The following is a 115,343-nucleotide window of genomic DNA, read 5'->3' as shown; positions in this document are numbered from 1 at the left end:
TACCGGCTGCGTGAAGATATAGCCAAAGGTTGTGCGCAACCCCTTCAACAATTGTCCGATCATCAACTACTCCTTATCGTGTGCCCGCACCGGGGCGTTGTTGCGGCTACTGACCTGTCTCGGCCCGGCTACGAACATCACTCACATAGGTGACATTGTCAACTGGTTTGGGCACACGATTGATGCCTGCTGCAATAGCAAGGCTGAGCAGGCTAAAGGCGAGCAGCATAAACGACGCCAGCACAAAGCTCTCAATGAGCACAAAGGCCACCGCCGTCGCCGCAAGATTGATCAGTCCCAGCGGAAGCAGCCACTTCCACCCCAGATCCATCAGGCGGTCGTAGCGAATACGCGGCCACGAGGCCCGAATCCAGACCGAGAGAAAGAGGAACCCAACCAGTTTCAACAGGAACGACCCGAGTGAGGCTAGGCCCACCGCAATGCTGGCAACCACCGGTCCTGCCAGGCCTTCGACCCCTGCCCCGAGCATTTCGAGCCCCGGAAAGCGCCAGCCACCAAAAAAGAAGGTGACGGCCATTGCGCTGACCGCAATCAACTTGATGTATTCGGTCATAAAGAAGAGCGCGAACTTCATCGAGCCATACTCGGTATTGTAGCCACCGACCAGTTCCTGTTCGGCTTCGACCAGGTCAAACGGCGCACGCACCACCTCGGCGGTCGAGGCAATCATAAAGATCACAAAGGCGAGGAATTGCGGCACGATGCCCCAGAGCGTCCCTTGGTGATAGACCAGTTCGTGCGTGCTGAGCGTGCTGAAGGTCATCACCACGGCCAGCACCGCCGTTCCGAGCGCGAGTTCGTAGCTAATCAACTGCGCCGTTGACCGGATGCCGCCCATCATCGAGTATTTGTTATTGCTTGCCCAGCCTGCCAGCGTAATGCCATAGACCCCGATGCTGGTGATGGCGAGCAGATAGAGCACGCCTACATTGATGTCGGCAATCTGCAGAATATTATTGACCCCGCTCGACGACTCGGCAAAGCAGGCCCGGTAATTCCAGTCAATATTCAGACATCCAAAGGGGATCACGGCCCAGATGATGATCGCCGGGATCACCGCGATGGCAGGCGCCAGCAGATAGACCGCCTTGTCGGCTGCCGAGGGCACAATATCCTCTTTGAAAAAGAGCTTGACTGCGTCGGCGACGGGTTGGAGAAAGCCGTTCGGCCCGGCCCGGTTTGGCCCCACCCGGTTCTGAAAGCGCGCCAGCAGCCGCCGCTCAAAGAGGGTCAAATAGGCGAAGGCCGTGGTGACCGCCAGCGCGATCACCACAGACTGGATAATGATGATCAAAAGGCCCAGCCAGTTCATAGCTACCCCTATCCCGTTACAACCTTCACCAGATTGACCCGTGTGCGCGGTCCGGTCTGCACGGCTGCCGCACTGAAGTTTGGCAGGTTCGCCGGGATCAGCGCAACCCCGGCGGGTACATCGTCAACAACGCGTGCGCTGAGCGTCAGTTCGCCCACCGCCGAGTCGAGCCGTACCGTATCGCCCGGTTTGATATTGAGTTTGTCTGCATCAGTTTGGCTGAGTGCGACGTAGGGTTGCGGGATCTTGCGTTCCAGCAAGGACCCACGCAGCAGCAGATCGCCATCATAGGCGAGGCTCTGGCTCACCAACAGCAGGCTGCGTTCGTGCGTCGGTTTGCTCAAGGGTCGTACGCCGAGGCTCACCGCGGTCTTTTGTACCTCGATCAGATTCGGCAGTTGAATTCCGATGCCTTCGCTATTTTCGTAGTTGGTACCATCATAGAAGATCGCCTCGTTGGTCTGGCGTCCCCAGGCTCCACCCTGGCCTGTGGCGGCGAGCGCACTGTAGGTGATCCCGGCATAGCCCGGCACCCGTTCGGCAATCTCGGCGGCAATCTCACTGGGGGTCAGGTAATCCCAGGTTGACGGCTCGACCACGGCGACCGCAGTCGTCTTGCCCGGGCCTTTGCTTTTGCCTTTGCCACCGACGGGCTTCTCCTGCTCTTCGCTACTCTGCATTGGCACGGCCACAGGGACACTCAGGTCGCTCAGGTGCTGGGCAACACCCTGGATGATCTGCCAGTCGGGGCGCGCCTCGCCGTGGGCCTGACGGGCCTGGCGCGACCGTTGCACCCGGCGCTCGGCATTGGTATACGTTCCGTCGCGTTCGGCAACGCTCGCGGCGGGCAAGACCACATCGGCCAGTTGCGCGGTTTCGGTCAAGAAGAGTTCTTGTACCACCACAAAGTCAGCCGCTTCCAGGGCCGCACGGGCCGCTGGCAACTGTGCCGCCGGATCAAGCCCGGCGATCCAGACGGCCTTGACGCGCCCTTCGCGCAACGCCGGCCAGACTTCGCGTGCCCCCAGGCCGCGCTGCGAAAGCACAGCATAGCCGGGGCGGGCATCGGGCCGCACGCCCATATCAAGCGCCCCGCGACTGTTGCCTCCCGGTAGCAATGCGATCAGCCCGCTGCCTGGCTTGCCGACTTTCCCCGCCAACGCCGCCAGCACCCCGAGACTCTCGCTCATCCCAGGGCCGGCACTCCGCGCTTCAGCCCCGTACATAATCAGGCCCTGTTTCGCCTCGAGCAATGCCTGGGCCACCGCCCGGATCGTCGCCGCAGGCACGCCGCACAACTCGGCAGTCTGCTCAACACTCAGGTCGCTCAACGTCTTGCGCAACTGCTCAAGCCCACTATGCTTGAGGTGCAACCGTTCGTGACCAACCTGATCAAAGACCGCCCGCAGCAAGCCGCGCACAAACGCAAGCTCGCTGCCCGGCTGATAATAGAGCTTGGTTGTCGCCGAGCGTTCCAACTTGGTCGGGCGCATATTTGCGACCACCAGTTTCGCCCCGCGCTCGAGCATCGCCCGCAAGCGCAGCACATAGAGTGGCGCTTCTTCTTCGGGATCAGCCCCGATCACCAGCACCAGACTCTCGGCCCCCATCTCCATCAAATTGGTGCCTTTGCCCACCCCCATCAACGCCCCGTGCTCGTCGTAATCAACATCGGCAGCACTGCCAGGCATATGGTCAAGGTTGTGGCTGCCAAAGTACTCACGGAAGAGCTTCTGGAAGAGGTAGAGATCCTCATTGCTAAGGCGCGGTGAAGCCAGGCCCGCGATCGCACTGCCCCCGCGACTACTCTGCACAGCCGCGAGTTTCTCGGCGACGAGGGCCAACGCCTCGTCCCAACTCGCCTCGACCAGGTGCCCACCCTTGCGGATCAGCGGTGTCGTCAGGCGACTCTCGTGCTCGATAAAGCGGTGCCCAAAACGGCCCTTATCGCAGATCCAGATATCGTTGACCGCCCCATTCTCACGCGGCATCACCCGCATCAACTGGTCGTGCCGCATATCCAGGCTGAGATTGCAGCCGACCGGGCAGAGCGTACAGACCACCGGTTTCGAACTGAGTTCCCAGACGCGGGCTTTGAAGCGGAAGTCGGCACTGGTCAGAGCACCAACCGGGCAGATATCGGTTGTATTGCCCGAGAACTTGCTATTGAACGGCGGGTCGCTCTTGGAGATAATCATCCAGTTGCGGCCACGGTTATCAAAGCCAAGCACCGGATCATCGGCGAGCTCGTCCTGGAAGCGCACACACCGCGCACAGAGGATACAGCGCTCGCGGTCGAGCAGAATCAGATCGCCGAGATGCACCGGCTTCTCGAAGTGAACCTTGTCGTTGTAATCAAAGCGACTGTTGCCTGGCCCCCATGCCATCGTCAGGTTTTGCAACGGGCATTCGCCGCCCTTATCGCACACCGGACAATCGAGCGGATGCGAGGTCAGCAAAAACTCCAGCACACCCTTCTGGGCAAACTGCACCTCATCGGTCTCCGTATTGATCACCATGCCCTCACTGACCGGCGTCGTACACCCGGTCTGCAACTTGGGCATCATCGCGATCACGGGACGGCCATCCTCACCCAGCATCGGCTGACGGGTCGCGGGATCGAGGCGGGGCGTGCCAACCTGCACCAGGCACATCCGGCACATACCGACTGGTTTCATCCGTGGATGGTAGCAGAAGACCGGGATCGAAATACCGCCTATGCGTGCGGCATCAACCACATTCGTACCCGCAGGTACCTTGAAGCTGACACCGTTCACTGTGATCGTAACATCGGCCATAGATAGCTCTTTCCAGCAAGCTTATGCCAGGGCAAACAACCGCTCAACCGCACATGCAAAACCTGGTAGCAAGGGGGACGTAAGGATCTCACCGCTCTGCAATGTCTCGACCAGGGCGAAATCTGCTTCTACCCAACGATACACGCTGATCATGCTCGTGCGCCAATCGGCAATCCAATACTCTCTGACCCCATGGCGTGCATAGAGTTCCAATTTTAGTTCGCGATCACGCACTTCATTGGCTTTACCAGGCGACAGCACTTCAACAATCAATTCAGGCGAACCGTGCAACTTGCCATCGTCACCGAGCAGTTCGGCCAGGCGTTGATGGCTCACCCAGACAACATCGGGGGCCACGGCTTCATTATCTGCATACACCAGTCCAGGAGCGCCAATTGCGATGCCGACCCCGGTCGGCTGACTCCAGTTGTTGAGTTCAGTGGCAAGGCGGGTACACGCAATCTGATGCCGGGTATGGGACTGGGTCGTCGCATGCAACTCTCCCTGGATCAACTCATAGCGCTCACCCGCGACCTGCGGCATCTGCCGCAACAGGTCGACGGTCCAGTGTGGGTGGATCGCGAGGGTTGCCTCTACCATAGTCTCAACTCACTCTCAACGGGATCGCGTGGGCGCCATTGCGCTGGTGTCGTTCGTTGCTCGCCTTGATAATCGCCTCGAACTCTTCCGGGAAGAGTTCAAGCGCCGATTTGATCGGCATCACGGCGCTTTCACCGAGCAGACAGAAGCAATTCCCTGCCATCTGGCGATAGATACCGTGCAACGTCGGAATATCATCGGGCTCGGCGTGGCCCTCTTCGGCGAGGCGATGCAGCACCTTGACCAGCCAGTGCGTACCTTCGCGGCACGGCGTGCATTTGCCACAGCTCTCGTGCTTGAAGAATTCGTCCATTTTGTAGGCGACATGCGGTGCTTTGACCGTATCATTGAGCACAATCACTGCCCCCGAGCCAAGCATCGAACCCGCCGCCGCCACGCCTTCATAGTCGAGCGGCACATCCAGGTGTTTGGCCGTCAACCAGGGTGCCGAGGCGCCGCCGGGGATGATGATCTTGACCGGGCGGCCACCCTTCATGCCGCCACCATACTCGGGGCTCTCGATCAACTCGCGCAGCGGCAAGCCAAAGGGCAATTCATAGTTGCCGGGGCGATTCACATGCCCCGAGAGCGAAAAACACTTGGTGCCGGGACTCTTCTCGGTGCCGTGCGAACGGTACCAGGCCACACCCTTCTCGACAATGCGCGGCACATTCGCCAGCGTCTCCACATTGTTGATGATCGTCGGCTTGCCATAGAGCCCGGCGACCGCCGGGAAGGGCGGCTTGAGGCGCGGCTGCCCGATCTTGCCTTCGAGCGACTCCATCAGCGCCGTCTCTTCGCCACAGATGTACGCCCCGGCCCCGCGATGCACATAGATATCGAGGTCGTAACCCGTCCCGAGAATATTCTTGCCCAGCAGACCAGCGCGGTACGCCTCGTCAATGGCCTGCTCGAGGGTCAACGCCGCAGCGGCAAACTCGCCCCGCATATAAATATAGGCCGTATTGCACTCAATCGCATACGCCGAGAGCGCCACACCTTCAATAAGTTGATGCGGATTACGATCAATAATCTGATGATTATTAAAGGTGCCAGGCTCAGACTCATCGCAATTGCAGAGCAGATAGCGTGGATAGACGCCTTTGGGCAAAAAGCCCCATTTCATACCGGTCGGAAAGCCCGCGCCACCGCGTCCGCGCAGACCGGCCTCTTTCACCATCTGCACAATCGTGGCTGGTGTCTGCTCTTTCACCGCCGTACGATAGGCCTCCCAGCCACCAACCTGGCAGTAGCGTTCAAAGCGATTAATCTCGGGGAAATTCAATTCCCGCATAATAATATATTCACTCAATCCCATATGCATGTTCCTGCTAGTGTACGCATCTGTGAGCGCTCGGCTCCCTCCCCCAGCGGGGGAGGGCTGGGGAGGGGGTGACAATGCCCCCTACAGAGGCGACGCCCGCCGCGTCTCGGCTCGATCTTGCCCTGACTCAACCTCGGGAGGTGGAATCGGCTCGGGGGGCGGGGGCGGGCCTTGCACCTCAAACTGACGGGACTGATAGGGTGCATCACGCGCAACCAGTTCGACCGCACCCTGCTCTGTTACCGCAAAATCTTCGGCAAAACGCCCTGAAACCCCTCGGCGTCGCGCGTCAGCGGCGCGGCTCCGCAGATCCTTGAGCAGCGCCTCGACCTTCTCAGGCGTCACATCATAGACATAATCAAGGTTTGCCTGAAGCACCGGCGCACGGTCGCATGCCGCGAGGCACTTCACCCGTTGCAGCGTAAACATCCCATCGGCGCTCGTTTGCTCTTCCTTGATCTGCAAACTATCTTTGAGTGCCGTGATCAACTCTTCGGCGCCTAGGTAGCAACAGGGCACATCATCACAGACCTGCAGCATCCAGGTGCCCACAGGCCGGCTATAAAAGAGCGTATAGAAGCCCACCACCTCAAAGACATCAGTCTCGGGCAAAGCCAGGATGCCAGCCACCTCGCGGATTGCCGCATTGCTCAGATGCCCATAGACATCCTGGGCCAGATAGAGCAACGGCAGCACCGCGCTGCGCGGCGAGGCATAACGGCCAACAATCGTCTCAATCGCTTCGCGATGTGTCTCAAGCAGCATATGCTTACCGATCTACCTCACCCAGCACCGGGTCAAGGCTGGCAATCAGGGCCACAAGATCGGCGACCAGGCGACCTTTCGCCATATGGTGCAGGCCCTGCAAATTGATCAGAGAAGGACTACGAAAATGTACCCGCCATGGCTTAGGGCCACCGTCGCTCACCACATAACAGCCCAGGCTGCCCCGCGGACTCTCGATGCTCACATAGGCATCACCGACCGGCGGCTTGAAACCCTCGGTCCAGAGCTTGAAGTGATGAATGAGCGACTCCATGCTATGGGTAATCTCGCTCTTGGGGGGTGGGGCGACCTTGCGGTCGGGCGTCACATAGGGGCCGGGGCCGATGGCCCGCAGGCGTTCAGCGGCCTGTCGACAGATTAACACACTCTGGCGCATCTCGGCCATCCGCACGCGATAGCGGTCATAAATATCGCCATTCTTGCCAATCGGCACCTGAAACTCATAGGTCTCATAGCCCGAATAGGGCTGTGCCTTGCGCACATCGTAGGGCACCCCGGTCGCACGCAGATTCGCGCCTGTCAGCCCATAGGCAACCGCAGCCTTGCCATCAAGCGCCCCGACGCCAACCGTCCGCTCCAGCCAGATCGGATTCCCGGTCAACAGATCCTCATACTCATCAATGCGGCTCGGCATCACCTCAACCAGCGCATCAACCGTGGGCAAGAAATCAGCCGGGACATCATAGGCGAGCCCACCGATCCGAATATAACTGGTCATCATCCGTGCGCCCGAGACCAGTTCAAAAATATCGAGGATCTGCTCGCGCTCACGCATCGCATAGAGAAAGACACTCATCGCCGCCAGGTCAAGCGCGTGCGTCCCGAGCCAGACCAGATGCGACGAAATGCGTTGCAACTCGACCAGCAACACCCGGATCACCTGCACCCGTTCCGGGATCTCCACCTGCATCAACTTCTCAACAGCCAGCGCATAACAGAGATTATTGGAGAGCGGGGCAAGATAATCCATCCGGTCAGTCATGACCAGCGCCTTCTGATAGGTCTTGCTCTCCATATTCTTCTCGATACCCGTATGGAGGAAGCCGACATCAGGGGCAGCGCTAATCACAATCTCGCCATCGAGCTCAAGCACCAGGCGCAGCACCCCGTGGGTACTCGGATGGTGCGGCCCCATATTGAGCACCATCGTCTCGGTGGTACCAGCGAGGGCTGGCTCGGTAATATCGTGAGGGGTTGGAACCTCAAGGATCGTCATAGACTTACTCTTTTGCAAAAGGCTTCTGGGCGTAGATACGTTCCTGATTAAAGGTAAACGCAACCTCTTCTTCGCCGAGCGGATGATCCTTGCGTTGGGGATGGCCGATCCAATCATCGGGCATCAGAATGCGTTGCAACGAAGGATGGCCGTCAAAGACAATGCCAAGCAGATCCCAGGTCTCGCGCTCTTGATAATTCGCCGTCGGATAGAGCGGCGTCAGCGAGGGCACGTGGGGATCATCCTCGGGTGCCGTGACCTTCAGGCAGATCCGATGGAGATAGCGGAGGCTCATAAGATGGATCACCACCTCGAAGCGCGGCGTCCGTCCAAGGTAATCAACCCCCGAGAGGTGTTCAAGAAAATCGTAGGGCGTCTCGGGATGATCGCGCAACCAGGTCACCACGGCGAGCAGATCCTCACGACGGAGCGTCACACTCAGATCGCCGAACCGTTCGCTAACGGCCAGGATCGCCTGAGGAAACTGCGCCTGAAGCCGATCACGGATTATCTGATTATCCATACTTCTTCACATCCACCTGCTGGATCAGCGGCTGCTCGAGGCGCACCGGCTGCTCTTTGATGCCACTAATCTTCTCACGCTTCACCTTCTCGTGCAGCATCATAATGCCATCAATCAGCGCCTCGGGGCGTGGAGGACAGCCGGCCACATAGACATCCACCGGCACAATCTCATCAACCCCCTGGACAATCGCATAATTATTGAAAATGCCCCCACACGAGGCGCAATCGCCCATCGCGATCACCCACTTGGGCTCACTCATCTGATCATAGAGGCGGCGCACCACGGGGGCCATCTTGCGGCTCACGCGGCCGGCCACGATCATCAGATCAGCCTGACGAGGCGAAGCCCGATTAATCTCCATCCCAAAGCGGGACAGATCATAATTAGGACTCTGCGCCCCCATCATCTCGATGGCGCAGCAAGCCAGGCCAAAGAGCAGCGGCCACATCGCATTGGTACGACCCCAATTGACCACATATTCGAGCGAAGTCGTCACGACCCCCAGATCGCCAGCCTTCGTTTCTAATCCCATTTCAGCGCCCCTTTCTTCCACTCATACACAAAGCCCACCACCAGCACCAGGAAGAAGAAGCCCATTGCCATCAACCCCGGCACCCCCAGCTCGCGAAAGACGAGTGCATAGGGATAGAAGAAGATGACCTCGATATCGAAGACGATAAAGAGCATTGCCACCACATAGAACTTGACCGGAATACGACGAATCGCCGCCCCAATCGGCTCCATGCCCGACTCATAGGGTGCTAGCTTACGCGGGGTACTCTTACGAGGGCCAAGCAGCGACGAAACCGTAATCACAAAAACAGCGATAAACGCAGCGATGAGGAAGAGAACAAGAATGGGTAGAAATGAACCGAGCATAGGACCCTCTCCAGGCGACGTGACGCCAAGCGATGCGTCGCAGCGTGCAGTGGTGCGACTGTGCCAGCCTACCCAGACGAATAGGCAAGAACCAACACAATACGCGGGCGGTGTGCTCAGATGTGCATTGGAATTATACCAATGATCAAACTTGTGTCAACGGGAACGAAGAGTGAACAAGAGCATTGCATTCTATTGATTTGCCATGAGTAGGGGCACGGCGGCGCCGTGCCCGTACGGGGATGGCAGGGCGGCGGCGGCGGGGGCACGGCATCGCCGTGCCCCTACCTTTCCTCTTTTCTATCTCCTAAATCCTTCTCATAGGCTATAATGGCGGCAATGTACTCAGGCTTTGACGAATAGAGGAGAGGAAGAAACAAAGCATGCCCACGCGAACAACCCCAACCGGCGAGCGCATTACGCTCAAGGACGGCACGCTGATTGTTCCAGACAACCCGATCATCCCGTTTGTTGAAGGTGATGGCACCGGCCCTGACATCTGGCGGGCCAGTGTGCGGGTCTTTGATGCTGCGGTCGCCAAGGCCTACGACGGCGCTCGCAAAATTGCCTGGCACGAAGTTCTGGCTGGCGAAAAGGCTTTCCGCGAGACGGGCAACTGGCTTCCTGACCAGACGGTTGAGGACTTCAAATACTATCTGGTTGGCATTAAAGGGCCGTTGACCACGCCGATCGGCGGGGGCATCCGCTCACTCAACGTGGCGCTCCGCCAGATGCTCGACCTCTATGTCTGTCTGCGCCCGGTGCGCTACTTTACCGGCGTCCCTTCGCCGGTGTTTCATCCCGAACGGGTGGACATGGTCATCTTTCGGGAGAATACCGAAGACATCTACACCGGTATCGAGTATCGTGCGGGCACACCCGAGGCCAGCCGGGTGCTCGAATTCATTGAGCAGAGCTATCCCAAAGACTTTGCCAAGATCCGTTTTGGCACGGCCGAAAAGGTTGACGAATTCCTTGCCATGATCGGTGCGCCTGCCGATGGCCGTGTTGACATGGGCATTGGCATCAAACCGGTCAGCCGCGTTGGTACGGAACGGCTCGTGCGGGCCGCGATCCAATACGCGATCGCCTTCAAGCGCAAGAGCGTCACCCTGGTTCACAAAGGCAACATCCAGAAATTCACCGAAGGCGCCTTTCGCGACTGGGGCTACGAATACGCCGAACGCACCTTTGGCGACTATGTCTACACCTGGGCCCAGTGGGAGCGCACCCGTTCGATGTATCGCGAATCGGCGGCGAACGACGAGCAGAAGGCCGCCCTTGCCAGCGGCAAAATCCTCGTCAAAGACGCCATCGCCGACATCACGCTCCAGCAAATCTTGACGCGCCCCGACGAATTTGACGTCATTGCGACGCTCAACCTCAACGGCGACTACCTCTCTGACGCCTTGGCGGCGCAGGTAGGCGGCATCGGCATCGCCCCTGGCGGCAACATCAACTACGTCACCGGGCATGCCATCTTCGAAGCGACGCACGGCACAGCCCCGAAATACGCCAACCTCGACAAAGTCAACCCCGGCTCAGTGATCCTCTCGGGCGACATGATGCTGCGCTACATGGGCTGGACCGAAGCGGCGGATCTCATCATCGGCTCACTCGAACGCACCATTGGGCAGAAAATCGTCACCTACGACTTTGCGCGCATGATGCCCGACGCCAAAGAGGTGAAAACCTCAGAATTTGCCGACGCCATGATCGCCAACATGGATCGGCTACTGGGTGACGAACAGCGCATTCACCCCGCCTTCGGCCCAGAACTCGTCCGCCCCATCGAAACTGCCACCTATCCACGCGACACTGTGGGCGCATTAATGACCCGCGGCATCGTCTCGGTAGCCGGGTCAGCCCCGCTACACGACACCACGCACCTAATGCGGTCACGGGGCATCACCAGCGTCGTCGTCGAACCCGACGCCGCCGGCAGATGGGGCATCATGACCATGCGCGACGTGCTCAAAAAGATCGTCCGCGAAGACCGGTCACTCGACGGCATCACCGTCGATCACATCGCCACCCGGCCCCTGATCACCATTGCGCCTGACGTAAGCCTCAAAGAATGCGCGCGCGTCATGCTCGAAAAGAACATCCGCCGCATCGTCGTCGCCCGCGACAACCACCCCATCGGCATCATCAGCGAAACCGACATCTTCCGCTCGGTTGAAGAGCAGGCGTAAAAGATCGCGGCCCTCGGGTGCCAGCGTAGCTGGCACACCGGGGGGCGCGATGTAAATAAATTCTAAAATCTAGTTCCAATTTGCAATCATGATCGCACTTCCCTTTGAAGGAACGCCACTGCCTCCGGGGACAACTCGTCCATTGCCATCAATTACCGAGATCGTAACCTCCTGCCCTGGCGCAAGGCCACAGGCGCGCGCATTGCCTCCCCCATCGAAACGTCCGCTTACCCCGCGAATGCCATCGACCGAGAAGTACCAACCAGCCGGAGAGATGCCATTGATCTTGATCGAGATGCACCCAGGATCATCGTTATAGTTGGCGACCGAAAAGCGTAGCCGTGCAGCTGGCCTTGGTTGAGGTGTTGCCGTTGGTCTGGGTATGGGTGTAGGAGTTGGCAGGAGCGCCTGAATCTCGACCACGCCTTGCTCAGCCTTGCTGCGATCGATAACTTCAACTCCCGCCGCTGCGCGATAGAGCTCCAACGCACGTTGCAGATTCTCATCGCCGCCCTGTTGGGCAACTGTTTCGGCTTGGTTTAACAGGAGTTCGTAGATCTGCGTCGTTGCATCGGCATAATTGCCGCCATTCATTTCGATCAGGCTTTGATACCGTTGAATCGCGCCGTCAAGGTTGCCATTTGCGACCTTCTTTTGCGCATCCAGATAGATATTCGCTTTCTGGATTTCGGTGCGGGCCAGCGTGTGGTTGCTATCGACCTTGATCGTTGATTGAAAATGAGCCAGGGCTGTCGTGATATCGCCTTCATCGCGTGTCGTAATGCCCCAGTTGTAGAAGCTTGCACTCAAGACCGACGCAATCTCGCGATAGCTCGCATCGTAGGCATAGACCTCCTGGAAATGTTCAGCGGCGACGGACCAGTTTTCGGCGGCATAGGCTGTCATGCCATCCTGGTAATGCTGACGCGCTTGTGTTGCCGCATCAGGCGTTGGGGTTGCGGGTAAGAGCGTGGCCGTTGGCAGCGCAATGACTTCACTTGGTGCAACGATGCTGACGCTCTGATTACTGCCTGTGCCATTCGTTGTCCCCTGGGGCCAGAAAAGCAAGCCCAGCATCGCGATGGCGATAACGCCAATCGTGATCAGCAGGATATTCTGTGGTGTGAGGCTCAAGCGAGGGCGCGCTGGCAGACTCAGCGTTGGGGTTCGCTTGACAGGCACTGCTGGCGTCGGCATCGCCGCCACAGTGGGTATCGGTGCCCACCAGGGTGTATGCACCGGGGCAAGATAGAGTTCGCCCCCATTCGCATAAGGCGTACGGGTCAAGGGCACCTCGCGACTGAGTGGCCGTCGCTCAGCACCAGCAAAGAAGCCATAGCCTCCTTCGACGACCGGCAACTGATGCCGCTGCGCCAACTGGCTGATCACCAGATAGAGCGGCGTGTCGATTTCGAGATCCTCTTGCAACACATGACGCTCACTGAAATGGATGCGGAAAGTTCTTGTCATTTGATTGCTTGAAGCATGATTTGAAGTGCTCATCCTAGGTGTCCTCACGGAATGCGACGAAGGTGGATCGTGCCCTGGCGACTTCCGGTAATAATCATCCCGCACTGATCGCCGGCATTGCCATTGATGCTGTAGATCCGCTCGTTGTTCGATGGTGCGTCTCCGCCAAGTGTATGCAAGGGTTCACCCGCACCACCTTCTGGCGCAAAGCGTTGTAGGCCGCCTGGTTCACGAAATGCAGCGTACAGACGCTGTTGAGCGTCACGCCACATGCCGTAGACGGTCAAGTTGGCATCCTGGCTGAAAGGAGTGAAGGTTCCGTCAGCATGTAGCCGGTAGATGCCACCGCCTATTACTCCAATGAGAAGAGCATCTGAGCTCTCATTGTCAGCATAGAGGGTTTGCATAAAGTTGGCTGTCCCAGGCAATGCTCCGATGCTTGCCCATGTGCCTGGTGCGCCACCTTCCGTGCTGCCCCAGAGAGTGTCTTTGTCATTGCCGATTTGGATGGCATAAGCATTGGTTCCACGGGCCGCTACACCAAAGATGCTTCCGGTTACCTGTGTATCTTGTACCCATCCTCCGTCAGTTTCCCTGATAAACAAGCCACGATTGCCAGCGGCGAGGATTCGTTCGCCACTTGCCGCAAGCCAGTAGACAAACCGATTATCTTCTGGAAGTGTTTCAGTCTGCCAGGTTTGACCTCCATCAGTGCTGCGAAAGATGCTGTTTTGGTTGAAACTGCTGGCAAAGTAGCCATTGGTTGTGCTAATGATGTGTGAAACCGAAATCGTGTTACTCCCACGTAGTTCCCAGGTTGGTAGCTCACCTGGCACACTGGCGTGACGCAATTGATAGATGCCATTGTTTGTGGCTGCGAGAATTGTTGTTGGCAGATATTGCTCTTTGGTTGGTCCGCTGCATGCCATGGTTGCTTGTGAGACATAGATATAGTTGATTGAAGTCCCACCTGCTGGCTGTGCCAATTGCACCCATTGGGCATAGATATCGGGGTAGGTATCTTGAATGATGGGTAAAAAGAGGCGTTGCCGTTTGACTGGTCGAGTTGCATCAATGAAGACTTGTGGCTTGGGCAGAATGCTAGAACTCAAGGTGGAAGTATGAGTAATCGGTTGATCAACCACCTGATCGATGTAGTAGGTGGCCGTAATCAATCCAGTTGTATTGCTCAAGATTGTCAGCGTATCACACGGCCATGCTTCACAATTGGCAATCTGATCACCTAGCTCTACGTTTACCAGTGGTAGTTCTGGTACAAGCGTTTGCGATACAGTCATGCTTTCAATGGCCCGTTGCGACGGATTTGTGATGACGATAGTCAGGCTAAGATGCCCATCAATCGTGGGGTCTTCACTATCATAGTGCGTGTTCACATGCAATTGCGGGCCATCAACCTGGCTTGTTACCCCTAGCCAGACGAGCGGCGCTGCTAGAATTGGTGCGCTCAGTGTGGTTGTATGACTAATCACATTTCCTACAATGGCATCTGCCTTGACAGTGTATGTTGTGGTAATGAGCGCTGTCGTATTGCTCACTACTGTCGCAGTCTCGCACGGCAGAGTTGTGCATCCGCTGATGGCATCACTAAAATAGATAGTACCTTCCAGCGGAAGCGTTGGTGACAGCACCTGATCAAGCCTGAAGATCTCGAGTTCATGATCAAGAGTATTGCTGATCGTCATTACCAACATGAGTTGGTCTCCCGCAGCGAGTGGGTTATCTGCTGCCGGAATGCTCTCCACCTTCAGATGAGGGGATGGCTCGCCTTCGCTTGCCCCAACCGGCTGCATCACCTCGACCAAATTCATCAGGGCCACAAGGAGCATGATTATGGCACTAAGGCCGAGTGAAGTCAGTGTTATGCGATGGTTCTTCCAAATCATGATGATGCTACTTCCAAATAGTGAGGGTGCGGCTAGTGCATTAGCGATAAATCCTTGGGACAACCTGGGTGCGCGGGCCTCTGGCCCGCATGCGGGCCAGAGGCCGCGCACCCAACCGCCCTTTTCAGGCAGTTTCTTAGAGGTGTGGGCTATGGATAAGGATCACGATCTTTATTTCCATTGCCATCTCCCGGTTGTGGTTCCGGTTGTGGTTCCGGTTCCGGTTCCGGTTCTGGTTCCGGTTCTGGTTCTGGTTCTGGTTCCGGTTCTGGTTCTGGTTCCGGTTGGGTTGGCGGTGGTGTCGGCGTCGGTGTCGGCGTCGGTGTCGGCGTTTCTGTCGGTTGTGGTGCCAATAGCTTAGGATCCACCGTTGCACTTGGTGCCGCTGTGGCTACACTCGGGGTTGCTGTCGGCCCGCCTTGTTGCTGTTGCGGCGGGTTTGGCCTTGGGGTTGCAGCAGCAGGCGCCCCAGGGCGATTTGTTGTAACTGGTTGGATTGGCACGGGGGTGGCTGTTGGCGCTGGTGTCGAGCTTGGCTTGATGCCAGTTGTCGGGTCAGGCGGAAGGCCACTGCCTTGATCGTCAAGTCCTTGGAAATTGATTTCAATGCCTTCAGGCAAGAAACTGCCTTCCGGGTCGGTTGCTCTGATCAGCAGAAAGGCCGCAAGGATCAGCACGGCAACCCCAAAGAATGCCCCGACCCCTTGCGTTATCAGGCGCACGGGCAGCGGGCGCTCGCCATTGCGGATCACAATCGCTGAGATGTTGTCGTTGCTGCCGATCCGTTTGGCTAAGCGCACCAGTTCGTCGGCGGCGGCCTGTGAAGGCATCGTGCGGACTATTTTTTCGATGGCACTGGGCGGAACAGGCCCCTTGGCCCCGTCGCTGAGCCCGTCGGAACAGATCACGAGGATATCATCGGGCTGGAGAGTCTGGTTAAAGATCGTGACGTTGACCATTGCGTCGCCCATGGCCTGCGACAGCGACTGGTCGCGTCTCACGTGATCCTGGCTTAGTTTTTGTGGTTTTGCCCCTTTGCGAAAGAGGATGACGGGACTATCGCCCACATTGGCAATGATGGCTTGGCGTTTGTCTGGCTGGCCTTGATGATCAAGAATCAGCGCCGCTGCCATGGTCGAGCGCATATTATTATTGGCGGCGACTGACTCCTCAAAGATCTCGCGGGTTGTCGCCTGGATCGCACGTTGGAAACGCTCGGCATAGCTACTTCCCTCCGGGTGCTCGCCCTCGTAGTAGTGGAACATTAACCTTTCGACGACCCGTTTGCTCGCGACCTCGCCGTTATCATTGCCACCAACGCCATCAGCAACAATGTAGAGTCGTCCCAGGGCTCGGCGCTGGGCTTCAGTGACCTGCTTTTGCTCCTCAACCCGCAAGACCCGGTCTTCGTTATTTGGGCGACGGCCTTTGTCACATTGACTGCCAATGTCAAAGGCCTGGGTGAACGTTTTGGCCGTCATCGGATACCTCCCAGGTTGAGTTGATAATCTGGACACCAGCCGGTGCGACTGTCGGGCAGGCGCACGTTATACCATGTGTTCCGTTGTTCAAGGATGGTCAGGTTGACCCCAGAAGGAATCAACCGGCTCTGCGCACTGTATGGAATAATGCTGCCGTCGGTCGAGGGTATGTTGCGCAGCGCACAGCCCGAACGGGCTGGAGTGATGCTGCCACCGGTATTCAGTGAGGCTGTACTCGGCGCAGCAATGCTTGTGGTTGGTGCAAGCCCCGTGGTTGGATCGATTGCGACCGACCCCGCGCCTGGTGGATTAATGACGAACCCTGCTTGATTCGCGCCTGTTCCAGGTTGCTCGATAACCGCCAGGGTTGCTGTTGGTGGATTCACCGTTCGTCCAGGTACTTGAGGGGAGCTTGTCTGAAACGGATTCATCACGAGGATCAAGAGGGCTATGACCACTGCCACGCCCATTACCCCGTACGCCAACCATTGTTTGTATTTGTGCTGAACGGGTACCGGGGCCATCAGATCAAGCGAAATCCCATCGCTCGCGAGGGCACGGCGCAATTCATAGGCAAGCTCTTCGCAGGTTGCATAACGTAACGTCCATTCATATGCCACCGCACGAATGATCACGTCTGCCGTGGCAGGCATCTTGGAGAGGCCCTGGCGGATGCGGGCATACCCACTATCGCGCAACGCACGCATCTGCTTCTGCTCACGGTCGGCATGTCCACCGAGCAGGGCCTTGCCACTCAGCAGCTGGTAAGCGACCATTGCCAGGGCAAACTGATCCGTTTGTGGCTGTTCGTCGCCTTCATACTGTTCGGGGGGCATATATTGTGGCGTGCCCAGGCTACGCTCGTTTTCGCGCATAAACCCTGGGTACTTGCCTGCACTCAGATCAATGAGCAGTGCATCCCCGGCGGAATTTACCATAATATTGCCAGGCTTGACGTCGCGGTGGACAACAGGTGCATCGGGATGCCCATAGTGCAGATAATCGAGTGCCCCGGCAATCTGCTCAATAATGCGTAAGGCCAACCCAGGGGCGACCCAACTTGTCAATAACTCAGTCAGCTCTTGTCCATCATAAAACCGGGTTGCCAGACAGAAAGGTTGCTGTGTGGTATAACTTGCAACATACTCAACTAGATGCGTATGGTTGCGACCATGCTCTTTGGCGCGACGTAAGAGGCCCATTTCATTGAAGAAATAGGATTTAACACTCTCGTCCTGCCCATCGAGAAATTTAAGGGCCACTTCAGAACCGTCCCTTGTATAGACTGCCTTGTAGACAGGGCCAGTCAGACCACGTCCTAGTTTCGTAATGATCTGAAAGCTGCCATAGCGTGATCCAGGGGCCAGATCTTGCATAACAACCTCTTATGTTCGGGTAATACCACCACTGATCGAACTGCTTGGCCCTTTGAACCGTCGACTAAACCAGACCAATGAAGTCATCAAGACGGAGACGACGATGAGCAATGGCACGGCTCGTAGCGCGTATCCCTGCAAAGCTGGGCGCAGGTTGAGCCCACCTTCGGGTCCATCAATAGGGATGTCAACAAAGAGTGGCACAGCCGGGCTTTCGCCCCGTCCGGGGCCTTCAACACGAATGATCAGATTATGGGTTTTGCCGTCATCAATCAGGTCAGTTGTGTAGCGCAACACATACGCGCTTTGACTGACAACGTTGACATGACTGCCATAAAAATTCTGGATCTCTTCGCCTGAGGGGTTGCCAATATACGCACCCTTGGTTTTGTTTGCCAGGGTCGTCAGGGTGGCAGCATTGCTTGCGAGGCGTTGCTGTGGGCCAACGCCAACAATGAGCATCCTGACATTGCGTGCGCTTGCCTCGGCCATCAGTGCATCAAGTGAACCAACGCTGGTCGAGTCGCCACCATCGGTCACCACCAGCACATAGGCCTCGGCCCCTCGCTCAGCGGCTGCATCGGCTGTTGCCGCCACTGCAAGCGAAATCGTATCAAAGATATTGGTCTTGCCGGTACGTGGTGCCATCTGATTGAGAGTGTTGATGACTGCATTGCGATCATGCACAAAATCGGGTAGTTCCATCGGTCGTATGTTTTCACCACTGACGGTAGGAACACTGAGAGGGATAAAGAGTCCGATGTGCTCGGGATTGTTCGGGGCGATCGTTCGTCCGGCTTCCAGAAAATCAATAATCAATCCCCGCCCACGCGCCACGTAATCGGTTGGATCGCCCGCCGCATTCATCAGCAAACTGGCATCGTAGACAATGCCAATGGTTGAACCTACAACCTCCAACTCAACTGCCTGACTCCCTGCGACTGGCTGGGTACCACCTGGCAGCGTCGCCAGATCGACACTCTGAAATGGATTGACGGCATCGGTTTGGGTTTCGCTCACTTCAAGGCGTGGATTGATCGTGAGATTATCCTCAATGAGCCGTAGATCGCGTGGGGTGATCCCTTGCAGGTCACGGCCAGTTGCTCGATCGCGGACACGAAAGAGCACCTCGACCGTCCGGCCATCAATGCGCAGGCCATAGGTGTCAACCTGAACGTCTGGGCTTCCCTGAGCTGCCGCAAAGGTTGGCACCAACAGGGCCAGCATAACAACGAGGATGAGCAGATAACGCATTGCTAGGCTCCATTTCGCTCATAGACCATTGCCACAGCCGTCGGTAGGCTCGGTGGACCAAGATAGATCGTATCGCCTGGTTGCAGTTCCATCGCGGCCCCATTGAGCTCATATTCTTGCCCGGCCCGCACAATATAGGTTCCATTCATGCTGCCATCATCAATGAGTTGTGGCGTGCCACCTTTGACTTCGAGGCGGGCATGTTTGCGTGAGACCACGGTATCGGTAATCAAAATATCGGCATCCTGTTTGCCAATGGTGCCATTGCGTACCGCATACTGGCTGCCAGTTGCTGACCCCTGGGTGACTTTCAGCACACCGTATTGACTACTGAGGGCCGCTGCACTTCGCCCAGGATTCATCGCTCTCGTCACGGCTTTGGTCAGCGACTGTGAAATCTGTTGCACAATCGGGCTTGCGACTGGCACATCACCAACGAGCGAGCCTGCTACCATGATGATCATCGTCAGGGCTGCCCCCACAATGCCATAGAGGGCCAGCGTATCAAGGCTTGCCCCGAGCATCCGTGCCTGCGCAAGGGGAAAATCCTGTGGTCGGCCAGGGATCGCAAACTCCACGTGAGCAAGCGAGGCCTCAAGGTTGGTGCTGACATAAAACGATGGAAAGACCATCAAGGCCGGAATGCCAGCGACGACGAGCCAGAAAAAGATCATTGGCGGCGACGTCTTGCGCCGCAACGCAAATGCCATCAACGGATACGCCCCACCGGCAATGATCATTGCGGGCAACGCGGCAAATGTGTACCACCAGAGGCGACTCATCTGCGCGTAGCTCTGCATATGCGCCCAGAACTCGAAACTGTTCATATGCTGCTCCCTCTCACTTATTCCATGCGCTTTCAGTTAGAAAGGATCGGGTATCCATGCGCCTAACTTGTTTATGTATGTATCAACCTGTTCTTTGCCCTCCTGAACCTTGTTCTGAACTTCCTGGCCAATCTTCTCGGCTTGATCACCTATCTTCTGGCCCGTATCTTTTATGGTTTCGCCGATGGACTTACCGGTATCTTGTACGATATCTCCGATGTTCTCATCAGCTTGTGCGCCGTAGTCCGTTGCATCGTTATAGCTGTCAACCAGAACCCATGTATCGGCGTTGAAGGGAGGAGTTGTATTATTCATGTCCTGGCGTGTTGGCATAAAATCATGTTGATATCCAGTCATATGCATTGCACCACCTACCGCAAGTGTTTCTCCTGGCTTTAACCCAAAAGCAACGGTTGTTAAAACCGACTCAGGTGTAACCGAAACAGGTAAGCCACTCACAATGTCACCCGGGGCATCAAAATCTGCATAGGTCTTGCCCTCTGGCACAGTGTCGATTTTTGGTGCTCCATAGGTGCTGACAGTCTTGAGATTCAAGCCATTCTGGTTGAAAAAAGACGTGTTACTCGCCACTTGCTGGGCAACAATGCCTCCCAGGCTATAACCAAACAGATTGACCGCTGCGCCAGGGTGTTTTTCACCCAACTCCTGCAACATCTCCCGCACCTTTCGCGCATATTCAGTGTCTCCACCGAAACCAGCCTCAGGCGCATCTGTCCAGAGCGAATTGATCCCGGTACGGCTCTGATCACTCCCTTGCAGTAGCACGGCAAACTCATTTGGGCCAACCTGGTAGATTTGGATTTCATTGCCATTATTTTTATCTGGGCCTAAAAGATCAAAAATTTCACCCATGTTTTGCGGTGGTTGCTCAAGTTTTGGTTTATCTTCATACCACGGTTTTTCCTGGCCCTCGCCGATGCCGCCTGCTGTACCTCCCCCACTCCCACTTCCGCTATCGCCAAAGACAGCCGCAGCCTCGTCCATGCGTTGCGCCAGGGCTTCGAGTTCTTTGGCAAGGTGAAGCAGGGTGTTGACCTCGGGGTTGTAGCGGGCGACAATGCGTGCCCATGCCTCCATGCCACGATCACGCGCCTTGCCACTCCAGACCATATCGAGCATCTCCATTGACTGTTGCATCGAACCAGTTCCGGTGGAAATCTGTTCGGCAGTTGTACGCATCTGGTTGGCGACGGCACGGAGTTGATCGGTATCAGCACGAATGATGCCTGGCATGGTTTGAGCTCCTTTGTGTCCGTGATATAGAGGTCAAAACAGAATATGAATGATGTTCGAGGCTCCACATGGTCTGGGTGAAACCGTTGGTGTGCTTGGCTGGCTCTTCGTCGAACCCGGTTGCGCAGGCGCTACAACAGGTCAATCAGTTCCTTCAGCATCTGCCTGACTTCTTCGGCACTGGCTGGCTGGCACTGTAGTTGAGTTGGATTCAAGGTTCGCATCATCCAGAAGCCCTGATGGTTATGCAAGAGCGTTACGGTGCGCGTCTCTTCTTCCGCTCCCGGGTTTGTGCGATCAATCGTTTGCACGATGGCCGAGTCACGTTCGCCAGTGAGCAATTCGGCAAATAGTTGTCCAGTTGCCTCGTCGGCCCCGGCTGCAACCACGCGTTCTGCCACATGATCTGGTTCTGCTTGCACGGCGTTCTGGATTTGCTCTAACTCGGCTTGATCAAGCGTAAAAGTTGTCGCTTGTGGCCGTGTCTGATCGGCGATCGCAAACAGTGCAGTCAAATCTTCCTGGAGGGACAGCCTTTCACGGGCAAGCGTAAACTGATGCAAGCCACTCTCGGGCTGCGTATGCTTGATCCAAAGACCATCGTTGTGATGGACGATATAGCTCTGCAAGGCTTCCTGTCCAGCTTTACGGGTAATCGTTGAGAGTGAACGTGGCGCTCGGGCTGCCCCATTGAGCGTTGTACGGACGGTTTCTTCCAGGACGAGTTGCTTCTCTTCATCGCGGTTCAACATCCCTCGTGCTTGCAGAGCACGCCCAGCTGCGGCAAGCAGCGCCTGACGCTCTTCAGCGTTAACACTGGCGAGCGAGGCCGGATCAATGCCAAGGAGTCCTCGGGCACGTACGTAAGAAAGGGCAACATAGACTTCTTCCTGGCTCAACACGAAGGTGGCTTGGGTCGTCATTTCGGTAAACCTTTCTGCAACACTGCATAGCTACTGTGCGATGGGATGATGTGAGTCGGTTCCAATGCGTTTCAGTTCTTCCCTAACATATTCCGGGCTGGCATAGGCAAGTTGCACGAGGCGGGCAGGTTGCCCGGTTTCCAGGACAAACCCACGGCCAGGGGGCATCTCACTGGCAAGCACGCTCTTGAACCGTTTGGTAATGGGCGGAGCATAGGGTGCCGAATCGCTGGGGGGGCGTCCACTAATCACCTCAATCGCACTAGCCCGGACGGCTCGTAGCAGCGTGCCACTATTGAGGCTCATCGGATCGGTATAGGAGATCACACAATGCAAGCCGACATCACTACCACGGCGAACAAAGGGGTCAAACGCGGTTGTCATCGGATTATCCTGCGCGACCAGATCCCAGTTATGGATGATCACGATGGTACGTCGGGTAATTGGGAGGCCACGGCGCAGCAGGTTGAGTCGTTCAGCCAGTTCGCCCGTCAATTTTTGGAGCACCGCTAGGAATTCATCCTTCTCCGTCACAACAGTGATGTCACGGACTTCTTTGTTTGCCAGCGTCAGTTCCGCAAACGTGCGCACCTGGGGCAGTGCAGCAAGATCGCGCAGGGCGCGCATACTATAGTCAACCAGCACAAATTCGACATCGTCAAGCGCCATCCGCCGGGTTGCCGCAAGTATCAGTGTGCGTAAGAGCGAGCGTTTGCCATTGCGCAAGCCGCCTGTGATCAAGAGATGCGCATTTTGTTCGAGCGACCAGAGCAACGGTTGGAGTGAAGCGCTCTCGATTCCCAGGGGGATCGTCGGGCTTGAGTCTGGAGGCAACTGTGTGAGCAAGGTTCCCACTTCAACTGTTGGCGGCAGCAGATGTAAGCCCTGGGGTTTGCGAGGATCACCGCTTGCCATGATGTGCTGCCAGGTTGCTCGTATGAGATCGGCTGACCGTTGCAGTTCCTCAACAAGGTCGCTGTACGCAACTTCCTTCTCTTCGGCTTGCACATCAACATCTGCCGCTACCTTGCGCGAACGCAGGGCTGGCAACGCCAGTTGCACTTCGATGGGGCGTGGGGTACCACGCAAAAACGCACGTCCAGGTTGATCAGGTTTGATCAGCTTGCTCGCATAATCTTTGCCAATCAGCGCGGCTGAATCATCGTCGCTATTGAGCCGGAGCGCGATACGGGTCTCGAAATTGGCCAAGAGCGAGCCAACTTCACGCATCGTGTAGGCTGACACAAGAAAATAGATCCCATAGGCGCGGCTCTCACGCATGAAGGTTTTAAGGGTCTCAAGCACCAGTTCATTCTGATTCGTTACCTCGGCCAGATTGTCAATGACAATGACAAGCGCTGGGGGCGGAGGTTGAAGACCATCCGGCTGTCGGCTATAGCGCTCGCGGTACTGGCTCAGCGAAGCTACGCCCTGTTGTTGGAACATGGTGCGACGATCTTCGAGTTGATTCTGCAACTCGACAAACATACGTTCAATCAACAGATGTTGGCGTGGCCCAAGCACATGGGCAAGATGCGGTAGCTTGCCTTGCAGACCAATGCCTGCGCCAGTACTATCAATGACATAAAACCAGAGCTCGGTTGGGCTGAGGCTATGAGCTAAGGCCAGCATGATGGTCTGGAGCAGGGTTGTTTTGCCGCTGCCCGAAGCTCCCAGTGCCAGCAAATTGCCCCCGGCACCTGCGAGATCAGTTGTTAGCAGATCGTGACAGGCAAGTTCGGGCTGATCAACAACGCCAAAGGGCACATCAAGCCAGTTGGCCTTGCCGCCGCTACGTTGCATTAGTTCGGCGAGGGGCAAGGTGGCGGGGAGGGGTTCTTCCCAGATGCGATACTTTTGTGCTGCATAGCGTGCCCCTTGCGCCTCAACCATATGGCGTGCAACCAGACGAATCTCACTAATCTGCTCGCGATTACCCATTAATAGGGTAATGAGTTTGCGTGAAGCCAGATTGATTTGATGGTCAATTGCTTCAGCTTCACTCATCTCCTTCGGGTCATACGAGAGTTGATGGAGAGCCTGGAGAAAGAGGTCAATAGCAGCGCGGGTTGTCCGGTGCTGTTCTTTCAATTCGGTTTCAGTCAGGTTGCGTTCGAACAGTTCATTGAACTGTTTGCACATCGAGGCTATGCTTGCCTCAATCAACTTGTTGCGCCCGCTTTCAGTCAGCGTTGTTTTGAGTTGATTGACCAGATCGTCTAATTCCACTTCAAACATCTGTTGGGCACGTGTTTCACTTGTATTGATGCGCAAATGCCCTGTAAGATCAATCTCGCTTGTACTCCGCCCCGTAACCTGGCGATAGGTTGACGTAATGAGGGCCGACTGGAAAACCCGCACACCACTATTCTTATCGCGCAGAAAACCTCGCCCGGGTGTATCTGTCCCCAGTTGGGCAGCGTCGGGTAGGCCAAGCATCGTACGGCTATCATCTTTTGAATTGACCCGTAGTGACATCCAATAACTTAGGTTATTTTGTAGACCTTCTTTAATCAGCGAAGGCTGCTGCGTAGCAAAGAGCAAATGCACCCCTAGACTGCGCCCTTGTTTGCCTACGCGGATCAATTCATCCTGAAACTGAGGATAGTCGCGAATCATCTCATCAAATTCATCAATCGCAATGAAAAGGTTGGGCAAGGGCTCGCCGCGCTGGTCGAAACCGGCCCGGCGGTAGCTTTTAATATTGGGCACTCCCTTGGCGCTCAACAGGCGCTTACGGCGATCGAGCTCGCTATTCATCGCAATCAATGCTCGTTCAGCCATAAAACCCGAGAGATCTGTGACCATCCCGGAGGTATGGGGCAAGGCTTCAAGATCGCGGAAAGTGGCCCCACCCTTGAAGTCGATCAAGAGAAAATTGAGTCGATCTGGGTGATGACGAATCGCCAAGGCCATTAGAAAACTCAAGAGCAATTCACTTTTACCGGCACCGGTAGCCCCGGCAATCATGCCATGCACCCCGTGAATGCCCTCATTCAAATTGATTTCCATTGGCACTCCAGCACCCTGAGCCCCAACCGGCACAGGATGCCAGCTATCGGTAGGTGCCTTCGCCCAGAGGATTTGCGGATCATAGGTTGCTGCGTCGAGGATACCAAGCAACGAGAGCAGCGGAACATTACGGGGCATTTCACGGCCACCATCGGTATCAGCCAATTCGACCGGGGCTATGCGTAGAGCGAGTTCCCGACTCTGTTCGGTTGTTGCCATATCTGCTTTGAAGATACTGTAGCCGCCACCTTTGCCTGCAACCCCAAGCCGTGCGTGTTCAGGGGAACCTCCATGAACCAGATCAATGTACCCACCACATTCACTTGGCACGTCACGTACCTCAGGGACAAGGCAGATGGCACTGATATCAGCTGTTCGCCCGGTAATAAGTTGCGCAAAGAGCGGGTAGTCTTCACGATGCAGCAGGTAACTGCTCAGAATCACAACGAGGTGGGGACGTTGTCCACGCTGGTCATCTTCACGCCGCCGTTTGAGTTCTTTACTCAAGGCTGAGAGAACGCGGACGCTATCTTCTGGATTGCGGTCATAGCGGGCCAGAAGGCGATAACTCTCATCGCCATCCAGGGGCCGTGTATGGGGCAGGTAGCGGAGCCAGTCCCATGAGTCATCAAAGGTTGCATCCCAGAAGGCCGCAATCCGCACTTCGCTTGATGAATGGTGGATAACAAGTTGCCAGATCAGGGCCTGCAATAGATTGAGTGTTCGTCCGTCGGGGCCTGCGATGCCAATTGACCCCACGGTGCGCAGATTGAGACTAACGGGAACATCGCGTACAAGGCGAAATTGCTCAGCGATGAGCAGCGAGTCTTCAACGTCTTTGGTGTAGGCATTGACGCTGGGCGGCTTGATCGTCACACTGGTTGGTCGATCACCGCGCCCAATGCGCAACGCAAGAAAATCAGCATCTTCAGGCCGACGTTCCCAGAGCCGACTTGATGGTACTGGTTCATTCTTTTTGTTGATCTCACCATGGGCGATCTGGAGCAGGGTTTTCAGATCTGGGTCATTCTCCTCATAATAGCTGCGCTGTTGACGTTCGAGTTGCTGGAGTTGGCGGCGAATCTTTTCTAGGGCCGCCTGGTAGGTCTCGCGATACGTCACCAGCGCCGCTTCGTATTCACGCTTCTGCTGCCGATAGGTATAAAAAGCCGCTCCGCCAGTGAGCATACCAATCACGACAATCGGTAAGGCACTCAGCATTGAACCTGCCCCAGCTGTGCTGCTCCGTGCTCCTGCAATGCCAAGATAGACGAGGGACGAGATGAGTGGAATCAGGATGCTAATTAACCGCATCCCACCGCGCATCGTTGGCTCTTGCGGTGGCCCAGGGATATTGATCTCATCATCAGGCAGGGTGCGCAAAATGCGCGGAGGACGATTGAAGAGCGTAAGCGGTTGCTCGTTTGATCCGCCTGATGCTGCCAGATCCGCATCACCTACTTTTTCGGCAGTCGCAAATGTCATCGCAAAGCTCCTGGCGATAGGACAAGCACAAGGTTCAAGTTGCCTTAAGCTCGAAGATAGTCTCGTTCGTACGTTTTGACGATATGCATCGTAGTGCTGTTTTGATAGCACTACGATGCATTATCAGATTCACCGATTATTCTTAATCAGATCGCTAGTCTCAAAAACTGCCACTGCTGTCTGCATCAATAATCTGCTGGCGTTCGTTGGTCACACCACTAATCATTGGTTCCAGATCGTTGATCGAAGCCTGAAACCGCGTGCGCCATTCTTGCCAAACATTCGAGAACTTCATCTGTGCATTGCCTTCCCAGGCACCCATCAGACCTTCAACTGAGCCCCCCAAAGCTGTCAGTTGCGAATTGAATTCCTCCATTGTCCGCCGCATCGTATCGATCGTTTGCTGTGCCTGGTCGATATCCATCCGAATCATGGCCATGGGTGTAACCTCCTGTGTGTGCGAATCCGTCTATACCTGTGCGGTCTATCAAGCCAGCCCTTGCGGGAGATGTTAGCGTGCAATAATCGTTGAATGGAGCCGTATGGTGATTGGCCAACCCTCGCGACCCAGGAGGAGGGTTGTGGTTTGATTAATGTGAACAGCCTCGTTCCGCGTGTATTTTGTTCCACTGATGTAGATCTGATGATGAGCGATGAGGTACCAATTTTGACGCCAGATAATGCTGCAATGCCCTGGCTCACCGCGACTCACTGCGCTAAGGCGTGATTCGATCCCGAGCATCGTCAAAGCTCGTTCGCGCGCAACGACTGACTTTGGTAACTCATTGAGCAAATATTCGCGGTTTAGCACCAGGCCTTTTTCCCCAATCTGGTGGACGCATCCCGGTGCGATTTCAATCGAACATGGGCCAAACGCTGGCCTGGTGATGGGATCTGGTCGTGGTACAGGATTTGGAGTCTTTGGCTCTTTTAGTGGTTGTGTTGTAGGCTTTTGCCCTTGCCACCAGGGTTGGCGGGCATCGGTCAGATAGAGCTCTTCAAAAGCTTGCATGCGCAGGCTGCGCAGCGTGCGTTTTGGGTCAATACGTTCTTTATGTGAGCCGTGATCGCGGTAGAGCGCATAGGGGATTAATTCACCCTGGACATCCTGTTCGGCCAGGCGATAATCTTTTTTCCAATAGGTAATCAGGTCACCAACAATCTTCTCATCTGAAATATTTAGTTCTCGTTGATCAGCTGAAGATGGACCTAAACGAAGACGAATCTTTACCTCAGCCATACGCCTACCTTACGCTCTCTGTTTGATCTTCCCGCACAAAACCTCAGAGTTTTACCCATCACTCCATCTGTACCAAATCCCCCTTTTTGACTCTTGCTTTTTTGGTTAAGATTTTTTAATCGTTGGGGTTGTGTTTTTTTTGCTCTAATGACGAACTGGTATGTAGCGTACGCTTTCTGCGCTGCTGCCGAAGGGAGTGCCGGCTTTAGCCGGCTAAAGCCGGCACTCCCTAGTGCCGGCTTCTGGTGTTCCAGACATTAATCCGCTCGACCAGACCGCACCGGTCTGCGCGTTGGCCTTGGGCGGCCCTCATCAAGAGTCGTACCTTGCCCTCTTAACCCCGCCTTAACCAGGGTTAGATTCTTGTAACCTTTTGGTCATATGTTGGTAATGCCTGTCATATATGCTATGATAGGTCTGTGAAAAGGTTACGGTGCTGGCGTGGGCCGCCCTGGCTCCTGGTACGCCACTACCCCTGTCACGTGACTTGTTTCTGTTCACTCGATCCTTCTGTAGCAAGTCGGAGCCTCTGATGGAGCCGTGTGATTCCTCTGGTTTGCGATGTCTCGCCGTGGTGCGCCGTGTGGTGGTGGCTGAACAGTGGTCGTTGACTGAGGCCGCGCAATTGGCGCTGGCTCAACGCGTGGCGATGTGTGTCTCACCTGATAGCAGCGATGAGGATGTGCGCTCGGTGGTGTGGAATGTCTATTTTGATGCGCCTCTCGTTGATGCGTTGCGCTCTGGTGATTTGACCGGCCACGAAGCTGAGTGGTTGGCGTGGTTTGGTCAGGTGCGGGCGATACTTCACCATACGGGCCTCGATTGGGTGAGCGATGATGCCGTCGATTTCGATGATCTCGCGCAGGTGGCCTTGCTTGAGTTGCTGCGCTCGCTCGCTTCGTTTCGCTTTGCTAGTCGCTTTTCTACCTGGGCCTATCAGGTCATTTCCAATGCGGTCAATCGCCATCTGCGCGATCTCCACGCACGCAAACGCTCCGGTACGTTTGATCGTACCGTTGATTGGATGACGCTGCCGGTCGAAGATCCTGATCCCGATACGCCCGACAAGATGGCCCTCGGTCAGATGCTCGATCGTTTGGTTGAGACTGAATTGATCCGGACTATGGGTGAGCGCAATGCGCGGATTTTTCATCTCTGGGCGTGCGATGATCTCACCGCTGAGATGATTAGCCATCGGGTGCATCTCAGTACGGCCCGCATCCACGCGATTATTGCTGAGGCACGGGCGTACCTCCGCGCTAGGCCTGATCTGCGCAATTGGTATGATGGTGGGATCTATTAAGCAACCTCTTAGGAAAAAGCCAGCTTAGCTGGCTTTTTCCTAAGAGGTTGCCTTTCAGCCCTATCCCCGTGGCTCGGCTCGGTGTGACGAAAACAAGAGTCAATTGGCGCAATTTGGTACAGATAGGGTAGAATGAGATAGGTGTTTTTGCTGTTCGGGTGGTGTTGCACACTCGGACAAAGGTTGTATCATGAATCTACCCTCTTGTAACGATATCCGTGAGGCGTTGCTGCTGACACTTACTAGTACCCACAAGCCGCTGCAGACGCCCGCGATTGCCCGCCATATGCGCCGTTGCCCCGAGTGCATGGCCCTCCGTACCCACATTCTTGGCCTGTTGCTCCCCGGTGCCGATGAGCCTCGCGGCGGTTGTCAGGCGTGCCACGATGCGCTGGCTGCGTATGTTGATCGCTCGCTTGATGCCGGTGCCCGCGCCGCCGCCGTGGCGTTCCCTCAGGTCTGGTGGTATCTCTGGGAGTGCGCTGATTGTACCGAGGTGTTTGTCCGTACCGCTGCGCTCGCGACGGCTGAACGTGAAGGTCGGTTGTTGCCCCCTTTTGCCTCCCGCGTTCCGGTACGCCGCCCCGCCCCGCCATCCCTGCGCTCGCATCGCCTCCTTGGGCGCATCGCTGTGGCTTCGCAAATGGTGGTGCGGATGATCCAGGCCCGTGAGGCGCTTAGTGTGGCCTATGGCGAAGAGGAAGATCTCTTCATCACTGAGGTTGAGCAAGAGGGTTATAGTTTTCAGCTCAGTGTGCATCCGCAGCCCGACGGTACCTGGGCGATTCGTGTCTGTGTTATTCCGCCCGTGGTCGGCCATGCCGTGGTGCAGCTCGGGGCCAATCGTTATCAAGCCCCCTTTGATGAGCAGGGCATTGCTCAGGTGATCGACCTCTCGGCTGAACAACTGCGCCAGGATCATGGCACGCTGATGGTGATGATTGAGATGGAGGAGTGAGGCTCCATCTCAGGGCCGTACGCGCTCGAAGACTTTGTACTGGCTGTCTTCCAGGATCAGCCGGAAGGCCCCAGTTTCGATAACTGGTTCGTAGAGGCGATTCTCGCGTGCAAAGCGCCCCACAACCAGGTAATCAGGGTCGTTCTTTAGCGGGTCGTAATCAATCCCCACCTCTTCACCCAGCAGGCTGCGCCGATTCAGTTCAACATGCAGTTGATCCGGTGGAAAGGTGTAGGGCTGATTGAGCAGAAAGTGCAACTCACTCTCGTAGGTCTCGATGCGCGTTCCCGGTGGCTCGGCGTTGAGCAGCGCGGCGACCCGAAAGGCGGCCCGGTCTTCGCTGGAATAGTGGTTCACAAGGGTCTGGATCGTAAGGGCCAGGGCTGTTGTCGTCATAATGATGGCAACCAGTGCCCCAGCACCTTGCCAGCTCGGGCTCCGTAGTGTCAAGAGATCAGTCAGGCGCCGCATGCTCTGGCCCAGGGCAAAGTTTGCGGTGAAGTCGCGGAGCATCGTAGCGACAAAGATGCTGCCGATCACAACGGGCGGCGCAATATAACGTGGTACCCCTACCGAAAGCAGCACAAACCAGCCAAGCCAACTGCCGATAAAGGCCAGCAGCGCCAGCCGCATATACCAGCGGGCCAGGTTGTCACGCTTGATGTGCTGACCTTCTTCAACCAGGCCGTATGCGTCTATCTCTTTGCCACCCGTAGCCATAGCTCGCTGCTGCCACAGGCTTCGTAGCCCCCATCCCAGCGCTACCAGGGTTGGTAATCCCAGAACAAAGAGGATGATCAGCGCAAATTGGCGGTTAAAAGGGTTCAGGACAAGCGCAACGACCCCAAGGAGACCCTCAACCGGATCGAGGGGCAAGGCTGGATCAACTGGGAGCCACCCGCTCAACAGCCCAAGAAGGCGGGTCGTCCCATAAGCGCCAAGCATGGCAAGCCCGACCATCCCGGCGACCCGCCACTGCCGCCAGAGCAACGCCGCGCCCAGCGTTGTCCCGAGCGAGGCGAGCAAAAAGGGCGCGGTCTGACCTTTGCTGATCCAGGCGAACCCGAGGCCAAGCATGGCTGGCAGCAAGGCCAGCCATTGGCCCCGCAAGGCCCACCAGAGCGCCAGATAGCCCGCCAATAAAGCGAACATCATGGGCATCTCGGCGAGCACCTGGCGTCCCTGGAGCAAGGGGTGGATCTGGATTTGCATGGTCAACAGGAGTGCAGCAAAGACGGTTGTCCAGGCTATCTGCCGGTCAAAGAGGCGATCTCCCAGCGCGGCGAGCAGCAGGATGACGCCGACGGCACAGAGCACCCCAAAGAGTCGGCCCTGCCATAGCCCCACCCCAAAGAGCTTCATGCTGACGCCAACCGGAACCGTCACGACAAACGATGCCTCGAGCCCGCCCCGGGCGAGTTCGCCATCGCGCAAACGCCCATAATGATCCAGTTCCACCCAGTGCCGTGCCACCGACAACGTCCACCCCTCGTCCCACCACATCGGCGGCCCGTCCAGATTCCAAAGGCCAAAGGCGAGCAAGACGACGGTGAGTAGGAGCCATTGAAAAGAAGATAACAAGCGGTTTTTTGTAGCGTGATTAGGGTTGAGCGTGTTGTTCATGGGTTGGCTTTACTAGACTGGTACAATAGAGACCTCACAAGGTCTCGCAGACCTGTGAGGTCTGACGCAGATGACAGCGTGACGTTTGCGCTAGTGGCATAATACCATTACCTTGGTATACGTAGTCCTATGCAGATTCCTCACTCCGCTCCGCTCCGTTCGGAATGACAGAGGACACGCTGGAGCCGACAACACGGTTTGTTGCTTAGGAGCGGAGCGAAGCATCTCTGCCGAGGGGACGCCTGAGACCCTTCGCTGCGCTCAGGGTGACAAAATATCAGAAAACTTCGTTCACAGACTAATCAGTAGTGTGTCAACAAAGTTTTCTGGTAGCGCCGCCGACCACGAATACTGAGCACGAATAACCGAATATGGGCGTTGTGGTGCGGTATTCGTTTCTTCGTGGCCCTCATTCGTGGACGGCGAACGACCCCAGAAAACATACTTTACAGACTAATCAAGTTCTGCCCAAACAATAAGGATCATTTGTGTCTCATTCACGATCAATCCAGCCAACCACACTGATGCGCTCAGTCGCAATGAGTGCGCTTCTGGTTCTCTCGTGCGTGCATATCTTCCTTGTGATGCGCTATGCTGCGACGGTCATTCCTCTGGGTGGCGATGCTCGTTCGTATATCGCCGCTGCACGGGTCTTGCGTGAAGGTCAGAATCCAGTCGAGGTGCAGCTTGAACGGTTCCTTCCCGAGGCCGAGGCTGAGATTCCAGTTTACCTCTACCCACCCTTCCTGGCGCTGCTCTTGCTTCCCCTTGCGCAGTTGCCCTATGCTACCGCGCTTGCGCTCTGGATGATTCTGGTTGGCGTAACAACGCTTGTGCTCATCATTGTACTGCAACGTCTGGTTCCATGGTATGTCGCGTTGTGCGGTGTGCTCTTCTTTTTGCCAACCTGGCAGTCGCTCTGGCTTGGGCAAATTAATGCGCTGATTGCGGTGCTGCTGACGCTTGCGCTGCTGGCTTGCGTGCAGCAGAAAGATGTGCGTGCTGGCGTTGCCTTGGCGATTGGTGCCCTGTTGAAAATCACCCCAGCCTTGAGCTTGCTTGTCCTTGGTTTTCACCAACGGTGGCGTGGTCTGGTCGCTGCGGCCGTGACCGGATTGATCGTGGTGGTTGGCTCACTCCTTCTCACGACCATTGATGTCTGGTATACCGGATCGCTCTATGCTGCAACCAGCACCTGGACTTCACCCCTTTTGCTTTCGTGGACCGCCATTCTGCGTCAGCAGCCTGGAAGCATCGCTACGGTTGGGCCACTGGTTGTGACGGCAATCATGCTGCTCGTCAGCCTGCTCCGCATGCGTCAGCTTAGCCCGGCCATGGGTTTTGCCGTGAGCATCATTCTGCCCCTCCTGATCGCAGGGGTGGTGTGGCACTACTCGGCCGTCACGGTTCTCCCCGCCCTTGCCGTGTTGTGGCAACACAATGCACGCGCACGCCTGCTTGCACTGGTCACGTGGGCCATGATCTCGCTGATAGGAGGGATCTTTCAACCGATCATGCTTACGCTCTGCTGGCTTGTTTGTTGCTGGCCGAACCTGCTGGGATCGAGAGAGAGCCTCTCGGGAACAAGTGCGATAAGCAAGGTTGATCATATTTCAGGCTAGAGGGTTTATGTTTTTACCACCTTCGTCTTCGCTTCAATTCCGGCCTGGTCGTAGCTCATTTGCGTTCGTGAGGCTGCCGGTATCTGGGCTTGTCCAAAACAGAGCGTACCCCAACAGACGGGTAGCAGCACCAGTGCCAGTGGCTGCGTGGCAGACAACGTAAGCAAAAGCCATGTTGCTCCTGCTAACCATCGGTTTAAGCCACCAGATGACCAGAGCACGGCAAGAGCAGGTAACGCCATCACGAGGTGATGACTCCATCCGATTGGTGCGGTAAAAAGTGGCACCAGCAAGATGGCTGCCAGTGCAGTGGCTGGAGCAAGATGCCTGGCTCGATATAAGGTAATGGCTATTAGGCCACCTGCCAGGCCCATTGCTATCAAACTAGACCCCGACAACCCTTTTATCAGTGAACCCAGTGAAACAAGCGTTGCGGTTTGACGCTCGATTTGAAAAGGCACCAGAAAACCCTTCAGCCAGGTATCGAGGCTGATGCGTGGCAAGGTGATGATTACAACCACGCTTGCTATGCCTAGGCTTGTCATAAGGGTGCGACGTGGGTGATAGAACATAAGAACAAGAAGCCCAGCGAGCGGGGTTATTTTGATCATAGTGCCAAGAAAAAGAGAGAATATGCTAGTAAAAACGCGATGATTTGATATACTATTGATACTGATGATGAATAATAAAGCAATGAGAGCATTGACCTGTCCGTTATACCAGCTTTCCCAGATTGGTAAAAAGAAGAAAACCGAAAACCAGGCTATTTTCCATTCCATCAGTTGTTTTAAAGAGAAAACAAGAAGAACATTTATAATCCCAATAATCAAAATCCATATATACATAGCCATTTGCATGTTCATCGAAACTATTGGCATGCATAAAAAAGCAAGAAATGGTGGATAAATATAGGGTGTATTTTGCAAATAAAATCGTGATGTCAATAATGTTCCTTCAGGAACCAGATCACGCAAACTTTGCGCATAGGGATCACTGCCGCTCATCAGGGCACGCGCTGCGGCTATATAGCTCCACGCATCAAAGCCAAGAGGAATCATGCGGCTCATTGTGATTACATAGATCACAATCGGTATCGTTAAGATGATCATCAGGAGCATAATGAAGCGTTGACGAGATCGATCAGTCGCAAAGATGATCATAGAGACCCTGCCTGCTTGCCCTACTTCCGCGCCACAATCACCAATGTCGCACATGTCAATTCATCACGGGTATACGCACTCAGTTCGGCTTCGAGTGCGGGGGTGAGCCATTGTTCGCCTTCGCGTAGGTTGCAATATGCCTTGAGAATGGCAAAATGTTGCGCAAAGGCTTCGAGATACTGGTGTTTCCGCCACTGGTTGAGCGGGACGGTAAACGGTCGTCGCCGCTGGCGTAGATGATCCCATGGTTCGGCCCCTCGCGGGAGTGTCCGCAATGGGTATTGTGTGAAACTGACATTATGCCCACCCGACGGGCTCGTAAAGAGGTGGATGCCAATCCAGAGCATGCCTCCTGGACGCACAACCCGGGCGAGATCTTGCACGACCGCAGGGACATCCAGAAAATGCTCAAAGGCTGCCTGCGAAACAGCAAGATCAAAACTAGCGGCAGCAAAAGGCAGAACCGTGACGTCGCCCCCCACTAATCCTTGCGCGGCCATGGCCGCTTGCGTCAGACCCAATTGCGCCGCAAACATCCGCCGCAAAACCTGGTACGCCCCTCGCCTCCAACCTTTGCCTGGTCGATTGACATAATCAATGCCAGTCACCTGATGATTTGCCTTGCGCAACAACGCATACTGTGGCCGCAAACTCCCGTTGCCGACATCGAGGATCGCACGTGGTTGACGTAGATCAAGCCAGGGCTCAAGATCACGGATGCGCTGGGCATAGGTCTCAGCCTCTTTCGCGGCCCTTTGGCCGGTCAGCATCTGCCAGGCATAACGGGGGTAATCGCTGGGAAGTGGGCTCATGGGGTTCCCTTACTATGCTGTTCCTGCACGGATCAGCAGTTCCAGTGTCTGTTGGGCTGTCGCCTGCCAACTGAAGGCCTTGGCCCGTTCGATGCCACGTCGTTGCAACTCGACGCGCAGCGAGGAGTCGTCCAGGGCACGCCGCATAGCTGCCGTTAGGGCGGTGGTGTCGCCGGGTGGAATGAGGAGCGCGGCCTCACCGGCCACCTCGGAAAGCGAGCTGACATTGCTGGTGATCGTCGGGCAGCCACAGGCCATTGCCTCAAGGACAGGGAAGCCGAAGCCTTCGTAGAGCGATGGGAAGACAAAAAGGTCGGCACCGCTGTAGAGCGCGACGAGATCGGCCTCGGAGACGAGGCCTAGTCGCCTGATGCGGTTAATGACGGGACTCGCTGCAATCCGTTGCTCCAATGCGGCGCTCGGCCAGACCGCAGGCCCAACGAGAACCAGGTCGTGCGTGATCGATGGGGCAATTTGCTCAAAGGCCCGAAGCATCCCGAGCAGGTTCTTCCGGGGATGATCGCTGCCAACCGATAAGATGTAGGGCTGCTGCAGATCGTAGCGCCTGCTTACGTCCGCAGCACTCCTTGGGTGAAAACCCAGTGGGACACCGGGGTAGATGACCTCGACTCGCTCAGATGGCGTAGCTGTCAGGGCCAACAGATCGCGCCTTGTCGCTTCAGAGAGCGCCGCAATCCGTGTTGCTCTGCTCGTCAGCCCTGAAACCGTGCAGCGAATGTAAGCTTGTTCGCTCCACGGCCACTGTTCCGGGAAGCGGTGGTACATCATATCTGGCACCAAGACTACGGTTGGACAGGGTACATAGAGTGGGCGCACATGGGCCGGACAGTAGAGCGCATCAACACCAAGCTGACGGCAGAGCATCCCAATCGCCACATGATCCCACCAGAGACGAGCAGCGGCAGCATTGGGTGCCGGTGCCAGCGGCGCGATTCGAAACGCACCACGCAGCTCTTCCGGTACGTGCTGATCAGAACCCACGAACAACGTCAGTTCATGCTCGGTATCTAGCTCGGCGATGGCACGGAGCAGACCCAGCAGCAGCGTCTGCACCCCGTAGCCCGCATACGCCGGGCCGAGCAGGCGCGCAAGGAAGGCGAAATGCATAAACTCAGTCCCTCTTGTGCCCATTGGGGCGTTGAGTGAGCAGCCATGCCCAAAGCAGAAGATACTCGCGAGCGTAAAGCGTTTGTTTTCCTATCGCTTCGGCAAGCAGCATAACTAGTCCACGCATCAAATAGTTAAAACTTGTTGCTAACCAGATTAGATTTTGCTGTCGATTTGAAAGACGATAGTAGTGAATAAAATAACGCTGTGCGCTCAGATACTCGCTCCGTTTTGCCCAGACTTTGACCCGTGAAAGTGTTTGATCACCTAGGTGGGTGATCGCGGCCTCGGCAACAAAGCCAATCGCTCGTCCATGGCGTTGAAAACGGTGGCACCATTCTACATCTTCATAGTAGAAATCAAAACCTTCATCAAGAAAGCCGACTGTCTCTACATCGCTGCGTCTGAGCAGCATACATGCCCCACTAATAGAAGGAACCGGCCCGCTACGGCGGCGGGTAACTTGTCGTATCAACCAACGTTGCCAGAGGCGACCCAACGGCAGCCCGGCGTCGAGCAGCCCTTGAGCGATAAGGTAGTCGAGCGGGGTAGGGAGATCGCGGGCGCATACGGGTTGGAGCACGCCATCAATACCAACTAAACGAGGGCCAACCATAGCATAGCTTGATTCGGCCCGCAGCGCCTCAAGCAGCATATCGAGTGCCCCCGCCGGAATCAGCGTATCGTTGTTGAGTACCAGCAGGTAGTCGCCACTCGCTGTACGCAGCCCCTGGTTATAGTTTTTGGCAAAGCCCTGGCGTGTAGGTGCCATCAGTCCTCGTACTTGTGGGAAATGCTCGCCAATAACTGGAAGACAAGCCTCACGTGAGCAATTATCAACCACGATGACCTCAAAAGACACTTGCGGTGGATGTTGGTAGATGGATGCAAGGCACGCCAGCGTATCCCTCAGCCCATCGCTATTGACGATGATGATCGAGAGGGTAGGCACGTTATGGGTTGGTGGCTGATGATACGTCATCGTCATTGGGTTATGTTCAGACTACAGCGATTGTTCGTCCGTACGCTGGCTTATGTTTCGCCATAGCCACACACTGGGGGCAAACCAGATCGCTAGGACGAGACCCACGCGCAGCACGGTAGCTATGATCAACTCTTTCATGCTTGCTGTCGAATGGAGCGTAACGATTTGGATAAGAAAATATGTTGCAAGACATAGGGTCAATATCCCAGCTAGCACGGCATAGAGGCGCAGCGCAGCTGCTGGCTGTTGGAAAATGAAGGGTTGGGCCAACATAAATAAGGCTATGACCACTCCAAGCTGAACCCAGATACTGTTGAAGGCAATTGCCTCTATGCCACCGCCGAGTTGGATCGCCATGAAGTTTGCCGTTACATTGATGATCAAGCCTCCCACCCAGATGCTCAAATGCTGCCATTGACGATTTACGACAGCCGAGTCAAGGATCAGGCCCGGCACAAAAGTGATCGTCAAGAGCACAATGCTGAATGCTAAGATGTCGAATGTAGGGGTTGCTACCGCAAATGCGGGTGCTACAAGCACGACAAAAGGTCTAAATCCAGCCTGAGCCATGTTAACCAACACACACGCTACCAATGTCGTAAAAATAGTTATGCGGGCACACTCTTGGCTTAGGCGCTCGGCAGCACCAACCCGACTCAGCTCTGACCAGAGGGTTGGTGTAAGAATAGCCGAAAACTCGGCAAAGGCGACCAAGATAATGTTAATAGGGCCACTGACAAAGTTGTAGTAGCCGAGGTCTTGCACCGGCAAAAAGATCGCGACACTACTGGCACCTACCAGCCGATAAGTCCAATAGATCAGGCTCATCAAACTCAAGGGTAGCCCGACTACGACGAGGCGACGCAAGGTAGACTGATCAAAGCACGGACGTAGATGCAGCGGTGTGCGTAGCAGATACACGCCGACCAAGATCCACTCTACGACGAGGGGGGCAACCAGTAGGCTAAACGCTCCAAGTGGATACAACAACGCTACGGTGAGCACTGGTACCCCAATTGCTCTGAGTGCATTGATTGGGGCAACAAGATCAAGCCGCTGGTGGGCTAGATGTAGCCGCATCAGCATCCGGTAGAGCGTGGTACCGAACGCCATCAGCGGTGCGAGCAGAAAGCCAATGCGGCGAACTGGCTCATCGAACATGAAGCTCATTGCAAGCAACCCAAGCGCTGGCAAGATACTCCACACCAACTCACCGGTAAAAGCAATGCGTTGGATCCGCTCGGCTGCGGCCTGCTCCCCGCGACCAAGTCGATCAAGAAGCTCACGTTCACCGCCATCGAAGATGCCCAGGCGCATAAATGAGGCATAGAGCAGCGCCAGAGTGACCAACGAGATTGAACCAAACTGCTCAGGGCCAAGTGTACGGGCAACCAGTAGGCTTGCCGCAAAGTTGAGCACCGCACCGATCTGGGTACCAAGGGTCAAGCGCGAAGACCGACCCAGCATAGTCAGTGGGTTGAGCTTGGATGCTGGTGACGGAACTGTCGTCACGAGTGCCTCATAATGCGCATGACTTCGGCGGCAGCACGTTCGGCCGACTTGCCATCGTTGAGATGAGTGCAGTAGGCGCGTAGGAAACTGTCGTCGGGCTGGTTCACCTCAGTGAAGTCTCCCCTGTTTAACAGCGTTCGTACCGCTGCTTCAAACTCGTCAGGTGTGATGGCTACGGTGGCTCGGCGGCGCAGCAGGTCGCGGGCATCGGGCAGTTCAAGCCCTTCGATTGGATCGGGATCGTAAACCACAATTGGCTTCTTGGTCAACAGCACTTCGCCAAGAGCCGTGATCGCGTGGTCAACAATAATGGCGTCAACAGCCCACATCAGGCGGGTAAGGGGCAAATCGTGAACAATCGTCACGTCTGGGAGTTCGGCCCGAATGAAATCGGGAACAGGGTTATAGCTGCTATTGGCGAGGCTAAAGTCCTTGTAGAGCAGCCGCACGCTCGGGTAGCCCTTGAAGATGCGGAGGATACGCTGCTGGAGCTCGAAGTAGGAGACATCGGGGTAGCCAGTTTGTTCACCAAAAGGTCGCGCTGGTCCACCAAAATTGGTGGGGATATAGAGGATGAGTGGACGTGGGTCATTACGGTGCAATAGCGCACGAAGTGACGAGATGAGTAGTTTGCTCGTTCCGGTGCGTAGAAAATCCAGGCGAGCAGATCCTATTAAGCTAATTTGTGCTATCGTTTCCGCATGTCTAAGTCGGTCACGCTCAATCAATTGAGCGGTGCCAGAGCCATAGACAAAGAACAGATCGGTGTTAACTAAAAAATGTTGCCAACCGACAGTTCGAATACGTGATGAACTTCCATGCTGATACAGGATACGCGGCACGTTAGCTGCAGCCGCTGCTTGCATCATTGCCCCACTCAGCGTCTCGCCACCTGCATCCATACCGATGACGGCATGGTAGCGCTTGCGTGCGAGTTGCACTGCTGCACGTTGGTGACCCGACCAAAGTTGGGGGATAATCTCGTGCCACCAGTGAGAGAACTGCTGTTGAGCTCGTTGCACAGGTTGAAGCCCCCAGGCCTTGAAGAGTTTCCATAACATTGATTCTGGGGTGATGCTCTTCCACAGCTGATGCAGTAACGTTTGAAGTCCAGCATCAAGTGGTGGATCAGCACACGTCGGGCCGTGGCTTGTCCCGGGAACATACATATCTAGCCAGTCGATTGGTATACCTTCGCGCCGTAGTATTGTAATAGTCGGATCTAAATCATAACCTCTCCCAATAGTTAATAACCGCATACGTTTGTGTGCGGATGTGATCTTTGGGATTGGCACATTCATCAAGCCGGTTTTATAGATGTGGCGTACTTCGGCCCACCATTTGCTGCTTCCAAATTGACGCTGTGCGGCCATGATCAAGGGATTTATATATGATCTGATGAATCGTTCAAGAGCAAATCGTGAGTAAGGTAAAGATCGAGTTGTTGAGTTTTGTGAAATGGTACTATTATGTTCAGAAACCTCTGGGAGGATCTTGAATGGTACTCCGCAGTATGAGGCTACTTGTGGTAGTAGCAGGCTTAAAACAGATTGATCCTCAACAAAATTCCAACGAGGCTCAATCTCATGATATGGCCAGCACAGTACATGATTTGGCTGATATTGCTTAAATAACCGTTGGAGGATGTGCCACCCCCGATAGTACTCGCCAAGCCAAGATTGTAGTACGAGGCACCATGCCTGTGCTGGACCAAACTGCGCATCAGCAAATTGCGGAATGTGCGCCTGCAAAGAGCCATCAATCTCATCAATCCACTCAAACGAACTAGTGAATATTTGACTGCTATTACAAGCTAATTCCTCATCACTATAGATGTCTTCAGGTTTTATGTAGGTGCGACCTAGGCGTTGGCATGCCCACGCTGCGTCAGGGGTTAGGGCAACGATGGAGATCTCAGGTTCAGCTATTTGGAAGGCCACAATCTGTCGGATTTGGCTGGCCGTCTCGCATAGAATGATACGCATCAAGATCTATCCTCGTCGTATGTACCCACCAACTCCCAACTGAGCGGCGTACCTCGTTCGATAGCTCGTACTGCGCGCCGACCCAAGACTTCGGGTAGGTACTTTGGGGCCAAGCCGTGGGCTGGACGGATCGAGCGCACGTTCGCCTCGGTAAAAAGCTCGCCGGCGGCGACATCAGCTACAACAAAGAGCGAACGGCGAAAGACTTTGCTCGCCGTTTCACGCTCGCTCACGCCATAATGAACTCGCCCAAGTGCTCGTTCGGCGACGCGGATTGCTTCAACCATTGCCTTGAACTCGTGTGGTTCAAGCGAGAAGGCGCTATCGGGCCCAGGGACAGCGCGTGACATGGTGAAGTGTTTCTCAACGATGGCGGCACCTAGTGCGATTGCAGCTACGGGAACCGCGATGCCCAAGGTATGGTCGGAGAGCCCGACTGGCACCGCGAAGGCCGCAGCTAGGTGTGGAATGGTATGCAAATGCATCTCTTCCGGTGGTGAGGGATACCCGCTGGTACACTTGAGCAATGCAACCTGCGTCGCTCCAGCCCCCCGCGCCGTTGCGACCGCCTCTTCGATCTCGCCCAAACTGGCCATGCCCGTCGAAATGATCATTGGCTTGCCGGTGCGAGCGATCTTCGCGATGAGGGGCAGATCGATGAGCTCAAATGATGCGACCTTGTAGGCAGGAACATGCATCTCTTCCAAAAAATCAACGGCTGTCGCATCAAAAGGTGTCGAAAAAAGATCCATACCTAGATCTTCAGCTGCTTGCTTCAGCTTGGGCTGCCATTCCCAAGGTGTGTAGGCCTCCCCGTAGAGATCGTAAAGGTTACGCCCATCCCAGAGTGTTCCGCCACCGATCTGAAAGGGGGGAAGGTCGCTATCAATGGTGATCGTATCGGGAGTATAGGTCTGGAGCTTGATCGCGTCGGCACCGGCCTCGTGGGCGGCATGAATCAGCCGGATCGCCTCGTCGAAATCTTGGTTGTGGTTGGCCGAAAGTTCAGCAACGATGTAGGTTGGTGCATCAGGGCCAATGTGTCGATTGTTGATCTGCATAAGGTTACTCAAGCGACATCCTCCTTCCGCATAAGGATCAGGCACAAGGCATGGACTCCATGCACGTTAGATGGGCTACGTTCAACAAAGCCCGCATCTAAAAAGGCGCGTAATGAGATTTGATTATCTGGCTTTAGATAAGCGATGATCTGACGAATAGGCCACTCGGCAAAAACAGCCTCTGCCCCTAGACGAATGATGGTGCTGCCATAGCCTTGGCCACGTGCATGCTGAGCAATGCCGACCGAGATAACTGCTTCGTGGTGCTTGCGCTCAAAACGCACTTGACCAATGGGTGTGGCCTTGGCATCAACCCCGATCCAGATCCGATGCTCTTGGCTTGCGATACGTTGGGCAAACCATGCCATATGCTCTTCCCAAGGGATTGATGCTGAAGAGAATGAGGCGGCCCGTGTAGTTGGTTCATTCGCCCAATTCCAGATCAGGTAGCAGTCTTCAGTGGTAGCTTGTCGTAACGTGATCGGTTCACGGCAGAGCTTGGCAATCACGCGATTGGCTCCATAGCCATCGATCAAGTCTTGACTACTGTGTGTTAGTTTGTGGCGCACATCGGCGTTGGCTAGGAGGCTACATATGGCACCTGCAATCGTCTCGGCAGTTAATTGGCTGTACCAACCTAGGCATATCCCCACGCCTGCCATAGCAAGGGCTGTCGCACTGGCATGTTGGTTTTCTGCAAGCAAGATATACAACGTGGGCAAGCCCATGCGGGCTAGCTCATAGGTTGTGCTGCCTCCTGCACTGATCGCGATATCGGCCCATGCCATGAAGCCTGACATATCAGTAACGTCGTGCCGAATGCGCATAGTGTGACGACTGTTGTTCACTGCCGTCTGCTGATCTTCATAGTGCAGATTGCCGCTGCCAGCGACGATCACGATCTCTAGTTCAGGGAGGTCAAGGAGTTCAAGCGCCTGTATGACTTTGATCGTCACGTTGGGGGGATCGGATCCACCCAGCGTAACGAGCACCTTGCGCACCACTGGCGCAATCTCGCGTCTCCAACCACGCCAAGGCCAGAACTCGCGCCTTAACAGCGCGTAGCGTGCCCCGAGTAACAATTTTGTATTTGATGCACGATTAGTGTATAGACTTTTATTGGCATAAATATTTTGATTGAAGATCAGATCAGCATCATAGCGATCAGCATGACCATAGTCGTCAATGAAGAGTACCTGTAGCCCGGCGTCTTTGAGCGCCCGTTGGTAGCTGCTGCCGAATTGGTAGCCATCAACCACCACCCATGCAGCACGGTACGCACGAGCGATCGTCGCAGTCTGCGCAGCATCGGCTGGGCTACCCGGCTCGGCATCAATCAGTCGTACATCCACCGCCTCTGCGCGTAGTCGCTCGTGGAGTGCGGGAGGGAGCGTCGCTGCTGCAAGCATACCTGTGCCGTCGCTATCTTGCCAGGCCTGGGCGATGGCCAGACAGCGCATCACGTGGCCTGTGCCCATCTGAGTGCTTGCGTCGGCACGGATGATCAGGTATTGCATGGTTTCGGTTGCCATGTGTGGCTACTGGCATTGATACGTGCCAACTCGGGATGTGCTCGGGCATACGCCACGATCACCTCATAGCCTAGCATGCGTGTTCCAAGATCAAGATCGTCGTAGAGCGACCGCACAAGTTGCAAATCTTCAGCCGTATCGACTGTCCAGCGTAGGTCAGCCGCGTTATGTGGGGCATGCACTGAACGACGCAGAAACAGATCGGGGTATTCAGCGCGCATCACCACTGTCACGTGCTCACGCGCTGCGGCTGAACGGCCTAGGCGCTCGGCGCGGAGCAGCGTATCAAAGAAGAATGCCTCGACATCAAGCCCGTGCGGAAAGGTACGCTCCTCGACATTACTCACGTAGTCGCACTCTGCGCGGTGGTTTACCAACTCATTGATGATTTGATCGGTTACCTCAGGATCAATGAGGGGACAATCTGCGGTTACCCGTACGACGACATCAGCACGCGCTTGGTGTGCTGCGCCAACATAGCGTGCCAGCACATCAGGTTCGCTCCCACGGAACCAGCCAACACCTTCGTGTCGCGCCAGCTCAATGACCGAATCATCAGCAGGATTCGTTGTTGTGGCTATGATGATTTCGTCAGCCGCCTTACAGGCTTTCAAGCGACGCAATTGCTGGGCCAGCATGGGTTGCCCAGCAACATCCATCAGGATCTTGCCCGGTAGACGGCTTGAGGTCATCCGTGCCTGAACAATAATCACGCGTCTCATAGGCGTTCCTGCGCTACGTCACGGTTTCTCGAAGAGCCAATAGGTTACATCATCCCAACCTTCATCACGACCAAGCAGACCTGTCTGGCGCAACTGTAAGTCGGGGAACAACTCTTGGTAGATACGCCCATAGTCACGTTTAAAGAGGGCTGCATGCTCACCACGGTAGGAGATCTCCGTCGTTTGTTCTGCATAGTACTCACCGCAAAGGACATAACGTCGCGAGCAACGGACGATCTCAGCCATGACCAGAGGCAACGTAGTTTCAGGCTGATGGATCAGCACTCCCATGGTGAAGACCAGATCGAACCAACGATCGCGGAAAGGCAGTTCACGGGCGGGACTATAGAGGGCATTGACCCCTGGGACGAGGCGATGTAGTTCAAGAAGAGCTTGCTGATTAATATCAATGCCATACACTTGCTCAGGTGGTAGCTGTGAAGCGATATGTTGCAGGTTGCCGCCGAGATTGCACCCAACCTCAAGAATGCGCTGGACTGGGAACGCAGCTAGCGTTGCTGCCCAGAATGCCGCACGGTGTTCGCCGGCAGTGCGATTGCGCTCAATATAGGCATTTCCGAACTCACCTGACCACAATTGCTCCAAACGTTTGGCTTCTGCAGCGCTACGTGAGTCGTTGCTCATAGGTCTCCTCATCTAGCAAAACGATCATCTTGGAACTTTGATAGACAATGAAAGCATTACAAGCTTTACCTATCATCTACAGGCGCACCATAAAACCATGTTCGTGGAGATATCGTTTCGCTTCAAGTGGGGTTTGTTGGGTAAAATGAAAAATACTTGCTGCTGCTACTGCCGATGCTCCCCCCTCACGCAAGACAGATGCCATGTGTTGATAGTTACCTGCACCGCCTGATGCAATCACAGGAATGGAGACGGTAGTAGAAACTTTGGCCGTAAGATCATTGTTATAGCCACTCATCGTACCGTCGCGCTCGATCGAGGTAAGCAAAATCTCGCCAGCACCACGATCCTGAACTTCTTGTGCCCAACTTGCAGGATCTCTCCCCGTAGCAATGGTGCCAGCATGTGTAAAGACTTCATACTTTTGCTGAGCGTGGCATCGGACATCAATTGACACAACGACACACTGTGAACCGAAATGATTTGCGATCTGAGTAATCAGATTAGGTTCTTCAATTGCAGCAGTATTGAGTGCAATTTTGTCGGCACCCACCTGTAAGAGATGTCGTACATCCTCGATAGTACGCACACCACCACCGATAGTAAGTGGCATAAAACATTCATCGGCAAGTTCATCTACTAATTCAAAATCTGGGGGACGCTTATCTCGTGTTGCTGTAATATCAAGCAAGATAAGTTCATCTACCTCACGCATATTGTAAACTCGGATGGCTTGCATTGCGCTCCCGACGCGACGCCAGGCATCAAAACCTACGCCTTTGACTAGTCCTACTTCTTTGTATAGCAGCGTTGGCATGATCCGTATTTTTGTCGGCATAGCATACTTCCTACAGTGTCAAGAAGTTACGGAGCACTTGAAACCCGATGCGTTGACTCTTCTCTGGATGAAACTGTACCCCATAGATATGGTTACGCTGCACGACTGAGGCAAATCCACTTGCGTATGGTGTTCGCCCAACAATATCATCCGAGTTGTACGGACAAAAGTGGTAACTGTGAACAAAGTAAAAATCACAACCTGATCGAATCTCTTTAAACAGATGCGATTCTCTTTCGATATGAACTTCATTCCAGCCAATATGAGGAATGCGCCGATCCTCGGTTGTTGGGATAAGACGCTGAACTTCGCCATCGATCCATCCTAAACCGGGTGTTTCTCCACCCTCCCATCCAGTTGTTGCGAGCAACTGCATGCCAAGGCAGATACCTAAAAATGGAATCTTGTGCTCAAATACTTGGATAGCTAATGCTTCGACAAACCCTCGAAGATGAAGATTACTTATTGCATCTTTGAACGAACCAACACCAGGGAGGATAATGCGATTAGCCTGGGACAACTGATGAGGATGGGTTATGATCAAAGGTGATCCGCCGCACTCTTCCACTGCTCGGCTAACCGAATCTAAATTACCCATATCATAGTCAATGATTGCAACAATATTCATAACTTGCCTTGCTGAAACCAAGTTCACGCGAGATTGTCATCGTTGACTCGCGTAAGGTTGCCCAGTTTGTCTTTCATGAGCTTTCCTCGATTATCACACACAAACAGTTTCTTATTGGTAAATCGATCACAGATGCGTATGAATTCATCTAGCGACATGTCAATACTATCAAGAATGGTTTCAAGGCGTACGCCCAAATACTCCCACGGAAATCTACCATCTAGTTTTTGTACGAGTTTTATGGCATCCTGACGCGAAATTCTACCACGCCGAATATGGAGACAGGCAAGATCGGTCGTACGACCAAACCCATACTTAAGGAATTTAAAGTAATCATGGATGCCAGTATGCGCATTATCAAGATTCTCGTAATTAACCAATGAACCCTCAACGGGTTTGTGGTATGTTTGAAAGCCATGGGCTTGGGCAATGAGCGCGTTACTGTAGCCATCCCAAGGCAAATAATATCCCAGAAAGAGCCCAGTAACCCCAACCCTTTGCAGTTCCTCATCGGAGGGGTACGTAAATTGGATGAGGTGGTGGTTCTGAATACCGACTTGCCCGATCAAATCAGAGACACGCAAGCCAAGTAGACCCCCAAATTCCTCAAGCCAGCGCCGTGTGAGAACATTATTCTCTGCTGCCGATGCTGGCCCGCCATATTCATGTTGCGAGTTTTCGCCCCAGATGATCAATGGAATATGAAGCTGCACAGCTAAACGCACTGGGATGGTAAAGATCGCTACATGTTCTGGCCATGATATATCACCCACTTGCTCCAACGCCAAGCGATTGATGCGACGCCGTATCACTGGGTTTGGTGTAACTTCAATATAATCTACACCCTGATGTTTGAGATTCTCAATATTTTGACGCCCTATCTCAGTCAAGTGATCGGTTGATGCAGTAATACATAGAGGGTTCATTCCTAATTCAAGCATACGAATAACCTGAAAGTGGCTGTCTTTCCCTCCACTAACTGGCACAATACAATCGTAATTATTGCTATGCTTTGCTCGATACCGTTCAAGAATATTCAGTAATGCTTGCTTGCGGCTTTCCCAATCAATCACCGTCCGCTGCTCATAACTTCGACAGGCATTGCAGACGCCCTCTTCATCAATCAAAAGATCGGGTTTTGTTTCAGGCATAACGCATCGCCGACAATAGCGAATATGGTACGAACCCATAGGATTACTCCTCAGTTCAAGTCATGCTGCATAAAAAGCAGTGACGATCTTTTCGACAGATATGACCACATCATCCACATCCTGCTCACTCATTGCTGGAAACAGCGGTAGGGTCATTAACTCTTCGTAGGCTGCTTCCGCCACTGGGCAGAGGCCCGGCTCAGTGCCAAAGCGCTGCCGATAAAACGGGTGTAGGTGGACAGGGATGTAGTGGACGTTGACGCCAATGCCTTCGGCACGTAACGCTTGGAAAATGGTTGATCGGTCAATCCCCAGAGCGTTCAAGTCAAAACGTATCACATAGAGGTGATAGGCGTGAGTGGTTTCGGGGCGGACGGCCAGTGGTCGCACCGAAGTCATCGCGGCAAAGGCGGTATCGTAGCGGGCGGCAATAGCCTGCCGTCGCTCGACCCAACCACGCAGTTTAGTGAGTTGACTCAATCCCAAGGCACACTGGATGTCACTCAGGCGATAATTGTAGCCTAGATCAACCATTTCGTAGGCCCACGAGCCTTGTTGCTCGCGTTGACGATGGTCGCTGGTAATGCCGTGGTTGCGGAAGAGCCGCATGCGCCTGGCTAGCTCGGGGTCGTCGGTGGTGATCAGGCCTCCCTCACCAGTGGTAAAGTGCTTGACCGGGTGCAGGCTAAACGTGCTCAGATCGGCCAGGGTGCCGACGGCCCGGCCGCGGTCGCTTCCGCCGACGGCATGGCAAGCATCGGCGATGATGCGCAGTCCGTGGCGTGCGGCGACAACTCGCAAAGCCTCATAGTCGCAGGGTTGGCCGGCGTAGTCAACGGCGATGATCGCTCGCGTGCGGGGTGTAATCAGTGCCTCAACCCTGGCGGGATCAAGCAGCAGAGTCTCCGCATCCACATCGGCGAAGACGGGCGTACCACCCTGGAAGACGATGCAGTTCGCGCTTGCGGCGAAGGTCATCGGCGGGACAATTACCTCGTCGCCTGGGCCAATGCCAAGCGCATAGACGGCAGCATGAAGCGCAGCAGTGCCGTTAGCGACGGCCACCGCCTCACGGGCACCGACGAATGCGGCAAATGCCTGCTCGAACTCGCTAACCTTCGGCCCGGTGGTCAACCAAGCCGAATGCAATGTCTCGACAACAGCTTGCACATCGTCATCAGTGATCGTTTGGCATCCGTAGGGCAACATAGTCTGGCGCACTGGCCTTCCACCATAGAGTGCGAGCGCTTGGTCAAGAGCGTGCGGCCTACTCATTGATGAGCCTCTGCAGGTCGGCATGGTTCAGCCAGTTGGTGTTGGTATCACTAGCGTAGGAAAAACCATCAGGCGGGCGCACCCCTTCACGCCAGCTATGGTACCCCCAAAACGGCTGTGAGGGCTCAATCACATAACTATCGTCGAGTTCAACTGCATGGCGAGCTTCGTCCTGTGAGAGCAACATCTCGTGTAGCTTTTCGCCCGGACGGATGCCAATCAACTGAATCTCACAACCCTCAGCGATCACATTGGCTAAATCCATCAGCCGCATACTCGGGATCTTAGGCACAAAAATTTCACCACCATGCATACGATCGATGGAGTTGATGACAAACTCAACGCCCTGGCTTAGGGTCAGCCAAAAGCGCGTCATACGCTCATCGGTAATGGTGATGACCCCACGCTTGCGTTGCTCCTGGAAGACAGGGATGACACTGCCACGACTACCGAGGACATTGCCATAGCGCACACAAGCCAAGCGCGTCTCGCTATCACCAGTGTAAGAGTTGGCCTGCACAAACATCTTTTCGGCACACAGTTTGGTCGCACCATACAGATTGACTGGATTGACGGCTTTATCGGTGCTCAACGCTAGCACTTTTTTGACGCCTTGATCAATGGCAGCGTCAATAATATTTTTAGCGCCCAGGATATTGGTCTGAATGGCTTCAAACGGGTTATATTCGCAGGCAGGCACCTGCTTGAGCGCCGCAGCGTGGACAACAATCTCAACACCGTTAAATGCACGGTAGAGCCGGTCACGGTCGCGCACATCACCAATGAAGTAGCGCATTGGCGATGTGCCACTGTCGGAAAAGACCTGACGCATCTCATGCTGCTTCAGTTCATCCCGACTAAAGATGATCAACTTCTTTGGACGGTAGTCACGGAGCACAACCTCGGTAAACTTTTTGCCGAAGGAGCCTGTCCCGCCGGTGACAAGGATCGTTTTCCCATTGAGATCACCAAGTTTCATTTGGAACTCCTTGTCTCGCTATGCGATCCGGCGCTTAGCTGTGATCCTAGCAAAAACTTGTACGCGATACATGTTACACCTCGGCGCTTGAGCGCAACTCATTTGCGACTGGTCTACAAACTAGGATGTACTGATAGAAGATAAACTCTTGCACAACAGGTACTACCGAGAGGGCACAGCCAATGGCGTGAAGAAACCCTCTGCCATAGTCATAAAATGAATATTTACCGACGATACGCTCGGTCTGAAGATTAGCATTCTGAGTGAGTCTCATAGCCGATCGACTGCCTAATCTCTTTGTTAGATTATAGCAGATGGCTATTACCAAGAGGCTTGCGTCTGTGCCAGACGCGATGCAACTTCGCTCGCTTCATCGCTTTTATTGTAGCAGATGGGTATTACCGATCGGTGTTGCCTTGCGCTCAACGCCGCATGCGCATCAGCACAACCGCAATGCCCTGCTGCACCCGTGCTTGTTGCCACAGCACGATGAGCAAAGCTGGCAGGTAGATGAACCCAAGTAGGTAGGGCCTGCTCGTCCAGAGCGTGGGATGGGTTTGCCAGACATAGAGGAAGCCACTCCACGCCGTCAGGGTCAGGACGATCATCTGGCGTCGTGTTTGCGGGATCATCCATAATAAGAGTTGGTCGTAGAAAAAGTAGTGTTGTGGGGTGATGGTCAGCAGAAAAAAGAGGCGCGCCTGCCGGTTACGCCAGAAGAAGAGGCTGGTGAGCAAGAGTGGGCCAGCCCATGTGAAGACAGGAACGAAGCCCTGATACTGACCTGTCTGGGTGATCCAGCGCACCGGCCAGTCAGGCATCACAAGCAGCGATAGTCCCACGATGGCCGCTGTGCCGATGATCGCGTAGCGGTTCCAGCGCATAGTTAGGGCTATCGGCAGCGCCAGCGTTGGTTTGGCAAGCAGCAGGGGCGCTAGCATCGGGAAGAAGAAGACCGCCATCAACAGCGGACTCCACTGGATGCTTTTGAGGGCCATGACGTACGCAGGCGAGACAAAGACGATCAAGCGCCAGTACTGCCCATCACGAAGCAGACCATAGGCAAGCAGGGCACTGCCACCGCCAAAGAAGAGCATGATGCCGAGGTTGTCGGGGAGCAAGGCCCATGGCATCACGACGATGGCTGCGGTGAGGGGATAGGGAACAAGGTGCGGTGAAACGGGGTGGCGGTAGGGATCACGGTTGGCAACCAGATCACGGGCGGCTTGAAAGGCCCATCCAATATCGGTCAAGGCCTGATCGAAATTGGGGTGAACGACATTGACGAGCAGACCCGCAATGATCCCGATGCCGCAGGCAAGCCAGAAGCGCGGTGAGCGCATCATTGTTTTTGTGGGGCTTCGCATTGTTTGTCTGTCACGGGTGGATGATCAACCCTACGCCCGCTGCGACAAATAAACCTACCAACACAGGCGTATGATCAATTGTTGGGTATAGGATCGCTGTCCACGACATCGCGGACATTAATGCTAACATCCACCATTGACTCGGGCCATGCCAAAGCAGGACTTGATCGTGCCAGGGCCGTTGGGGTGTAAGGCAAAAGATCAAAAACCAGAGATGTTTACGATTCAATCCTCGGTAGGGTAGAAGAATGGTTAGGAGGCCTCCAATTGCGAGTGGAGCATAAAGTAGGGGAAGAAATCCATCATATGAATCAACTTGTGCGAGCCAGCGATTGGGCCATCCAGGATCGGCGAGCCAGCTGAGCACAAGAAAGAGGCTGGTGTACACGAACTGTCGCCACCGCACGTTGGCGAGAAAGATCCCCATCCCCAGTTGTGGTTTGATCGGTGTCAGCCACGTGAGCTTTGGCACCATCAGGATCGCGAGAAAGAGGATGCCCCATTGTGCATAGATGACGTTGTACCAAAAGGGCCAGCTTGCGAGAACCCAGAGTTTTGCCAGGTTGCCACTATGCGCAATTCCATAGACGAGGACACCGGTTGACAATGCGATCATGCCTGCGCCAACAATATCTAGTGGCAACCAGCAAGCAAAGGGTAGTAAGACAAGAATGGTTGTCATCGGGTTGGAAGGCCATCCGTTGGTTGGATAATCATAGGGTGGTTGACCTGCCCACCAGAGTTGGGCAGACCCATACGCGAGCCAGAGATCGTTTGTTTGCAATCCCTGGGTCAATCGGATGCTGCCTACGATGAGTCCAATGGTGAGGGCAAAGAGGAAGGCTCCTCGCATACGTTTGACCTAATGATGTCTCTTCTTACCTGGAAATTGTGGCAGATGGGGCGGATAGCCACCCGTTGGCGCTATGGTGTGCCATCGCGCTCTCGGTTCGTCACATGGCCTCTATTGTAGCAGGTGGGTATTACCAGTACTGGTGTGGAGCCTTGCTTAGAAAAGCCGCATGCGCGTTAGCACAAAGGCAATGCCCTGCTGCACCCGTGCTTGTTGCCACAGCACGATGAGCAAGGCTGGGAGGTAAACGAAAAGCAAGAGGTATGGCTCGCTATACCACAGCGAAGGATGGTTGTGCCAGGTAAGCATGATGCCGATCCACGCCGTGATGGTCAGAATGAGCATCTGCCGACGTGTTTGTGGGATCATCCATAACAAGAGTTGGTCGTAGAAAAAGTAGTGTTGTGGGGTGATCGTCAACAGAAAAAAGATGCGCGCTTGCCGGTTACGCCAGAAGAAGAGACTGGTGAGCAACAGGGGGCCGGCCCATGTGAAGAGAGGAATAAAGCCCTGATACTGACCTGTCTGGGCAAGCCAGCGCACCGGCCAGTCAGGCATCGCAAGCAGCGATAGTCCCACGATGGCCGCTGTGCCGATGATCGCGTAGCGGTTCCAGCGCATGGTTAGGGCTATCGGCAGTGCCAGGGTTGGCTTGGCAAGCAGCAGGGGCGCCAGCATCGGGAAGAAGAAGACCGCCATCAAGAGCGGACTCCACTGGACGGTTTTGAGGGCGATAAAGTACGAAGGTGAAACAAAGACGATCAAGCGCCAGTACTGCCCATCACGAAGCAGACCATAGGCAAGGAGGGCACTGCTACCCCCAAAGAAGAGCATGATGCCGAGGTTGTCAGGAAGCAAGGCCCATGGCATGACAATGATAGCTGCGGTTAAAGGATATGGAACAAGACCCTCTGCAATGGAGTGGCGGTAGGGATCACGATGAGCAACCAGATCGCGGGCGGCCTGAAAGGCCCAGCCGATGTCGGTCAATACGCGGTAAAAGTCGGGGCGGATGATGCCAACGAGCAGACCCGCAATGACTCCGATGCCGCAGGCAAGCCAGAAGCGCGGTGAGGCAAGCATTGTTTTAGGCAGGCTTTGCATTATTGTTTGTCTGTCATGGGTGGATTTTGAACCTATCACAATAAGATAGACGGAGTATCAGACACATCCTGGCTACGGCGTTGTCGCCAGCGAAAACATCGCAGCTGCATGTCCAAAAGCTTGATCAAACCAACGATTACCTTGTGCTACGTCAAGATATGCCACAGGCATAGGCTGATACCCATAAATATGCAGGATCGGTTTTTCTTGATCGGTAATAACCAACAATAAGCTTGGCGCATGTTCGACATATGCAAAGAGGAGCGGGACACGGTCAGGTGGCACAAGAAAGATGCGTGGTTGTTGCGCGGCTGTTTTTAAGCGCGCGTAGGGTTCTTCGGGACGCTGGGCATCAGTAAGGGCCAAAGATGGACGGCGCACATAATACCAGAGTTCATATGGTTCGAAACGTGCATCGCCAAAGACAAGATCGTCTGAGGATGTATGCATCCGCAGCCACCACCCTGCCGCCTTGAGGCCTGTATCGGGAAAGACCCCGCCCTGCGCCTGACCAGCACCAATCACTGATCCAAAGTTCAGTGGAAAGATGATGGTCAATGTGCGTAAGCCCAAAAAAATGGTCAGCACAGCAACGAGACCCAGTGCTCCCCAAGCTTGCCAGGAGGAACGCCGCGCACCAAGGTCTGCGACGATCAGCGCTGCATTGAGGCTCAAGGCCACCATGCCCATCACCAGGTAGGCGGTTATATTTGCGCGCGTGAATAAGACAAACGGAACAAGATAGCCCAACGCCCAGATGAGGGGCAAGGTGCGGCGATCAAGCCGTAACAACCAGGGCAGCGCCGCGAGGGCGAGACCAACCAGCACAACCAAGCCGACAACACCAACCACAAAGACCGCATTCGTCCAGAATGCGCCCCCGTAGATCCCGATCTGACGATCTGACCCGTCAAACAGCCGTGAGAAGACCCCACCCTGGAACGCCCAACCCAGGCGTGAGGCCACCATCAAAACACCATTGCCAAGAATGATCATGAAAGGCAGCAGTAGAAAACCCGGTCGTGTCAAGAGGTAACGCGTACGCGCCAGACGCTCCCAGAAAGATGTCGTATGACGAACACCCAAGCCTGCGGCTGCACAAATAAGCGCCAGTAAAATGGGAAAGAAGAGATCGATGAGCAACGCAAAACTAACCGCAAGACTGGCACGACGCATAGATACTCTTGTTGGGTTTTCGCTGTAGATGAGCACAGCCCACAGCGCAAGCAGCTGACTTAGGGCCATCAAGGTCACATGGGCAAGTCCCGAACTGCGCGACGTCACGGCATGGATCGGTAACACGCTTATGAATAAGGCCGCATAGATGCCAGCTCGTTGCCCACCTAAGGCTTTGGCAAACTGGGCTCCGGCATACAGCGTCATCAGACTGATGAGCACAAACGGAAGATTCCACCACCACTCGGTAATAGTGATGCCAATGCTGCCTACCAGGGTCATCGCAACCATCCCAATGAGCACCGGCACCATCCCATGAACACTGGTAAGCGCTTGCCAGCTTGGTGCTGGAGCTTCGATGAGGCTTGCAAGACTACGCGGGTAGAAAAAGGTGACAATTGCCGCTAGTTCGGCATGATCGCTGCTGGCAAACGGGCGATCATTCTGGTACAGTCGTAGCACCGCTGCAAGCACCAGGATCATGATCAGGATGACGTGGTACCAGAACGTGGGCCGTTTGATCACCTGGGCCAAGCTCATATTATCTAGCATAACATCCCATGAAACTTGGACGCGCTGGCGAAAGAGGTGAATTTGAGCCTCCAAGCTCATATTATCTAGCATAACATCCCATGAAACCCTAGTTTTACCTTGATTGCGATCACGTACGAGGGTGAAACAAAGTCGATCATCGGTCAGACCCTAGTCAAAGTCAGGGTGAATGACATTGATGAGCAGGCCAGCAATGATTCCGATGCCGCAGGCAAGCCACAAGCGCTGTGAGGCCATCATTGTTTTTGTGGGGCTTCGCATTGTTCGTCTGTCACGGGTGAATGCGGCTCGTTCGGCTTGCCCCCCACCACCGTCCCGCCCTGCGCTGCCATGCCTGCGATGATGTAGCCAAGATCAATTGGCCTCAAATTCAGTTCTTGGCACCCCAGACTGACGAATGATTGAAAGTAAACGAAGTTTACCCAACTGTTACCTCGACGCTTGTTACAAAAACGTCAGGATGGAGTCGATCAAGTACCTCATCAGGTGAGGCGACCTCGAAGAAGAGTTCGAGAGCTTCTTTTAAGTTTGCTCGGGCCTCTTCGATGGTATCGCCCTGGCTTGCAATATCGAATTCGGGGCAGAGGGCAACGTAGCCATTTCCTTCACGTTCAATGATCGCGGTGAGTTTTCTAATCATATCCTCGCTCGTTTCGTTTGCTATGCTCTGCAAAGAGCAGTTTACCTGCTGAGGCAACTTTGTCGTGGTACTCGGAACCGCCCATCGCCCAAGCCCACCACCGTCCTGCCCTGCGCCGCCATGCTTGCGATGATGATCGATGAGGCGAGGCGGCCTTGGGGCGAACGCGCCCTTTCGCGCTGGCCTCTATTGTAGCAGATGGGTAGGCGTGCGAATACGGGCCTGAGGGCTACGCTCAGGGCGATTGCATCATACGAAATCGGATACAACGGGGCACCCGCAAGGGGTGCCCGTACCGGGGTGGGGCACCCGCAAGGGGTGCCCGTACAGGGCCGGGGGGCGGGCCCGGTGTAGGGGCACCCCTTGCGGGTGCCCTTGCGGGTGCCTTGGCGGGGTGCATACACGGAAGATGCAATCGCCCTGTCGCGCTCCCCGTTGCCTTCTTCGTAATGCGCCTCTGCTATGCTAGATCCAATACCTTTCCAATAAGCTCACGCCAAGCCGCCAAGGCGCGAAGGATGAGCGACCTTCTGCTAAAAACCCTTTGCGCCCTTGCGCCTTTGGGTCAAAAAACCCTTTGCGCCCTTGCGCCTTTGCGTCAAAAACCCTTTGCGCCCTTGCGCCTTTGCGTCAAAAACCCTTTGCGCCCTTGCGCCTTTGCGTCAAAAACCCTTTGCGTCAAAAAGCTGTGTGGAGGTGCTTCGATGCTGTCTGATGCGAATCCTCGTTTGCCCCGGCCTCGCCCTGGTTTGGAACGCTTCAATCGTGATTGGTTTCATCGGCGGCGCTTCTGGATCTGGGGGGCCGTGGCTCTTATCGTTCTGTTGGAGTTGCTGTTGGTGTGGTGGTTGCTCTTTCCCGCTGCCCCCGGTGGCCTCGATGGGTGTCTTGCGTCGCCCGAGGGTGCACCGGTGATGGCGATGGTGACCGTTGGTACGCAGCGCAAGGCGACCTATGCTGATGGCTGTTTCTTTTTTGCCGAGCTTCCGCCGGGGCGTCAGCAGGTGGTGCTTGAGCCAGCTGCTGGCGCGCCGGTGCGCTTTGAGGTGGTGATTGTTTCTGATCAGGCCCTGGCGCTTGGGACGTTGATGATCCCGTGATGTTCAGCAGAGGTGGTGTGTGATGCTTCTCGATCCAGGAAAAACAGGCCAGTCGCTGGTTGAATATAGTCTGTTGCTCGCGCTGGTGGCCCTGGTTGCCATCGGTGGCCTGACGCTGCTGGGGGGCGGTGTTTCGCGGGCGTTCGAGCAAGCCGAGGGTGCGCCATCGGTGCTTGATCTTACCGCCGATTTTCTCGGTCGGATCAATGCGTTTTATCAGCTGAATAATCGCTGGCCGCGTAGTTGGGGGGATGAGCGTTTCACTAACCTTGGGCTCGATCCGGCTGATTGGAGTCAACCGGTGGCCGGGGTCGTCTGGAATCCGAATGGGCCGCGGATCGGGTTGGGGAATCGGCCCGGCGATAATCTGCAGATCTATGTCACTGATCGGAATAATACGGTGCGCAAGCTCTATGATGGCTGGAATATCTGGTGCGAGGCGGCTGATGGCAAGTGCTATTACCATACCGTCGCCCCCGAAAATGAGGTTGATCTGAGCACGCTGGTGGTGCGTGAGGAATAGGGTACGCTAGGCGCACAGGCCAGCTTTGCTGGCCTGTGCGCCTAGCTCTTCGCGTGATACCTACTCGTAGAAGACGAGCGATTCGCCGTCAACGACGGTTTCACCTGCCTGATTGACGACGCGGGTTGCGAGGGTGGCGATGGGTTTGTCTTCGCGCAGTTCGGTGACTTCGACGGTGGTGGTGATGGTATCGTTGATGTAGATTGGTTTGCGGAAGTTGAGACTCTGTTTGAGGTAGATGGTGCCTGGCCCCGGGAGCCGCATGCCAAGCACGGCTGAGATCAGCCCTGCGGCGAGCATGCCGTGGGCAATGCGCCGCCCAAAACGTGAGTCCTCAGCGGCAAGAGCGTCTATATGTACTGGATTCTGATCGCCACTTACGCTCGCAAATAGTACTACATCGGCTTCGGTGATGGTTTTACGCATACTGGCATGTTGCCCGATATGCAGTCGGTGCTCCATTATATGGACCTCCAGGATTGCCAATCATGGGCTGAAGCTGAGGCCGGGGCCGTCAGCCCGTCCGCGCCCCGCTAGGTGTATCGTACTCGGCGCAGTTACGTAGCGTGTGTACGTTTACATGCGGCGCATGGGCACGCCCTGCTCGCTGAGGAAGGCTTTGACCTGGGCGATGGTGTATTCGCCAAAGTGGAAGATCGAGGCGGCCAGGACGGCGTCGGCCCGCCCTTCGGCGAGGCCACGGTACATGTCGTCGGGTGAGCCGGCCCCGCCCGAGGCGATGACGGGCACTGGAACGGCGTCGCTGACGGCTTGCAGCAGTTCGAGGTCGTAGCCCTGTTTTTGCCCATCGGCGTCCATGCTGTTGATGCAGATCTCGCCAGCGCCGAGTTCGACGCCGCGTTTGATCCATTCAATCGCGTCGAGCCCGGTCGGGCGCGGGTTGGCCCCGGTGTGGGTAAAGACCGCCCAGCGCGGTGGTTCGTCGGGCGCATTGATCCGCCGGGCGTCCACCGAGAGCATAATGCACTGACTGCCAAAGCGACGGGCGCCGTCTTCGATCAGTTGGGGGTTGAGCACGGCTGCAGTATTGATCGAGACTTTATCGGCCCCGGCGCGCAACATGCGGTACATATCCTCGACAGTGCGCAACCCGCCACCGACGGTGAGTGGGATAAAGACCTGGGCAGCGGTGCGCTCGACGACCTCGTACATAATCGCCCGCTCGTCGCTTGAGGCGGTGATATCGTAAAAGACCAGTTCATCAGCGCCGGCGGCATCGTAGGCCGCCGCGAGTTCGACCGGGTCACCGGCGTCACGGTGGTTCACAAACGAGACCCCTTTGACGACGCGACCGGCTTTGACATCGAGACACGGAATGATCCGTCGGGTAAGCATGGTGCCATTCTCCTGCGGTAAGGCTTATTTGGGTCGTACCTGGCCTTTGCGTCCTCGTTCTTCACCCTCACTCACCGCTGCCGGGCCACCGGATGCCTCTTCCCGGCGCCGACGGGCTTCATCAACAAGCTGCTTGGTTGCTCGTGCGCCCCAGACGGCAAAGAAGCTGAAGGTGATCATGATTGGTACGATGAGCAGGATCAGACTCAAGCCAAAGAAGACCCCCATCAGCACGAGGGTCACCAGGGTGTAGATCGGACGGCCCATGACCATCAAAAAAGTATTGCGCGCAAGCGTCCGCAGGGTTGGTTGCTCTTGCAGATGCCCCAGCGCCGGCGCGTAGATCAGGGTGGCAAGCCAGAAGAGCAGTATGTAGAACCAGAAGACCACCATGAGGACGCTGAAGATGCTGTCACCACCACCATAAAAATTAAGGTTGAAGATGATCGTGACAAACCCGGTGAGCCAGATGGCGGCCATTATCCAACCCGAGCGGGCGTAGCGTCGCATGCCCTCAAAATAGTCGTTGAGCTTGACGGCGCGCCCATCAACGACTCGGTAGGCTACATAGGATAACCCTGCTGTTGCAGGGCCAGTCGGCAAAATACCGGCCAGCAGCGTCACCCCGGCCAGCAGGGGCTCACCTTCGCCAAGCAAGAAGTTGGCAAAGATCCAGGTCGGGAGACAGAGCAGTGCCCAGATGACGTTGCAGACGGTCAGGACGACAATCTCGTCAAAGAGGTCCCGCACCGCACTGCCAAAGGCTCGAAATGGGTTTGACATGCTTCCTATTATAACAGTTTCTCTAGTTGCGTTCATGCGAGGGCCGTGCTAGAATCAAGCAATAGCGTGTTGAACAAGCTTCCTAATGGGCAGATGAAGATGAAGAATTAAATCAGGCGTACCGGCGTGCCGACTTCAGTCGGCAGAGCCCGAAGCCGACTGAAGTCGGCACTCCCTCATTTAATTTCTAAAAACCATTTGCCCCGACGATATGCCTTATGCCAGAGCAGACACTTCCAAATGAACGCCCGCAATTGATCCCCGGACTTGATCCTGAGGCGACGCCTCTGCTCGGGCTTGGGCTTGGGTTGACCGGGTTGACCCTTGGCTTGCGCCCTCGTTTCGCTGCCGTCCCGCTCGCGCTCACCGCCCTGACTGCGGCCCTCTACCGCGACCCTGAACGCACCACGCCCTACGAGCCCGCGACGCTCTTTGCGGTCGCCGATGGCGTGGTGCTCAATGTTGATGATGTCTACGAGCATCGGTTTATCCATTCCGATTGTCTGCGTATCAGCATTGGCATTAGTGCGCTGAATGTGCCGTTTGTGCGGAGTCCGGTTGCGGGGATGGTGCGCATGGTCGAGCATGTCGCAGGTGAGTTTCGCCCAGTCGGCGATGCCGAGGCCGGTGATCGCAATGATCGCATCTACCTCGGCCTGCACACCGAATGGGGGCCGATCTTGCTGGCGATGATCGCCGGGCCAATTGGCCGACGCCTCGCCTGTCGAGTACGTCCTGGCGATCGTGTTGACGCCGGTACGCGGCTCGGCACCGCTCGTTTTGGCACCCGCGCTGACCTCTATCTGCAACGCGATTCGGCCCGCCTTCAGGTGCAGAGCGGCGCTCGCCTCACGGCTGGCACGAGTCGCCTGGGCATGGTTGTGCCTCTGTGATTGTGCCTTATACGCTGCTTTTTGATGAAGACCGGGGCAGTGGCCCTGGTCTTCCCTTGTTGTTCCAGGCCCTGTACGGGAGCGACTGGCGCATGCCGCCCCCGCCCGCCGAACGTCCCTATACCTTCACCAATTTTGTGGTCTCCCAGGATGGACGCATCTCTTTTGATGAGCCGCACCGTTCTGGCGGTGGCGAGGTGAGCCGCCACGCTCCCCACGATGTTTGGCTGATGGCCTTGATCCGCGCCCGCGCCGATGCGATCTTGACGGGCGGAGGGACGCTGCGGGCCGCGGGCCGCCATCGCTGGACGCCGTGGGAGACGTTTCCGGCTGCCGAGGTGGAACTGGCGGCGCTCCGGGCCGCCGAGGGTCGTCAACCGTTGCCGCTGCTGGTGGTCATCAGTGGCCGCGGCGATCTCCCTGCTACCGCGCCCGCGCTGCATGTGCCTGGTCAACCGTTGCTCATTGCGACCACCGCCGCCGGCGCGGAACGGGTGCGGGCCGCCTTGCCCGACCATCCCAACCTGACGATCGTCGTGGCCCCTGGCGAACGAGTTGACCTTGCCCCGTTGTTACGGAGCCTCCGCGTTGACCACGGCATCACCACGCTGCTCAGCGAGGGAGGGGCGCGTGTCTATGGCGAACTGCTGCGCGATCGCCTGATTGACGAAGTCTTTACCACGCTCAGCCCGATCATCGTCGGCAACCGCGTGCCGCCCGCGCCCCCGCGCACCAGCCTCGTCGAAGGCACCGCCTTTAGCCCTGACGACCCCCCGCGTCTGCATCTGGTGAGCCTGCGGCGCTTTGAGGATTATTTATTTCAACGGGCGATGGTTTTGGACGCAAAGGCGCGAAGTAGTGTGTAACCTAAAATTTCTGATGTTGTTGCGCCCTGGGTGCGCGGGCGGCCCGCCCGCTTCGGGAGCACCAGCGGGCGGGCCGCCCGCGCACCCAGGAAGGTCGGAAAACTTTACTTTAGTCGGCTTCCAACTCAGCCGACTGAAACGCTTGGTGTGAGATCGTTTTTGCCGCACTGGGACGCCACCGAAAAATACCTCTTTCGCCCGATTGCGATGCGGAGGCTACGCGTGTACCGCATCCTGATGCAAAACCGTGTACGAGAACTCACACCAAGCGTTGAAGTCGGCACTACGATGAGCGTAAACTGTAAAGTACGCTGAAACCTTGTCTTTGCGCCTTCGCGCCTTTGCGTCAACATGGGTCAATCTTCCCTACACGCCCCGTGCCCATGCCACGATCGCTTCGGCAACGGCTGCGGGTTGTTCCATCGGTACCATGTGGCCGCCGCTGACTTCGGCGAGATGCGCGTGTGGGGCGTAGCGTTGTAGTTCGACCCAGCTGCGATCGATGATCAGATCTGATTCTGTTCCGCGGATGATGAGCAGCGGGACGTGAATATGCCGCAGGGCGTTCCAGGCGTCAATTGGGGCCAGCCCAAAGATATGTGACTCCCATGCCCGGGGCCAGGCGAGTTCAAAGCCGCCGTCGGGGGCGGGGCGCAGGCCGCCTTCGAGGTAGCCGTCGAACGCCTCTGGGACGAAATTGGCAAAGGCACCGCGCCCGGTGTAGCGCGTCCGGGCTTCGTCGTGACTGGCAAAACGATCCCGTCGCCGCGCTGCGCCCCGCGCCAGGGGGAAGTAGTGCTGCAAGCCGCGTTTGCGCATCACCCAGAGCACCGGCAAGAGCAGGTGCGGCAGCAACACCGGGTCGATCAGGACGAGCCCGCGAAAGCGCTCGGGTTGACGGGCGGCACAGTAGAGGTTCAGAATGCCGCCGAGTGAGTGGCCGACGCCAATAATTGATTCGTTGCCAAAGTAATTCAGATCGGCAGCCAGATCATCTGCTAGATCGTGCCACGAGGTGATGCTTGCAGGTGGGTAAGTGGCACGGAGTGGACGCGGACGATGGCCGATGACGCGAAAATGGGGCGTCAGGGCCTCGGCAAAGGGGCGGTACGTTTCGGGTGGAAAGCCGTTGGCTGGAGCCAGGTGCAGGATCGGCCCCTGGCCTCCAAAGGCAAGGTGATGGGTTGGATGCATAGTTTTTAGCGTCGCAAGCGACCTCGGCGAAGGGCGATTTCAGTGACCCAGAGGGCCAGGGCAAGACTCAGGAACCAGATCCAGAGACCCGCGCTGCTCGTGGTGCGTTCGGCAGGCGCCTCGGCACGTGCGGGCGTCAGTTCTTCACGTATGGTACCACCAGTTACGTCAGCGATCTGCGTGAGCAGCGCCTGCCCAGACTCGGGGTTGGCGAGCAGCCGGTATTCGGCGGGCACAGGTTGCACATAGCCGATCTCGCGCACCTCGCGGGTGCCGTCGTATTGCAGTGCCACCGAGAGCACATAGGCACCGGGGAGACCGAGCGCCAGATCTTGGCTATAACGTCCTGGTGCGCTCTGGCGGAGATCAAAGCTACGCTGGCTGCCGTCGGGCAGGATCGCGCGGGCATTGACGGTCGCCAGATCGAGTGGTTCGCCCCCTGGCAAGACCGCATCAACCACCAGGCGGCTCCCGCCGGGGCGTTGTTCAACCGCGACCTGAATCGGCCCGCTGTCGGGTTCGGGCAGGGTGTAGCGTACCATCTGTGCCCAGAAGCGTTCAAAGCCCGCCCAGGTACGCCACTCGCCTGCCCACGGCGCGCCAATCGTGGGCGTCCAGGCGACCGCACGTCCCAGGCCATACTGCCAGACGGCGAGCAGCGGATCGGCTTCGGGGGCCTCGAGCACCACTTCGGCGGCCTCGCGGGCGGTTGTGGCGACGTAGCCGTTGAGGTCGGGCAGTTCGGCGGGCGCAAAATCGCGGAGCATGGGGTGCGGTTGGCCAAGGTTGGCGCGCATCAGCCCTTCGACCGCAGGATCGGCGCGGGCCAACTCACTCTCGAGCAACGTCAGCCGGGGGATATCTTCGGGCCGATTGGCAAAATAGTAGCGCCCACCGCCAAGCCGGGCCAGTTGATTGAGCAACATCGCATCGGCGTCGTCGCCGATAGCAATCGTTGACAGCGTAATATCGTTGGCGCGGGCGGTCTCCATCAGGCGCTCATAATTGGCGGGATTGTTGGTGAAACTACGCCCATCGGTGAGCAGCACGGCATGGCGCACGCCTGTTGGCTGCAACGCCAGCGCGGGCAGCCCAGTAGCGAGCGAAAGTTCGATATCGGTTCCTCCGCCAATAGGCAGGTTCAGGATTGTTTGCTGGATCTGCGCACGATTGGCCGCCTCGCCGACGCTCTGAAAATCAACGACCCAGAACGTGCCGGTATCAAAGGATAGAATGCCAAGGCGATCGTCTGGCCCGAGGCTCTCGGTCGCGAGAATCGCGGCTTCTTTCGCCATATCAAACTTGCTGACGCCAAAGGCCGAGGACATACTGGCCGAGCGATCAACGATCAAGAGCAGGGCGATCTCGCCGCGCTGCGGGCGCGGGGGCGGGTCCATCTGCACCGGCAAAACCTCTTCGAGCGGGGTGCCTTTGTATTCACCGAGAGTGAAGGAGGTTCGCCCGCCGACAGCGACGAGGCCTTTGCCCTCGCTGCGCACAAACTCGCGGATATTTGCCATCTGTTCGAGCGAGAGCGCCGCTGCCGGTACGTCGATGAGAATCATGCCATCAAAGGCCGCCAGATCGGCCAGGCGGGTGGGCAGTTCAATTGGGCTGATCCGCTGGGTAATAATCGCCTGCCGCTCGAGGGCGTCGGTGAGCAAGATGGCGTCGTCGGCACTGTTGGCAATGACCAGCACGGCGGGCGGCTCGTTGACCACAGCGATGGTGCTGCCGCTATTGTTGGCGGCAAAACTGTCGCCTGCGCCCAGATCAAGCTCGGCCCGCAAACGCATCACCCCAGGGGTGGTTGCCTGGTGACGGAAGGTGAAGCTCTCGTCACCGGCAAAGAGGGTCACGGTCTCGTCGCCAAGCAGGATCTCATCTTGCCACAGCCGCAACTGGCCGGTCACCGAAGCGGTCGGACCAGCGGTACCGGGATGGTAGCGGGTATTGATGGTAATCGGGAACTCTTCGCCGACCCGGAGACGCGCCGGCGCACTGAGGTCAATGATCGTGGCGTCAGGCTGGCGGAGTGGGGCCAGCGGGACGACATCAATGCTCACGCCAGCTTCGGCGGCTATCCGTGCTTCGCGCAGCGGATCAGCGCCGGTTGCCAGGCCATCCGAGAGGAGAAGCACTCTGCCGCCACCGGGCAGCAAGGCCCGTGCGGCCTCTAACCCGGCGGCCAGATCGCTCCCCGATGGATCAGGGAACACCGGTGCATCCTGGGCACTGCTCGGCCCGCTCACCACATCTGCCCCAACATAGAGCACCCGCGCCTGATCGCCTCCCTCACGCGCCAGATTTTCGGCCTGGGCACGGAGCGTCGCGCGCAGGTCGAGGGGCAGGCTGTCGGACTGGTCAACGAGCACGACCAGTGGCCCTGGTGGGGCCGGGGGCGTGCCGAAGACCGGATCAGCGAGCGCGACGATCAGACTGGCAAAGAGCGCCAGCCGTAGCACCAGGATCACCGGATGCATCCGGCGCTGTTGCCGCCACCAGAAGAGCACGACAAGAGGGAGCAGCAAAAGCAACCAGAGCAACAGAGGGTTACGCAAAAACATTATGCCGTGCTTTCACCCGGCGTGCGCCGCCGGTTGTGAACATAGATCCATTCAAACAGCAAAACAACCAGAGCTAGCCCGAGTAGCCAGGGCCACAAGGGCTGACCGCTCTCATCTTCGACTAGCATCTGATCAAGGTCTGGCGCACCTGATGCCGGGAGTCCACGAGGTGTTAGATCTGACTCGGCAGGCGCACCTGCATTGACGGCCAGTTGACCAGTATAGATCAGTTGTTGATTGGCGTATTCTTGCAAGGTGTAGACCCCCGGTAGCGCGAGATCAAGCGCCTGCGTGGCCCCTGGCTCCACCATAAACACCTCGGCGCTCCCATCTGGTCGCCCGAGTTCGATGCGGGTTGTCCGCGGATCGGGTGTAATCACCAGCGCTTCGCCGGCCAATATCGCACCGGGCAGAGCAGGCGGGGTCAGATCGCGCACTGTGCGCGTCAACAGCAAGGGAAACGCAACGCGGCTCGTCAGATTGCCGCGTTCCAGATCAAACGCCCAGACCGCGATTTCGCTGGTTCCGGTACGACCGCGCAGCATCAGGGGCTGATCGCCGCGCACCAAAAGCGTTGCCGCCCACGCGGGGGGCTGGATCACCGCCACTGGCCCGAACTCGACACTATCGAGACTCACCCCTTCAAAGAGAGGCGGCTGACCGTCTGTGATGCGCAGCGCGAGTTGGCCTGGCACGGGTTGGCGTGGCTGCGTGCTCACCTCTAGCAAAGGTGTGCCAGCAGGCGGGTTGATCACCAGCACCCCGCCGGCGGGCCATGTCGTGGGAAGGTAGCCATCAAAGATCGTCAGATCAGGCTCGACCGTCGCCAAGGTACGCCCATAGCTTGTCGGGGTCACCGTGCTCACGGTAAGCCTCGGCACCGCACGCAACGCACGTTGCAGGGTCTCGGGTTGCGCCGAGACAATGGTGACGGCGACTGGTCGCGTCTGGTTCAGGCTGAGCGTTGCCACATCATCAATCGGCAGATCATCGTTGCCATCAAGCTCGGCGCGCAAGATCGCCAGGCCACGCGGCACCGTCCAGGTCAATTCGGTCTCGCCGCGTGGCCTAATCGTGATGACCTGGGCATCAAGCAACTGGTCATCGCCAAAGAGGCGTAAGATCGTCTGCTCTGGCTCGTTGCCATAGTTGACGACGCGGGCATAGACTTGCACTGGCCCGTTGTTGCTGCGCGGGCGGGCGGCGAGCGTAACGAGCGCTCGATTCGCGCGCGGGCCACCAACCGTTACCCATTCAACCGGCACGCTCGTCGCACGGACGGCAAGACTGGCCGCCTGGGTTTCCGGGAGGGCCGCATCGGTCAGCACGACCACCCGAGCCTCGGGGAAACCCTGGAGCGCTGCTTCGGCGAGGGTGAGTGCCCCCGCCAGATCGGTGCCTGTCCCGCCGGCCTGCAGCGCATCGAGTGCCATTAGCAGGCGGGCCATGCTCGCGGGATCAGCCGTATCGAGCAGGCGCGCCTGTGGGCCAGCCTCAAGCAACGTGATCCGGGTGGGCGCGGTTGGGCTATTGATCAAGCGTCGGGCCTCTTCGCGCGCCGCATCGAGGCGTGAGCCGCCGAAGTTGGACGCAGGTGCGGCCATGCTGGTTGACGTATCAAGCACAATCGCCAGATGCCCGGCCTGGCCAAAGAGCGCAAAGCGCCAATGGGGTTGGGCCAGGGCAAGCGCCATCAGCAGGGCAGCCAGCAGATGCAGCAGCAGCAAGAGCGTCAAGGGCAATCGGCGGCGCCGTTGCGCCTCTTGCGGCTGGGGCAAACCCTGCCAAAGCAACAGCGAGGGAACGACAACCCGGCGGCGTCGTTCGCGCAGCATATGCAGCAAGAGAATAACTGGAAGCGTCAATAGGGCAAGCAGGCCAAGCGGCGCGAGCAACGACATAAGAGCCTTCTTTATCGGTCTACTGCAACAACCGACGGGTGCGCAGATAAGGCAACACCATCTTTTCAAGCGGCCAGTGGCTCATCACCGGGGCATAGGTCGCGCCGCGTTGTGCACAGATCCGGGCTACCTCTTCGCGCCAGGCGGCCACCCGCCGTTTGTAGTGGCCCAGCACCTCATCATTCAGCGTCAACTCGATCCGTGCGCCGGTTTCGCTATCCTGCAATTCGAGCGGCCCATCGAGATCGGGTTGCAGATCGCGCTGATCAAGCAGGTGCAAGACAACCGTTTGCCAGCGCGGCGGCGCAACCGAGCGCAATGCTTCTTCTAAATTATCAGGTGATAACAGATCGGAACAGATGACAAGCATGCCGCCAAATGGCCGACTACGGGCATACTGCTTGACCACATGGGCCAGATGGGTTTCGGTCTGGGGCGTAATCTGCTCGATAAACTTGAACATCCGCATCATATTTGCCTTGCCCTGCACCGGCCCGAACGGGCGCTGGGGCGTTGGGCCAAAGGGCACGATATGCAGGCGATCACTATGCGTGAGCGCAAGGTAGCCGAGCGCACCCACAATCTGTTGCGCCAACCGCAGGCGGGACGGCTGGCCGAGCATCATGCTGCGTGACGCATCAAGCAGCAGATGGATATGCACATCTTGTTCGGCATCGCCGAGTTTGACCAGCACATGCGACTGACGCGCATAGGCGTTCCAGTCGACATACCGCAAGTCATCGCCGCTGCTATAGGGACGATGGTCACTAAAAACGGTCGCAGGCAGCCGATGGCGGCTGGGGTGTTCGCCGCTCGCCGGGTTGCCCCGGAGTGTCCGCTGGGCCTGGAGGCTCATCCGTTGCATGCGGCGCAGGAAGGCTTCATCAAAGAGCGGCCCGTGGGGGTTGGTATGGCCTTGCCCTTGGCTTGAGCGTGCCGGGGCATCGGCAGTGCGCCGCTTACGGCGAAAAATAGTCTTGAACCACATCTCGTAGATCCGCCGGGATACGCAACGGGTCGTCACCAATTTCGACCCGTTGACTACTCTGACCGCCACGTTCAAACCCGCCACGCGGATTAGCCGTACCGGCCTCCGTTGCGGCTTCGTTGCCGCTGCCCTGAGCTGGCTGATTGCCTTGCCCCGCACCATCGAGTTCGAGCGGCACGCCGTCCACCCCGAGGCGGTCACTACTGCGCTCACGCTGGGCACCGGGCTGGGCCGTCTGCCCGGCACCGCCACCCGCACCAGCAGCGGCATTCTCATCTTCCCCATTCGTTTCGCCCTGATTGCCCTGCCCCTGGCCGAGTTGCTCGACCGTATCGGCCAATTGCTCAAAGCCCGCTTCCGGGGTACTGCTCCCCGGCGCAAGTGCATCGGCACTTTCACGAAGCTGCTCGGCCACCTCGGGATTGGTTGGCGCAAGCTGATCGGCGGCGGCGCGTAAATCCTGGGCCAGCTCGGCGCGCGTCTGACTGGTCAGCCCGCTGGCCTGGGTGGCCAGATCGCGGAGTTGTTGGGCGGCCTGGTCAGGATTGCCCTGATCGATTGAATCGGCAGCGGGTCGGGTAAGACCCTGATCGCGCAACGCATTGGCGAGCGCTTCGAGCGCAGCGGCATTCGCGAGCTCATTCTGGCTGGCCTGATTCTCCTGTGGCTCGTCCGCCTCGGGAGGCTGCGGCTCGGGCGGGGCCGCCTCATCGGCAGGGCTACGCACCGGTGGGGTGACCAGCCCTGGCAGCGGTTCTGCTCCAGATTGGGGAAGGGTAGAGCCCACGCCAGCCATGATCAACAGGCCCCCGAGCAGCAACGCCAGGGCCACGACGAGGCCCAGTTCAGCCCAGGGGAAGGCTCGATGGGCCATCACGCGGCGCCTGATCTGGTTCATCGTACGGCGCGACTGCTCATTGAGATATGCCGCCACGCCTTCGCTTGCGGGATCGACTTCGAGCGCCGTCGCCAACTGATCGTGCAACTGAAAGCGCCGGTCGAGGCGACGGGCCACCTCGTGGCTGGACATCCGTGGGCGCAACACCAGCAAGGCCCCGACCGCCACGCAGATCAACGTCAGCGTCGAGACCCACGTCCACATCAGCGACCAGCCGAGCAGCAACTGCAGACCAAGGGCGAGGCAAGCCACCGACAGGGCTAGCCCGCTTGCCCGCAGCAGAATCCGCACCCCACGGCGCGCCCAGCGATCACTGGCGAGGCGTTCAAGTTGTGTCTGAAGGGAAAGGTTACTCACCGTAACAGTATACCTGTCCTGAGTAACTCACGTCAAAGCGAAAAATGCGGTCAAGTCACCAGACTAAAGAGCACAACCCCATATTGCCACTGGGCACGCAGGCGCAACCCGGCCAGGGCAAAGAGGCGATTCACTTCGGCCAGTGCGGGGAAAGCCACCCCACCGGCCCCGAGCAAGCCCTGGAGGGCGCGGGTGGGCAACTCCTCAGCCTGGACGAGATTCATCAACACACAGCGTCCCGTGGGATCGAGCACACGGCGCAGTTCACGCAGGGCGGTCGGAATATCGCCGATCTCATTGAGCGAGCCACCCATCGCCATCGTCGCAGCTGCACCAGGGGCAAAGGGCAACGCCTGGGCTTTGGCGCGCACATAGGTAATGCGCAGCCCCTCGGCGAGGGCATACGTACGCGCCTGTTGCAACATCGCCAGCGAATGGTCAAGGCCAATCACATGTCCGGGCGTCCCATGGCGCGCCTGTTCAAGCGTGCGCGCATAGAGACCATTCGAGCAAGCGACATCAACAATCAGGCCACCGCGCTCAGGCATCGTCAACCCGACCAGCAGGGGCAGCTCACGGCTATAATCGAACGGCTCACCGGCGAGCAACGACAACGACTGGGGCCGCCAAGTACGTTCATAGCCCCAGGCTGCGACCGGCAGCACATTCGCCAGTTGGGCAATGCTCTCGGGCATCAGCGGGGTACCAAGGAGATCGACCAGGCCCTCGCGGATAGTCGCGCGCATCCCGCACGTCGGACAGCGCAACTCACCTGTGATCAGTTCACCCTGATCATCGTATTCGGCCCCTTCGATCAACTCAAGCAGCATCTCGGGATGCTGCGGACAAGTCAGATATTGCAACGCCTCAACATACATACAGCAACCAGTTTCCTCTCGCGGTTCACCTTAAGTATCCATCAGCAACACACCAACTTCCTTCGGTTCCATCAACTGGCCTTCTTCGACCAGGGCCAAGAAGAGATCGAGCAACTGCGGATCCCATTCACGTCCCTGGCCCTCACGAAGGCGGCGCAGCGTCTCGGGGAGGCCAAGGGCCTTCCGGTAGGGGCGGTCGGTCATCATCGCATCATAGGCATCCACAATAGCCACAATGCGTGCCCCAATCGGGATTGCCTCACCGGCCATCCCACTCGGATAGCCACTCCCGTCCCAGCGCTCGTGGTGATGGCGAATAATCGGCCCTACGTCAGCGGCAAAGCGCATCGGTTGAATAATGCGTGCCCCATATTCGGGATGCTTCTTGATCTGCTCATACTCTTCGTTTGTCAACTTGCCTGGTTTGCGCAGGATTGCGTCATCAACCGAGATTTTGCCGATATCGTGCAACAGACCGCCAAAACGGATCGCCTTGAGTTGCTCGGCGGGAATATGGGCGGCAACGGCGAGTTGTTCGCTATAGCTCGACAGACGGCGCAGATGGCTTTCGGTGTACGAGTCTTTGGCCTCGACGGCGAGTGCCAACATAAAAATGACATGCTCGGTGCGTTCAAGTTGGTCAGTCAGCCGTTTGACCCGCAGTTGTGAACTGATGCGTGCGCGCAACAGGCTATGGTCAAACGGCTTGGTGAGAAAGTCATCAGCCCCAACTTCGAGACCGCGCTGGCGATGTTCGCGATCATCCAGGCCAGTCAGCATCGTGACGGGAATGAGGGCGGTTGCCTCATTATCTTTCAAGCGTTGACACACCGCGAAGCCATCCAGCATTGGCATCGTCACATCAAGCAAAATCAGGTCGGGAGCCTCGCGTTCCACCATTTCGAGTGCTTCTAGCCCATTTGATGCGGTAATTGGTGTATAGTGATCGCGCTTGAGTGTACGTACCAGCAGGTTGACGATGGCTGGATCATCATCAACAACCAGAATCTTGGCTGACACGTCCGTCCCTTTCTCGAAGGTGGCATAGAAGCCGCCCCCTAATTTCCCGAAGATGCTAGGAGGGATCAGTGGGTTACCATCATGGCAAAGCATCTTCCATGATTTGCTGTATTGTACTCTATGATAACACGCTCATGGTACCATGCTGTAACATGCTTCGCGCATAAGCTGCCGCCCTGAAAAGCGATGCTAGCGAAAACGGCCAACGAAGTTGGCCGTTTTCGCTAGCATCGCTTCTTGCTACAGCACCGGTGGGGTGTTCGACGTTCCATCACAGAGGGCCTCCATCGTCTCACGGAGCTTGACGAGATCAAGACCCTGATAGTGATTTGGCAGGCTCAGCAGACGCCGACGGCTCTTGGCCCAGTTCAGGGCGAGGCCGCGCCGGTTGCCCTGTTGCCATTTGACGAGGGCTGCCGCAGTCTGGATGATGGCCTTGTAAAACATCGCCGCTTCGCCCTCAACCCGCAGCCAGCAATACTCCCACTGTTCGTGGGCATGCCAGTAATGGCCGGCATTGAAGAGCCTGAGGCCCTCACGGTAAGCGCCTTCAAGGTGCTCGATGTCCTCACTCATCGGTACGGATCCTACGAATCAGCCAGGGGAAGGCGGAAGCCTTCCCCTGGTATCTGCGTACCCTCACTGGTCAACTGCTCACTTAGCCGCTGCAGCTGCCGCAACCACCCCCGCTGCTCGCCTCGCCGCCGTCATTGGCCGTCCGGAACGAATGTCCACAGCCACAGCTTGAAACGGCATTCGGGTTCTCAATCTTGAAGCCACCACCCATCAGACTATCAACATAGTCAATGGAAGCGCCCAGCAGATAGTTGGCGCTGATCGGATCAACCAGTACCCGCAGGCCACTGGCATCAAACTGACTATCGCCTTCACGTACTTCGTCGTCAAACGTCATCCCGTACTGCATCCCCGAGCACCCACCCCCCGACACAAAAACGCGCAGAGAGTACCCCTCGAGTTGCTTCTCGTCCATCATTGCCAGCAGACGGCTTGATGCGGTCTCGCTCACCACGAGCATCGGAGTGGCCTCGGCCACCGCGGTTAGGGTGTGTTCCATCGTTGCCATGTGCAACTCCTCTTCAACCTGATATTTTATGCCACTACCATTGCTCACATGTTTGAGCAGGGAGGTTCGAAGGGAAGTATACCAGAGATCAGCCGCTATTGCTAGGGGTTTCTTGTGAAAGTCGTCGCATCTTTGCTCGTTAGCCAGGGTTTCAGGCTATTTTTCAGTGCCGAGGCACACACCGTATCCAGATACGCTTGAGCTATTTCCTGTTTTCTATCTCCTAAATCCTTGCCTTACGGCGTGACGACGATGTAGATTCGGCCTCGGGTTGGCTGGGCGGCGTCCATCTGGGCGGTCAGACGGGTAAATGCCTCGCCATACTTCTGCTGGAGCGCAGCGATGGCGGATGCCTCCTCGTGTGGCTCGAGTACACGGGCGTGCCCTGGCAAGGCCGGCCCTTGGACATTGCCAATCTGGTCACTCGGCGCAACCAGCACCGCTGGGTTGGCGCTCAGCCGTTTTGCCTTGCCCGCCTGCGCACCGGTGGTCAGGTAGAGGTTACCTCCAGCCTCGGCAAACCAGACGGTGGTTGGCACGGCGGCACCAGTGCGGCGGTAGGTCGTCAGAACGATAAACTCTGCCCCATGCAAGGGCATAAAGTGGGACGCGGGTGTCTCAGACATACAGGCACACTCCTTGATAAGCTTCACGGCATTGGTTGTGATGCGCCACGATGGTGCAGGCGAACGATAGGGATCGTGCGCGCCGTGCGACTGCGGTAGCGCTCATAGTTTGGATTCTCGGTTGTTAGCACTGCCCAGAGCCGCTCGTACTCGGCGCCTTCGACGACCGTAGCGCTCACGGGCAGAGTCTGCCCACGATCAGTCACGAGGGCGTGCGCTCGCGCCTGGAGGTTATGATACCATGCCGGGTGGGCATCGGCACCACCGTACGAGCCGATGACAACATAGGCGCCGCCGTCTTGCACACTATAGAGCGGCACCGTGCGCATCTGCCCACTCTTGCGACCAATCGTGGTAAGCAGAATAATGTGGTCGCCGACATTGAGCAGCCGACCGTGCGACAGTCGGTAGATCAGCGTGTGGATGAACATCGCCAACTGCAGCAAACGCTTGCTGAAAGACACCATACGGAAACCTCCAGGTATAGGGTTGAACATCGGCGCGGTCGTTCATATCGTGCGTGACGCCTTGCTTGTAGCGCAATGTATGCTTACTCTTGATTGCGCTGAAACCGAGCAATACGCTGGGTAAGGTCAAGCACAATATCTTGAATGGCAGTCAAATCCTGGTTGCTGATAAATGATGCTAATTCAGCATGTATTTCTTGCATATCTGGGCTGTAATAGAACATGAGCGTCGCCACGTCGTTTTCATACAAGCCAACTCGGGCAAAATCACCTTGTCGATAGAGCGAGGGAAGGGCATATAATTTCAGAAGAAGCAGACCTTTTACGGTCGCTGAGGTAATTGTTCGCTCAAAAAACGGCTGCGGGGTTGTGTGATACGTTTGAACGTGGGCAAAGAGTGGGTTCTTGGTTAACAGGAAATCGATTTGAAGGTTTTGATATGTGCCGCGAGCAAAATACTCGCTCTGGTTGGTGAGCTTGATTTCTGGTAATTTTTGCAGGGCTGTCACATTGAGAATAAGGTCGATATCCTCAGTGTTTCTCCCTTGAATATATTGAAGCAAGGCAATACCACCAACAAGAACATAGTTCATCTTTCTCTCATCGAGCAGGCTGAACAAGTTGTCGACAGATTGGAGGAGGTCTTCCATAGGCCTTGGGCTTCCTTGCCATTGTTGGGCATGAAACAGACGAGCATGTTGGACAACCTTGCCAATATGGATACGTGTTTGTGTTGTCATATCTACGCCAAAAACTTTGCGCCTTTGCGCCTTTGCGTCAAAAAACTTCCTTAGGCAAGGTTTCAGGTTACTTTACAGTTTAGAGGCATCCATCGCGTCCTGATGCGCTCGGCTATTTCCTATTTTCTAGCTCCTAAATCCTTGTCTTATGTGTAAAGGATTGGCTTTAGGTCGGCAGGATAAAGGGATTGTTTGGGTCAGGAAAAAGATCGTTCACCGCCATACGCCAATGAGGGACAGCTGGTTCTGCCTCGGCAATCTCACCACGACGGTAGATCGTTGGCTTGGTTGGGTCTGTCGCACGGTAGACGCGCACGACCTCTTCATTGAGCAGATCAACATCCCATACAACAACGGTACCTGCGGCAAAGTAATCTGTTCGCTTTTGCGCCAACTGTGCTTCTGCTTGTGACCCATAGTCACCTTCGCTTCGCACCTCCACCGCAAACACGGGAGCCCCTTCAAAAAAGCGCATGCCAGCTTCGGGACCAACATAATACGCTGCATCAGGGCTAAACGAGCTTCGATGCGGCAGATACACCCGGAAGCCTCGATTGTCACCAACCGCTCGTCCGTGACCAACTTGTTTGCTGTAGGCACGGAGAGCCACGAAAATTTCGTCAGCGGCATAGCCTGGTGCTTCGCCTGTCGGTGACATGATCTGAATTTCTCCATCAACCAATTCAGCCTTCGCGTTCTCGGGCAGGTGATACAAATCTTCAATTGTTGCGGTGGTACGAGTACGCATACCTCCTCCTTTCGTATCACGTTGCCACTATTGTACGTAAGAAGCACCGTAGGAGCAAACAAGATACCGTGATGATTGTCAAGCGGCAATGGCGAAGCTGGGTGCCTTCGGCGCGCAGGCATACAGTTCCGGACGCGGCGGTCAGACCTCACAGGTCTGCTCGTCCGCGCATGTAATGCTTGAGCTTAGCCGCGCCGCTGTGCCGTTGACAGGTCGAGATGGGGGCGGCACGCGACGGCCTTGAATGCAACCGCAGGGTTGCGATCACGTAGCGGCGGTCTAGAGCGCGATGCTGGGCCGGGGATCGGATAGGCGATGGGCGTTTGTCGATCTGCGCTGACATCGAAGTGCATATGGACGGGCACTTCCTAACGCGGCGAGCGATTTGAGCTAACCTGCCACAATGTGTCAGGTTGAGCGAATTGTTAGGCATCAGAGCCAGCGCCTTACTGAAAGCATGTATTTCAAATACGTTTCCCCGAAGGTCTGCTGCAGCATGCGCTCTTCAGGTTTTATCTGGTAGTTTGTCATGTAGACGCAAAATGCGGGAACCATTGCTAATGCCACAATTGATCCAGTAAGCGTAATGATGCTCAGTAGTGCTAGTGCCATTCCTACATACATGGGGTTCCGACTATAGCGGAAGATTCCTGTACTAACCACTGTGGATGCGGAGTTCGGCTTTAGAGGATTAACACTAGTTTTTGCGCATCGAAATTCAAAGACGCCAGCAAGGGCGACGCTCACGCCAAGAAGTGCTATAAGAAACGATGCTAGGTAACGTCCTGCGAAATCAACGCGAGCGATCGGCGTTAACTTTGCTAAGATAATAGCCGCTACAGCAAAAATGGCAAGTACGACGACAGGGGGTATTTTTAACTCTAGAGACCGCATAGTGTCAATTTCTGTGGTTTGCGAACTTTGTGAACGCAGCCATCTCAAACGTGTTCCTCTATTCGTTGCCCGACCCTAATGATCATATAGCTCTGCTATTCTGTCAACGCTCACGAAGCGTTATCGCTACGTTCAGTTCATCAGTTGAAAACTGATCCACCTTAAGCTGCAGCGCGTGAACAATGTCGTGCTCGGTGTTAAGATTGGCACCATGAACCATGTACCCCTTGGCACGAAGGGTTGTGACGACCGCATCGGTCAGGCATTCGCGTGGCAGATGGGCGACGTGGGCAGCACCCAATGTCATCCAGCCAAGGACATGCTGGAGCCACAGGCTTGCTTCCATCCACGGCGGTGGGGGACGAAAGAAGAACCCCGTGCGTATCTGAGCGTCACATGTGCGGAGTGCGGTCAGCAGAGGGATGTGTTCCGACGTTATTTCCACGTCGTTGCGCATCCCAAACCGGTCAAGGTGTGCATGGACGCATGGCACAAGGCGACGATCGGGCGTCCGTAACTCCAGTTCAAGCTGAACCTGGCCACGGGTCAGTTCCAACACCTGGTCAAGCGTGGGGATGCGGAGTCCAGCGAAACGCGAGTGAAACCAGTGCCCAGCGTCCAAAGCTTGCAGTGCATCGAGCGAATGATCGCTGATGGCCCCAGTGCCAGTGGTCGTCCGTCCAAGATAGTAGTCATGATGGATGACAAGCGCACCATCGGCGGTCAGGTGGACATCGCACTCGATAGCGTCTGCTCCACAGCTGATTGCGGCCTCAAAGGCAGGGATAGTGTTTTCTGGTGCGACACGGGCATGCCCACGATGTGCGACAATACGGGTTTTCATTGGTCTTGTCCTCGCCATTGTCGTTGAACAGCCGAGGCACACGAACGGATGGCATCAGGCGTGGGCGCCACGCAAATAAGCTCACGTCAAGCCCCCAAGGGTTAGCGCACCTACGCCAAAAACTTTGCGCCTTTGCGTCAGAAAAACCGCTTTATTTGCAAAGGATTGGCTTTAGGCCGGCAGGATAAAGGGATTGTTTGGGTCAGGAAAAAGATCATTCACCGCCATACGCCAATGAGGGACAGCTGGTTCAGCCTCTCGTATCACGTTGCCACTATTGTATGTAAGAAGCACCGCAGGAGCAATCAACTACATAACCTTGCTCGACCAGACCTCACAAGTCTGGTCGAGCAAGGTTATGTAAGCCAAACATCGCTGCAACTATCAGGCCATCACCCGGTCAATGACCATGACGGCAAACAAAAGGGCGAGATAGAGCAGGCTGTACTTGTAGAGGCCCCAGATGCTCGCCTGATCGCCGCGCTTCCAGACGTGCCACGCTGATTGCAGAAAGAGTGCGCCGAGCAGCGCGGCCCCGCCAAAGTAGATCCACCCCATCGCGCCGATTGCCGTGAGCAAGAGGCTGAGCGCCACCAGGATGACGGAATAGACCAGGATTTGCCAGCGGGTCTCACCTTCACCAGCGACGACGGGCAGCATCGGCACCCCTGCCCGCGCATAGTCTTTCTGCTTGACCAGCGCCAGCGCCCAGAAATGGGGCGGCGTCCAGTAAAAGACAATCGCAAAGAGCAGCAGGGCCGCCACGCTCAACTCACCTGTGACGGCGGTCCAGCCAACCAGCGGCGGGAGCGCACCGGCCCCGCCACCGATCACAATATTTTGCCAGGTGCTCCGCTTGAGCCACTGGGTATAGAACCAGGCATAGTAAAAAATGCCGAGGGTCGAGACCAGCGCTGCGAGCGGGGTGGTAAAGGCCAGCATCACTACAACCGAGAGCGCACTCAAGACGAACCCGAAGATCATCGCATTGCGCCGCGAGATTCGTCCCGAAGGGACAGGCCGCCGGCTGGTACGCCCCATATTGATATCAATATCGCTATCGAACGCGCAGTTGATGGCCCCGGCCCCGCCTGCCGCCAGATAGCCGCCGATCATCGTCCAGAAGACTAACCAGAGCGATGGTGAGCCTGCCTCGGTAAGGTACATCGCCCCGGCCGTCGTCACCAGCAGCAACGAGATGACTTTGGGTTTGGTGAGGCTGAGATAATCTTTCCAGAGCGGCGGTGCTTCATCGGTGGCTGGCCGTGCGGCAACTACGGGCATGGTTGCGGGCAACGGGCGGCGCAGCGCGAGCACGGCGAGGGCGAGGGTCGCCCCCCAGACAAGCGCGGCGAGGCCGACGCCCATGCCAGCCGCGGCTGGTGGCAACAAGATGAGCGGCACTTCAACAAGGATCAAGAGCAGTACCGCCGTAGCGACGCCAATAAGCAGATGATCACCGCGCCGCGAACGCCACGTCTGCCAGAACGTCCCGCTGGCAAGCATCCCGGCCATTGCTACGGCTCCTCCTGCATTGATGGGCAGGATAGAAGCCGCACTGGTGGCTGGGTCATCAAGAATGCGCGCACTCAGCGCGAGGGCAAGCACCCCCGTTGCGCCTGCCGTCCACCAGGCAAGTCCACTCAAGCGCCGTGCTTCACGGGTGGCCCGCCCACCTGCGCGCGTTGTCGGCAGAGGCTGCAGCAGCGCTACCGTCCCGACGGCTTGTGCGCCAAGCATCAGCAGCGCGAGCCCCAGGTGAACCTGATTAATTGCTTCATAGAGACCCAGGGTGACCATGATGCCACCGGCAGCCACCTCGACCAGCCCGAAGAGCGGTGCGATCAGCAAGGGAAGCCGCACCCACCGATCGAGGTCGGGACGCCGCCAGACCATCACGGCAATGAACAGCGCCACAACCATTGCTATGGCAACAAGGAGGCGGTGCCCAAACGCGAGCCAGAGGGCCGGCGTAGCCGGGCTAGTGAACAACTCGGCACAGAGCGGCCAGCCGGTACAGACGCCGGCACTTTCGGTGGCACTGACCAGGCCACCCGACACGATGGCGACCAGCGTCAACAAGGAACCGATCACCGCACTTCGACGTAACAACGTATCTGGCATATCGTCACCGTAGAGAATTACGCGCTGAGCGCAAGAAATGAGCCGTACAACAGCACCCCGGTCAACACTGCCGTCGCTACTGTCCAGGCCAAATCACTGGCCCCGTGACTCTGTGGGACACCGGCGGGCAGTTCGGTGGTTTGCCGACGTAGCCGCCAGGCGGCGTGGATCAGCAAGGCCTGTCCAACGATACAAACAGCCACGATGAACCAGAAGAGAAGAGCTTGCATCAGGCTTGCTCGCTTTCTTGTTGTGCGCAATGCGCTGCGGCGACACAGCCCTACCAGGGGAAGGGGTGCAAGTTTGTGGAGTTATTCACAAATTACTACTTTGTTGCGATTATACCACATTCCAGCAAAAATGCCAGCATTGCTGGCATTTTGGCTGGAATGGGCGTTTCGCTTGTGTGCCGCGCTACTTTCTCCCGATGAAAGCCCCCACAATCGTCATAATCCCCCCGACAAGGGCTGTGATGCCGAACACGAAGGGCAGCACCACGACACCGGCCAGCGGTGACGATAGGATCAAGAAGCTCAACACAATCGTGAGCACCCCCCAGATACCGACGCCGATGCCCCCGCCCTGGAAGGCCTGTACCACGCGGACGCCGCCCATAAAAATGCCTGTGACGCCCAGCATAATGATATAAAAGGTCGCCACAACGACGCCACCGAGCAGCGGTTGGCTCAAGACGGCCAGGCCTGCCCAAATGCCAATGATCCCACTGAGCAGCGTTAAAAACCACCGCTCGCGACTACGGAACAGGCTGATCAGATCTGCGATGCCTGAAATCAACCACGAGGCCCCAATGTAGAGCACAATGAAAAGCGTTGTCATCAGGGGTTGAAAAAGGAGCAGCAGCCCCAGGATGATATAACTGATACCGAGTACCAACACGAGCCAGAATGGAACCTTTTCTTCTTTCGCAACCGACGGCACTTTGAACATAGCTCGCTCCTATCCTATCGCATATACACGCCCTCGTACCTTGCTGCTTCGCTGGAAACACGCCTATGGCAATCCTAGACGATGTGCGTCTCAGGAGGATCGGCTTTAGTCGGCTTATGGTTTTTAAGCATGACATCAGGGAGTGCCGACTTCAGTCGGCTGAATGGTCTGGGAAGTAAGTTTTCTGGCGTCCTCAGCCGTCCACAAATTGGGGCCACGAATGAACGAATAGCGCATGGAGCAACCCATATTCGTTTCTTCGTTCTCAGCATTCGTGGTCAGCGGCGCTACCAGAAAACTTATTTCACAGACTACTGAGCCGGAAGCCGACTGAAGTCGGCACTCCCATAGACCCGATGTAATATTGAATATTCATAAGCCGGCACTCCCATAGACCCGATGTAAGACTCAATATGTATCAGTCATGACTGTTGGATACAACCCAAATAGGAGTGCTCTAGCGATGCTTGCCTTCTCTCCAGCGACCCAAAGACATTCTCATGTTGATGGGGCGTCTCTATTGTAGAGCAGGGTTGTTTCGTTGCACCTATGTTTAGGGATAGTTTTTCGGTTACCAACACGACAAGGTGCATTCATTCAGGCGCGTAGCGATTCATCATGGCGTTGGCGGCCTGTTCAAAGTAGGTGCGCATGACTGAACGGGCCGGTTCGTCAATGCCCACCTGAGCAATTGAGGCGAGCATATGCTCGAGCCAGGCATCACGTTCAACCGGGCCAATAGGATAGGGGGCATGCCGCATGCGCAACCGCGGATGGCCGCGTCGCTGCCCATATTCACCAGGCCCGCCAAAATACTGCATCAGAAAGAGGAACTGATGCTCTTTGCCGGGTTCGAGGTCGTCGGGAAACATCGGACGCAACCGCGGATCACGTTCGACGCGGGTGTAGAAGGCCTCGACGAGTTGGCGTAAAACATCGGCCCCGCCAATCTGCTCGTAGATGGTGGTTGCCTTTTTTTCATTCATATCATCCATTATAATAGAAATCTCTGGTGTTGGGGCACGGCGGCGCCGTGCCCGTACGGCGGAAGCGGGGGCACGGCGTCGCCGTGCCCCTCCTGGAAATGGTCTTGTATGTCACTAGGGCGCGGGATGGTCTGGCTCGTTTTTCTTGTGAGCCTGGTTGCGTGTGGGGGTGCACAACGTCCGTCGGTCGATCCAGTTCTAGAGGGCGAGCGCCTTTTTCGGATCTGGTGCATTGGGTGTCATAGCCTTGAGCCTGATGGTCCGACGGCGCTAGGGCCGAGTCTTGCGGGGATCGCTACGCGTGCGGCCAAGAATGACGAGGGTCTGACGGCAGCCGAATGGCTCTACCGTGAAACGGTCAATCCCAATGCCGTCGTCACGCCGGGCTATAGCCCGGGGCTTATGCCGTCTGATTATGAACGAGCGCTACGGCCTGATCAGCTTGAGGCGCTTGTGGCCTATATGCTGACGCTCGAATAGGCAGGGGCATTGGACATGCCAAGAAGCGCGGCAATGCCGCGCCTCTTGGCATGTCCACGTTGTTTTTCGCTTTAGTCGTTTTCGATGCCGACACCGAGGAAGGGATAGAGCATATCGCCAGTCAGGGCTGCGTGGGCCGATGAGCCACTGCTAAAGCGGTACGCGCCGAGCACCTTCATATAGTTAGCCCGTTCGAAGGCGGCTGGTTCGGCGACGGCTTTCTGGCTCATACTGCCCTGCATCATGGAGATCGAGTCGTATTCGTGCTCTTCCATCCAGGTCTGCAGGTCGTGCAGCATATCGCGTACATGCGCTGTCGCATTGCCCACCAGCAGCGCTGATGCCATCATGGCGACCCGTGCCCCGGCCATCATTGCTTTGAGCACTTCAGAAGCCGAGTGGATGCCACTCGTGATCGCAAAATCAACCGGCACGCGCCCGTAGAGGATGGCGACTTCACGCAGCGGCAGCCGCACTTCGTCGGGCGTGCTGAGGGTGAGCGATGGGACGACATTGAGATTCTCGAGATCAAAGTCGGCCTGATAGAACCGATTAAACAGGACAAGGCCATTCGCTCCCGCGTCAGCCAGCCGCATCGCGAGATTGGGTAGGGCGGTGAATTGCGGACTCAACTTGACGGCGAGCGGGATCGTAATTTCGGCCCGCACGGCTCGTACCAGGTCAACATACGTCTGCTCTAGATCGGCACTGGTAATCGCGGGATCCGTAGGAATATAGTAAATATTGAGTTCAACCGCATCGGCGCCAGCCTCTTGCATCAACTGGGCATAGTGAACCCAGCCGCCTGGCGAAACACCGTTGAGACTGCCAATGACGGGAATATCAACCGACTTCTTCAATTTGTGCAGTTGCTCGATATACCGTTCTGGGCCGATACTGTAGCGCCCGGTATCAGGCAGGTAAGAGAGCGCCTCGGCAAAGCTATCGGCACCGTGACTCAACAGGTAGTCGATTTCGAGGCTTTGATGGATGATCTGCTCTTCAAAGAGCGAGTACATCACAATTGCTGCGAGGCCCGCCTCTTCCAGACGCTTCACCTTCTCAACCCGTTGAGAAATAGGGGAGGCCGAAGCCACCAGTGGCGTACGCAATGGGAGGCCGAGATAGCTAGTGGTCATGTCGACCATGGGATGCTCCTGGTTCAGGGTATTAGACACCGGATAAGACATACGAGGATATCCGAAAATATCTCGCATGTCTTATCATACCTTATCTGGTTACACATATGTCGCATTCGACGAGACCGTTTGGCCCCGGTTATGGGTCATGTGCGGTCTACGCATCATAGCCTTGGCTCGCGGCAACGCCACAAACCAAGGCCATGATCCTAGTCTTCTTCCTTCGACATCATTTGCTTGAGGCGATGATAATGCTCGGCATTGGTGCGTTGAGCCTCGGCAATCAGAAGATCGGCGCGTTCGTGATCGCTACGCACAAGGATCTGGAAGCGTCCCTCGCCGGCGATGTATTTTTCGGGGCTGATCGACGGGGGCTTCGAGTCGATAATCAACGGATTCTTGCCCTCCATCGCCAGCAACGGATTGTAGCGGTAGAGCGTCCACATGCCTGATTGCACCGCCAGTTTTTGCTGTTCGAGACCACGGCGCATATCAATGCCGTGGGCAATGCAGTGGCTGTAGGCAATGATCAGCGATGGCCCGTCATACGCTTCGGCTTCCTGAATGGCCCGAAGGGTCTGAACATCGTCATAACCCATCGCGATCCGGGCGACGTAGACATTGCCATAGGCCATGGCAATCAGACCAAGATCCTTTTTGGGGGTGGCTTTGCCGCTGGCCGCGAACTTGGCGACCGCGCCGAGGGGCGTTGACTTGCTGGCCTGTCCACCCGTGTTGGAATAGACCTCGGTATCGAGCACGAGGATGTTGATGTTGCGTCCCGAGGCGAGCACATGGTCAACCCCGCCATAGCCAATGTCGTAGGCCCATCCGTCACCACCGATGATCCAGACACTGCGGCGGGCCAGGAGATCCGAGAGTGACCGCAGATCCTTGAGCAGCGACGTATCGCTACCGACATTGCCTGCCAGGGCTGCATCGATCTGCTGATTGAGCACGGCAACACGCGCACGCTGTGCATTAATCCCAGCATCGGTGCTCTGGTCAGCTTCGAGCAGTTCTTCAATCAGATCGGGGTGGATATAGACGGCCAATCGTGGGAGCAACTCACGGGCATACTCAACCTGCTTGTCAATCGTTAGCCGCATCCCGAGCCCGAATTCGGCGTTATCCTCAAAGAGTGAGTTAGACCAAGCCGGTCCTCGTCCCTGTTTGTTTGCCGTCCAGGGTGTCGTGGGCAGGTTGCCGCCATAGATTGAGGAACACCCGGTGGCATTGGCAATGACCGAGCGATCACCATAGAGCTGGCTCACCAGTTTGATATAGGGCGTCTCGCCACAACCACCACAAGCCCCCGAGAACTCAAAGAGCGGCTCGAGCAGCTGTGAATTCTTGATGCTATTGAGTTGAATCAGCGTCCGATCAACTTCAGGCAGGTTCAGGAAGAAGTCCCAGTTGGCTGCTTCACTGTCGCGCAGTGCTGGCTGTGGGGTCATGTTGATCGCTTTGCGCCCCGTCTGGCGTTTATCCTTGACTGGACATGCTTCGACGCAGAGGCCACAGCCGGTGCAGTCTTCGGGCGCGACCTGGAGGGTAAAGAGTTGTCCTGGCAATTCCTTAAAGCGCGCCGTCGTACTCTTGAAGGTCTCGGGTGCTCCCTCGAGGGCGGCAGGCTCATAGACTTTGGGCCGGATCACTGCGTGGGGGCAGACAAAGGCACACTTGGCGCACTGGATGCAGAGATCTGGCTCCCAGACGGGGATTTCCAACGCAATATTGCGCTTCTCCCATTTGGTCGTCCCGGTGGGATAGGTGCCATCAACCGGCATCGCACTGACCGGCAGTTCATCGCCGCGCTGGGCAATCATCGGGCCAAGCACCTCGCGAACAAACGCGGGGGCGTTATCGGGCACCGGGGATTTGAGATGCAGCCCATTGGCAGGGTCATCAGTTGCGGGGATCGTCACCTCGTAGAGATTTTCGAGCGTGCGGTCAACCGCCATATAGTTCTGCTTGATGACGGCATCCCCGCGTTTGCCATAGGTCTTTTTGATGCTCCGTTTGATTTCGGCGATGGCCTCATCGCGGGGCAGCACCCCACTGATCGCAAAGAAGCAGGTCTGCATGACGGTATTGATCCGCCCACGCATACCAGTCGCAGTCGCAACGGCAATGGCATCAATCACCCAGAGGTGCAGGTTCTTCTGCCGGATCGCCTTACGCACCTCGGCGGGCAGATGCCCCCAGATCTCATCAGGCGCATACGGGCTGTTGAGGAGCAATACGCCGTCAGGGCTGGCATAACGCAGCATATCAATGCGCTCGAGGAAATTGAACTGGTGACACGCGACAAACTGGGCCTGTCCATCACCAATCAGGTAGGGAGCACGAACCGGCTCGGGGCCAAAACGCAAGTGTGACGTGGTGATCGACCCCGACTTCTTCGAGTCATAGACAAAATAGCCCTGCGCATCATTCGGGGTCTCTTCGCCGATGATCTTGATGCTATTCTTATTGGCCCCAACCGTACCATCGGCCCCGAGGCCAAAGAAGAGACAGCGTACCGTCCCGGATGGCTCAACATTGAACGATGGATCATAGGTCAGACTGGTGCCACCGACATCGTCGTTGATCCCGACCGTGATCCGCGGACGAGGCTGCGCCTGGCTCAGTTCATCAAAGACGGCCTTGACCATCCCGGGGGTGAATTCCTTTGAGGAAAGCCCGTAGCGCCCGCCAATAATCTTTGGCAACTCACGCTGTTCGGTGGCCCCACTCGTCCGTGCATCAAGGAAATGGCTGCCCCCAAAAGCATAGACGGCCGAGACGACATCAAGGAAGAGTGGCTCGCCGGTGCTCCCTGGCTCTTTGGTACGATCGAGCACCGCAATGGCGCGGGTCGAAGCAGGCAACGCATGCACAAACGCATCGGCGGTAAACGGCCGATAGAGGCGTACGCGCAGCACGCCGACCTTCTCGCCCTGGGCCGCCAGGTAGCGTGCCGTCTCTTCAGCGGTCTCACCGCCGGAACCCATAATAATAATGACGCGCTCGGCGTCGGGGGCACCGGCATAATCAAAGAGATTGTAGCGACGGCCAGTCAATGCATAGAACTGATCCATCGCGTCCTGGACAATGCTAGGGCAAACATCATAAAACGGATTGACACTCTCACGTGCCTGGAAATAGACATCAGGATTCTGAGCGGTACCACGCAACACCGGATGCTCAGGCGAAAGCCCGCGCATACGGTGCGCACGCACCAGATCATCGTCAATCATGGCGCGAATGATCATCTCATCAACGGGGGTAATCTTATTCACCTCGTGCGACGTACGGAACCCATCGAAGAAGTGCATAAAGGGTACCCGCGCCTTGAGGGTGGCTGCGTGGGCCACGAGCGCGAGATCCTGGGCCTCTTGAACCGAACCCGACGAGAGCAGCGCCCAGCCGGTGGCCCGGGTTGCCATCACATCGGCGTGGTCGCCATAGATCGAAAGACCCTGGGCGGCCAGCGAACGGGCTGCCACATGAAAGACCGTGGCGGTCAACTCGCCGGCGATCTTATACATATTGGGGATCATCAACAGCAGCCCCTGCGAGGCCGTAAACGTCGTGGTCAGCGCGCCGGTCTGCATCGCCCCGTGGAGAGCCCCGGCGGCCCCGCCCTCGGACTGCATCTCATAGACAGTCGGGACTGTACCCCAGAGATTCGGTCGCTTCACAGCTGCAAACGCATCAGCTGACTCACCCATCGGGGTGGATGGCGTGATCGGATAGATTGCGATCACCTCACTGAGCGTATAGGCAACATTTGCGACAGCCTCGTTGCCATCAATCGTCACCTGTGGGATCGGCTCTATAAGGCCGGTCGCACTATCACGTGCCTGGCGTTCATCCATAACTCGAACGGCTCCTCTCTGAACTTCTCATGTCACATGCTGATAGACTCAGTATATATTGCGCCTGCCGTCACTAGGTAAAAGCAGAACAACCTTTGGTAGCGATCTCTTTTCTTGCGCAACTATTATGAGGGCAAAGCAGCGGGGGGAGTCTGTGGAGATGGTTCTATGCCAGGAAGGCGGTTTGTTTGACGCAACGGACTTTGCGCCTTTGCGTCAAATTGATGACCATTAGAGTTGCCGAAGGACGCGGGCCGGCATCCCGGCGGCCAGCGTGCGCGGGGGGATGTCGCGGGTCACGACACTGCCCGCCCCGATCACACTGCCTGCCCCGATCCTGACGCCGCGCAGGATCACGGCACGCACACCAATCCAGACATTTTCTTCGAGAATGATCGGTGCTGAAGGGGGCATCTCTTCACGTCGTTCAGGTTCCAGGCGGTGAAAATCATTATCCATGATAATCACATGTGAACCAATGCTGCAGTTTAAGCCGATATGCACCAACTGACTTGCCGCAATCGAGCAGCCATAATTGATAAAGCTACCCTCGCCAATCTCCAGGTGCCCATGGTGCCCAATAAACAATTCCAGAGGCACAATGTTTGAAACGAGGCGAACGCGGTTCTGTACAATGAGTGTACCATTATTAGTGATCGCAGGCTTGCCCCAGAGGCGTACCCGTCGCCCGACAAACGTCGCGTGGCGCAAATACCAAGAGGCGCACAGCAGCGCCCTCGCGTTCGACCAGATCTCTTTGAGCTTGTATGCTTGAGGCTGGACTGATCCGGGTAAGAACGGTTCCTCTTCAGCGGTGTCCATAGATTTCCTGTAATCCCAGTCAGCATATGCTTAGCGAGACACCATCTGCCGTATTGTTGCGACTCTCTGTCTGGCTTGTTGCACTAGAGCGTTTTCATATTGCCAACTCGTCACCGGATAGATGGTGGAGCCAAGGCGCTTTTTATAATCATCAATGCCGGGGTTGAGGTCTCCAGTCGGATTGAAGTCATAGTAGGCATAGCCGCGAGCCAGCGCATCGCGAATGATTTCGGTATCGAGCACGACATTTGTTTTATGCTTTAGATATGCGGTCGCTATGCAACCGTGCCATGCAACGACATGGCGCTGCCAGTAGAAGCCAATTGTGCCACCAACTATCTCTCCATCGATCCGGGCAACCCAGAGTTTGATCGTTTCGGGGTATTGTTGTGCGTACTCAAAGATTGTAGCAAACAGATCCCACCCATAACCATAGGTGGATGGGTCTTCGCCCCAGCGCTGGATCGTATCCTGATAGACTCCATAGTAGGCACGGTAATCATCGAGTGTCTCGACGAGATCGATCGTTACACCCTCTTTGATCCCTTTACGGTAGGCGTTACGCTGGCTTTTGGCAAAGCGCCCAAACACCGTGTCAAAGTCTGCATCCAGCTTGACAATGTATGAATGATACCCTGTACCTTGAAACTGTGCTGATAGATCAAGGCGTGGTGCAATTGGATTCTCGAGCAAACGCATTCCAGTAACATTCCAATCACATGCCAGTTGATACATCGTTGTTACGTCTTCATCGCTCAGTTCGCCATCAGCAATAATGCCTCCATAACAGTATTCAAAGGTCGAAAGCAGACTCTGGAGTGGGCCCATACGTTTGGTGGCGAGCAGGGGTAGCACTGCATGTACGCCACGAGGCGAGATAAAGCCAACTGAGGCGTCAGCAAACTCGGGGTGCATGCGTAGCGCAAGTTCTTGCCAGAGCGGCGTATGAAAAAACGTCGCATAGTCACAGTGACGAGCGACATACCACCAGAATTCAGATTCGATCGTCTTGAGCAATTTCAAAAGCCATAACCTCCTGTATCGCAGCTAGCGTTTACCCGTCGCTTTCCAGTAGATTTGTTGCACTGGCTGCAAGAACGGGTTGGCAAAGCGCCACATCGTGACCGGTCGGGTCTCGGTACCAAAGCGTTCTTTGTAGGTCATCACACCTTCTTTGTTTCCACTGGTATTGAAATCAAAGTAGCGATAGCCGTGATCCAGTGCATCACGAATGATCTCGGTGTCGCCGACGGGCATGACATCATATTCGAGAAAGTCGCGATGTGAGGCCCCATGCCAGAGTGAGGCCACCTTGTTCCAATAAAAGATCATGCGCCCACCAGCAATCTGCTTATTCACGATCATCACCCAGATCTTGATCTGCTCAGGATATGCTCGACTCAAATAGTAAATGTGCTCAAACAAATGCCACGGATATCCATACCCTGTTGCTTCACCCCAACGTTCGATGGCATCACGGTAGCTTTCATAATAGATGACCATCTCATCGAGTGAACGCATCTGGCGTACTTCCACGCCCTTCTTCAACCCACGCCGATAGGCCGTACGCCGAGCCCGACTGAAACGGGCCATAATCGCATCAAAATCAGCATCGAGGTGTACGAGATAGGTTGGTTCGGTATAGACTTCCTGTAACCTGCTCTGAATTGGCTTAGGCAAGGGGGCATCAAATGGATTGTCAATCGCATACAACGTATAGGTTGAGATTCGACATGCATGCTGATAAAGCACCGCCGCTTCATCGTCGTTTACGGGACCATCGGCGATGAACCCACCGTAGCAATTCTCGAAGGTCGAATGAAGCCAGCGGAAAGGTCCAATTGTTCTGGTCGCAATGATCGGGAAGACGACTCGAGTCCCATTTGCGAGGATGGCTCCGAAGGTCGCATCTTGGTATGTTACGAGGAAGCTGTGTAGGGCAATATTTTGCCAGAGCGGGGTATGATAAAACGTTGCATACGCACATTGACGGGCCACATTCCACCAAAAATCTTCGGGTACCGGGTGAACGATTTGTAACGACAATACACTCTCCCTCTTGTTTGCCTAATTACCGTTGCTGATGTCGCTTGATTGTCATGCTGAGCGAAGGGCCCCATCTTCCCTTTGATAGGGCAGACCCTTCGTGCCGCTCAGGGTGACAAGGCGGTATCCTCAACCGCAATAGGTCTTAACGATAGGCTGGCATCTTCAATAACTCGGCGACGGTCACAAACTCATAGCCCTGATCGCGCAGCATGGGCACGAGGGTGCGCACTGCCCGGGTTGTCTCGCGTTTTTCCCAGATCTTTTCCCAGGGCTTGGCATCGTGAAAGCAGAAGATCGAGCCTGGCTGGGTCGCGTGATATGCATCATGCGCGAGCGTCATTCCGTCAACTTCAGGGATTACCCAGTCAAGCGTGTAGACATCCCACCCGATAATAGTATACCCTGCTTTCGTGAGCCGTTTGCCTTCCCAGGGGGTGAGCCAGCCCCAGGGCGGGCGATAGAAACGAGGGCGTACGCCGATCACTTCGCGGATCGCCTCTTCGCCAGCGGTAATATGGCTAATATTCGAGCCAGGCATCAGGCCGGTTTTGCGGCTATGCCACCCCGAATGATTGCCAATGACATGGCCTGCCTGGTACATCTCGAGCAGCAAATCAGGGTTGTAGCGCACATTCATCCCGAGACAAAAGAACGTCCCCTTGACTTCCAACGCATCCATCGCTTCGATCAACTGCTCGGTACACGGGCGACTCGGGCCGTCATCAAAGGTGAGGGCCACTTTGCGTTGATCGCGTGGGCCGTGGTTTACAAAGTAGCCAAACCCCGTTGCCGGCGGGCTGAGCAGTTTGGTACCCGCAGTATCAAATAGTTTCACCACGGCCTGTTTTGGATTTAAACGTGACATAAGGCTTTCTTCTCGGCCCAGATATTGGGCAAGGCGCTTGTGAGGTGCTGTGGTTCGTCAGCGCACCATGGTTTGCTCATACAAGGCACCGAGGACTTCTGCGACGCGCTGGGACGAAAAGGATGTTTCAACCCGTTGGCGTGCCGCGTCACTCAGTTGCTGTTGGAGCGCAGGGTTTTGAAGAATTTGGATCACAAAATGGGCAATCGAGGCAGGATTATGTGGCTCAGCGCAAAAGCCACTTTCGCCATGGACAACGGCTTCACCCTTGCCCCCAAACGTGATCACCACGGCACGCCGCATCGCCATCGCTTCGAGGAGACCGATCGACATTGAACCAACTGGCACCGGCAAGACAAACACATCCATCAACCCGAGGAAGGGCCGTGGATTCGGTTGAAAACCGGTGAAACGCACATAGTCAGCCACGCCAAGCTCGCGGGCCTGCTGTTCCAACGCTTCACGCAGCGAGCCGTCACCAACCATCAACAGATAGGCATCGGGACATGCCTCGCGGATGGTCGAGAATGCCGCCAGCAGGTCTTGCAAGCCTTTTTCGGGCTCAAAACGCACCACTGTCCCGATGATCTGGGCCTGAGCGGGCAGATCGTACTGCCTGCGCAGATCCTCCAAAACGTCTTCGGGCACTGGCGTAAATTTGTCAACATCAACCCCATTGACCACCACAATCGTCCGCTCGTGGGGCGTATAGAGGTGCATCCCCCGCGCACGATAATTTTTTTCCGACACACAGACAATGCCATCAACCTGGAGGCTGAAGAGATCGCGCAAGAGGCGCATCGGCAGGGGCAGTGGCTCGTCGGGGGCGAGGTGTTCGGTGATATAGATCTGTTGCACCCCAGCGAGGCGTGCCATGATCAGCGCCAGCAACTGGCCCTTGTAGCCGGTCGAGTGCATATGCATCACATCGATTGACCACGTGCGCAGTTGCTTGAACATCCGCCACCCTTCATACGCCTGAGTCCAGCAGCCATAGCGTCGATCAGGGGAGATCTCACTAGCATGATCCGCGGCCAGATGCAACCTGGTGGTGAGATCTTTCGTCTTGGACCAGTCAGGGCAGATCGCAAAGACCTCAAAGCGGGTACGATCAAGCTGATGCGCCAGCAAGACGACGTGTTCTTCCATGCCACCCATCGCCACGCTATTGGTAAAGAGCAGGACGCGCTTGCGGGGTGAAGGTTGCTCTTCGGGATGCTTGGTGTAGGGCGTGTGTTCAGGCGATGCGCTTGTTGCCTGATCCTCGTCGCTTGTCTCTGCTACCGTTGAAGGTTTGTCTTTGGGTTGCATAGATGCCTTTTCCGGTCTTCAGTTCATTCGCCAGGAATCTGCTAGTAGTTGGCTTGCAGGCCATTTCATACTCAGGGTGACACAACAAGCGCCATGCACTCCGGCTGCGTCTCTGCTTACAGCAATACCTCACTCAGCATCGCGACAACATACTCCTGCTCCTCATCGGTCATCTGCGGATAGAGCGGCAAGATGACATTGCGATCCTGGGCACGCTCAGACTCGGGTAGCTCATAGCCGCCCTCGCGCTGGTAAGGTTTTTCGCGGTGTGCGCACATAATGCCGCGGCGTGTCGCCACCCCCCGGTCGAGCATGCCCTGCATCACCTCGCGCTGGTCGAGGTGATCGGGAAGGCGCACCCAGAAACTCTGCCAATTGGTGCGTGCCCATGATGGCTCATGGGGCAGCGTCAGGCCAGGAATCGCCGCGAGCAACTGCTGGTAGCGTTCACCGAGACGGCGGCGGGCCGCCACAATCGTGGGCAAGCGCTTGAGTTGTTCGCGCCCAATGGCGGCCTGAACATCGGTCATGCGGTAATTGTAGCCGATCACGGCGTGTTCTTCAAAGATGACCTGGTTGGCACTATGGCGAACACGGTCACTGATGCTCATACCGTGCTGCCGGAGCAAGCGAAACTGCGCGTTATACTCAGGGTTGTTGGTTGTGATCATGCCACCATCGCCAGTCGTGATCACCTTCCGCGGGTGAAACGAAAAGCAGGCAATGTCAGCGTGGGCCTTGCCAATCTTTTGCCATTCATCCTGCCACAGGATCTCGCTGCCACTGGCACAGGCGGCATCTTCAATCACGGGTAACCCGTGTTCCTGGGCGAGCGTGAGGATCGTTGCCAGATCGCACGGCATCCCCATCTGGTGAACGCAGAGGATCGCTCTCGTCTGTGGTGTGATCGCGGCGGCGATCTTTGTCGGATCAAGATTGCTTGTGGCTGGCTCGATATCAACAAAGACCGGGGTTGCGTGGCAATAGCGCACCACATTGGCGGTCGCCACATACGAGTGGCTCACCGTAATGACCTCGTCACCGGGGGCAACGCCAAGGGTCAGCAACGCCAGATGCAGGGCTGTCGTACAATTCGAGACTGCGGTCGCGTAGGCAGCCCCGGTGTAGACGGCAAACTCTTGTTCGAATGCCGCCACCTCGGGACCCTGGGTGAGCCAACCCGACATAATCGGACGACGTGAAGCCTCGGCTTCGGCCTCTCCGACAAGCGGGCGGGTCAGCGGGATAGTCATATGCTTCGCTGCGGTCGTCATGCAATCACTCCGCTCTTTTGCGTCTTCCACCAGGCGACCAGGTCACGCAGCCCTTCTTCAAGCCCGACCTGAGCCACAAAACCGAGTTTATCGCGGGCGGCGCTAATCTCGGCGAGGCGGCGGGGCACAGGATTGACCTTGCGCTCGGGGCCATACTCAATCGGCAGATCGACGCCCATCGTACGCATCAGGGTCTCGGCAAGTTCCTGCAAACTCGTCTCGACCCCAGAGGCAACATTGAAGACCTCATCAGAGACAGCGGCCTCGGCGGCGAGCATATTAGCACGGGCAATATCAGGCGCATAGACAAAATCCATGGTCTGGGTACCATCACCAAAAATCACCGGCGGCTTGCCGTCGATCAGGCGATCCATCCAGCGGATCAGCACTTCGGTGTAGGCCCCATAGATGTCCATCCGCGGTCCATAGACATTGAAGTAGCGCAGGGCGACATACTTCAAGCCATACATCTCGTTGAAGCTGCGCAGCAGCGCCTCATTATAAACCTTGATGGCCCCATAGATGGTACGATTATTGTAGGGATGGTGGCGTTCGGTCGTCGGAAAGACCTCGGCGAGGCCATAGACCGAGGCTGACGAGGAAGCGACGACCTTTTGCACCCCGGCTTGCACCGCAGCCTCAAGCACATTGAACGTCCCGGTCGCCAGCACATCGTGGGCCAGGCGCGGATCTTCGGCACACTGCGTAATACGAATCGCGGCGAGGTGAAAGACGAGATCAACGCCTTGCATCACCTGGTGCATCAAATCACGATCACAAATATCGCCTTCAACGAGCGTCACCTCGCCGCGGGCGCGGGCCTCGGCCAGATTCTCGAGGCGACCACGGACAAAGTTGTCAACGACAATGATCTCGCCGTACTTGCCCTGCTCGCGGCCATCCATCAACTGGTCAACAATATGCGAACCAATCAAACCGGCGCCGCCGGTCACAAGTACGCGCTGTGGTTGTGGGTTGCTCATACGTGATCTTGTCTCCTTACACGCTAACTATACCTGCTCGGCCCATAGCTTCAAGCCTGCCACCACGACATCCTGCTGGGCGTGGGTCAATTCGGGATACATTGGCAGCGAGAGCACCTCGCGGGCGGCGGCTTCGGCGTGCGGGAAGGCCCCCTCGGGGTAGCCTAGCTCAGCGAAGGCGCGCTGGCGATGGACGGGAATGGGGTAATGGATGCCGGTGCTCACGCCGTGGTCATGCAAAAACGTCTGAAGTTGATCGCGCTTCGGTTCACGGATCGCATAGACATGGAAGACATGGCGACGATCCGGCAGCACGGCGGGGGTAGCGATCCCACGTGGGGTTAACTGCGCATCATAGCGTGCGGCCACCGCCCGGCGCGCTTCCGTCCAGGCCTCGATATACTTCATCTTGACCTTGAGCACAGCCCCTTGCACGCCTTCGAGGCGATAGTTAAAGCCCTTGAGATCGTGGTAATACTTGCGTTCGGCCCCCCAATCCCGGAGCATGCGTAGGGTACGGGCAAACTCAGCATTATTCGTGGTAACTGCGCCACCTTCGCCATAGGCCCCGAGGTTTTTGCCCGGATAGAAGCTAAAGCAACCCATATCGCCAATGGAACCGACGCGACGACCCTTATATTCGGCCCCGTGCGCCTGGGCGGCATCCTCGATCACGAGCAAGCCGTGTTTACGGGCGATTGCCATGATCGGATCCATATCGGCGGGTTGCCCATAGAGGTGGACGGGCAGCAAGGCTTTGGTACGTGGCGTAATGGCAGCCTCGAGCAACGCAGGATCAAGCGTAAAACTGACCGGATCAATATCAACAAAGACCGGCGTCGCACGCGCATAGTCAATCGCCGACACAGTCGCAATGAACGTATGCGGCGTCGTAATGACCTCATCGCCAGGGCCAATGCCACCGGCGAGCAGGGCGAGGTGCAGCGCACTGGTGCCGCTATTCACACCAATCGTATGGCTCGTCTGCGTATAGGCACTGAAGAGCTCCTCGAAGGCGGCGACCTCTTTGCCCAGCACAAATTGGGTGCTTGCCAGCACCCCCAGCACAGCCTGATCAACCTCTTCTTTGATCGAAAGATATTGAGCCTTCAGATCAACAAACGGTATCATGAAACGAACTCCTTTTGACCCTCAGGGACAACGCATCGTCATTGCTATAACTTGATCGGCTGACCGTGCTGGGCCATCGAACGTGAAGCGGCCTCAAGAATACGCACCACACGCAGCCCAGACTCGCCACTTGAGAATGGGCGTTGCCCGGTTGTTATGCAATCAATAAAATGACTGGCCTCGATTTGTAGGGCCTCAACATTGTCAATGCGCGGCGCCCACATATCACCGGTGCGATAGCCGACATGGCGCTGATAGATCTCAGCCTCATCTTCGCTGACAATAATGCCTTTATCATAAACCTTGATCTTCTCACTTAATTCCATATCATTATAAACGATCATTTTTTCCGAGCCTCCGAGCAAGGTCTGACGAACCTTAACGGGGGCCATCCAGTTGACATGGAAGTGTGCAATCAAGTTATCTTCAAAGAAGCAGGTCAGGTACGCCATATTCTCGGGGCGACCTGGCACATGTGCCATGCCTGTTGCGGCGACCATAACAGGCGATCGTTCAACGAGATAATCCATAATCGAAAGATCGTGTACGGCGAGATCCCACAGCACATTGACATCGCTCTGAAACAGCCCCAGATTCACGCGCACCGAATCGTAATAATAGAGCGTGCCCAGCGAGCCGTTGTCAAGCAACTCCTTGATCTTGCGCACAGCGCTCGTGTAAATGAACGTATGGTCGACCATGATCGTCAACCCACGTCGCTCGGCCTCTTCCAATAATTGCTCGGCCTCGGCCACGGTTGACGTGAGTGGCTTCTCGACAAACGCATGCTTGCCAGCTTGAAGAATCTTGAGGGTGAGCGGGAAATGGGTATGTACGGGGGTGGCGACGGCGACGGCATCAACCGCAGCGTCACGCAACATCTCGTCCACGTCGGCATAGGTCTTGATCGCTGGATAGAGGCGTTCAACTTTGGCGCGTTGTTCGGCCCGTTGATCGCACACAGCGACAACCCGGGCCCCTTGGGCTTGTGAAAAATTCCGTACGAGATTTGGCCCCCAGTAACCATAGCCGATGACACCGATACCTAGCACAACATACCTCCTTGGCTGTGTGTAGCGAGTGAGCGTAGTGGATTGAGCATAAGCTTGTTTCGAGGATTGTGACCAGTGGAATCTGATGCGGGCATGAGCGTGTCCTGCTAAGTCTTTGTACCTATCCTATCAGGTGTATACAAAGATCAATATGACAAACCGGTGACATTCTGATCTGTCAATTGTCAACTACTTGGTATGTGTTCATCCTTCCCCTGGGCGCAAGGGTGGGACGTCCTCACTCCCAGGTTTGCCTGTTACCCCAATAGGGCAGGCGCCTTGCCACATTGTTTGAAGCAGGGCCGTGCCTTGTTATCAAGCGGCGGTTTTTGGGCTAGCCCGCAGTCATCTCTTGCTCAGTCAGAGCCTGGGCCTCGGCCTGGGTTGCGCAGCGTACGCCATTGGCACTCACCCAGCCAATGATGCGGCCAGGGTTGCCGACGACCAGGGCGTGATCAGGCACATCTTTCGTGACGGTGGTGCCCGAGCCAATCATGGCCCAACGCCCAATGGTGACGCCGGTGACGACCACGCTATGCGCCCCAATCGCGGCCCCATAACAGAGGCGCGTCTGCCCTACCTGCCAGTCGGCGGCACTCTTGAGGCTGCCATCAGCATTGATCGCGCGCGGCAATTTATCATTGGTAAAGACGACATGCGGCCCGATGAAGACGCCATCTTCGACCGTCAGCCCATGATAGAGCGATGCATTATTCTGGATCTTGACGTTATCGCCGATATGAACATGAGAGTCGACATAACTGTTGCGACCGATGATACAGTTCGCGCCAATCTGTGCGCCTTCACGGATCTGCACATGAGCCCAGATCCGCGTTCTGTCACCAATGATCGCTGCTGACGAAACATCAGCAGTCGGATGAATAGTTGTCATAATGCTCTATATTAGGGCATCCGCCCTAATAATCTATGCATGTGCTGGCCATTTCCGTCAGCACGCGCAAAATTCTTGGCAGCTGCAGGCCCCCAACCCCAACTGAAGGCTTACGTTGCATATGGGTACGAGTATACCCTTTTTTCGTTGATTTTGCTAGTATTGTCGCAGGGTAGGCAGGGTGATGGCATCTGCTTGCCGTGGCCGTCAATGGCTCGGCTTTTGGCTTGCAAAGGTCTTCTGCGTGGCCTGAGCGAGTCGGCGCAGTCCGCTGTGGTGCTGCAGGTCATCGCTGGGCCAACCGCGCTGCACCCGGCGAACAGCGTCAGCGAGGCCACGACGAACTATCGCCTTGACACCGATGCGCCGATGCGCGAATCGCCAGCAGGGGTTGCGGCTGCTGCGGTTGCGGTTCCGGCCAACATCGCGGCTGGCTCGGAAGGGCTCTTCCTGCCTCTGGTCAGGCGGTAACAACCTTGGTGGATGGGAAGTGGATGGGAAGTGATGGTATGGTATCATGAGCTGTAAAGATTGATCTTTCTGTGAGCAGCGGTATGGATGTTGTCTTCTGGCTTCAAGGGATGACGTTCGAGTGGAATGACGAGAAGGCAAAGCAGAATCTGGTTCGGCATGGGATTGCATTTCCCGAAGCAGCCGAAGTCTTCTTCGATCCCTTCTATCAATCCGGTGATGCAACCCCAGATGGAGTAAGCGAGCAACGCGACTTCATCCTCGGCTATTCGATCTCCCAGCGGTTATTGCTGGTTGTTTTTACGGAACGGGGCGAGCGTACAAAGATTATTTCTGCACGCACGGCAACACGGGCCGAAAGGAAGCAGTATGAGTCAGCCTGAGTTTCCCACTGAGTTGAAGCTTCGCCCAAGGCCTGTTACCAGGGTTGAACTGAAGGTGCCAACCGAGACCTACGAACACCTGGCGCGCATCGCAGGAGCACGCGATATGTCGGTAGACGCGCTGATCAAACTCTATCTTGGGCAGGGTCTCCGCCAGGAGCTTGCCCAGCGCTTTGCCGATCAGGTGCTGGAACTAACCGCGAACGTGCTAGCTCGTCATGGTCAATCACCAGACCAGGTTGAGGCTATTCTTCGCGAGATTCGTAGTGGAACGGGATCATAGCACTGTGGGCGCAGCAGCCATCAGGCATGCCTTTGCGCAAGGGGTGGGCCAGGCGCTGCTGCGCCCCTACTACGGGGCTCAAACGGGTGGATTTGCCTAAAGGTAGTACAATAGATACCAGTAACGAGAAATTAAGTCGTGGGTCAACCACAGTTCCCGGTGTCCGGCGGGCCGCCTACGCTCCCAGGAAGACTCGCCGATGTATTCTACAGACGATGAAGGAGGCATAGCCTATGCTTGAGAAAATCAGCCTGATCCCAACCTTGCAGCGACGCAAGCATATGCTCGCATCACCTGAGGCCCAGCGCCGGATCCTGGCCGAAATCCCCGTCCCGCGCTTTAGCACGAAACTAGCCGAGGCGGGTCTGCCAACCTTACGTGCAACACCGCAGGTCGAAGTTCTACAGATCAATGTTGGACGTCGCTGTAACCAGACCTGCCACCATTGCCACGTTGATGCCGGTCCGGATCGCACCGAGGTGATGCCTCCTGAAGTTGTTGAAGCATGTCTTGCGTTTTTGGAGCGCGCCGCGATCCCGACGCTTGATATTACCGGTGGTGCCCCTGAATTGCATCCGGCTTTTGATGAGATGGTGCGGCGGGCGCGGGCGATGGGGCGGCATGTGATTGATCGTTGCAATTTAACGATCACACGCTTGCCAAACTATGCCTATTTGCCGGCCTTTCTTGCCGAACACCAGGTAGAGGTGATCGCGTCGTTGCCCCACTATGCGCTCGAGGGCACCGATGCGCAGCGTGGCGACGGGGTCTTTGCGCAGTCAATCGCAGCTTTGCAAGAATTTAATGCGCGTGGCTATGGCCGTGATCCTGCCTTGCAACTTAATTTGATTGCCAACCCGCTTGGCCCCGAGTTGCCGCTTCCCCAGGCCTCGATTGAGGATACGTGGCGACGTGAGTTGCTGCAACGCTATGACATCCAGTTTACCCGACTCTATACCCTCACCAATATGCCCATCAGTCGCTATCTTGAGCATCTGCTGACCACAGGTGAGCTGCACGCGTATATGGAATTGTTGGTGAACAACTTTAATCCGAGCACAGTTGAAGGGCTGATGTGCAAGACGATCCTGTCAGTCGGATGGGATGGGCGCCTCTACGATTGTGACTTCAACCAGATGCTCGACATGGCTCTGCCCCAGACGATTTTGGCGCTCACGCCTGCGGATCTGGCCGGACGGGTGATCCGTACCGGGGCACACTGCTATGCATGTACCGCCGCAGCGGGCTCTACCTGAAGTGGTGCGGTTGTCTCGCCGTGAGCGAGCTTTTCACCATTGATCACATGCATCGGCGGCAGCGGCAGTTGCGATGAGTAATTCGGCCCCCCCCAGGCGCGCCAGGGCGGGGGCCGTTACTTCGAGGGTGCGCAGGATGGCCTCGCGCCCATAGGCTGATGTGCGCAGAATACTGGCGAGGATGGATCGGGCCAGCCTGGGATGTTCGTCGGCGAGTGCATAGATCAGCGCGGCGGCCGCACGGGCGCGCTCGGCTGGTCGCCGGATTGAGGCGATGACGGTTGCTGCAGCTATTGTGTGTCCCTGTTCGGCCTGGGCTGTCCCAATGGCGGCTAGGTAGCGGGCGCGATCCTCGCCCGGTGCGAGTACCGAGGGATCGTTGGCAAGGGCAAGGGCCTCGTGGTCGGCTCCGGCGGCAATCATGTGCGGTGCCATCAAGATCAGGGCACGGGTACGTTCGGCTGCCCAGGTGATGGTCAGCGCTTTTTGCACGGCCAGGCGCGGGTCGTCATTCCGGGCCTGTTCGATGCTCAGGTTGGCAATGGCATGGGCCTGTTGTGTTGGGTCGGGGATGCGCTGGCACAGAGCCATGGCTTCGTCCCAGTGCCCGGTAAGCCCCAGATGACGGGCCCATTCAGTGTAGACCCAGGCTTGCTCATCTGTGTCCTCGACCTTTTCCATGAGGCGATAAGCGGCTTCATACGCACCGGTCTGAACCATCGCAACAGCGACTTTTGCCATTGCCCGATGGCGTTCTTCGCCTGGGGGCAAGGTGTTGGCGAGCGTGATCGCTCGTTCGATCCGCCCCAGGATGGCGAGGGCAGCGGCGAGCGCCACGAGCAGTGGGGCGCGTTCGGCCTCATTCACCGCACCGATCGCACGGGTTGCCTGTTCCAGGGCGAGCATGGCGACCAGGCCGTTGAGGGTGAGGCGCAGTTCGATGAGGGCCGCAATCCGTGTCTCGACGCCAACGATGCTTTCGGCGGCACTGAGCGCAGCCCCATCATTGCCGAGTGCGGCCAGGGTACGTGTGAGCGCCGCCAACCCGCGGTCGCGCTGGCTCTGCGTGGCGAGCCGGGCGATCCGTTGGCGAGCGGCAGCTTCATCGTGTTGGACTTCGCTGCATGCGAGTTCGATTTCGGCCCAGGCAACAACCGTTGCGAGCGAACTGCTGTCAATCAAACGTTGTCCATCGGGGTGCCCAGCACGCACCAGGGCGACCCCAACCTCGGCGCGCGCCCAGGCGCCCATTGTTTCGTGCATCATGCCACAGGCCAGGTGGCATGCCTCTTCCCAAGCTCCCAGGGTCACCAGATGGCGTACAACCTCGGTCTCGACCATCGCCCGACGCTCGAGGTGTTCAATGCGCTCGGTAATTGCCAGCGTTGCCGCCACTTCACCGAGCCGCAGGGCTGCCCGGGCAAGGGCCATATGCAGCGTTTCGCGGCTCTCGTGCCAGGCGCGTGACAAGGGATTGGCTTCGAGATCGAGGGCTCGCGAGAGCAAGCGCATCGCGGTTGGACGCATCCGGTTGGCGTAACAGATCTCGCCAAGACGCCGCAGGATGACGGCTTTTTGTAGCCCATCGGGAAGACGTTCGACCTGGTCCATGACCTGTTTGAGGGCCACCTCACGGCCGCTGTGCTCGATCGCCTGCACAAACGCTTCAGCGGCCATCGCTGGATCCAGCGTGCGTACGCGGCTCGCTAATGTTCCCGTACGCAACGCCGTACTGATCAGGTCGCTTAGCGATCCCAACTCGTTTGTCTGGTAGATACTCGTTTCGACCAGCATCCGCAACCGCCAGCGCAGTTCATCATACGCATACCAGAGGGTGCCGTTCCGTTCGTGGGTACGTACCCAGGCGTGGTCTGGCTCAAGCATAAACTCATGTGGAGTAGCGTTGGCTGGTCTGGGCCTCACGGTGGAAACTGGCCTTTGCCCGGAGGGGATGGTTGATGAGGCCAGGGCGGCATGCCGTGCATACGCCTGGCGCAGATATGGTCCGGTTGGTTCATCGTGACGGACGGGTTGCTGCCCTGGCTGATCGTGGCGGGGAACCGTGACGTTGCGTTGTACGGCCAACTCAGCCAGGCTCTGATGCATCCGGGCTACTTCGGTCGGGGCGATCTGGGCAACCAGGGTAGGGATGGCCCGATGGGCAAAACGGACAGAGCGCACCGGTGGCAAGGGGCTTCCATCGCCATCAAGCCCGGCCCGCGCCTCGCATGAAAGCGTAAGCAACTTGCCTTGTTGCCACCTGGCAAGCAGCAGGATGGGATTGTACTTGAGCACGAGTGCCGCGAGGCTGGGTGGGATCGGTGCATCGGCGGCGGCCAGCACCAGCGCCAACTGACGCTCGGCTGGGGCAAGCATGGCCCACCAGTGCAGCAACAGGGCCTCAAGGCCCTGCGGCAAGGCCTGAAGCGCGAGCTGTTTTGTGTGCAGCATAGCAACGGCCAGCCGAAGATAGAGGAAATTGCCCTGGGCGGCGAGTAACAAGGGGCCGATCCAGCTTGAAGGGCAGCCTATGGCCCGGAGGATCTGGGCCTGCACCAGGGTCGAGTCAGGATCATCACCAGGTAGGCACAACCGTGCGATCGGGCGCCAGGGCGGGGCTGCCCCTGGGCTACAGCCAAGCAGGATGGTCACGCCCGGGGGAAGATCGACGAGCAAGGGTAACGGGCCAGGATAGCGAGGTTGGCCGGGCGGCGTAAGCTCATCGAGGGCCAGAACCACCGGGTGGTGAGGGTTGCGCCGCACGATATCGGCGACGAGGCGTTCGAACGCAGCAGGATCGGTCGTGACGCTTGGATCAACGAGCGGCAACGTTGGGCGATAGCACGCCACCAACTGCGCGTAGAGCAGATGCAGACTCTGCGCCCCGGCCACAGCGGACTGCCAGAGGGGCAGGGGGCGGCGCACCGCGAGTTGGGCCAAGAGGGTACTCACGCCGCTGCCAGGTGGGCCTTCCACGAGGATCAGGCCACCTGGCGAACCATCGAGGTACTGTTCAAGTCGCGTGCACAGCCTTGCCCGCTCGTGGGTATGGGCGAGCGCCGTCTTGAGCGCCTCTTTGTGTCGAGCTAGCTCATGCTGGAGGGGGGCTGCCAGCATTGGCAACCCCTCGATTGCGACAAGTGCCGGAGCTACTGGAGCCACAACGCGACCTCACTGCGCTACCTGGAAGAGGCGTGCCGCCCTATGCTGATTCGCCCTTGACAGCCTCTTTCAGCGTACTGCTGGCGCTAAAGCCGGGCGTTTTGGTTTCAGGGATCGTGATCTTCTCACGCGTCTGTGGATTGACGCCTTCACGCTGCTGACGGTGACGAACTTCAAAAGTCCCGAACCCCGTCAAGGTCACCTTTTCGCCTTTGGCGAGTTGCTCGGTGATCACATCGAGCGCCGAGTCAATGACCAGCTTCGTCTCCTTCTGCGACACCCCGGCTTTTTCGGCGACGGCCTTGATAAAATCAGTCTTCTGCATCGGTGCAGTCCTCCTTAAGGTCTAGTAATGATAGTTTCCACGTATTCTACGGACGTGCGATTTTTGCCCTTCGGGACGCAGTATACCGCACTTGTCAAGCCCCATGTCGCATTGTAATGCCTTGAATCCCTTTTTTGACGGCACTATACCTGTTCTAGCGCTTTCTAATGCTAAAAAAGTGTCGTGGCAAGCATCTGACAAGCAAAAAACTTTTAACAAAGAAGCACAGCCCATCGTATCCTGATACGACAGACTGCGCTTGCGGTGTCAATCTTATTGGCTAGGGAATGAAAGGCGGCCCCTGACGCCTGGTGCAGCACCTTCCTTACTCCCAGACCTATCTCCGTACCGCATAGCTATTGTACGCTACGACAGGCCCTGCTGTGAATAGCCCACAAGGAGGGGAACGGCTTAGTACCAGGAGTGCGTGCGACTAGCGCAATCGGGCTATTGGGGTGCATCCCTCACCACCCACCGAAGGCCTGTTCATCGCGGAGCAAGGCGAGGCGATTGGCAAGGCCGGTATAGCGCTCGGGGCTAAGAGCCAGCAGTTCGGCCTTGACCTCTTCGCGCACCGTCAGGCTTGCCACAAACTCGCGGAGCAGTTCCAGGCTGAGGGGCCGCCCGCGGGTCAGGTTTTTGAGGGCTTCGTACGGTTCGGGATAGTTCTCACGGCGAAGGATTGTCTGGACAGCCTCGGCGAGCACCTCGGGGTGAGCCATCAGGTCAGCCTGCATGGTCTCGTGGCGCACGGCGATCTTCTGCAGGCCACGCAGAGTGCGCTGATAGCCGAGCAGGCTATAGCCAAACGCGACCCCGAGGTTGCGCAACACCGTACTGTCTGAAAGATCACGTTGCAGGCGCGAGATGGGCAATTTCCGGCTAAAATGTTCGAGCAGGGCATTGGCTATGCCCAAGTTGCCTTCGGCATTTTCAAAGTCGATGGGATTGACCTTATGCGGCATCGTTGATGACCCGACCTCACCGGCTTGCAGCGCCTGAGCGAGGTAGCCATCGCTGATATAGCGCCACATATCCTGGCACAGATCGAGCATGATGACATTGGTGTGTTTGAGCGCATCGCAGAGCATCGCAAGCGTATCGTGCGGTTCGATCTGGGTGGTCAAGAGCACCGGTTCAAGGTCAAGCGAACGTACGAAGGCCTTGGAAAACTTGAGCCAATCGACCTCAGGCAAGGCGGCAACCTGGGCCGCAAAGGTGCCGGTCGCACCATTGAGTTTGCCGGTCAGTTTGATCTCTTTGCACGCATTGCTCGCACGCCGCAGACGCATAAAAAAGACATTGATCTCTTTCCCGAACGTCGTTGGCGTTGCCGCCTGCCCGTGGGTGCGGGCGAGCATCGCAGTCGTTGCCTCGGTATCAGCCAGATGGCGCAGGCGCTCGATGATCTGCCCCACCGCGGGCCCCATCACCATATCACGGGCATCCCGCACCAGCAGGCTATAGGCCAGATTATTGACATCCTCAGACGTCAGCGCAAAGTGGACAGCCTCCTGCACATGGGTCAGCCCGAAGCCCTCAAGTTGTTCACGCAGCCAGTACTCGACGGCTTTGACATCGTGGTTGACCTTGCGATCCCATGCGGCAATGGCTTCGGCATGCTCATCGGTAAACTCGCGATAGAGGGCACGTAAACGTGCCTGTTGGTGCGAGTCGAGGGAGGGGACAAAGGCGATCCCCTGCGCCCGGGAAAGAAAGATCAGATACTCAACTTCAACGCGTACCCGATAGCGAAAGAGGGCCGCCTCACTGAAATACCCGGCCAATTCGGCCAGATCACGACGATACCGCCCATCGAGGGGCGAAAGAGCGGCCATAGGAGCAAAAGTTGTCGTCATTCTTGCTAGCTTTCTTGCGACATTAGCCCTTCTGCATGGTTTGCAGCGCGGCGGCAATGCCGCTCTTCAAGCTGCCCTGCATATTGATGTCACTGAGATCAACATCAAGATGCACGAGGGTCTGGGCAATCTGTGGTTTAATCCCGGTGAGCATGACGCGCGCCCCGAGCAGTTTCACGGCCCGCGCTGCCTGGATTAGGGTCTGCGCCACCTGGGTGTCAACCATAGCGACCCCGGTGATGTCAACAATGACCAGGGTGGCCTGGTAGCGCGCTACCCCTTCGAGCAGGGTCTCCATGACCTGGGCGGCACGCTGACGGTCAATGGTGCCGATCAGTGGCAGAACCATAATTTCGTCGGCAATCGGGAGCAATGGGGTTGAGAGTTCACGCAGCATTTCGTGCTGGCTGTTGAGGATCTGTTGCTGGATCTGCTGGTTGTGCAGGGCGACGCCAAACATGACTGCGAGGCTCCGCAAGGTCTCTGCTTCGACTGGTTCCCAGATATGGCTGGTTGTGCAATCATCGAAGCCCATAAAGCCCCACCAGGTGTCGTGGACAAAGATCGGGGCCACGATCAATGATTGAATATCCTGACTGACCAGGAGTTCGTGTTCATCAACGGGAAAATCGGCCACAAGGCCGTACAAGAGTTGATTCTGGCTCAACAGAGTTTCCCATCGGCTATACCCAGCCGCTTTGTAAGGCAGGTCTTGCAGATCGGGGTTGTCAATCTGGGGGGGGAAACCTGGTGCTGACCACTCGGCGCACTGGCTTATGGTGCGTTCGTCGGCCTCGTTTTCACCGTTGACAAAGATATAGGCACGGCTCACTTCGAGGGCGCGCCCTATCAATTCGAGCATCCGAGGGGCCTCTTCAAGCGGATCAAGGTGAAGTGAGAGTAGGCGTGACACTTCAGCCATCGCCGAGAGAATGGCGTCCCGTCGGTCGACAAGATGCTGGAGGCGGGTCAGTTCGTTCTGAAGGTCGTCTGAAGATGATGACATAGCTTGGTTCCTCGGATGACGTGTTTATGCGCTCCCCCGTTGGAGCGTGAAGATCGTGGCCTCGGGCGGGCAACCGAGCCGTAAGGGTAGCCCGCCTAGCCCGCGACTGACATAGAGTTGCGTCTCGTTGACGTGAAAATGGCCGCTTGCATAGTGCCAGCCAAAGCGGGGCAGGCAGAATGAGCCTAAGCCTGGTAGACACATATGCCCCCCATGCGTGTGCCCCGAAAGCTGGACGTCGATCCGCTGCCCACTGATGTAATCAAGGGCGTCGGGACAATGGGCCAGAAGGAGCCGGACGCTCTGTGGAGGGGCGTGTTGCAGGGTGGCCTCGATATCGGGTACGCCGTCCCACATATCATCAAGCCCGGCCACGACCAGGGTCTCTTTCCCGATTGTAACCGGACGATGCTCGTTGATCAACATCTCGATGTCGAGATCGGTCAGGGTCTGCTTGATCTCGGGCACGCCTTCCCAGTAGTCATGGTTGCCAGGAACCGCAAAGCGCCCCAGCGGTGCCCTGGGCAAGCCCTCGAGCACAAAAGGCAGTTCGGCAATGGCGTGTTCGTAGCTCACAAAATCACCGGTAAAGACGAGCAGATCAGGCTCTTCGACGGCCATTTGGTGGACGGCCCAGCGGCTATTTTCGGTCGTATACCGGAGGCCTAGGTGCATGTCGCTGATCTGGCCGATCCGGAGGCCGTCAAGCGCCAGGGGAAGTCTGGGCAGGTTCAGGGTGATGCGTTCAAGCCGCGGGCTGCGTGGCTCGTACAAGGTAGCATACGCCAGACTGGTTGCGCCGATGCTTGCCAGCAAGGCGGTTGTTTTCAGGCGACCGGTTGCTAGCGCGGCGGTGGTGAGCATGCCACCCGCGACGGTTGCGCCGATCCAGCGACGTGAATAGCGGATCTTGCCCGGGCTCGGGTCAAAGCGTCGCCCCTTCTGGCGGGGTTTTTGGCTTGTCGTTGTCATTGTTTTCCTGGGGCTTGCGGCCACCAATACCTCTGGAAGGCACTCTTATTAGTATACTCGAAATAGATGACAACTCGGTGAAAAGCTGCGGTACAATAGATCATATGCCAGATTTTTCAGCTACTGCTATCGCCGATCCGGTCGCCTTTGATGAGCGCCTGCGCTTGGTGCCCGACACCCCCGGAGTCTATCTCTGGAAGGATGCCCAGGGCCAGTTGATCTATGTCGGCAAAAGCAAACGGCTCCGTGATCGGATGCGATCCTATTTTGGGGCACCCCGTGGGTTGAGTGCTAAAACACGGCGGATGGTCAGTCATATCGCCGATTTCGAGATCATTGTGACGCAGAGTGAGCTTGAGGCGTTGCTCCTTGAAATGAATCTGATCAAGCAGCATCGCCCGCGTTACAATATTCTGCTCAAGGACGATAAGTCATACCCCTATATCAAGGTGACGTTGCAAGATACCTGGCCGCGGGTCTTTTCGACGCGGCGGGTGGCTGATGATGGGGCGCGCTATTTTGGCCCCTATGCAAGCGCCGGCTCGGTGCGCAAGACGCTCGATCTGCTCAATCGGCTCTTTGCTTTTCGTCCTTCCTTCGAGTGCAAGGATGATAAGTTCAAGCACTATCGCAAGCTGGGCCGCCCCTGTCTCTACCACCAGATGAAACGCTGCCTCGGCCCGTGTGTGCCCGGTCTCGTCACTGAGGCCGAATATCGTGCCACGATCGAGGCGGTCTGCCGGTTTCTTGAAGGCAAGACGGATCAGGTTGTGCGCGATTTGCGTCGTCAGATGGAGCAGGCCAGCGATGCGCTGGAGTTTGAGCGGGCGGCCTATGTGCGTGATCGGTTGCAGGCGATTGAGAAGATTTCGGAACGCCAGCAGGTGCTGCGTACGGTTGATGAAGACCAGGATGTCATTGCCTTTGCCCGCGAAGATGGCAGCGCCGTTGTGCAGGTGCTCTTTATTCGTGGGGGCAAACTGGTCAATGCCGAGCCCTTCACGCTGCAGGGGACCGACGACGAGACTGATGCCGATCTGCTTGCGTCATTTATTACGCAGTTTTACGATCACGCGCCCAACGTGCCGCCGACCCTACTGCTCGCCGATCATATCGAAGAGCCGATGATCATTGCGTCGTGGCTCGAGCAGAAGGCGGGGCATCGGGTCGAGTTGAGTGTGCCGCGTCGGGGCGAAAAGAAGCAATTGATCGAACTGGCGGCCAAAAATGCCCACCAGAAGCTCGAAGAGGTGCGCCAGCAGTGGCTCAATAGCGAACAGCGGGCGGTGGCTGGCCTGAGTGCGTTACGTGATCTGCTCGATCTCGCCACGCTTCCGCAGCGCATCGAGTGCTACGATATCTCGAACACGCAGGGCCAGCACTCGGTTGCGAGCATGGTCGTCTTTGAACGCGGCGAGCCGCGCCCGTCGGCCTATCGGCGTTTCAAGATCAAGACGGTGACTGGGGCCAATGATGTCGCTTCGCTGCACGAGGTGCTGGTGCGTCGCTTCAAGCGGGCCGCCGAAGCGCTCTCCAGTGAGGAGTCCGCGACCAACGACGAAGTTCAGTTGGTTCAGGCTGATCTTTTTGGGGGAGTGAGCACTGGCGCAGGCGACCCTGATGATGCTGCGGACAGTGTGGCCGCACCCGGGGCCAGCGATGCCGAGCGCGACGAAGCCTTGGCGAAATGGGCGGATCTTCCCGACCTGCTGCTGGTTGATGGAGGGCGCGGCCAGGTCAATGCGGCCCTTGATGCGCTCAAGAGTCTTGGCTTTGAACGCATCCCACTTGCCGGTGTCGCCAAGGGGCCTGACCGCAATCGGTTTGATCTGGTGCTTGCTCATCAACCCGAGGCTATTGTGCTTGAGCGCAATAGCCCTGTGCTTGGCTTGGTGCAGCGCATTGACGAAGAGGCGCACCGGTTTGCGATCACCTATCATCGCAAAGTGCGGAGCAAAGCAAGCCTCAGTTCCTCGCTCGATACGATCCCTGGCATCGGCCCCAAACGCAAAAAAGCCCTGATCAAAGCCTTTGGCTCACTTGACGGCATCCGTAAGGCCAGCATCGAAGAACTGGCGGCTGTGCCGGGGATGAACCGCAAAGCTGCTGAAGAGTTGAAGGGGATGCTGTAGCGTGCTGACGGCTAGCCGAGGCATGCCAGCAGCGCAGGATCGACATTGCCGCCGCTGATGATGACACCGATGCGCTGACATGCCGGGGGGAGCAAGCCCATCATCACTGCGGCGAGGCCAACGGCACCCGTTGGTTCAACCGCCAGTTTCATGCGCAGCAACAAAAAGCGCATGGTTTCCAGCACCGCGGCGTCAGGTACAACCAGGATTTGCTCGACATACTGCCGAATGATTGGAAAAGTGAGGAACCCAGGGGCGGTGGTACGGATGCCATCAGCAATGGTGGTAGGCGGGTCAATCGTTACCCGTTCGCCGCAGGCGAGCGAACGCCGCACATCGTCGGCCCCTTCGGTCTCGACCCCAAAGATACGGAGCGTCGGGTTATGGGCTTTGGCGGCGATGGTGCAGCCACTGATCAGACCGCCGCCACCAACTGGCATAATCAGGGCATCAAGCTCGGGGATCTGGGTCAGCAATTCGTGGGCAGCGGTGCCTTGACCGGCCATAATATGCGGATGGTCATAGGGTGGGATCAGGGTGAGGCCACGCTGCGCGGCAAGGGTACGGGCAAAGGCCTCGCGGTCGGTGGTCGCCCGTTGATAGATCACGACCTCGGCCCCATAGTCACGGGTTGCGGCCAATTTGACGGGTGGCGCATCGTCGGGCATACAGATCACGGCGGGCACCCCGGCGAGTTGGGCGGCAAGGGCAACGCCCTGCGCATGATTGCCGCTGCTAAACGCGATCACGCCACATTGCCGTTCGTGCTCACTCAACCGGCTGATCGCATTGTAGGCCCCGCGGAACTTGAACGCCCCACCGCGTTGAAATTGCTCGCACTTGAGAAAGAGCGCCCGCCCGGTCAACGCATCCAGCGTACGACTGGTCATCACGGGGGTCACATGGGCCACCCCGTGCAACTGCGCGGCGGCCTGTTCGACATCAGCGAAGGTAAGGGCAAACATCAGAAAACCAGTCGCTTACTGCGGAGGGCAATGCTCTGGAGCAGGCCAATCGAGATGAGCGTAATGATCATAAAACTACCACCGTGCGAGACGAGCGGCAAGGGCAGACCGGTGACGGGCAACAGACTCATATTCATGCCAAGATTGATCACCAGATGGCAAAAGAGCATGCCAAAGATCCCAAGGGCCATCAGGCGACCGAAGGTATCGCGGGCCTGGTTCGCAATCGAGAGTGCCTGCCAGAGCAGGATGGCCTGGAAGGTAATCAGCACAACACCACCGAAAAAACCCATCTCTTCGCCAATGACTGCAAAAATGAAATCGGTATGTTGTACAGGAACATAATTACCTTGACTGAAGAGCCCATTGGTCAAACCTGCGCCAAACAAACCGCCCTGAGTGAGCGCATTCATTGCCTGCACAACATTATAGCTATCATTGAAATCAACTTGTGACGGATCGTTCAGCAGATAATAAAAGGTGAGCAAGCGACGTTTCTGATAGTCATCAAGGAACGCATCCGATTGCCAACCGATGTAGGCAAGGGGCAGCGTAATAAGCGTGAGCGTCAGAATCTGTTGCCAGCGGACGCCGGATCCCCAAGTCATCATAATCCAGATCGAAACAATCACAATAGCGCCGCCGAGATCGGGTTGCACGAGCACCAACACCCCGATCATCCCTGCCAGCACCAACCCTCCGAGTTGCACAAGCCAGCGGTCGCTTATCTGCTCAAAGCGTTGCCAATAGGCGGCAAGCACAATAATCAGCGCAAGTTTGGCGAGTTCAGTTGGTTGAAAGGTACGGGCACCAACTTCAATCCAACTGCGCGCACCTTCGCTGGTACGGCCAATAAAGAGAACCAGGATCAGCAAGACGACCCCGATCAAATAGATCGGGCGCGCCAGACTCGAGAGCAACTGATAATCAAAGAAGGTAAACGCAACCATCAAGGCGAGCCCGAGGCTCATATTGATCAAATGATCGGGATAGATGATATGCAACGGCACCCCTGTGCCGGTAACCGCCGTGAGGGTGGCGCTATAGACTGCCAGTGCGCCGAGCACCAGCAAGACAATCACACAGACCAGCAACGGCCAATTATACTGACGCCAACGACGTATTTCCATACACTCACAACGTCACGATGCAAGCCATCTCACAATACCATTGGGCGTTCCATCGCGTTAGCGATGCGGGCGACCTGTTCCATCATGGCGACAAAACGATCAGGCACCAGCGACTGTTGCCCATCACAGAGGGCAAAGGCTGGATTATGATGCACTTCAACAATCAACCCATCGGCCCCGGCGGCAATGGCCGCCCGTGCCATAGGCAACACCTGATCCCAGCGTCCACTCGCGTGGGAAGGATCAACAATGACCGGCAAATGCGAGAGTTGCTTGATCATCGGCACTGCGCCGAGGTCGAGGGTAAAGCGGAGTGTATCATCAAAGGTACGGATCCCGCGCTCACAGAGCACGACATCGGCATTGCCTTCATTGAGCACATACTCGGCGGCGAGCAACAGATCTTTCACGGTTGCGGCAAAGCCTCGTTTGAGCAACACCGGGCGACCCGAGCGTCCGACGGCGCGGAGCAGCGGATAATTCTGCATATTGCGTGCCCCGATCTGCAGCATATCGGCATACTCACAGACCATAGGGAGCGTCTCGACATCCATCACCTCGGTAACGACGGGCATTCCGGTCGCCTCACGGGCCTCAGCGAGAATACGCAACCCCTCTTCGCCGAGCCCGTGGAAGGCATAAGGCGAGGTACGCGGCTTGAACGCACCGCCGCGGAGCATGGTTGCGCCGGCCTCACGGACAGCGTGGGCAATGGTCAGCGTCTGTTCACGGGTCTCGACGGTACAGGGGCCAGCGATGACGGTCACAGCGGGGCCGCCAAAAACAACCTGGCCGACCTGGACAAGGGTATCACCTTCGTGAAACTCACGACTGACCAGTTTATAGGGTGCTGTTACGCGAATAAGCTGAGCGACCCCGGGCATACGCTGGAGGCGTGTTGCCTGTTCAACCGGGCCACGATTACCGGTGATGCCGATGGCGGTACGGGTTGGACCGGGCATTGGATGGGGGACATAGCCCATTGCCCGAATTTCAGCACAAACCGCCTCGATCTTGGCAGCATCGGCATGGGCTTCCATAACCACGAGCATACGATTTCTCTTCTGCAGCAGCGCATGGTTTGCGAGGACTACCTCTGCAAACTACGTTTCTTGACGGGCAAAAAAGCCAGGGCCGTTCGCTTTTTGGACTGTCCAAGCTTATTCGTGAATCCAGGTATCGGTGGCGCGGTCCCATTGGCCTATGAGTTCCTCAGGTTTGAAGAAGATCTCCGTTTCACGCTCACCGTTTTCGGGCGAGTCAGAGGCATGGATGAGGTTGCGCCCGATCTCGAGGCCAAAATCACCACGGATCGTGCCCGGAGCCGCTTTAGACGGATTGGTTGAGCCAACCATCGCCCGCACCAGTTCGACGGTGCCGGCTTTGCCTATGACGACGAGCACCAGGACTGGAGCTGAAGTGATATAGCTGATGAGGCCGCTAAAAAAGCTTTTGCCTTCGTGCTCGGCATAGTGCTGGCACGCCATATCTTTCGTCATCTGAATCAGCTTGAGGCCCTGAAAGCGCAGTCCACGTTGCTCGAGGCGTGAAAGGATTGGCCCGATCAACCCACGTTGGACTGCATCAGGCTTGAGAATAATCAATGCACGTTCCATAAGTTCCTCATTCTGTGTAGCAAGAATAATTGAGTCCAGTATACCACACCCATAACAGGCGGGGTAAATCTCCCTACCTGTTGTGGGTAGATTACCACGTCGCGGTGTACCAAAAAGCCAGCGTCGCTGGCTTTTTGGCACACCGCAGGATTGCATTGGAGAGCAATAGCCCTTAGATCGGCACGGCTTCGCTGATGCGCTTGGCTGCCCGGCGCATCTCCATTTTCACGAGGCCGAGATTGACGGTACGCTGGGTAATGACGACCAGGATCAGTTCCTTGGCTTCAAGGAGCAGAATCGAGCCATCTTTGGCATCGATAATCGAGTCGATCAGCGTGCCGATACCGATACGTTTGGTTGCTTTGTCAATCTCACCAAAGACGGCGGCCGACATGGCGCCAAGAATTTCGGCATCCTCTTCGTCGAGCAGGGTACTCGAGACAACAAGCCCATCTTTGCCAACCAGGAGGCTTCCAATGACCCCTTCAACGCGTAGCAGGTCTTCAACGATGCGGCGCATACCTTGACCTCTCGTAAACTTATGTTGACCAAACATGTCTGTATTCTAGACAGGCGGCCTGATAGTGGATCCTGTTCATCGGGTGAACGTGGCACCATACGCTTGCATGGCTTCGGTATACCGGCCCTGTTTGGAGTAGGCATCGCCCAGCAAGCGGGTCAACGGTTGTTTGATCGCCGGTTCTTCGACGCTTGCCATCAAGGTTTCGAGTTCGGATACGATCTGTTCAAGGCCCTGCCCGGCGCGAATAACGCGCTTGAAGGCCCGGGTCATGATGTCTGGCCGGTTTGTTTGGGCGCAGAGATGACCGATTGCCATTGCCAGACCGTGGTTGTCTGGTTCTTCGTCGAGTTGCCCAAGATAATCATCGAGCAAGGTATCACCAGTTGGCACAAAGCCAGCAAATTCGGCGGCGGTAGCCAGGGCTGCCGTTGCCTCGGCTTGCTGGAAGCGCCGAGGTTGCCGCTCTTGCTCGCGGTAGCGCCGTGTCGCTGCTTCCCGTCGCGCATACCGCTCTTCATCACGACTCAGTGGAGGAGACGCAGGTGGCACGGTAGGCGTGATGCTTGTCGGACGTGGCGGCGGAGGTGGCTCGGCAAACCGTTCACTCATTGGTGGCAAGACGACACGCGCCGGTGTGAGTGGTTCGGCTTCCTCTGCCGACGCGTCCCAGATATCATCCAGGTTGTCGAGTGGCTCGGGCTCAAAGTCAGTATCAGCCGGATCCGCCTCGGTCACTGGCGCTTCAATCCGCGGCTCGGTGCGAGCAGTGACTCTTTCAACTGGCGTTGCTTCGGTCAGATCAAAGTTGAATTCGTCTTCGTCAATAGCCTCGGTTGAGCCTGGCTCTTCTTCGCCTGTCGCGTCAACCGTCGGGGCTGATGCATCCTGATCAGTGGATGCCCCCAGCAGGTCGGCTTGCTCGACACTCGCTTCGAGCATGGCGATCTCATCGGGGGAGAGGCCAAGATCGGTGAGCGAGAAGGGTTCCAATTCGGCTTCGGGCTCGCTTGTTGGTACCATCGCTGGCCCTGGCTCCTCGGTCTCCTCGCTGAGATCGGCCTCGAAAAGCGCGATCTCATCCGGGGTGAGGCCCAGGTCAGCGAGTGAGAAGGGAGTCAGATCGGCGTCTTCACCCTCTGGTGGGCCAGGTGCAGCGGCTTCTGGTTGATCGAGACTCGCGAGCCCGAGAGCGGCAAGTTCGTCATCGCTCAAGCCAAGCTCGTTGAGCGAGAATGGTTCAAGCTCGGGGGAAGAGGGTTGGCTTTCGGCTAGCCTGGCTTCGGCGTCAAAGACATCACCGATGGCTTCAAGTTCTTCGCTTTCGGCTTCACCTTCGAGGTCAATGATCTCATCACCATCACGAATCTGGATGCCAGCGTGATGGAGTGACCACGCCATCTGTTCGATCTGGTCGGCTTCGGTTTCAGGATCAGAGACCATGCTAATAATATCGGTCAGATCCACATAGCCTTGTTGCTGACCCAGGGTTGTCAGGTGCCCCAGGGCAGCCGCCGGATCGTCGGCGATCTTGAGCGACGGTCTTTCGCCTGTCATTGATTCGAGATTGCCAAGATCAAGGCCGGCAAGCTCTTCGCTGGTGACGCCCAGTTTCCGTTCTTCGGCATCGGGGGCAAACGCATCAAGATCACCGAGATCAAGATCATCCAGCGAGAAGGGTTGCACATCACCACTGATACCTTCGTCGTCGTGCTCGCGCGTGCGTGGCTCACCCGTCTCAAGCTCAAATTCATCAAATGAGAAGGGTTGGACATCACCCTCAAATATGTCGGTGAATTCAAGAGCCTCATCTGTAGATAGCTCAGATGCTGGTTGATCGGTCTCAAGCCGCTCGGGCGTTGCCTCTTCTGGTGTGATAGGCGGTTCGACCTGGGGGCTAAACGGGATTAATTCTGGTTCTTCACCGCGTGACCACCCAGGCACGATCGTCTCGCCAGTGACTGGCAGATTGAACTGATCCTGATTTGATGCTTCGAGCGCGGCAATCTCTTCAGGTGAGAGGCCCAGATCAGCGAGCGAGAAAGGCGTCAGATCAACGTCTTCTCCGGGCGTCGCTTCAGGCAGTTCAACGCCCTCAAGCGCGGCAATCTCTTCGGGTGAAAGGCCTAGATCGGCGAGCGAGAAGGGCGTTAGATCAACGTCATCGCCGAGCAAGCCCATTTCACTACTGGCAGTCATGGCTGCGCCTTCCGCAGCTTCAGCTTCCAGGGCAGCAATTTCTTCAGGCGAGAGGCCCAGATCGGCGAGCGAGAAGGGCGTTAGATCAACGTCTTGCTCAGGTGGAGGTGAAAGGGTGAATTCGGCAGGCTCGACCTGGGTAGGCTCGACCTCGGCTGGGGCTTCAGCGGCGAGTTCTTCACCTTCGCGAGGTAAACGAAAACCTGAAACGAAACGCTCTGGCCTGCCCGACATCTCTTCGCGTAGGGCGACATCATCATCCGAGAAATACCCAGACGCTTCGGCCTCTTCATCATCAACCGGAGCCAGCGGTGGCGGTTCATGAGGGGGCCGCTCGGCGGCTTGCTGGGTCAATTTGCCAAAGATGCTGACGCCTGATGGCTCTGGTTCTTCTTGTTGACCAAAGCTTGTTCGCTCACGGGCTGCAGGTTCTTGCCAACTGAAGATTTCGGGCTCGTCGCGCTCTGGAGCCTCTTTCTCACTTGGCGTGGCCGTTGCCTCTTCTAATGAGAAGGGCTGGAGGAAGGATGGTAGCCCTTCAGTGCCCTCTTCGAGGTTGCTGAGGTCGAGATCATCAAGCGAGAAGGGCTGCAAATCATCGAAGTTAAGATCAAGATCGATCATCTCACTGAATGCTGCCGTTCCCTCTTCCTCAGTGCCCTGGGTCTGGCGCATTTCCTGCCCTTTGCCTGCCTCTTCCGCCGCGATGGCAGCTTCAAAGTTAGCGAGTTCGTCCGCGCTGAGGCCGAGGTCATCGAGCGAGAAGGGCGTCAGGTCGACGTCATCTTCGGCAGCGGCAGCGGGGGCGGCCTCTTCCGCAGGCACGGCGGCTTCGAGTTGCGCGATCTCGTCCGCGCTGAGGCCGAGGTCATCGAGCGAGAAGGGTGTCAGGTCGACGTCATCTTCGGCAGCGGCAGCGGGGGC

Annotated in this window: 102 protein-coding genes and 1 pseudogene (1 of these 103 running past the window's edge); 15 read left to right on the top strand and 88 right to left on the bottom strand. The window is 56.7% G+C overall.

Annotated features, from left to right (window positions below):
* From nuoI to EKD05_RS06490, 10 genes are all read right to left on the bottom strand, one after another.
* Positions 1-63, bottom strand: partial view of an NADH-quinone oxidoreductase subunit NuoI gene (gene nuoI / locus EKD05_RS06535; RefSeq protein WP_129671637.1) — the start only. Its footprint begins 435 nt before the window's first position; only the first 63 of its 498 coding nucleotides appear in the window; its start codon is at positions 61-63; the stop codon falls past the left edge of the window.
* A gap of 43 nt (positions 64-106) precedes the next feature.
* Positions 107-1,333, bottom strand: coding sequence for an NADH-quinone oxidoreductase subunit NuoH (gene nuoH, locus EKD05_RS06530; protein WP_129671636.1), 1,227 nt, complete (start codon positions 1,331-1,333; stop codon positions 107-109).
* A gap of 8 nt (positions 1,334-1,341) precedes the next feature.
* On the bottom strand, positions 1,342-4,131 hold the full coding sequence (gene nuoG / locus EKD05_RS06525; RefSeq protein WP_129671635.1) for an NADH-quinone oxidoreductase subunit NuoG: 2,790 nt from the start codon (positions 4,129-4,131) through the stop codon (positions 1,342-1,344).
* A 21-nt stretch (positions 4,132-4,152) separates the two neighbouring features.
* Positions 4,153-4,731 (bottom strand): Uma2 family endonuclease, encoded by a 579-nt coding sequence (locus EKD05_RS06520; RefSeq protein ID WP_129671634.1) that lies wholly within the window; start codon positions 4,729-4,731, stop codon positions 4,153-4,155.
* A 4-nt stretch (positions 4,732-4,735) separates the two neighbouring features.
* Positions 4,736-6,049 (bottom strand): NADH-quinone oxidoreductase subunit NuoF, encoded by a 1,314-nt coding sequence (gene nuoF / locus EKD05_RS06515; RefSeq protein WP_129671633.1) that lies wholly within the window; start codon positions 6,047-6,049, stop codon positions 4,736-4,738.
* Positions 6,050-6,136: 87 nt separating this feature from the next.
* A complete protein-coding gene (locus tag EKD05_RS06510; protein ID WP_129671632.1) occupies positions 6,137-6,820 on the bottom strand; it encodes an NAD(P)H-dependent oxidoreductase subunit E in 684 nt (227 codons plus the stop codon).
* A gap of 4 nt (positions 6,821-6,824) precedes the next feature.
* Positions 6,825-8,057: an NADH dehydrogenase (quinone) subunit D gene (gene nuoD, locus EKD05_RS06505; RefSeq protein ID WP_129671631.1), complete on the bottom strand. Its 1,233-nt coding sequence runs from the start codon at positions 8,055-8,057 to the stop codon at positions 6,825-6,827.
* A 4-nt stretch (positions 8,058-8,061) separates the two neighbouring features.
* Positions 8,062-8,580, bottom strand: a complete 519-nt coding sequence (locus EKD05_RS06500; protein ID WP_129671630.1) for an NADH-quinone oxidoreductase subunit C — start codon at positions 8,578-8,580, stop codon at positions 8,062-8,064.
* A complete protein-coding gene (locus EKD05_RS06495) occupies positions 8,573-9,115 on the bottom strand; it encodes an NADH-quinone oxidoreductase subunit B (RefSeq protein ID WP_129671629.1) in 543 nt (180 codons plus the stop codon). The genes EKD05_RS06500 and EKD05_RS06495 overlap by 8 nt, the downstream gene beginning before the upstream one ends.
* Positions 9,106-9,462, bottom strand: coding sequence for an NADH-quinone oxidoreductase subunit A (locus EKD05_RS06490; protein WP_097653837.1), 357 nt, complete (start codon positions 9,460-9,462; stop codon positions 9,106-9,108). Before EKD05_RS06490 ends, EKD05_RS06495 begins: the two co-directional genes overlap by 10 nt.
* A gap of 383 nt (positions 9,463-9,845) precedes the next feature.
* On the opposite strand from EKD05_RS06490, the pseudogene icd reads away from it, so the two are divergent.
* Positions 9,846-11,189, top strand: a pseudogene (icd, locus tag EKD05_RS06485) (NADP-dependent isocitrate dehydrogenase); the annotation flags it as partial.
* Complete coding sequence (locus tag EKD05_RS27125; RefSeq protein ID WP_370374880.1) at positions 11,175-11,657, top strand: cyclic nucleotide-binding/CBS domain-containing protein; 483 nt, start codon at positions 11,175-11,177, stop codon at positions 11,655-11,657. The pseudogene icd and the gene EKD05_RS27125, both read left to right, overlap by 15 nt.
* 69 nt (positions 11,658-11,726) lie before the next feature.
* Here the strand turns inward: EKD05_RS27125 and EKD05_RS06480 are convergent, their stop codons facing one another.
* The 11 genes from EKD05_RS06480 to EKD05_RS06430 form a co-directional block, all read right to left on the bottom strand.
* Entirely contained in the window at positions 11,727-13,127 is a 1,401-nt protein-coding gene (locus EKD05_RS06480; protein ID WP_129671627.1) for a lipopolysaccharide assembly protein LapB, read from the bottom strand.
* 44 nt (positions 13,128-13,171) lie between these two features.
* Entirely contained in the window at positions 13,172-15,031 is a 1,860-nt protein-coding gene (locus EKD05_RS06475; protein WP_129671626.1) for a hypothetical protein, read from the bottom strand.
* 149 nt (positions 15,032-15,180) lie between these two features.
* Positions 15,181-16,512, bottom strand: coding sequence for a PP2C family serine/threonine-protein phosphatase (locus tag EKD05_RS06470; protein WP_129671625.1), 1,332 nt, complete (start codon positions 16,510-16,512; stop codon positions 15,181-15,183).
* Positions 16,509-17,888, bottom strand: coding sequence for a serine/threonine protein kinase (locus tag EKD05_RS06465; protein WP_129671624.1), 1,380 nt, complete (start codon positions 17,886-17,888; stop codon positions 16,509-16,511). Before EKD05_RS06465 ends, EKD05_RS06470 begins: the two co-directional genes overlap by 4 nt.
* A gap of 9 nt (positions 17,889-17,897) precedes the next feature.
* Positions 17,898-19,142: a vWA domain-containing protein gene (locus EKD05_RS06460; RefSeq protein ID WP_129671623.1), complete on the bottom strand. Its 1,245-nt coding sequence runs from the start codon at positions 19,140-19,142 to the stop codon at positions 17,898-17,900.
* 2 nt (positions 19,143-19,144) lie between these two features.
* Positions 19,145-19,969, bottom strand: coding sequence for an FHA domain-containing protein (locus tag EKD05_RS06455; RefSeq protein WP_129671622.1), 825 nt, complete (start codon positions 19,967-19,969; stop codon positions 19,145-19,147).
* Positions 19,970-20,005: 36 nt separating this feature from the next.
* A complete protein-coding gene (locus EKD05_RS06450; protein ID WP_129671621.1) occupies positions 20,006-21,223 on the bottom strand; it encodes a WXG100 family type VII secretion target in 1,218 nt (405 codons plus the stop codon).
* 131 nt (positions 21,224-21,354) lie between these two features.
* Positions 21,355-22,146, bottom strand: coding sequence for a hypothetical protein (locus EKD05_RS06445; protein ID WP_129671620.1), 792 nt, complete (start codon positions 22,144-22,146; stop codon positions 21,355-21,357).
* 30 nt (positions 22,147-22,176) lie between these two features.
* Positions 22,177-26,643, bottom strand: coding sequence for an FtsK/SpoIIIE domain-containing protein (locus EKD05_RS06440; protein ID WP_129671619.1), 4,467 nt, complete (start codon positions 26,641-26,643; stop codon positions 22,177-22,179).
* A 160-nt stretch (positions 26,644-26,803) separates the two neighbouring features.
* The gene (locus EKD05_RS06435) at positions 26,804-27,082 is read right to left on the bottom strand and encodes a WXG100 family type VII secretion target (RefSeq protein ID WP_129671618.1); all 279 of its coding nucleotides are present in this window, start codon (positions 27,080-27,082) and stop codon (positions 26,804-26,806) included.
* Positions 27,083-27,154: 72 nt separating this feature from the next.
* Entirely contained in the window at positions 27,155-27,883 is a 729-nt protein-coding gene (locus tag EKD05_RS06430; RefSeq protein ID WP_129671617.1) for a hypothetical protein, read from the bottom strand.
* 532 nt (positions 27,884-28,415) lie between these two features.
* Between EKD05_RS06430 and EKD05_RS06425 the strand changes: the two genes are divergently transcribed.
* Together EKD05_RS06425 and EKD05_RS06420 are read left to right on the top strand one after the other, a co-directional pair.
* Positions 28,416-29,186, top strand: a complete 771-nt coding sequence (locus tag EKD05_RS06425; RefSeq protein WP_129671616.1) for an RNA polymerase sigma factor — start codon at positions 28,416-28,418, stop codon at positions 29,184-29,186.
* 190 nt (positions 29,187-29,376) lie between these two features.
* On the top strand, positions 29,377-30,144 hold the full coding sequence (locus tag EKD05_RS06420; protein ID WP_129671615.1) for a hypothetical protein: 768 nt from the start codon (positions 29,377-29,379) through the stop codon (positions 30,142-30,144).
* Positions 30,145-30,153: 9 nt separating this feature from the next.
* Here EKD05_RS06420 and EKD05_RS06415 read toward each other — a convergent pair whose 3' ends face one another.
* A complete protein-coding gene (locus tag EKD05_RS06415) occupies positions 30,154-31,725 on the bottom strand; it encodes a glycosyltransferase family 39 protein (RefSeq protein WP_165360617.1) in 1,572 nt (523 codons plus the stop codon).
* Between the two features lie 530 nt (positions 31,726-32,255).
* Between EKD05_RS06415 and EKD05_RS06410 the strand changes: the two genes are divergently transcribed.
* Complete coding sequence (locus EKD05_RS06410) at positions 32,256-33,389, top strand: glycosyltransferase family 87 protein (RefSeq protein WP_129671613.1); 1,134 nt, start codon at positions 32,256-32,258, stop codon at positions 33,387-33,389.
* 5 nt (positions 33,390-33,394) lie between these two features.
* Here the strand turns inward: EKD05_RS06410 and EKD05_RS06405 are convergent, their stop codons facing one another.
* From EKD05_RS06405 to EKD05_RS06305, 21 genes are all read right to left on the bottom strand, one after another.
* The gene (locus tag EKD05_RS06405; protein WP_165360616.1) at positions 33,395-34,549 is read right to left on the bottom strand and encodes a glycosyltransferase family 87 protein; all 1,155 of its coding nucleotides are present in this window, start codon (positions 34,547-34,549) and stop codon (positions 33,395-33,397) included.
* A gap of 20 nt (positions 34,550-34,569) precedes the next feature.
* Positions 34,570-35,361 carry a methyltransferase domain-containing protein gene (locus tag EKD05_RS06400; RefSeq protein ID WP_129671611.1) on the bottom strand — a complete coding sequence of 264 codons (792 nt, stop codon included), beginning with the start codon at positions 35,359-35,361 and terminating at the stop codon, positions 34,570-34,572.
* A 12-nt stretch (positions 35,362-35,373) separates the two neighbouring features.
* Positions 35,374-36,489: a glycosyltransferase family 1 protein gene (locus EKD05_RS06395; RefSeq protein WP_165360615.1), complete on the bottom strand. Its 1,116-nt coding sequence runs from the start codon at positions 36,487-36,489 to the stop codon at positions 35,374-35,376.
* A 4-nt stretch (positions 36,490-36,493) separates the two neighbouring features.
* Positions 36,494-37,477: a glycosyltransferase family 2 protein gene (locus EKD05_RS06390; protein WP_129671609.1), complete on the bottom strand. Its 984-nt coding sequence runs from the start codon at positions 37,475-37,477 to the stop codon at positions 36,494-36,496.
* A gap of 15 nt (positions 37,478-37,492) precedes the next feature.
* The gene (locus EKD05_RS06385) at positions 37,493-38,986 is read right to left on the bottom strand and encodes a lipopolysaccharide biosynthesis protein (RefSeq protein ID WP_129671608.1); all 1,494 of its coding nucleotides are present in this window, start codon (positions 38,984-38,986) and stop codon (positions 37,493-37,495) included.
* A complete protein-coding gene (locus tag EKD05_RS06380) occupies positions 38,983-40,971 on the bottom strand; it encodes a hypothetical protein (RefSeq protein ID WP_129671607.1) in 1,989 nt (662 codons plus the stop codon). The genes EKD05_RS06385 and EKD05_RS06380 overlap by 4 nt, the downstream gene beginning before the upstream one ends.
* Positions 40,971-42,032 (bottom strand): pseudaminic acid synthase, encoded by a 1,062-nt coding sequence (pseI, locus tag EKD05_RS06375; RefSeq protein WP_129671676.1) that lies wholly within the window; start codon positions 42,030-42,032, stop codon positions 40,971-40,973. The genes EKD05_RS06380 and pseI overlap by 1 nt, the downstream gene beginning before the upstream one ends.
* A gap of 8 nt (positions 42,033-42,040) precedes the next feature.
* On the bottom strand, positions 42,041-43,564 hold the full coding sequence (pseG, locus tag EKD05_RS06370; RefSeq protein ID WP_165360614.1) for a UDP-2,4-diacetamido-2,4,6-trideoxy-beta-L-altropyranose hydrolase: 1,524 nt from the start codon (positions 43,562-43,564) through the stop codon (positions 42,041-42,043).
* Entirely contained in the window at positions 43,537-44,286 is a 750-nt protein-coding gene (locus tag EKD05_RS06365) for a cytidylyltransferase domain-containing protein (RefSeq protein ID WP_129671606.1), read from the bottom strand. Before EKD05_RS06365 ends, pseG begins: the two co-directional genes overlap by 28 nt.
* 18 nt (positions 44,287-44,304) lie before the next feature.
* Positions 44,305-44,931 carry a pseudaminic acid biosynthesis-associated methylase gene (locus EKD05_RS06360; RefSeq protein ID WP_165360613.1) on the bottom strand — a complete coding sequence of 209 codons (627 nt, stop codon included), beginning with the start codon at positions 44,929-44,931 and terminating at the stop codon, positions 44,305-44,307.
* Positions 44,932-45,007: 76 nt separating this feature from the next.
* Positions 45,008-45,769: a glycosyl amidation-associated protein WbuZ gene (gene wbuZ / locus EKD05_RS06355; RefSeq protein ID WP_129671604.1), complete on the bottom strand. Its 762-nt coding sequence runs from the start codon at positions 45,767-45,769 to the stop codon at positions 45,008-45,010.
* A 10-nt stretch (positions 45,770-45,779) separates the two neighbouring features.
* Positions 45,780-46,397 carry an imidazole glycerol phosphate synthase subunit HisH gene (hisH, locus tag EKD05_RS06350; protein ID WP_129671603.1) on the bottom strand — a complete coding sequence of 206 codons (618 nt, stop codon included), beginning with the start codon at positions 46,395-46,397 and terminating at the stop codon, positions 45,780-45,782.
* A 23-nt stretch (positions 46,398-46,420) separates the two neighbouring features.
* Positions 46,421-47,548: an N-acetyl sugar amidotransferase gene (locus tag EKD05_RS06345; protein ID WP_370374879.1), complete on the bottom strand. Its 1,128-nt coding sequence runs from the start codon at positions 47,546-47,548 to the stop codon at positions 46,421-46,423.
* Positions 47,549-47,608: 60 nt separating this feature from the next.
* Complete coding sequence (gene pseC / locus EKD05_RS06340; RefSeq protein WP_205703866.1) at positions 47,609-48,823, bottom strand: UDP-4-amino-4,6-dideoxy-N-acetyl-beta-L-altrosamine transaminase; 1,215 nt, start codon at positions 48,821-48,823, stop codon at positions 47,609-47,611.
* A complete protein-coding gene (gene pseB / locus EKD05_RS06335; RefSeq protein ID WP_129671601.1) occupies positions 48,816-49,802 on the bottom strand; it encodes a UDP-N-acetylglucosamine 4,6-dehydratase (inverting) in 987 nt (328 codons plus the stop codon). The genes pseC and pseB overlap by 8 nt, the downstream gene beginning before the upstream one ends.
* 73 nt (positions 49,803-49,875) lie before the next feature.
* On the bottom strand, positions 49,876-50,076 hold the full coding sequence (locus tag EKD05_RS06330; protein WP_129671600.1) for a hypothetical protein: 201 nt from the start codon (positions 50,074-50,076) through the stop codon (positions 49,876-49,878).
* Between the two features lie 148 nt (positions 50,077-50,224).
* Positions 50,225-51,148, bottom strand: coding sequence for a hypothetical protein (locus EKD05_RS06325; protein ID WP_129671599.1), 924 nt, complete (start codon positions 51,146-51,148; stop codon positions 50,225-50,227).
* A 31-nt stretch (positions 51,149-51,179) separates the two neighbouring features.
* Positions 51,180-52,022, bottom strand: a complete 843-nt coding sequence (locus EKD05_RS06320) for a hypothetical protein (RefSeq protein ID WP_129671598.1) — start codon at positions 52,020-52,022, stop codon at positions 51,180-51,182.
* A 156-nt stretch (positions 52,023-52,178) separates the two neighbouring features.
* Positions 52,179-53,126: a hypothetical protein gene (locus EKD05_RS06315; protein ID WP_129671597.1), complete on the bottom strand. Its 948-nt coding sequence runs from the start codon at positions 53,124-53,126 to the stop codon at positions 52,179-52,181.
* A gap of 72 nt (positions 53,127-53,198) precedes the next feature.
* Positions 53,199-54,854 (bottom strand): hypothetical protein, encoded by a 1,656-nt coding sequence (locus EKD05_RS06310; protein ID WP_129671596.1) that lies wholly within the window; start codon positions 54,852-54,854, stop codon positions 53,199-53,201.
* Between the two features lie 418 nt (positions 54,855-55,272).
* Positions 55,273-55,494, bottom strand: coding sequence for a type II toxin-antitoxin system HicB family antitoxin (locus EKD05_RS06305; RefSeq protein WP_129671595.1), 222 nt, complete (start codon positions 55,492-55,494; stop codon positions 55,273-55,275).
* A 704-nt stretch (positions 55,495-56,198) separates the two neighbouring features.
* On the opposite strand from EKD05_RS06305, the gene EKD05_RS06300 reads away from it, so the two are divergent.
* Positions 56,199-56,594 carry a carboxypeptidase regulatory-like domain-containing protein gene (locus EKD05_RS06300; RefSeq protein WP_129671594.1) on the top strand — a complete coding sequence of 132 codons (396 nt, stop codon included), beginning with the start codon at positions 56,199-56,201 and terminating at the stop codon, positions 56,592-56,594.
* A gap of 19 nt (positions 56,595-56,613) precedes the next feature.
* The gene (locus EKD05_RS06295) at positions 56,614-57,117 is read left to right on the top strand and encodes a hypothetical protein (protein ID WP_129671593.1); all 504 of its coding nucleotides are present in this window, start codon (positions 56,614-56,616) and stop codon (positions 57,115-57,117) included.
* Positions 57,118-57,177: 60 nt separating this feature from the next.
* Here the strand turns inward: EKD05_RS06295 and EKD05_RS06290 are convergent, their stop codons facing one another.
* From EKD05_RS06290 to EKD05_RS06280, 3 genes are all read right to left on the bottom strand, one after another.
* On the bottom strand, positions 57,178-57,579 hold the full coding sequence (locus EKD05_RS06290) for a MaoC family dehydratase (RefSeq protein ID WP_129671592.1): 402 nt from the start codon (positions 57,577-57,579) through the stop codon (positions 57,178-57,180).
* A 114-nt stretch (positions 57,580-57,693) separates the two neighbouring features.
* Positions 57,694-58,473: an imidazole glycerol phosphate synthase subunit HisF gene (gene hisF, locus EKD05_RS06285; protein ID WP_129671591.1), complete on the bottom strand. Its 780-nt coding sequence runs from the start codon at positions 58,471-58,473 to the stop codon at positions 57,694-57,696.
* Positions 58,474-58,497: 24 nt separating this feature from the next.
* A complete protein-coding gene (locus EKD05_RS06280; RefSeq protein WP_129671590.1) occupies positions 58,498-59,256 on the bottom strand; it encodes a hypothetical protein in 759 nt (252 codons plus the stop codon).
* Positions 59,257-59,474: 218 nt separating this feature from the next.
* Here EKD05_RS06280 and EKD05_RS06275 point away from each other — a divergent pair, with 218 nt between their 5' ends.
* Positions 59,475-60,149 (top strand): phosphatidylserine decarboxylase, encoded by a 675-nt coding sequence (locus tag EKD05_RS06275; RefSeq protein WP_129671589.1) that lies wholly within the window; start codon positions 59,475-59,477, stop codon positions 60,147-60,149.
* A complete protein-coding gene (locus tag EKD05_RS06270; protein ID WP_129671588.1) occupies positions 60,146-61,015 on the top strand; it encodes a dihydrofolate reductase family protein in 870 nt (289 codons plus the stop codon). The genes EKD05_RS06275 and EKD05_RS06270 overlap by 4 nt, the downstream gene beginning before the upstream one ends.
* A gap of 366 nt (positions 61,016-61,381) precedes the next feature.
* On the opposite strand, the gene EKD05_RS06265 is transcribed toward EKD05_RS06270, so the two are convergent.
* The 19 genes from EKD05_RS06265 to EKD05_RS06175 all read right to left on the bottom strand — a co-directional run bounded on the left by EKD05_RS06265 (position 61,382) and on the right by EKD05_RS06175 (position 80,279).
* The gene (locus EKD05_RS06265; RefSeq protein WP_129671587.1) at positions 61,382-62,209 is read right to left on the bottom strand and encodes an alpha/beta fold hydrolase; all 828 of its coding nucleotides are present in this window, start codon (positions 62,207-62,209) and stop codon (positions 61,382-61,384) included.
* Between the two features lie 5 nt (positions 62,210-62,214).
* On the bottom strand, positions 62,215-64,776 hold the full coding sequence (locus EKD05_RS06260) for a glutamine amidotransferase (protein WP_129671586.1): 2,562 nt from the start codon (positions 64,774-64,776) through the stop codon (positions 62,215-62,217).
* Positions 64,776-66,677: a VWA domain-containing protein gene (locus EKD05_RS06255; RefSeq protein ID WP_129671585.1), complete on the bottom strand. Its 1,902-nt coding sequence runs from the start codon at positions 66,675-66,677 to the stop codon at positions 64,776-64,778. Before EKD05_RS06255 ends, EKD05_RS06260 begins: the two co-directional genes overlap by 1 nt.
* 19 nt (positions 66,678-66,696) lie before the next feature.
* Complete coding sequence (locus EKD05_RS06250) at positions 66,697-67,665, bottom strand: DUF58 domain-containing protein (protein ID WP_129671584.1); 969 nt, start codon at positions 67,663-67,665, stop codon at positions 66,697-66,699.
* Positions 67,637-68,920 (bottom strand): hypothetical protein, encoded by a 1,284-nt coding sequence (locus EKD05_RS06245; RefSeq protein WP_129671583.1) that lies wholly within the window; start codon positions 68,918-68,920, stop codon positions 67,637-67,639. Before EKD05_RS06245 ends, EKD05_RS06250 begins: the two co-directional genes overlap by 29 nt.
* 50 nt (positions 68,921-68,970) lie before the next feature.
* Positions 68,971-69,798, bottom strand: coding sequence for a class I SAM-dependent methyltransferase (locus EKD05_RS06240; protein WP_129671582.1), 828 nt, complete (start codon positions 69,796-69,798; stop codon positions 68,971-68,973).
* A gap of 30 nt (positions 69,799-69,828) precedes the next feature.
* The gene (locus EKD05_RS06235; protein WP_129671581.1) at positions 69,829-70,818 is read right to left on the bottom strand and encodes an HD-GYP domain-containing protein; all 990 of its coding nucleotides are present in this window, start codon (positions 70,816-70,818) and stop codon (positions 69,829-69,831) included.
* A gap of 240 nt (positions 70,819-71,058) precedes the next feature.
* Entirely contained in the window at positions 71,059-71,394 is a 336-nt protein-coding gene (locus tag EKD05_RS06230) for a DUF309 domain-containing protein (protein ID WP_129671580.1), read from the bottom strand.
* A gap of 82 nt (positions 71,395-71,476) precedes the next feature.
* Positions 71,477-71,902: an iron-sulfur cluster insertion protein ErpA gene (gene erpA / locus EKD05_RS06225; RefSeq protein WP_129671579.1), complete on the bottom strand. Its 426-nt coding sequence runs from the start codon at positions 71,900-71,902 to the stop codon at positions 71,477-71,479.
* Positions 71,903-72,138: 236 nt separating this feature from the next.
* Positions 72,139-72,528, bottom strand: coding sequence for a PPOX class F420-dependent oxidoreductase (locus EKD05_RS06220; protein ID WP_129671578.1), 390 nt, complete (start codon positions 72,526-72,528; stop codon positions 72,139-72,141).
* A 23-nt stretch (positions 72,529-72,551) separates the two neighbouring features.
* A complete protein-coding gene (locus tag EKD05_RS06215) occupies positions 72,552-72,995 on the bottom strand; it encodes a nitroreductase family deazaflavin-dependent oxidoreductase (protein WP_165360612.1) in 444 nt (147 codons plus the stop codon).
* 83 nt (positions 72,996-73,078) lie between these two features.
* Positions 73,079-73,645 carry a hypothetical protein gene (locus EKD05_RS06210; protein ID WP_240695661.1) on the bottom strand — a complete coding sequence of 189 codons (567 nt, stop codon included), beginning with the start codon at positions 73,643-73,645 and terminating at the stop codon, positions 73,079-73,081.
* Positions 73,646-73,901: 256 nt separating this feature from the next.
* Positions 73,902-74,483 carry a Uma2 family endonuclease gene (locus tag EKD05_RS06205; RefSeq protein WP_129671575.1) on the bottom strand — a complete coding sequence of 194 codons (582 nt, stop codon included), beginning with the start codon at positions 74,481-74,483 and terminating at the stop codon, positions 73,902-73,904.
* Positions 74,484-74,915: 432 nt separating this feature from the next.
* Positions 74,916-75,377, bottom strand: coding sequence for an isoprenylcysteine carboxylmethyltransferase family protein (locus tag EKD05_RS06200; protein WP_129671574.1), 462 nt, complete (start codon positions 75,375-75,377; stop codon positions 74,916-74,918).
* Between the two features lie 103 nt (positions 75,378-75,480).
* Complete coding sequence (locus EKD05_RS06195) at positions 75,481-76,221, bottom strand: glycerophosphodiester phosphodiesterase family protein (protein ID WP_165360611.1); 741 nt, start codon at positions 76,219-76,221, stop codon at positions 75,481-75,483.
* A gap of 384 nt (positions 76,222-76,605) precedes the next feature.
* Positions 76,606-78,345, bottom strand: a complete 1,740-nt coding sequence (locus EKD05_RS06190) for a heme o synthase (protein WP_129671572.1) — start codon at positions 78,343-78,345, stop codon at positions 76,606-76,608.
* Between the two features lie 17 nt (positions 78,346-78,362).
* Positions 78,363-78,575, bottom strand: a complete 213-nt coding sequence (locus EKD05_RS06185) for a hypothetical protein (RefSeq protein WP_129671571.1) — start codon at positions 78,573-78,575, stop codon at positions 78,363-78,365.
* Between the two features lie 184 nt (positions 78,576-78,759).
* Positions 78,760-79,293 carry an HdeD family acid-resistance protein gene (locus tag EKD05_RS06180; protein ID WP_129671570.1) on the bottom strand — a complete coding sequence of 178 codons (534 nt, stop codon included), beginning with the start codon at positions 79,291-79,293 and terminating at the stop codon, positions 78,760-78,762.
* Between the two features lie 593 nt (positions 79,294-79,886).
* The gene (locus tag EKD05_RS06175; RefSeq protein WP_129671569.1) at positions 79,887-80,279 is read right to left on the bottom strand and encodes a globin; all 393 of its coding nucleotides are present in this window, start codon (positions 80,277-80,279) and stop codon (positions 79,887-79,889) included.
* Between the two features lie 108 nt (positions 80,280-80,387).
* Between EKD05_RS06175 and EKD05_RS06170 the strand changes: the two genes are divergently transcribed.
* The gene (locus EKD05_RS06170; RefSeq protein WP_129671568.1) at positions 80,388-80,759 is read left to right on the top strand and encodes a cytochrome c family protein; all 372 of its coding nucleotides are present in this window, start codon (positions 80,388-80,390) and stop codon (positions 80,757-80,759) included.
* Positions 80,760-80,830: 71 nt separating this feature from the next.
* Here EKD05_RS06170 and EKD05_RS06165 read toward each other — a convergent pair whose 3' ends face one another.
* The 12 genes from EKD05_RS06165 to EKD05_RS06110 all read right to left on the bottom strand — a co-directional run bounded on the left by EKD05_RS06165 (position 80,831) and on the right by EKD05_RS06110 (position 96,140).
* The gene (locus tag EKD05_RS06165) at positions 80,831-81,907 is read right to left on the bottom strand and encodes a dihydroorotate dehydrogenase-like protein (RefSeq protein ID WP_129671567.1); all 1,077 of its coding nucleotides are present in this window, start codon (positions 81,905-81,907) and stop codon (positions 80,831-80,833) included.
* 200 nt (positions 81,908-82,107) lie between these two features.
* Positions 82,108-85,761, bottom strand: a complete 3,654-nt coding sequence (nifJ, locus tag EKD05_RS06160) for a pyruvate:ferredoxin (flavodoxin) oxidoreductase (RefSeq protein WP_129671566.1) — start codon at positions 85,759-85,761, stop codon at positions 82,108-82,110.
* Between the two features lie 231 nt (positions 85,762-85,992).
* On the bottom strand, positions 85,993-86,583 hold the full coding sequence (locus tag EKD05_RS06155) for a DapH/DapD/GlmU-related protein (protein WP_129671565.1): 591 nt from the start codon (positions 86,581-86,583) through the stop codon (positions 85,993-85,995).
* Positions 86,584-86,613: 30 nt separating this feature from the next.
* Positions 86,614-87,606, bottom strand: a complete 993-nt coding sequence (locus EKD05_RS06150) for a GNAT family N-acetyltransferase (protein ID WP_129671564.1) — start codon at positions 87,604-87,606, stop codon at positions 86,614-86,616.
* 24 nt (positions 87,607-87,630) lie between these two features.
* The gene (locus EKD05_RS06145; protein ID WP_129671563.1) at positions 87,631-88,629 is read right to left on the bottom strand and encodes a GNAT family N-acetyltransferase; all 999 of its coding nucleotides are present in this window, start codon (positions 88,627-88,629) and stop codon (positions 87,631-87,633) included.
* A gap of 145 nt (positions 88,630-88,774) precedes the next feature.
* Positions 88,775-89,497 (bottom strand): polysaccharide deacetylase family protein, encoded by a 723-nt coding sequence (locus EKD05_RS06140; protein ID WP_129671562.1) that lies wholly within the window; start codon positions 89,495-89,497, stop codon positions 88,775-88,777.
* Positions 89,498-89,554: 57 nt separating this feature from the next.
* The gene (locus tag EKD05_RS06135; protein ID WP_129671561.1) at positions 89,555-90,808 is read right to left on the bottom strand and encodes a glycosyltransferase family 4 protein; all 1,254 of its coding nucleotides are present in this window, start codon (positions 90,806-90,808) and stop codon (positions 89,555-89,557) included.
* 116 nt (positions 90,809-90,924) lie between these two features.
* Positions 90,925-92,082: a DegT/DnrJ/EryC1/StrS aminotransferase family protein gene (locus EKD05_RS06130; protein WP_129671560.1), complete on the bottom strand. Its 1,158-nt coding sequence runs from the start codon at positions 92,080-92,082 to the stop codon at positions 90,925-90,927.
* Entirely contained in the window at positions 92,079-93,065 is a 987-nt protein-coding gene (locus EKD05_RS06125; RefSeq protein WP_129671559.1) for an NAD-dependent epimerase/dehydratase family protein, read from the bottom strand. The genes EKD05_RS06130 and EKD05_RS06125 overlap by 4 nt, the downstream gene beginning before the upstream one ends.
* Before the next feature lie 27 nt (positions 93,066-93,092).
* A complete protein-coding gene (locus EKD05_RS06120; protein WP_129671558.1) occupies positions 93,093-94,196 on the bottom strand; it encodes a DegT/DnrJ/EryC1/StrS aminotransferase family protein in 1,104 nt (367 codons plus the stop codon).
* A 44-nt stretch (positions 94,197-94,240) separates the two neighbouring features.
* The gene (locus tag EKD05_RS06115) at positions 94,241-95,248 is read right to left on the bottom strand and encodes a Gfo/Idh/MocA family protein (RefSeq protein WP_129671557.1); all 1,008 of its coding nucleotides are present in this window, start codon (positions 95,246-95,248) and stop codon (positions 94,241-94,243) included.
* Positions 95,249-95,582: 334 nt separating this feature from the next.
* The gene (locus tag EKD05_RS06110) at positions 95,583-96,140 is read right to left on the bottom strand and encodes an acyltransferase (protein ID WP_129671556.1); all 558 of its coding nucleotides are present in this window, start codon (positions 96,138-96,140) and stop codon (positions 95,583-95,585) included.
* A 222-nt stretch (positions 96,141-96,362) separates the two neighbouring features.
* Here EKD05_RS06110 and EKD05_RS06105 point away from each other — a divergent pair, with 222 nt between their 5' ends.
* From EKD05_RS06105 to arsS, 4 genes are all read left to right on the top strand, one after another.
* A complete protein-coding gene (locus EKD05_RS06105) occupies positions 96,363-96,611 on the top strand; it encodes a hypothetical protein (protein ID WP_129671555.1) in 249 nt (82 codons plus the stop codon).
* Between the two features lie 83 nt (positions 96,612-96,694).
* Positions 96,695-96,994, top strand: a complete 300-nt coding sequence (locus EKD05_RS06100) for a BrnT family toxin (RefSeq protein WP_129671554.1) — start codon at positions 96,695-96,697, stop codon at positions 96,992-96,994.
* A complete protein-coding gene (locus EKD05_RS06095; RefSeq protein WP_129671553.1) occupies positions 96,981-97,277 on the top strand; it encodes a hypothetical protein in 297 nt (98 codons plus the stop codon). Before EKD05_RS06100 ends, EKD05_RS06095 begins: the two co-directional genes overlap by 14 nt.
* A gap of 233 nt (positions 97,278-97,510) precedes the next feature.
* Complete coding sequence (gene arsS, locus EKD05_RS06090; RefSeq protein WP_129671552.1) at positions 97,511-98,533, top strand: arsenosugar biosynthesis radical SAM (seleno)protein ArsS; 1,023 nt, start codon at positions 97,511-97,513, stop codon at positions 98,531-98,533.
* A gap of 33 nt (positions 98,534-98,566) precedes the next feature.
* Here arsS and EKD05_RS06085 read toward each other — a convergent pair whose 3' ends face one another.
* The 5 genes from EKD05_RS06085 to EKD05_RS06065 all read right to left on the bottom strand — a co-directional run bounded on the left by EKD05_RS06085 (position 98,567) and on the right by EKD05_RS06065 (position 105,857).
* On the bottom strand, positions 98,567-101,695 hold the full coding sequence (locus EKD05_RS06085; RefSeq protein ID WP_129671551.1) for an ATP-binding protein: 3,129 nt from the start codon (positions 101,693-101,695) through the stop codon (positions 98,567-98,569).
* Between the two features lie 40 nt (positions 101,696-101,735).
* Complete coding sequence (locus EKD05_RS06080) at positions 101,736-102,020, bottom strand: HU family DNA-binding protein (protein ID WP_097653778.1); 285 nt, start codon at positions 102,018-102,020, stop codon at positions 101,736-101,738.
* 464 nt (positions 102,021-102,484) lie between these two features.
* The gene (gene purB / locus EKD05_RS06075) at positions 102,485-103,879 is read right to left on the bottom strand and encodes an adenylosuccinate lyase (RefSeq protein WP_129671550.1); all 1,395 of its coding nucleotides are present in this window, start codon (positions 103,877-103,879) and stop codon (positions 102,485-102,487) included.
* Positions 103,880-103,901: 22 nt separating this feature from the next.
* Positions 103,902-104,885: an STAS domain-containing protein gene (locus EKD05_RS26645; RefSeq protein ID WP_129671549.1), complete on the bottom strand. Its 984-nt coding sequence runs from the start codon at positions 104,883-104,885 to the stop codon at positions 103,902-103,904.
* Positions 104,886-104,909: 24 nt separating this feature from the next.
* On the bottom strand, positions 104,910-105,857 hold the full coding sequence (locus EKD05_RS06065; RefSeq protein WP_165360610.1) for a metallophosphoesterase: 948 nt from the start codon (positions 105,855-105,857) through the stop codon (positions 104,910-104,912).
* A gap of 104 nt (positions 105,858-105,961) precedes the next feature.
* Between EKD05_RS06065 and uvrC the strand changes: the two genes are divergently transcribed.
* The gene (gene uvrC, locus EKD05_RS06060; RefSeq protein WP_129671548.1) at positions 105,962-107,989 is read left to right on the top strand and encodes an excinuclease ABC subunit UvrC; all 2,028 of its coding nucleotides are present in this window, start codon (positions 105,962-105,964) and stop codon (positions 107,987-107,989) included.
* A gap of 11 nt (positions 107,990-108,000) precedes the next feature.
* On the opposite strand, the gene EKD05_RS06055 is transcribed toward uvrC, so the two are convergent.
* The 6 genes from EKD05_RS06055 to EKD05_RS06030 all read right to left on the bottom strand — a co-directional run.
* Positions 108,001-108,954, bottom strand: a complete 954-nt coding sequence (locus EKD05_RS06055) for a threo-3-hydroxy-L-aspartate ammonia-lyase (RefSeq protein ID WP_129671547.1) — start codon at positions 108,952-108,954, stop codon at positions 108,001-108,003.
* Entirely contained in the window at positions 108,954-110,084 is a 1,131-nt protein-coding gene (locus EKD05_RS06050; RefSeq protein ID WP_129671546.1) for an FtsW/RodA/SpoVE family cell cycle protein, read from the bottom strand. The genes EKD05_RS06055 and EKD05_RS06050 overlap by 1 nt, the downstream gene beginning before the upstream one ends.
* A 29-nt stretch (positions 110,085-110,113) precedes the next feature.
* Positions 110,114-111,136: a 3-deoxy-7-phosphoheptulonate synthase gene (aroF, locus tag EKD05_RS06045; protein ID WP_129671545.1), complete on the bottom strand. Its 1,023-nt coding sequence runs from the start codon at positions 111,134-111,136 to the stop codon at positions 110,114-110,116.
* Positions 111,137-111,244: 108 nt separating this feature from the next.
* On the bottom strand, positions 111,245-111,700 hold the full coding sequence (gene ndk / locus EKD05_RS06040) for a nucleoside-diphosphate kinase (RefSeq protein WP_129671544.1): 456 nt from the start codon (positions 111,698-111,700) through the stop codon (positions 111,245-111,247).
* Between the two features lie 172 nt (positions 111,701-111,872).
* Complete coding sequence (locus EKD05_RS06035) at positions 111,873-112,220, bottom strand: roadblock/LC7 domain-containing protein (RefSeq protein ID WP_129671543.1); 348 nt, start codon at positions 112,218-112,220, stop codon at positions 111,873-111,875.
* Positions 112,221-112,295: 75 nt separating this feature from the next.
* Positions 112,296-115,343 (bottom strand): RNA polymerase sigma factor region1.1 domain-containing protein (locus EKD05_RS06030; RefSeq protein ID WP_305038298.1); only part of this gene is annotated, 3,048 nt, incomplete at its 5' end.

Origin of the sequence: Candidatus Chloroploca sp. Khr17 (assembly GCF_004138165.1) — a bacterium.
Classification (GTDB): domain Bacteria; phylum Chloroflexota; class Chloroflexia; order Chloroflexales; family Chloroflexaceae; genus Chloroploca.
This window is presented reverse-complemented; position numbering and strand designations above follow the sequence as displayed.

Excerpts from the sequence above, each read along its gene's own strand:
- nuoH (WP_129671636.1), bottom strand. The coding sequence starts at position 1,333 with ATGAACTGGCTGGGCCTTTTGATCATCATTATCCAGTCTGTGGTGATC.
- nuoG (WP_129671635.1), bottom strand. The coding sequence starts at position 4,131 with ATGGCCGATGTTACGATCACAGTGAACGGTGTCAGCTTCAAGGTACCT.
- EKD05_RS06520 (WP_129671634.1), bottom strand. The coding sequence starts at position 4,731 with ATGGTAGAGGCAACCCTCGCGATCCACCCACACTGGACCGTCGACCTG.
- nuoF (WP_129671633.1), bottom strand. The coding sequence starts at position 6,049 with ATGGGATTGAGTGAATATATTATTATGCGGGAATTGAATTTCCCCGAG.
- EKD05_RS06510 (WP_129671632.1), bottom strand. The coding sequence starts at position 6,820 with ATGCTGCTTGAGACACATCGCGAAGCGATTGAGACGATTGTTGGCCGT.
- nuoD (WP_129671631.1), bottom strand. The coding sequence starts at position 8,057 with ATGACGATCCTTGAGGTTCCAACCCCTCACGATATTACCGAGCCAGCC.
- EKD05_RS06500 (WP_129671630.1), bottom strand. The coding sequence starts at position 8,580 with ATGGATAATCAGATAATCCGTGATCGGCTTCAGGCGCAGTTTCCTCAG.
- EKD05_RS06495 (WP_129671629.1), bottom strand. The coding sequence starts at position 9,115 with ATGGGATTAGAAACGAAGGCTGGCGATCTGGGGGTCGTGACGACTTCG.
- EKD05_RS06490 (WP_097653837.1), bottom strand. The coding sequence starts at position 9,462 with ATGCTCGGTTCATTTCTACCCATTCTTGTTCTCTTCCTCATCGCTGCG.
- EKD05_RS27125 (WP_370374880.1), top strand. The coding sequence starts at position 11,175 with ATGATCGCCAACATGGATCGGCTACTGGGTGACGAACAGCGCATTCAC.
- EKD05_RS06480 (WP_129671627.1), bottom strand. The coding sequence starts at position 13,127 with ATGACAAGAACTTTCCGCATCCATTTCAGTGAGCGTCATGTGTTGCAA.
- EKD05_RS06475 (WP_129671626.1), bottom strand. The coding sequence starts at position 15,031 with ATGATTTGGAAGAACCATCGCATAACACTGACTTCACTCGGCCTTAGT.
- EKD05_RS06470 (WP_129671625.1), bottom strand. The coding sequence starts at position 16,512 with ATGACGGCCAAAACGTTCACCCAGGCCTTTGACATTGGCAGTCAATGT.
- EKD05_RS06465 (WP_129671624.1), bottom strand. The coding sequence starts at position 17,888 with ATGCAAGATCTGGCCCCTGGATCACGCTATGGCAGCTTTCAGATCATT.
- EKD05_RS06460 (WP_129671623.1), bottom strand. The coding sequence starts at position 19,142 with ATGCGTTATCTGCTCATCCTCGTTGTTATGCTGGCCCTGTTGGTGCCA.
- EKD05_RS06455 (WP_129671622.1), bottom strand. The coding sequence starts at position 19,969 with ATGAACAGTTTCGAGTTCTGGGCGCATATGCAGAGCTACGCGCAGATG.
- EKD05_RS06450 (WP_129671621.1), bottom strand. The coding sequence starts at position 21,223 with ATGCCAGGCATCATTCGTGCTGATACCGATCAACTCCGTGCCGTCGCC.
- EKD05_RS06445 (WP_129671620.1), bottom strand. The coding sequence starts at position 22,146 with ATGACGACCCAAGCCACCTTCGTGTTGAGCCAGGAAGAAGTCTATGTT.
- EKD05_RS06440 (WP_129671619.1), bottom strand. The coding sequence starts at position 26,643 with ATGACATTTGCGACTGCCGAAAAAGTAGGTGATGCGGATCTGGCAGCA.
- EKD05_RS06435 (WP_129671618.1), bottom strand. The coding sequence starts at position 27,082 with ATGGCCATGATTCGGATGGATATCGACCAGGCACAGCAAACGATCGAT.
- EKD05_RS06430 (WP_129671617.1), bottom strand. The coding sequence starts at position 27,883 with ATGGCTGAGGTAAAGATTCGTCTTCGTTTAGGTCCATCTTCAGCTGAT.
- EKD05_RS06425 (WP_129671616.1), top strand. The coding sequence starts at position 28,416 with ATGGAGCCGTGTGATTCCTCTGGTTTGCGATGTCTCGCCGTGGTGCGC.
- EKD05_RS06420 (WP_129671615.1), top strand. The coding sequence starts at position 29,377 with ATGAATCTACCCTCTTGTAACGATATCCGTGAGGCGTTGCTGCTGACA.
- EKD05_RS06405 (WP_165360616.1), bottom strand. The coding sequence starts at position 34,549 with ATGATCATCTTTGCGACTGATCGATCTCGTCAACGCTTCATTATGCTC.
- EKD05_RS06400 (WP_129671611.1), bottom strand. The coding sequence starts at position 35,361 with ATGAGCCCACTTCCCAGCGATTACCCCCGTTATGCCTGGCAGATGCTG.
- EKD05_RS06395 (WP_165360615.1), bottom strand. The coding sequence starts at position 36,489 with ATGCATTTCGCCTTCCTTGCGCGCCTGCTCGGCCCGGCGTATGCGGGC.
- EKD05_RS06390 (WP_129671609.1), bottom strand. The coding sequence starts at position 37,477 with ATGACGATGACGTATCATCAGCCACCAACCCATAACGTGCCTACCCTC.
- EKD05_RS06380 (WP_129671607.1), bottom strand. The coding sequence starts at position 40,971 with ATGCGTATCATTCTATGCGAGACGGCCAGCCAAATCCGACAGATTGTG.
- pseI (WP_129671676.1), bottom strand. The coding sequence starts at position 42,032 with ATGCAGATCAACAATCGACACATTGGCCCTGATGCACCAACCTACATC.
- pseG (WP_165360614.1), bottom strand. The coding sequence starts at position 43,564 with ATGGCAACCGAAACCATGCAATACCTGATCATCCGTGCCGACGCAAGC.
- EKD05_RS06365 (WP_129671606.1), bottom strand. The coding sequence starts at position 44,286 with ATGAGACGCGTGATTATTGTTCAGGCACGGATGACCTCAAGCCGTCTA.
- EKD05_RS06360 (WP_165360613.1), bottom strand. The coding sequence starts at position 44,931 with ATGAGCAACGACTCACGTAGCGCTGCAGAAGCCAAACGTTTGGAGCAA.
- wbuZ (WP_129671604.1), bottom strand. The coding sequence starts at position 45,769 with ATGCCGACAAAAATACGGATCATGCCAACGCTGCTATACAAAGAAGTA.
- hisH (WP_129671603.1), bottom strand. The coding sequence starts at position 46,397 with ATGAATATTGTTGCAATCATTGACTATGATATGGGTAATTTAGATTCG.
- EKD05_RS06345 (WP_370374879.1), bottom strand. The coding sequence starts at position 47,548 with ATGCCTGAAACAAAACCCGATCTTTTGATTGATGAAGAGGGCGTCTGC.
- pseC (WP_205703866.1), bottom strand. The coding sequence starts at position 48,823 with ATGAGTAGGCCGCACGCTCTTGACCAAGCGCTCGCACTCTATGGTGGA.
- pseB (WP_129671601.1), bottom strand. The coding sequence starts at position 49,802 with ATGAAACTTGGTGATCTCAATGGGAAAACGATCCTTGTCACCGGCGGG.
- EKD05_RS06330 (WP_129671600.1), bottom strand. The coding sequence starts at position 50,076 with ATGAGACTCACTCAGAATGCTAATCTTCAGACCGAGCGTATCGTCGGT.
- EKD05_RS06325 (WP_129671599.1), bottom strand. The coding sequence starts at position 51,148 with ATGATGCGCTCACCGCGCTTCTGGCTTGCCTGCGGCATCGGGATCATT.
- EKD05_RS06320 (WP_129671598.1), bottom strand. The coding sequence starts at position 52,022 with ATGCGAGGAGCCTTCCTCTTTGCCCTCACCATTGGACTCATCGTAGGC.
- EKD05_RS06315 (WP_129671597.1), bottom strand. The coding sequence starts at position 53,126 with ATGCAAAGCCTGCCTAAAACAATGCTTGCCTCACCGCGCTTCTGGCTT.
- EKD05_RS06310 (WP_129671596.1), bottom strand. The coding sequence starts at position 54,854 with ATGCTAGATAATATGAGCTTGGCCCAGGTGATCAAACGGCCCACGTTC.
- EKD05_RS06305 (WP_129671595.1), bottom strand. The coding sequence starts at position 55,494 with ATGATTAGAAAACTCACCGCGATCATTGAACGTGAAGGAAATGGCTAC.
- EKD05_RS06300 (WP_129671594.1), top strand. The coding sequence starts at position 56,199 with ATGCTGTCTGATGCGAATCCTCGTTTGCCCCGGCCTCGCCCTGGTTTG.
- EKD05_RS06290 (WP_129671592.1), bottom strand. The coding sequence starts at position 57,579 with ATGGAGCACCGACTGCATATCGGGCAACATGCCAGTATGCGTAAAACC.
- hisF (WP_129671591.1), bottom strand. The coding sequence starts at position 58,473 with ATGCTTACCCGACGGATCATTCCGTGTCTCGATGTCAAAGCCGGTCGC.
- EKD05_RS06280 (WP_129671590.1), bottom strand. The coding sequence starts at position 59,256 with ATGTCAAACCCATTTCGAGCCTTTGGCAGTGCGGTGCGGGACCTCTTT.
- EKD05_RS06275 (WP_129671589.1), top strand. The coding sequence starts at position 59,475 with ATGCCAGAGCAGACACTTCCAAATGAACGCCCGCAATTGATCCCCGGA.
- EKD05_RS06265 (WP_129671587.1), bottom strand. The coding sequence starts at position 62,209 with ATGCATCCAACCCATCACCTTGCCTTTGGAGGCCAGGGGCCGATCCTG.
- EKD05_RS06260 (WP_129671586.1), bottom strand. The coding sequence starts at position 64,776 with ATGTTTTTGCGTAACCCTCTGTTGCTCTGGTTGCTTTTGCTGCTCCCT.
- EKD05_RS06255 (WP_129671585.1), bottom strand. The coding sequence starts at position 66,677 with ATGTCGTTGCTCGCGCCGCTTGGCCTGCTTGCCCTATTGACGCTTCCA.
- EKD05_RS06250 (WP_129671584.1), bottom strand. The coding sequence starts at position 67,665 with ATGTGGTTCAAGACTATTTTTCGCCGTAAGCGGCGCACTGCCGATGCC.
- EKD05_RS06240 (WP_129671582.1), bottom strand. The coding sequence starts at position 69,798 with ATGTATGTTGAGGCGTTGCAATATCTGACTTGTCCGCAGCATCCCGAG.
- EKD05_RS06230 (WP_129671580.1), bottom strand. The coding sequence starts at position 71,394 with ATGAGTGAGGACATCGAGCACCTTGAAGGCGCTTACCGTGAGGGCCTC.
- erpA (WP_129671579.1), bottom strand. The coding sequence starts at position 71,902 with ATGGCAACGATGGAACACACCCTAACCGCGGTGGCCGAGGCCACTCCG.
- EKD05_RS06220 (WP_129671578.1), bottom strand. The coding sequence starts at position 72,528 with ATGTCTGAGACACCCGCGTCCCACTTTATGCCCTTGCATGGGGCAGAG.
- EKD05_RS06215 (WP_165360612.1), bottom strand. The coding sequence starts at position 72,995 with ATGGTGTCTTTCAGCAAGCGTTTGCTGCAGTTGGCGATGTTCATCCAC.
- EKD05_RS06210 (WP_240695661.1), bottom strand. The coding sequence starts at position 73,645 with ATGGAAGACCTCCTCCAATCTGTCGACAACTTGTTCAGCCTGCTCGAT.
- EKD05_RS06205 (WP_129671575.1), bottom strand. The coding sequence starts at position 74,483 with ATGCGTACTCGTACCACCGCAACAATTGAAGATTTGTATCACCTGCCC.
- EKD05_RS06200 (WP_129671574.1), bottom strand. The coding sequence starts at position 75,377 with ATGCGGTCTCTAGAGTTAAAAATACCCCCTGTCGTCGTACTTGCCATT.
- EKD05_RS06195 (WP_165360611.1), bottom strand. The coding sequence starts at position 76,221 with ATGAAAACCCGTATTGTCGCACATCGTGGGCATGCCCGTGTCGCACCA.
- EKD05_RS06190 (WP_129671572.1), bottom strand. The coding sequence starts at position 78,345 with ATGCCAGATACGTTGTTACGTCGAAGTGCGGTGATCGGTTCCTTGTTG.
- EKD05_RS06185 (WP_129671571.1), bottom strand. The coding sequence starts at position 78,575 with ATGCAAGCTCTTCTCTTCTGGTTCATCGTGGCTGTTTGTATCGTTGGA.
- EKD05_RS06180 (WP_129671570.1), bottom strand. The coding sequence starts at position 79,293 with ATGTTCAAAGTGCCGTCGGTTGCGAAAGAAGAAAAGGTTCCATTCTGG.
- EKD05_RS06175 (WP_129671569.1), bottom strand. The coding sequence starts at position 80,279 with ATGAATGAAAAAAAGGCAACCACCATCTACGAGCAGATTGGCGGGGCC.
- EKD05_RS06170 (WP_129671568.1), top strand. The coding sequence starts at position 80,388 with ATGTCACTAGGGCGCGGGATGGTCTGGCTCGTTTTTCTTGTGAGCCTG.
- EKD05_RS06165 (WP_129671567.1), bottom strand. The coding sequence starts at position 81,907 with ATGGTCGACATGACCACTAGCTATCTCGGCCTCCCATTGCGTACGCCA.
- nifJ (WP_129671566.1), bottom strand. The coding sequence starts at position 85,761 with ATGGATGAACGCCAGGCACGTGATAGTGCGACCGGCCTTATAGAGCCG.
- EKD05_RS06155 (WP_129671565.1), bottom strand. The coding sequence starts at position 86,583 with ATGGACACCGCTGAAGAGGAACCGTTCTTACCCGGATCAGTCCAGCCT.
- EKD05_RS06140 (WP_129671562.1), bottom strand. The coding sequence starts at position 89,497 with ATGTCACGTTTAAATCCAAAACAGGCCGTGGTGAAACTATTTGATACT.
- EKD05_RS06135 (WP_129671561.1), bottom strand. The coding sequence starts at position 90,808 with ATGCAACCCAAAGACAAACCTTCAACGGTAGCAGAGACAAGCGACGAG.
- EKD05_RS06130 (WP_129671560.1), bottom strand. The coding sequence starts at position 92,082 with ATGACGACCGCAGCGAAGCATATGACTATCCCGCTGACCCGCCCGCTT.
- EKD05_RS06125 (WP_129671559.1), bottom strand. The coding sequence starts at position 93,065 with ATGAGCAACCCACAACCACAGCGCGTACTTGTGACCGGCGGCGCCGGT.
- EKD05_RS06120 (WP_129671558.1), bottom strand. The coding sequence starts at position 94,196 with ATGATACCGTTTGTTGATCTGAAGGCTCAATATCTTTCGATCAAAGAA.
- EKD05_RS06110 (WP_129671556.1), bottom strand. The coding sequence starts at position 96,140 with ATGACAACTATTCATCCGACTGCTGATGTTTCGTCAGCAGCGATCATT.
- EKD05_RS06100 (WP_129671554.1), top strand. The coding sequence starts at position 96,695 with ATGGATGTTGTCTTCTGGCTTCAAGGGATGACGTTCGAGTGGAATGAC.
- EKD05_RS06095 (WP_129671553.1), top strand. The coding sequence starts at position 96,981 with ATGAGTCAGCCTGAGTTTCCCACTGAGTTGAAGCTTCGCCCAAGGCCT.
- arsS (WP_129671552.1), top strand. The coding sequence starts at position 97,511 with ATGCTTGAGAAAATCAGCCTGATCCCAACCTTGCAGCGACGCAAGCAT.
- EKD05_RS06080 (WP_097653778.1), bottom strand. The coding sequence starts at position 102,020 with ATGCAGAAGACTGATTTTATCAAGGCCGTCGCCGAAAAAGCCGGGGTG.
- purB (WP_129671550.1), bottom strand. The coding sequence starts at position 103,879 with ATGACGACAACTTTTGCTCCTATGGCCGCTCTTTCGCCCCTCGATGGG.
- EKD05_RS26645 (WP_129671549.1), bottom strand. The coding sequence starts at position 104,885 with ATGTCATCATCTTCAGACGACCTTCAGAACGAACTGACCCGCCTCCAG.
- EKD05_RS06065 (WP_165360610.1), bottom strand. The coding sequence starts at position 105,857 with ATGACAACGACAAGCCAAAAACCCCGCCAGAAGGGGCGACGCTTTGAC.
- uvrC (WP_129671548.1), top strand. The coding sequence starts at position 105,962 with ATGCCAGATTTTTCAGCTACTGCTATCGCCGATCCGGTCGCCTTTGAT.
- EKD05_RS06055 (WP_129671547.1), bottom strand. The coding sequence starts at position 108,954 with ATGTTTGCCCTTACCTTCGCTGATGTCGAACAGGCCGCCGCGCAGTTG.
- EKD05_RS06050 (WP_129671546.1), bottom strand. The coding sequence starts at position 110,084 with ATGGAAATACGTCGTTGGCGTCAGTATAATTGGCCGTTGCTGGTCTGT.
- aroF (WP_129671545.1), bottom strand. The coding sequence starts at position 111,136 with ATGCTCGTGGTTATGGAAGCCCATGCCGATGCTGCCAAGATCGAGGCG.
- ndk (WP_129671544.1), bottom strand. The coding sequence starts at position 111,700 with ATGGAACGTGCATTGATTATTCTCAAGCCTGATGCAGTCCAACGTGGG.
- EKD05_RS06035 (WP_129671543.1), bottom strand. The coding sequence starts at position 112,220 with ATGCGCCGCATCGTTGAAGACCTGCTACGCGTTGAAGGGGTCATTGGA.